Origin of the sequence: Pseudomonas sp. D1-36, assembly GCF_051132205.1 — a bacterium.
Classification (GTDB): domain Bacteria; phylum Pseudomonadota; class Gammaproteobacteria; order Pseudomonadales; family Pseudomonadaceae; genus Aquipseudomonas.
The window spans coordinates 4,697,517-4,812,367 of record NZ_CP071674.1; the positions used below are offsets into that span (position 1 = coordinate 4,697,517).

Consider the following 114,851-nt stretch of genomic DNA (forward strand, 5'->3'; position numbering starts at 1 on the left):
ATGCGAAACAGGTCGCCGGAAAAGATCGCGGCTTCGTCGCCGCCCGTGCCGGCGCGGATTTCGAGAAAGACGTTTCGTCCGTCATTCGGGTCCTTTGGCAGCAACATGCGTTGTAGATTGCTTTCCAGCTCGACCAATTGCTCCTTGGCTTCGCGCACTTCCTCCACGGCCATTTCGCGCATGTCCGGGTCGCTGTCCTTGAGCAGCGCCTGGGCGCCCTCAAGGTCGCCCTGCACTTTGAGCAGTTGCTTATAGGTGGCGACAATCGGCTCGACTTCCGCGTACTCCTTGGAATAGGTGCGGAATTTGTTCTGGTCGGAAATGACTTCGCCGTCGCCCAGCAAGGCGGTCAGTTCCTCGAAACGGTCCTGGAGAATGTCCAGCTTATTGAGCAGTGACGCTTTCATTGCGATTTTTTATCCGAAAAGCTATCCGGTGAAGCCTCACCGAGGGCGAAAAGTTCCTGGGCCATGGCCAGCGCATCGAGGCGGCCCTCGGCCGTCAGCTTCTTGAGCTGGACGCTTGGGGCATGGAGCAATTTGTTGGTCAGGCCGCGCGCCAGTTGCACCAACACCTCTTCGGCGCTACCGCCGTTGGCCAGCAGGCGCTGGGCCTTTTGCAATTCTTCGTCGCGCAGGCGCTCGCTTTGCTGACGATACGCCTTGAGCACGTCCACCGCCGCCAGTTCGCGCAGGCGCACCATGAAATCCTCGGCGCCAACGGTGATCATTTCCTCGGCGGCCTGCGCCGCGCCTTGCCGGCTCTTCAGGTTCTCGGCTACGACTTCGTGCAGGTCATCGACACTGTAGAGGTATACGTCATCCAGTTCGCCGACTTCGGGCTCGATGTCGCGGGGCACGGCAATGTCGACCATGAAGATCGGCTTGTGCTTGCGCAGTTTCAAGGCGCTTTCCACCGCGCCCTTGCCCAGGATCGGCAACTGGCTGGCGGTGGAACTGATGACAATGTCGCTGTGCACCAGTTCGGCGGGAATATCCGACAGCAGCACCGCATGCGCACCGAATTGCTCGGCCAGGGTACTGGCGCGCTCAAGGGTGCGGTTGGCGACCACGATGCGCTTCACCCCCAGGTCATGCAGATGGCGGGCGACCAGGGTGATGGTCTCGCCAGCACCGATCAGCAGCGCCTGGCTGCGTTGCAAATCGCTGAATATCTGCTTCGCCAGGCTGACAGCGGCAAACGCCACGGACACAGGGTTTTCGCCAATGGCGGTGTCGGTGCGCACTTGCTTGGCGGCGTTGAAAGTGGCCTGGAACAGACGCCCAAGCAGCGGCCCGACGGTGCCGGCCTCGCGCGCCACGGCATAGGCCGATTTCATCTGGCCGAGAATCTGCGGTTCGCCGAGCACCAGCGAATCGAGCCCCGAAGCGACACGCATCATGTGACGAACGGCCGCATCGTCCTCATGTACATAGGCACTGGCGCGCAGCTCTTCCAGACTCAGGTCATGGTATTCGGCCAGCCAGCGCAGCACCGAATCGGCCGAGACGTGATCCTGTTCTATATAAAGCTCACTGCGATTACAGGTGGAGAGGATCGCAGCTTCGCGGCTGTCGGTGAGTCGGCAGAGCTGCTGCAGGGCCTCAACCAGCTGCTCAGGCGTAAAGGCCACGCGCTCGCGGACATCTACTGAAGCAGTCTTGTGGTTAATACCAAGTGCAAGGAAGGCCATTCAAGGTCGCTGATGGTGACGTGAAGCCGGCAATTGTCCTACTTCGCCAGATTGAGAACAACCACCACCGACTATTGTCACAATTACCTGTGCCTATAAGGCATCCGCCGAGACTCGGTTATGTTTGACCGATGGCTTGTGTCATGATGATCCGACCGCAGGTAAGTCGTCCTCTTCCTATATGAATAGATCTTTTGCGTTGCTCCTCGCTTTTGCCTTTCTCGGCGGCTGCCAGTCCATGGCCCCCGTTTCGACGGACGGTACGCCACCGGTCGAAGGCAGCACTCCGGCTCTTGAAAAGCCCAAGGTGTACGGCTCGTTCAGCGAAGAAACTGTCTTCAGCCTGCTGAGTGCCGAGCTGGCAGGCCAGCGCAATCGTTTCGACATTGCCCTGGATAACTACGTCACCCAGGCCATCAACACTCAGGATCCGGGCATTTCCGAGCGGGCGTTCCGCATTGCCGAATACCTGGGGGCCGACCAGGCCGCGCTGGATACGGCGCTGATCTGGGCCAAAAATGCCCCGGACGACCTCGAAGCGCAACGCGCCGCCGCCGTGCAACTGGCGCGCGCCGGGCGTTACGACGATTCCATGGTGTACATGGAAAAAGTCTTGCTGGGCAAGGGCGATACCCATTTCGATTTCCTTGCGCTGTCCGCCGCCGATACCGACCAAGAGACCCGCGACGGCTTGAAGAAGAGTTTCGATCGCCTGCTGGAACGTCACCCGAACAACGGCCAGTTGATTTTCGGCAAGGCCTTGCTGCTGCAGCAGGACGGCGACTCCCAAGGCGCCCTCACCTTGTTGGAAGACAACCCGCCGGAAGCGGGCGAAGTGGCGCCTATCCTGTTGCGTGCACGCTTGCTGCAAGGCATGAATCGCGGCGACGAAGCGCTGCCGCTGATGGAAAAAAGCATCAAGAAGTACCCGGACGACAAACGCCTTCGCCTCACCTACGCCCGCATGCTGGTGGAAAACAACCGCATGGACGACGCCAAGGTCGAGTTTTCCAGCCTGGTGCAGCAATACCCCGAAGACGACGATTTGCGTTATTCCCTGGCGCTGGTCTGCCTGGAGGCCAAGGCGTGGGAAGAAGCCAAGGGTTACCTGGAAGACCTGATAGCCCGGGAAAGCCACGTCGACTCGGCCCACCTGAACCTGGGCCGCATCGCCGAGGAGCGCAACGATCCCGAGAGCGCGCTGATCGAGTACGCCCAGGTCGGCCCGGGCAATGACTACCTCCCAGCGCAGCTGCGCCAGGCTGACATCCTGATCGGCAACGGCCGGACGGCCGAGGCCCAAAGTCGCCTGGCCGTTCAGCGCGACACCCAGCCGGACTATGGCATCCAGCTCTACCTGATCGAGGCCGAAACCCTGTCGGCCAACAAGCAGGGCGATAAAGCCTGGACTGTCCTGCAACAAGCGTTGAAGCTATACCCGGACGATCTGAACCTGCTGTACACCCGCGCCATGCTCGCGGAAAAACGCAACGATCTGGCCCAGATGGAAAAAGACCTGCGGCTGATCATCCAGCGCGACCCCGACAACGCGATGGCCCTCAACGCCCTCGGCTACACGCTATCGGATCGGACCACCCGCTACGATGAGGCCAAGGTGCTGATCGAGCAGGCCCACCGGATCAATCCGGAAGACCCGGCCGTACTCGACAGCCTCGGCTGGGTGAATTTCCGCCTGGGCAACCTCGACGAAGCCGAACGCCTGTTGCGCCAGGCCCTGGAGCGCTTCCCCGACCAGGAAGTCGCCGCGCACCTGGGTGAAGTACTGTGGGCCAACGGCAAACAACGCGAAGCCAGGCAGATCTGGGACAAGTTCCTCAAGGAACAACCGGACAGCCCGATTCTGCGCGGCACCATCAAACGCCTGACCGGATCAGAGACCCTTTAAGATTATGTTTGTGCGCCACTTCATTATTTTCAGTTTCATCGCCCTGCTCGCCGGTTGCGCGGGCTTCGGCGCCCGAGAATCCGTCCAGGGCCATGGCGACCCGGCCCAGTGGCGCGAGCATAAAGAACAGCTCAGCGGCCTCGACGGCTGGCAGATCGACGGCAAGATCGGCATTCGTGCGCCCAAGGACTCTGGCAGCGGTACCTTGTTCTGGTTGCAGCGCCAGGATTACTACGACATTCGACTTTCGGGCCCCCTGGGGCGCGGTGCGGCGCGGCTGACCGGCCGGCCGGGGCAGGTTTCGCTGGAAGTCGCCAACCAGGGACGCTACGAGGCTCCGAGCCCCGAAGCACTGCTGGAAGAACAGCTGGGCTGGAAACTGCCGGTTTCCCACCTCACCTGGTGGGTTCGCGGCCTCCCGGCACCGGACAGCAAGAGCCGTCTGACCCTGGACGCCGACAGCCGCCTGTCGAACCTGGAGCAGGATGACTGGCAGATCGAATACCTGAGCTATGCCGAGCAGAACGGCTACTGGTTGCCGGAGCGCATCAAGCTGCACGGCAGCAACCTGGACGTCACGCTGGTCATCAAGCAATGGCAGCCGCGCAAGCTGGGGCAATGACATGACCGCTGCACGCCTGACGCTGCCCTCCCCGGCCAAGCTCAACCTGATGCTGCACATCCTCGGTCGTCGCCCGGATGGCTATCACGAGCTGCAAACGATTTTCCAGTTCCTGGATTATGGCGACGAGATCACTTTTGCCGTGCGCGATGACGGCGTGATCCGTTTGCACACCGAATTCAACGGTGTTCCCCACGACAGCAACCTGATCGTCAAGGCGGCGAAGAAGCTTCAGGAGCAATCCGGCTGTTCGCTGGGCATCGACATCTGGATCGAAAAAATCCTGCCCATGGGTGGAGGGATCGGTGGCGGCAGTTCGAATGCGGCCACGACGCTGCTAGGCCTCAATCATCTCTGGCAGTTGGGCTGGGACCTGGATCGCCTCGCGGCGCTGGGCCTTTCGCTGGGTGCCGACGTACCGGTTTTCGTGCGTGGCCACGCGGCTTTCGCCGAGGGCGTCGGGGAAAAACTCACACCGGTAGAGCCCGAGGAACCTTGGTACTTGGTGCTGGTGCCGCAAGTCTCTGTAAGTACAGCAGAAATTTTTTCAGATCCACTGTTGACACGTAACTCTCCTCCCATTAAAGTGCGCCCCGTTCCCAAGGGAAACAGTCGAAATGACTGCTTACCGGTGGTAGCAAGGCGTTATCCAGATGTTCGTAACGCATTGAATTTGTTAGGTAAATTTACCGAAGCAAAACTCACCGGAACTGGAAGTTGTGTGTTTGGGGGCTTCCCAAGCAAAGCTGAAGCTGATAAAGTCTCGGCCCTTCTTACAGAGACCCTTACAGGGTTTGTAGCAAAAGGAAGCAACGTTTCGATGTTGCATCGCAAGCTGCAAAGTCTGCTCTAAAAGGAATCGAGTGCTGGGCACTCGCAGCAACAGATACAGGGGCGTCGCCAAGCGGTAAGGCAGCAGGTTTTGATCCTGCCATGCGTTGGTTCGAATCCAGCCGCCCCTGCCATTTTCCTATACTCATCCAGGTATACCCTCAGCCTTCAGGTACTGCGCGTGTCCAAGATGATGGTCTTTACGGGGAACGCTAACCCCGATCTGGCTCGGCGTGTCGTACGTCAGCTGCATATCCCTCTCGGTGACATCTCTGTCGGTAAGTTCTCCGACGGCGAAATCACTGCCGAGATCAATGAAAACGTTCGCGGTAAAGACGTCTTCATTATTCAGCCGACTTGCGCTCCGACCAACGATAACCTGATGGAACTCGTCGTGATGGCTGATGCCTTCCGCCGTTCCTCGGCTACTCGTATTACTGCTGTTATTCCTTACTTTGGTTATGCCCGCCAGGATCGCCGTCCGCGTTCCGCACGCGTGGCCATCAGCGCGAAAGTCGTTGCCGATATGCTGACCGTGGTCGGCATCGATCGTGTACTGACGGTCGATCTGCATGCTGACCAGATCCAGGGCTTCTTCGATATTCCCGTGGACAACATCTACGGCTCCCCCGTCCTGGTGGATGACATCGAGGATCAGCGCTTCGAAAACCTCATGATCGTGTCCCCGGACATTGGCGGCGTCGTGCGTGCACGGGCCGTAGCCAAATCCTTGGGCGTTGATCTGGGTATCATCGACAAACGCCGCGAGAAGGCCAATCACTCCGAAGTGATGCACATCATCGGCGATGTCGAGGGGCGCACCTGTATCCTGGTCGACGACATGGTCGATACCGCCGGCACCCTGTGCCACGCGGCCAAGGCCTTGAAGGAGCATGGCGCTGCCAAGGTCTTCGCCTACTGCACGCACCCTGTGCTGTCGGGTCGGGCGATCGAAAACATTGAAAATTCCGTGCTGGACGAGCTGGTGGTGACAAACACCATTCCGCTGTCCGCTGCAGCACAAGCCTGTGCGCGTATCCGTCAGTTGGATATCGCACCGGTGGTTGCCGAGGCGGTTCGCCGCATCAGCAATGAAGAATCGATCAGTGCGATGTTCCGCTAAGGGCCCTGCCCTTTCCCGGATATCTCGTTGACGAAAAGCGCCCCGCCCCAACACTCATGTTGGGGCGGGGCTTTTTTGCCCATACCGCTTTGGCGTCGGTCGCAGACGTCATTCGGATATGGCTATTTTGGAGAAACAACATGACCGATTTCATTCTGAACGCCCAAGCGCGTACCGACCTGGGGAAAGGTGCGAGCCGCCGCCTGCGTCGTCTCGCCAGCCAGGTTCCTGCCGTTGTATACGGTGGTGACAAGGCCCCTGAATCCATCACCATGCTGGCCAAAGAAGTGGCCAAGCTGTTCGAAGACGAGGCTGCTTTCAGCCACGTGATCGAACTGAACGTTGATGGCAAGAAGCAAAACGTCATTGTTAAAGCGATGCAGCGTCACCCGGCCAAGCAGTTCATCATGCACGCTGACTTCATCCGCGTCGTGGCTGGCCAGAAACTGACCGCTACCGTTCCAGTGCACTTCATCAACGAAGCTGCTCCGATCAAGAAAGGCGGCGAAATCTCGCACGTGACTTCCGAGCTGGAAGTTTCCTGCCTGCCGAAGGACCTGCCTGAATTCATCGAAGTCGACCTGGCTGACGCCGAGATTGGCACGATCGTTCACCTGTCCGACCTCAAGGCTCCTAAAGGCGTTGAGTTTGTTGCCCTGGCACACGGTGATGACAAGGCTGTTGCCAACGTCCACGCTCCACGTGTTGCTCCAGAAGCGACTGAAGAAGGCGCAGCAGAGTAATTACACTCTGTCGCCGGAGTGACCGGAAACATCGCGGACTGGAACGTAGCGAGACAACGGGCAAGAACGCGAAGTTTACTTAACGGTAGATCCGCAATTTTCCTTCGTTGTCGCCACACCGTCTGACCGCGACATGTTAACCACCACTCCAGGAAGGGCCCCTATCGTGACTGCCATCAAACTGATCGTTGGCCTGGGTAATCCAGGCGCCGAATACGAACAGACCCGGCATAACGCAGGGGCCCTTTTTGTTGAGCGCATCGCGCACGCCCAAGGCGTCAGCCTGGCCGCCGATCGCAAATATTTTGGCCTGACCGGGCGTTTTTCACACCAGGGTCAGGATGTTCGCCTGTTGATTCCCACCACCTATATGAACCGCAGCGGCCAGGCCGTGGCGGCGTTGGCCGGTTTCTTTCGCATCAAGCCTGAAGAAATCCTGGTGGCCCACGACGAACTCGACCTGCCTCCGGGCGTTGCCAAGCTCAAGCAGGGCGGCGGCCATGGCGGTCACAACGGGTTGCGCGACATCATTGCGCAACTGGGCAATCAAAATACCTTTCACCGCCTGCGGCTCGGCATCGGCCACCCGGGCGTTGCCAGTATGGTTTCAAATTTTGTCCTGGGTCGCGCGCCTCGCGCCGAACAGGAAAAACTCGATGCCAGCATCGACTTTGCCCTCGGCGTGCTGCCGGATATCCTCGCCGGTGAATGGAACCGCGCGATGAAAAACCTGCACAGCCAGAAGGCCTGACACTTATCCGAGGGGAAACACCATGGGATTCAATTGCGGCATCGTCGGCCTGCCTAACGTCGGCAAGTCCACCCTGTTCAACGCCCTGACCAAATCCGGTATCGCGGCCGAGAACTTCCCCTTCTGCACCATCGAGCCGAACAGCGGCATCGTGCCGATGCCCGATCCGCGCCTGGACGCACTGGCGGCCATCGTCAATCCCAAGCGCATCCTGCCGACCACCATGGAGTTCGTCGACATCGCAGGCCTGGTGGCCGGTGCTTCGAAGGGTGAAGGCCTGGGCAACAAGTTCCTGGCCAACATCCGCGAAACCGATGCCATCGCCCACGTGGTGCGCTGCTTCGAAGACGAGAACGTGATCCACGTTTCCAACAGCGTCGACCCGAAACGCGACATCGAGATCATCGACCTGGAACTGATCTTCGCCGACCTCGACAGTTGCGAGAAACAACTGCAGAAGGTTGCCCGCAACGCCAAGGGTGGCGACAAGGATGCAGTCGTCCAGAAAGGCCTGTTGGAGCGATTGATCGCTCACTTCACCGAGGGCAAGCCCGCGCGTAGCCTGATGAAGGACATGAGCACCGACGAGAAGCTGGTGATCAAGGGCTTCCACCTGCTGACCACCAAGCCGGTCATGTATATCGCCAACGTCGCCGAAGACGGTTTCGAGAACAACCCGCATCTGGACGTGGTCCGTGCCATCGCCGAGGAAGAAGGTGCCATGGTCGTTCCGGTCTGCAACAAGATCGAAGCGGAAATCGCCGAACTGGACGATGGCGAAGAGAAGGACATGTTCCTCGAGGCCCTGGGCCTGGAAGAGCCTGGCCTGAACCGGGTGATCCGCGCTGGCTACGAAATGCTCAACCTGCAGACCTACTTCACCGCCGGTGTCGAAGAAGTCCGCGCCTGGACCGTTCGCGTGGGCGCCACCGCCCCGCAAGCCGCTGGCGTCATCCATACCGACTTCGAAAAGGGCTTCATCCGCGCCGAAGTCATCGCCTACGCCGACTTCATCCAGTACAAGGGCGAAGCTGGCGCGAAGGAAGCCGGTAAGTGGCGCCTGGAAGGCAAGGAATACATCGTCAAGGACGGCGACGTGATGCACTTCCGCTTCAACGTCTGAAATGAAAAAAACACCGCGTGGCAGTGACTGTCACGCGGTGTTTTTTTATGGGCGTCAACTTAACAAATGCCATTGATCGACGTCTGGCGCCACCCCGATCAGGCCTAGTTGGGCGTCGGGAGCCGCTGTGGGAGCAAAGACCATGTTGTCTTCCCCGAGGCTTTCCCGCCAGTCCCCGGCCAGCGCAACCTGGAACGAATGGCCTTGCGCGTCCGCTTGCGCATCCTTCAGGTAAGTGCGGTCCAATGCCTCGTTGTAGACCAACTTCAGCGTAGTGCCCGTACCCTCTCCGAAGCCGGTATAGCCCAGTGCCGACACATCGATTTTGTCGTCAACCGTAAAGCCTTCGATAAGGTCGGCAAAGCTCTGGTTGTCGGTACGGTAGCTGTCCTCGATGGAGAGATAGCGGAACACGTCGGCGTTTTCCCGATTGTCCGTCCACAACGAAATGTCGGCTCTGTCCCCACCGTTGAGACGGTCGGCGCCCGCGCCGCCGATGATGACATCCGCTCCGGCGCCGCCGTTGATACGGTCATTGCCGTCCAGGCCATGGATGATTTCCGACAAGGCAGAACCGGTAATCGTATCGTTGGTAGATTCCCCTTCAAGCGTGGGCGCCGTGAACACAAGATTCGTGTAGTTCAGTTGCCCGACCAGATTGCCATCCAAGGTCAGTTCAAAACGTTGCCCGGTAGCATCGGCGTCGAAGCTCTTGAGGTAGGTGCGGGTGCCGTCCGCGCTGGCCTGGATGGCCAAGGTACCGTCATGGCCATCGCCAATACCGGTGAAGCCCAAGCCGATCAGGTCAATGCGGTCCTCGGAGACATCGAAGTCCTGGATTCGGTCGCTGCTGTTCAGCGTGGCGGTGCGGAAGCTGTCGCCCAGTTCGGTAAAACGGAAGATGTCCGAGCCTGAGCCACCTTGCAACACATCACGCCCGCCGTCGCCGTGGAGCACATCATCGCCCGCCAGGCCGTGGATGATTTCGGCGGCATCGGTGCCCCGCAAGATTTCCTCGCCGGCGTACCCCTCCATATGGAGCTTGCCGTCCTGGCTGCCAAAGCTTGAGTCCAGGCTACCGTCGGCGTTCAAGCGGATGACATTGAAATCTCCGTTGTTCGTGCCGGCAGCCACGATCCTGCCATCGGCTTGCACCGTCAAAGCCGCCGGCGTGTCGGCCTCGAAGGTCACCGAGCCATTGCTGCCGAAACTACTGTCGAATGACCCGTCAGCGTTGAGCCGCGCCACGGTAGCCAGGCGATCGCCCTCGCCATGCCCCATCACGATGATCTTTCCGTCAGCCTGCACGGTGACCACCGAGTCTTCCCCAAACCCCATGGCAGCGCTCAAATGCAGGACGCCGTCGTCACCGAAACGGGTATCCAACTGGCCGTCGGCGTTGAAACGCTGCAAGGCGAACGTCGGATCGCCCATGCCGGCGGCATTGTAGGCAGCCCCGACCACGACACTTCCATCTGCCAACACCGCAGTGGAGATCCCTCCGTTGAAAAACGGGTCTTCGTAAATGTCGACGGTGAGCACGCCGTTGTGACCAAAGCCGTCGAACAAGCTGCCGTCATTGCCAGCCTTGGTCACGGTAGCCTGATCAAACCCGCGGGCACTGACCTGAAAGGTGCCGTCCATATTGGCCGTCAGGTCGATATCCTTGAAATCATGGTTGATGTCGACCGTCATGACACCGTTCTGACCAAAGCCGACATCACGCGTCCCGTCACTGTTGTAGCGCTCCACTTGTATGCCGGTGTTCAGCGCCACAGCGACGAGCACCTTGCCATCGGCCTGCACCGCCGTCAGCTCATAGCGGGACGCTGGGGCTGTCGTGGTCGGTATCGTATCGACGCCACCTTCATGAAAGCGGGTGTCCAGGCTGCCATCCGCATTCAGGCGGATAACGGAATGGTTCTGCTCGTAGCCGTAGCTTTCCTCACCTGGCGCCCCGGGGTAGCCCCATGCCAGGTACTCGGTATAGCCGCCAATCAGTATCTTGCCGTCCGGCTGGATAATGATGCTCTGGGCATCATCTAGCTGGCCGGTGAGGTCGACCTGGACAGTGCCGGGGCCGGTTCTTACGGTATGGGAATTCAGGTTCGGGTTATCGACGGTTGCCATGGTTTAGTCCCTTAAAAGAAATGCCAGTTTCGTCACCTGGTAGAGCGACAACGCTTTGCACGCTGCCTCGGTCATAACCATGACCGGTGGCTTCTTGTTGGAGCCAATTGACTGGAACAGGCTCTTTGCGTCGGAAACACCAAAGAGCGGCAAGTTCATTCATGGCTCAGGGACAACGATAAACGGTACATCGACCCCATCCGGGGTCGAGAGCAAAAATGCCTGATGGATTGACCGAGGCTCTGTACGAAAGGTATCCGCACTGGCCCATACTGCGTTGAAACGGGGCTCGGAATGTTCGATTCAGGCCCTTTTGGTCCTTGGCAGGAAAATCGCCAACACGCCGAACAACGGCAGGAACGAGCACAGCCAATACACGTATTCGATACCCCGGATGTCCGCCAGATGCCCCAGCAGCGCGGCGCCGATCCCACCGAAGCCGAACATCAACCCGAAGAACACGCCGGCGATCATCCCAACGTTGCCCGGCACCAGCTCCTGGGCATACACCACGATGGCGGAGAAAGCCGAAGCCAAGATGAAGCCGATCACTACGCTGAGGATGCTGGTCCACAGCAGGTCCACGTGAGGCAAGATCAGCGTAAATGGCGCCACACCCAGAATCGAGAACCAGATCACCGCCTTGCGTCCGATCTTGTCGCCGATCGGGCCGCCAAAGAAGGTCCCCGCCGCCACTGCGCCAAGGAACAGGAACAGGTGCAGTTGGGAAGATGCCACCGACAGGTCGAACTTTTCGATCAGGTAGAAGGTGAAATAGCTGGTGAAACTGGCCATGTAGAAATACTTCGAGAACACCAACAGGCCAAGCACCACCAACGCACTCAGGACCCGCCCCTTGGATAAGCCATGCGTCGCCGCCTGGCCTTGCTTGAGCTTGAACAGGTTCAGGTGATTGGCGTACCAACGGCTGATGCGGTACAGCACGAACAAGGCAAACAGCGCGAACAAGCCGAACCAGGCCACATTGCCTTGACCGTAGGGAATGATGATCGCTGCGGCCAGCAGCGGGCCGAATGCGGAGCCGGCGTTTCCGCCCACCTGGAAAGTCGATTGCGCCAGGCCGTAACGACCGCCGGAAGCCAGTCGCGCCACTCGCGATGCCTCGGGGTGAAAAGTCGACGAGCCGATACCGATCAAGGCCGCCGCCAGCAGGATCATGGCAAAGCTGCCGACCATGGACATCATCACGATGCCGATCAGCGTGCACACCGTTCCGGCCGGCAACAGCCAGGGCTTCGGGTGCCGATCGGTGTGATAGCCGACCCAAGGCTGCAACAAAGATGCGGTCAACTGGAACGTAAGGGTGATCAAGCCGACCTGGGTAAACGTCAGGCCATAGCTGTCCTTGAGCATCGGATAGATGGACGGCAGCACAGCCTGGATCAGATCGTTGATCAGATGAGCCAACGCCACCGCACCAATGATGCGCATGACCAAAGGACTGCTTTGGGGCGTGGCGCCAATGGGCGTCGCGTCAGCCGGGGTATTGCTGATAGCCATGGGAAGTTTCCAGACGGCAGGTGGGAGCACACGGGCAAGGTTCGCCAATGTGCCATTTTTCAGTGCGACAAGGCTATCCCATAAGCTTGCTATCGACCGATAAAAAATAGTCGGCAAACAAGGTGATAGCGCAACGCCATGGTCTGAATCTTGCCTTGTAAAAGTCTTACGACGCGGCCCCTTACAAAGGGGACCGAGAATGGGAAGTTTCGCTACAGAGCAGGCCTACAGAGCCGGCCTGGACAAGCTTTCGAGGCCTTTTGAAAGAGCACCCGTTTCGGCACTTGTGTAAAAACGCACAAAAAAAGTGCAAGGGTGTTCAGGGGAGTATGGGCATGCAGGCTTTTCTATCACCGGGCATCCGGTTGCTGGGGCATTTTGGTTTCGCCCGTAAATTCCAGTTGTTGTTCCTTTTGTTCATCCTGCCGCTCATGGGCAGCCTGTGGCTCATCGGCCAGGACTACCGGGACAAACTCAACCTGATTTCCGGAGAGCGCGCCGGCGTACGCCAGTTGCTCGCCCTGGATAACCTGGACAACCTGCTCGCCGCCCAGCGTAATCGCGCGGCGCGCTGGCGGGCCACGGAGACCAATCGACAACCCACCCCTGCGACGATCGCCGCCATGGCCGCGTTCGATGCGGTGCAACCGGAGCTCAACCAGGTCGCCAACGATCTTGGCGCGACCTTGCAGGCCGAGGGCGTCGAAGCCGACACCCTCGCCCGCTACCAGGCCTTGCAGACCAGCCTCAACGGCCTGGATTCCAAGAGCCTGGGCGCCGTGGGTTGGTGGCCGGATGGCTATGATCGTTTCACCGCTGCCCTCAGCGCATTGCAAGCGTTGCGCGAACAGATGGTCATGGACAATCGCCTGACGCTCGCCTCCTGGCTGGAAACCTACCTGCTCACCCAGATTTCGACCCAGCAGACACCCGAGCTGATCGAACGTGTCGGCCGCCTGGCCAGCGTTGGCCAGGCCTCGGTGGTGTCAGGCCAATTCACTTTGCAGAGCCGCCTGCAACTGCGTGACTTGCGCAGCCGCATCGGCGACGCCCGGGATCAGTTGGTCAAGACCGGTGCGTTGCTGGAAACACGCTTGCCCAGCGAATTGCAATCCTGGGCCGGACAGTTCCAGGGCAGCCTCAAGCACTTGGACGCCGGCTTGAAAGTCTTGGATGACGGCGTGTTCGGTGGCTCCATCAATCTCAAGCCGGAAGCGTTCGAGAAACACATGGACGCCCTTCTTCGGGACCTGGCGACCCTGCGACAACAATCGCTGGTCGCACTGGACACGCGGCTGGACCATTACCACGGCTCGGCGATCCGCCAGTTCACATTGGTGGCCACGGTGCTTGGCTGCCTATTGCTGGCGGCGCTGTACCTGTTCGTCTGCTTGCAAGCCTCTATCCGCCGCAGCGCCAGTGGCATAACCCTACTGGCCGAAGCCCTGCGTGACGGAAACCTGAGCCTCCAGGTACCCGTGCAAGGACGCGACGAGCTGGCAGCTATCAGCACCGCGCTCAACGTCGCGGTGGTGCAGTTGCGCACCAGCCTGCTGGGCGTGGATCACGAAACGCTGCAACTGAGCGACGCCGTGCGCACCCTCAATACACACTCCAGCGGTGCCTTGGGCGAAGTCGAGGCTCAGCAGATGCAAATCAGCCAGATCGCCGCCGCCGCGACGCAGCTGGCCGCAACTTCCCAAGGCGTTGCGAAAAGTTGCGAACAGGCGTCAGACAGCGCCCAACAGACCCGCCGCATCGCCGCCGACAGCAGCCGCGACAGCCAGCGCACCACGGCGAGCATTCAGCAGCTCAACCAGCGGCTCAACGAAACCGCCGCCGCCTTGGGCCGGGTCAGCGAGCAGGGCCAACAGATCCAACTGGTGGTCGATACCATTCGCGGCGTGGCCGAGCAGACCAATCTCCTGGCGCTCAACGCCGCCATCGAAGCCGCCCGCGCCGGTGAACAAGGCCGGGGCTTTGCCGTGGTGGCCGATGAAGTGCGCAGCCTGTCGCAACGTACCCAGTCCTCCACCCAACAGATCGCCGGCACCGTCGACAGCCTGCGCGCCACGGTCAACGAAGCCGTCAGCCTGATGGAAGCGGCCTGCGGCCAGGCCCAGACCGATGCGCAAGCCGTGACCGGCCTTGGCGAGCGTCTGGGGGAAATTGCCAGCGCCGTACAGAGCGTCACCGATACCCTGGCGCAAATCGCCACCGCGGTGGATGAGCAGGCCAGCACAGCCGACGAGGTCAGCGGCAATATCCAGCAGGTCGATCAAGCGGCCATGCGCCTGCTGGAAGGCGCCCGCGCGGTGAACGTGGCGGCGGACACCTTGAGCCAAGGCAGCCAGGCCTTGAGCGCGAACACAGGGAGATTTCAGCTCAGTTGACGCACATTGGCGACGAGGATGGTTAAGCGGTTGAAAGTGCAGAGAAATATTTTGGATTTACGCTTGACACATCTTCGTTACCAGCGAATAATGCGCGCCACTTGGCTACATAGCTCAGTTGGTTAGAGCATAGCATTCATAATGCTGGGGTCCGGGGTTCAAGTCCCTGTGTAGCCACCAAGTCCTGTTCAAAGATGTTCCTGAATGTCTTTGAACAACAAGAAGCCCGCCTAGTGCGGGCTTTCTTGTTTCTGGATATATCTCCCTGAATGCCCCCGCAAGATTCAGCTATTCCCACGGGGCGTAGTGATTTATGTGGCTTCCTGGAAGTCTATCTCCGGTGGCTGGCGACGAAAACCTCCCGTCAGCACCGCCAGATACACCACGCCAATCGCCAGCCAGCTCAGGCCAAGGTAGATCGCCAAGTGATCGAGGCTGACCATCAGCCATACATCAGCCGCCAGACCAACGAACGGGAACAGCAGGAACAGCACGAATTCACGCGGCCCTTTCTTCTGCGCGCCGATCCAGTAGTGAAAAATCACCGACAGGTTCACCAGGCTGAATGCCAGGAACGCGCCGAAATTGATGAACGAGGTTGAGGTGGTGACGTCCAGTTTCAGCGCCAGCAACGCGACCACAGCGCACAAGAGAATGCTGTTGACCGGCGTACCGAAGCGTTCATGCAAGGCGCCAAAGAACGATTTCGGCAGTACGCCATCTCGGCCCATGGCGAACAACAGCCGGGAGCCGCTGGCCTGAGCCGACAGCCCCGACGCGAATTGGCCAACGATCAGGCCGATCAGGAAGATCGATACGAACAGGTCGCCACCGATATTGCGGGCAATTTCATAGGCCGCCGCGTCGACACTGTCGAACTGGGACGACGGATGGGCGATCTGCACGAAGTACGACACGCTGACGAAGATCAATCCGCCGACCAGGGTAATCAGCATGATCGCTCGTGGAATGGTACGGCGCGGATCGCGGGTTTCTTCGGTCAGGGTACTGACCGCGTCGAACCCCAGGAATGAATAACAGGCGATGGCTGCGCCGCTCATGATCAATGGCATCTGCATGTCACCGTTAAAAAAGGGCTCGACCGACCATAACGGTGTGCTCGCATCCCCGCCGACATAATGAACGCACAACGCAACGAAGGCGATCAGCACCAGGAATTGCACCAGCATCAATAGCGCGTTGATGCCGTTGGCCAGTTTCAGACCGACGATGTTGATCGCACTTGTGATGCCAATGAAGACCAGCACCCAGAGCCACTGCGGCACGGTCGGGAATGCGGAATGAAGGTAGGCCGCGCCGATCAGCCAGATGGCCATGGGCAAGAAAAGGTAATCGAGCAATACCGCCCAACCGGCGATGAAACCGAGTTTCGGGCTGATCGCCTTGCGGACATAGCTGTAGGCCGAACCGGCGACAGGGAACGCCGCGGCCATTCGGCCGTAGCTCATCGCGGTGAAGAACATCGCCACCAGTGCTGCCAGGTAAGCGGCGGGGACCATGCCGGAGGTGGATTGAGCGAGAATACCGAAAGTGCCAAGGACAATGATCGGTGTCATATAGGCGATGCCGAACAGCACCACCGACCCCAATGACAGGGTGCGTTGCAAATGAGCCATGAGTGACTACTCCGAATTATTAGATTTATGGCAGAGCCGAGTTCGGCGCAATTTCGGGTGTTAGGTTCTTGTTCTGTTTTTTTTCAACGCAAACGTGTTGCTTGTCAGGGCCTCTTCGCGGGCAAGCCCTGACGACACAGATTCAGGATCAACGCGAAGGAATCAACAGCTCTCGCAGTCCATAGGGATGCTCAACAATCTCTCCCGGCATCTTCAGCCGCTGATCATCGAGGTAGCGATAATCACGCCGCGCCGCCGTCAGTTGGTTCAGGTCCAATTCCACCGCAAACTGCCCTTCTTCGCGCCCGGCCTCGAACAACAGCGTGCCCAGCGGGTCCACCAACGCACTGCCGCCTGCGAACACCAACCCGCCATCCCCTTCTTCCACCCGATTGACCATCAGCGCATACGCTTGGTTTTCCTGGGCGCGAGCCATGATCGCGGTGCGGTGAGTCGGCCCGTAGGGGTCCATGTTGCCGTTGGTGACGATCAGCAGTTCGGCCCCCAGTTGCGCCAGGGCTCGGGCGGTTTCCGGGAACTCGATGTCGTAGCAGATCAGCAGACCGACGCGCACACCGTTCCACTCACACGTGGCGTAACGGTCGCCGGCCTCGAACACACCGCGGTCCGACGCCCAGAGGTGGGTCTTGCGATACTTCAGCGCGATGCCCTGCGGGGTGATCAGCAGCGTGGTGTTGTAGAAGCGGCCACGGTCGTTTTCGGCCACGCCTATGACCACGGCAATGTTGTGCTCCCGGGCCGCAGCAAGCACCGCGCTGACAGTCGGGCCATCCAATGGCTCAGCGGTTTCTGCCACTGTCTCAAGCGATGGGAAGCCCATCAGGTGCGTTTCGGGAAATACGATCAACTGCGTATCGGCCGCACAGGCGGCAATCGCCTGAAGGGCGCGTTCGAGGTTATAGGCCGTGTCGTTATCACGGCCCGCCAACTGGGCGAGTTCGACTTTCATGGGTATTCCTTGTTCTAACCAGGCGGGCTGAAAGATTGCCCGGTCGGTGTCTGTGCGCCAGTATGCGCAGCAGGCCCACGGCGGGAAATCACGCCGCTGGGGTAACCCGATAGGGGTAGAGGCATGACACTTTCGTTAGACGACATTGCGTGGCACCGCTCGGTTGGGCAACTGATCGACGCCTTGGACAAGCCTAATTTCTGGACGCAGCTGGTCCGTTTGCTCGATCAATACGTACCTTTCGACAGCTGGGTGGCACTGCTTTTCAGCGCCGACCAGCGCCCGCAGGTATTCGCAGAGTGCCCGGGTGCGGACGGCAGTCCGGATCAATTGTTCCAGGATTATCTGCGCGGCCTGTATCTGCTCGATCCGTTCTACATCGCCTGTCGCGAGCAGTCGCGCACCGGGCTGTATCGCCTGTCGGAAGTCGCACCGGAACATTTCGAGTTGACCGAGTACTACCAGCGTTACTTCCGCCTGAATGTGGTGTCCGATGAGGTCCAATTCAATTGCCAGCTCGAAGGCGACCGCACGCTTTGCCTGTCGCTGGGCAGCAAGCAGCGGTTCAGTGGCGAGCAGACTGCCTTGCTGTCACTCATCCAGCCCTGGGTGCTCGGCCTGTTGCGCCAGCGCCTGCCTTACGAAATCAACGAAGTGGTGGCCCTTGCACCAGCACCGCCGCAAGCCGATTGGCGCGTGCAGCTGGAAGCGTCAGTCCAGCAGCTCAAAGGCGCGCAATTGACCGCACGGGAGCTGGATGTCGGGCGCTTGATGCTCAGCGGTTGCTCCAGCAAGGAAATCGCCCGCAAGCTGGAAATTTCCGCCGAAACCGTAAAAGTCCATAAAAAACATATGTACAGCAAACTGGGGATCAAGTCCCAGTCCGAGCTGTTTTCTATTTTTCTCCAGGCGCAGAACGCCTGACGTCTTGTGGGGGCGAAGCCGAATCGCCGCCCCCCGTCGATTTGCGCCCCACGCCTCGTATCGCTACAGTCGATCTCAATATCCTTGGCCCATGGACGGAGCGACACGTGCTTTCAGATCTCAAATCGAATCTTCATCGCCTGTCAGCCGTTTCGCTGCTGGCTGTCGCCTTGGCACTCGTCGCCTGCAAGGCTCCGCCCTCCTCCACGTCCGCTTCTGCCTTGCCCACGGCTCCGGAAATCGCTTCCGGCTACCGCACCGACCTACAGACACATCATGCCGACAAACACATGGCCGCCGCGGCAAACCCGCTTGCCGCGCAAGCCGGCCGGGAAATGCTCCGGCGCGGCGGGTCGGCCATCGACGCGGCAATTGCCATGCAGGCAGTGCTGACGTTGGTGGAGCCGCAGTCTTCCGGCATCGGCGGAGGTGCGTTCATTGTGCTATGGGACGGCAAGGCGGTGCGTACCTACGACGGCCGCGAAACGGCGCCGGCCGGTGCTACCGAAAAACTCTTCATCCAGGCCGACGGCAAACCGATGCCGTTTACCGCCGCGCAGATCGGCGGCCGCTCCGTGGGTACACCGGGCGTGTTGCGTGCCCTGGAGCTGGCCCATCGCAAACATGGCCGCCTGAAGTGGGCGACACTGTTCGAGCCGGCGATTGTATTGGCGGAACAGGGGTTCAGGATTTCGCCTCGACTTCACTCGATGATTGCCGCCGATGCCTCTTTACCCGGCTCCCCCGACATGGCCGCCTATTTCCTGAATGCCGACGGCAGCCCCAAGGCAGTGGGCACCCTGCTTAAAAATCCGGCACTGGCGGGCGTCCTCAAGCGTATTGCCAACGAAGGCCCCAATGCTTTGTACGAAGGGCCCGTTGCTGAAGAAATTGTCGCCAAGGTCCAAAGCCACGCCAATCCGGGCAGTCTGTCGTTGAGCGACCTCAAAGGTTACGCCGCCCGCGAGCGCGCGCCGTTGTGCACCGACTACAAACGCTGGCAAGTCTGTGGCATGGCGCCGCCCTCCTCCGGCGGGATTGCCGTGGCGCAGATCCTCGGAACATTGGAGAACCTGGAACAGCGCGACGGCCTAACCGCCCTCGCGGCATTGAAACCGATCAAATCCACGAAACCCGCTGGTATCGAGCCTTTGCCCGAAGCCGTGCACATGATTTCCGAGGCTGAGCGCCTGGCCTACGCTGACCGCGCCCTCTACGTTGCCGATCAGGATTTTGTCCCCGTGCCGGTCAAAGGCTTGGTCGACCCCACGTATCTGGCGAGCCGCGCAAGCCTCATCGGCCCTCGCAGCATGGGCGTTGCCAAGCCGGGAACACCACCGGGCATCCAGATGGCCTTCGCGCCGGATCGCTCGCCCCTGCGAATTTCCACCTCGCAAGTAGTGGCCGTGGATGACCAGGGCGGCGCCGTGTCGATGACGACCACGGTGGAGTCAGCGTTTGGTTCGCACTTGATGGTGCAGGGATTCATGCTCAACAACCAGATGACTGACTTTTCCTTCATTCCCGAAGAGAACGGGCGCAAAGTCGCCAACCGCGTCGAGCCCGGCAAACGCCCGCGATCATCCATGGCTCCGACCCTGATCTTTGATCGCCAGAGCGGCGAATGGCTGGCCGCGGTTGGTTCCCCAGGTGGATCACAGATCATTGAATACGTCGCCAAGTCCGTCATCGGCCTGCTGGATTGGGACCTGGACCCGCAAGCCGCCATCAATCTTCCCAACTTCGGCAGCCGCAATGGCCACACCGAACTGGAACAGGGGCAATTCAGCCCGGGGTCGGTCCAGGCGTTGAAAGACAAAGGCCACACAGTGGGCGAAATCGACATGACCAGCGGCACCCAGGCGATCATCCGGGTGCGTGATGGCCAAGGGAAATCCTCGCTGGCTGGCGGGGCGGATCCAAGGCGCGAAGGTCAAGCGCTGGGCGACTGATCGGATTCGCTTCGCGGCTGGTAAACCAGCAGGTCGGCCGGCTGACAGTGCAGATAGTCACAGATGGCTTCCAGGGTCGCCAAACGTATGCCCTTGACCTTTCCCTGCTTCAACAGGGAAAGGTTGGCCTCGGTGATGCCAATGGCGGCGGCAAGATCCTTGGACTTGACCTTGCGCATCGCCAGCATCACATCAAGTTGAATCACGATAGGCATGGGTATCTCAAACGAAAGTTCGGTTTTCTGAATCGACTTCAGCGGCTTGGGACAATATCCGGGCAATGATCGCAATGCACGCCGCCAGAAACAAAGCGACGAAGGACGGCGCGGTGATGCTCAAGCTCAGCAATCGCTGGCCAACGGGCGCATTGATGGTGAGCAGCAGGCTCAACAAAGGTTCGCATAGGAAATCCAGCAGCACCCACAATGCCACCGCGCGGCCGGCCTTGCCCAGTGCAATGGCGGCTTCGCCGGAGAAATACTGCCCCTGCGCATAGCGCTTGAAGAGCTGTCGCAGATTGACCAGCCCGACTGTCAGCGCCAGCAGAGGGATACTCGATAAGAAGATCGCGCCGAGGCTCTGCCAACCAGTCAACAAGGTCGCCTCCCCTGACAGGCTGGACAACTGACGCTGAGTCAACGCAAAGCCCAGGCCGTACTGCGACTCGATATTAGGAAACACCCAGACCAGGGCATTGATGGCCATCATGGCCGCAATGAATATCAGCGTGATGGCAGCCATGCGTTGACTATAAACAGCTAGGCGATTCGAACCCATGTGAGGCTCCAACAGAACGAAAGGAGCCCAGAACATAGCCTTAAAATTATCGATATACGATAATTAATTTGTAAAAAACAACAATAAACCGCCCTTATGTTGATAACTGATTGGCAAACTGGCTCACCGCGTCCACGACTTTCTTCGCGCCGTCCTGGATCTCGACGATTACCGTTCCCGCCTCGGCCGCCAAGGCCAGGCCCTGTTCAGCCTGGTGTTGGCCGTCGGTCATCAGCGCCACGGCATTGCGAGCCATGTCCTGGTTCTGGCGAACGACGCCGACGATCTCATCGGTTGCCTGGCTGGTACGCGACGCCAGTTGCCGGACCTCATCGGCCACCACCGCAAATCCGCGCCCTTGTTCACCGGCCCGGGCAGCCTCGATTGCGGCGTTGAGCGCCAGCAGGTTGGTCTGTTCGGCGATGCCGCTGATGGTCTTGACGATGGTTCCGATGACCAGCGACTGTTCGTTCAGTGCCTCGATACCCTGGCCAGCGGTCTGCATATGCCGGGCCAGGTCGCGCATCACGTCCACGGCCTGGGTCACGACGGTGGTGCCGCGCTGGGCGCTGTTATCGGTTTGCAGGGAAGTGCTGTAGGCGATGTTGGCGGCCGCGGCAACGGCTTTTTCCTGCTTGACCTGGTCGGTGATGTTGGTGGCGAACTTGACGATCTTGTACAGGCGATCGTTGGCATCGACCACCGGATTATAGGAAGCTTCCAGCCACACCTCGCGACCGCTGCTGTCGATACGCTTGAAGCGCCCGGCAACGAACTCGCCGCTGTTCAAACGCTTCCAGAACTGCTGGTAGGTCGCGCTGTTGTATTGCTCAGGCTCGCAAAACGTACGGTGATGCTTGCCCTTGATCTGCGCGAGGCTGTAACCCATCGCATTGAGGAAACGGTCATTGGCCGTCAGTACATGGCCACCCAGGTCGAACTCGATTACCGCCGTCGAATGCACCAGGGCACTTATCAGGTTCTCATGCTCGCGGGAGTTTTCGATGGTGCGAGTGAGGTCGTTGGAGTACATCGAAAAAGAACGAATTCGCCCCTCGGCATTGCGTATGGGCTGGAGGATCGAGCGCAGCCAGGCCTCTTTGCCGTCGCCCCGCATCAGGCGCACGGCGCCGGAAAAATGCTCGCCACGGGTCAGCGCGGTCTTGAAGCGCGCCTGGAATTCATTGGACTTCAGGTAAGCCGGTACCAGTTCCTCGACAGAACGGCCAATCAGGTCTTGGCTCTTGTAACGCATGTCATCGAGAAAGTTCTGGTTGACCGACTGTATCCTCCCCTCAGCATCGAGGGTCAAACCGAGCATTTCGCGATCAAGGCTCTCTTTTATCTGCATGAGACTGGAGAGTTCTTGGCGAAGAGCGAGCAGCTCCTGCTTCAAGCGATTGTTGAACATGGCAAGCTCCGGCAGGCAGGAGAATTACTGCTGTTCCTTGCCATCGGCCCAAGGATTTTTTTCTGAAGAGCGCCGGTGTTCGGTCTGAAAAAAATCACGTCGTACTCCGAACGCCGGTCCGTCTCCCACGGTCATTGGAATGTTCCAATATTGGCGCCCGACCGCCGATGCTTCGTCGCTCCAGATACCGATAATCATAAAAACCCGAGGTGATTGCCGTGACCACTGACATTGAAGACAGCCGTTCCGCCCGCTTCGCGCTGCGCTGTTCCAGTTTTGCCGAGCGCTGGTTCCCCGACTCCTGGGTCTTTGCCGCGCTGGCGGTGCTGGTGGTCGCGCTGGCGACGCAGCTCATTGGCGCCACGCCCACTGCCGCAGCCATGGCTTTCGGCGATGGGTTCTGGAGCCTGATTCCCTTCACCATGCAAATGGCGTTCGTGGTGATTGGCGGTTATGTAGTGGCCAGCTCGCCTCCAGCCGTCAAGCTGATCGACCGCCTGGCGCGCATTCCCAGCAATGGCCGCTCCGCGGTGGCGTGGGTGGCCGTGATCTCCATGGTCGCATCGCTGCTCAACTGGGGGCTGTCGCTGGTGTTCGGCGGCCTGCTGGTGCGTGCCCTCGCCCGGCGCGCGGACTTGAAGATGGATTATCGCGCCGCTGGCGCTGCCGCTTACCTGGGCCTGGGCGCGGTGTGGGCGCTGGGGTTGTCTTCTTCGGCCGCGCAATTGCAAGCCAACCCGGCCAGCCTGCCGCCATCGATCCTGTCGATTACCGGCGTCATCCCTTTTACCCAGACGATTTTCCTCTGGCAGTCCGGTGTGATGCTGCTGGCGCTGATCGTGATCTCGGTGATCATCGCGTATGCCACCGCGCCGGGCCCCAACAGCGCCCGTGACGCCGCCGCCTGCGGGATCGACCCCAGTTTCAGCATGCCGGCGCTGCAACCGCGCACCCGCCCCGGGGAATGGCTGGAGCACAGCCCGCTGTTGACCATTGCATTGGTGCTGCTCGCCGCTGGTTGGCTGTTCCATGAGTTTTCGACCAAGCCGGCCATCAGCGCCATTTCCGGGCTCAACACCTATAACTTTCTGTTCATTATGTTGGGCGCCTTGCTCCACTGGCGGCCACGCAGTTTTCTCGATGCCGTGGCCCGCGCCGTGCCAACCACCACCGGCGTGCTGATTCAGTTCCCGTTGTACGGATCGATTGCCGCACTGTTGACCACCGTCAAGGGCAGCGATGCGCAGACGCTGGCACACCATATCTCGACCTTTTTCGTACAGATCGCTTCCCATGACACCTACGCCCTGTTGATGGGCGTCTACTCGGCGGTGCTGGGCTTTTTCATTCCTTCCGGCGGCGGTAAGTGGATCATCGAAGCGCCCTATGTCATGCAGGTGGCCAACGACCTGAACTACCACTTGGGCTGGGCCGTGCAGATCTATAACGCCGCCGAAGCACTGCCGAACCTGATCAACCCGTTCTACATGCTGCCGTTGCTGGGCGTTCTGGGGTTGAAAGCGCGGGACTTGATCGGATTCTCTTTCGTGCAGTTGCTGGTTCACACGCCGCTGGTATTGGTGCTGCTGTGGGCCCTGGGGACCACGCTGACCTATTTGCCGCCAGTAATGCCATAAAGCCATAAAAAAGGGCCGATTTTCCATCGGCCCACTTCTTCTTCGGCTCCGTCTGTTTCAGTATGGATACACCCTGTTTCCAAGGGCCCACGCTGAAAAGGATCTGAGCATGTTCAAACTCGCCGTACTTCCTCTCGCCGCCTTGGCCTTGAGCGCCACCGCCCAAGCCGCCGACATCGGTGTCAACCTTGGCAGCACCGAACGCGTCACCCGCCTCTTCGCTTACCCCAACAACTGCAATGTCATCTGTTTTCGCAACTGGACACTCGAGCAGACCGTCGAGCATTATTTGACGCAAAGCGTCCAGCGCGACGGCTACGACGCGGCCAAAGTCGAGGTCAAAAGCGACAACGGCACCGTCTACGCCAACATCAGCGGCGTGCCGAAGAGTTATGGCCAACCGTTGGCCGCCTTGCTCAACGCCGGCGACCTCGCCTATAACGGCGCCACGAAACTCAACACCGATAAAAAATGGGCCTACAACTGGTACCTGTTCCTGCCCCTGGGCATGGCCCTGGAGAACCGCAAGAGCGTCGAGCTGCTGCACTTCCCGCCGGATTATTCGCTGACCCAGGCCCAGGATTACCTGGAGTCGGCCACCACCGACCGCTGGGCCACGCTGCTGACCGCCAACGGCATCGCCGCCGGGGACACGCCTGCTTACCAGACCATCATCGACATCGCGCCCATTGCGGCGCCGTCCAATGCGGGCAGTACACTCGCCGGCCTGTACAGCTATTTCAACGATTACCAGACCACCATGGTCAAGGAAGTCACTCGGAACGCCAGCGGGGCGTCGCTGCCGATGGTGGCTTTCGGAGCGCCCGTCCGGGACTGGATCAAGACCCAATACGGCCAGGCCGTGGCGGTACTCGGCCTGGCGACCATCGAGCCTGCGCCGGGGGCCAAGGTTCCGGTGCTGGGCTCCAACCACCCCAGCTACATCTGGTACGCAGCCGATCCGGACAGTTATGACGGCGACCAGGCCAAGGCCGATGCCGCGGGCTTGAAAGTCATGGGCCAGGACCTGAGCGCTGCATGCTGGCAGGCCGGAATGGGCAGCAAGCCAGGCACCGACCCGAGCGCATTGCTGAGCCAATGCACCCAGACGTGGCAGGTCACGCAAAAAGAGCAGACTTGCGAGCTGTTCTATACCTCGGTTCGCAAGCTGAGCGAGGTGGACGCAGACAAGAAGTGCGAAACACCACCGGTCAAATCGCAACTGCAGCAGTTGAAAGTGCCCATGCCATTACCCGCCGAAGCCGTATAAACCCTGACGAGCCTTTCCTGTGTAAGCCTGCGCTCACACGGGAAAGCGCTTATGGCACCTGTCAGAGTCGACAGTAGATACGCATCACGGCTTGGAGGAAGCTATCGGAGTTTTTAACCGCCGCCGGCTGGAGGCCAGCGCTGAAAAGTCGAGTGTCCAGCACCGACAAGGACGGTCATGATCGAATTCATCGACAATTGCGTCGATTCAAAGACCCGGGACTGCATCTATCCGGGAAAACAATTCAGCCCTCGCCAGGGCTATCCCTCGGTGCGCGATTTTGAAGTGCGCCAGACCAACGCCGGTCGCGGCAATGGGATCATCGCCCGCAAGCCATTCGCCCCCATGACGCGGATGTGCAGGGTATCGGGGCTGCTGATCAGCCGCCGACGCCTGCACACATTGCAGCTTCTGCCGGATGTCCACATGTACGACCCACACTTCGCCGGATTGCTGCTGCACTCCTGCAATCCCAATGTCTTCCTGGACATGAGCGAATTGTGGCTGTGGTCCCTGACGGATATCCGTGAAGGCGACCGCCTGGCGATGGACTACGCCAGTACTGAACGCAAGCTGTATCGGCAATTCGCCTGCCGGTGCGGTTCATCCAACTGCCACGGCTGGATCACTGGCTATGACGAATCGCCGAATGAGCGAGGAATGGAATTTTTGCGGCACTGGCGGCGCCGTTGTCATCGCGACTAGAGGTTGCCCTCAGGGCGCGTCGACCGGACGTAGCCGATACTGCGGCGGCAGTTGCTCGAAGCCGCTGATCGTGGTGTCCAGGCTTTTCCAGCGCCCGTCCTTGATGCCGTAGATGCAGCCATGAATCGACAACTTCTGCCCACGGTGCCAGGCGTTCTGCACGATGCTGGTGTGGCCCACGTTCGCCACTTGCTGGATCACGTTGAGCTCGCACAAACGGTCCACGCGTTCTTCTTCGGTGGGGAGCTTGGCCAAGGCATCGCGATGCTCGTAATACAGATCGCGAATCGAGCGCAGCCAGCCGTCGATCAGGCCCAGTTGGCGGTCCTGCATCGAAGCACGCACGCCGCCGCAGCCGTAGTGACCCGTCACCAGGATGTGCTTGACCTTAAGCACGTCGACTGCGTATTGGATGACCGAAAGGCAATTCAGGTCAGTGTGCAGTACGACGTTGGCGACATTGCGGTGCACGAACAGATCACCCGGCAACATGCCAACGATTTCGTTGGCCGGTACCCGCGCATCGGAGCAGCCGATCCACAGGTATTCAGGGGTCTGCTGACGAGCCAGCTTGGCGAAGAAGTCAGGATCCTCCTGCTTGATCGCATCGGCCCAGCGCGCGTTGTTATCAATCAGATCTTGTAATTCATTCATGCTGTCCAGCCTCGATAGAGAGTGCCCAACTGTGACAGACGACCGCCGGTCGAGGTCACGTCGGCGATGCATTGGAATTCCTGGCCCCACAGTCGGTCGACTCTTAGTAAGGCCCACAGTATGAGGAATTGCCATGAATGATTCACGACGTCCCTACGATGCGGTGCAACCGGAACCCATCGACGACAACGAAGACCGCATGGGCTCGATGCGTGAGCTGGAATTCGATGACGATGAATACGACGCCAGGATCGGCGATGAATTGCCGGAGGAAGAACGCGAGCAACTGATGCCGGATGAACGCGTGCGTGAAGCGGGCATGACAGGGGCCTCGATGGAAGACCGCCAGCCGACCGATGATGACATGAGCCCCGAAACCTTGATCCACGAAGACGGTGCCCGGGACGCCCGCGAGGCCGGCGAGGATGAGCAGGCCGATTGGGACCTGAGCATCGTTGGAGAAAACGATATAGGTGGAGGCGACGGGTTGGACGAAGCGGAAATGGCCGATATCGATCCGCTCGACGGCAAGCGCTGACCGGTAACGCCACCGCTCCCACAGTGGTTTTGTGCTCTCAGGTTCTGGGAACGCCATTGGCCCTGTGGGAGCGGGCCTGCTCGCGATGACCGCAGACCAGTCGATTCAATCCACCAGCGTACACGCCATGACCACCGCATCCTCGCGCCCACCCACGGCAGGGTAATAGTCGCGGCGCCGCCCAACCTCGTTGAAGCCATAGCGCTCATACAGTCGGAACGCCGTGCGATTGCTGTCGCGCACTTCCAGGAAGCACTCACGCGCCTCGGCCTTGTAGGCAATCGACATGAGGTGTTCCAACAGCCGCAGGCCTAAGCCCCGCCCTTGGTTTTCCGGTTTGACGGTGATGTTAAGCAGGTGCGCCTCATCCAGGATGATCTGCACCACCCCATGGCCGACTTGCTGCTGGCCTTCGAACATCAGCCAGATCTGGTATTTGCCCAGCCCATCAAGAAATATCCCGCGGGTCCACGGGTGGCTATAGGCCGCGTATTCAATCTTCAGCACAGCGTCGAGGTCCGCCTCGGTCATCGGGCGGAACGATACAGCGTCACTCATTCGATTCTTTCCAGCGCGCCATCAGCCGGCGCATGGCTTGCCAGACTTCAGCCTTGCGCTGTGGCGTTTCCATTAACGATTCAAGCCCCGGCAACGCCCAGGCAGAGCCCAGGCCTTCGACCTGCAATTCACGGTAGAACGCGTCGAAGTCCGCCTCGCCAGCGAATTTCACCGCGGGCAGGCCAACCAGCCACAAGCACACACACGGTTCGTCTTCGAGCCGCGCCGAGACGAATCCCTGGACGAAATCCCGAGCCGCCTCGGGCCCCTGGTCCATCGTGCCCCGCGACAACAACGGCCAGCGCACCGGTTCGCCAATGATCTGCGGGCTGTCCGGCAGGCCAGCGGCGCGCAGCATGTCCTTGAGCAACAGGTAAGCGGGATCGCGGCTTTGGAACGGCTCGCCTGTGGGTAACTCCACCAGCAACAGGCAACGGCCGGCCCGCAGCAATTGCAGGGCGAAGCGCGGCGGCGGCACATGGGCGACCTTGATCGGGGCCGGCGCTACGTCGGCCTCTTCTACCGGTTTGGCATTCGTACGGGTCGAGGCCAAGCTCGGACGCGGGACTTCGATTTTCGGCCGTTCAGCGGCAGGCGCAACCGGTTCGGCGGCAGCCTTGGCTACGGGCGCTGCGTGAGGCGGCGCGATTTCCACCGGCTCCGGCGTTTCCAACAGCTCAGGCCGCGATGGCGCGGCAAAGGGCAATTCGGTACGCGGCAGCCAATTGACCACCTGCATGGCGGTCAGATAAGCGCGGCGACGGGACTCGATAAGCAAAGGTCGGCCACTTGGGGATAACTGAAAGTGGCAGCGATTCTACCGCCCTTCGGCGCGGACCGCTTCCCTGTCGGTGGATTAGTTGATCAATACGCGACGACAGTCCGTCTCGGGGGTGAATCGCAACCGGCCCGATGCAGTACAATCGCCGCTTTTAATTGCCAACCCGACGGCCATTGCGATGATCGAACCCAAGCGCGTCTTGCGCGCCCTCGCTGAACACTGGGCATTGCTGGAACCTTTGTGTGAGCATTTCGACCAGGGCACCCTGAGCCTCAACGAATTGCGTTCACAGCTGGCCGCCCAACAATTGGACAGCACGCCCCAGGACATCACCCATCTGCTGGACGTGTGGATCCGCCTGGACATCCTCGTACCGGTCGCGAAAAGCCCGAACCGCTTCGAGCTCAACGCCCAGATCCACGATTTCCTCGCCTACCTGCGCCGCGAACACCGCTTGGGCCTGTGCCTGGAAATCGAAGCCTACCTGCGCCACCTCGAGCGTCTGGCCGGCTATATCCAGGACGCCTTCGATGTGCGCGACGGCAACGACCTCGCCCGCCAGTTGCGCCTACTGGACATGCGCGTGCGCGACGTTCTCAAGAAGCTCGCCAACGACGAACAGGCGCTGGTCGCCGTCGCCGAACGGGCCAAGACCAGCGACCGGCAGATCCCGCTGCGCCAGCGCTACGCCGAAGTGCTGGCGACCTGGGACGAATACGTCGAGCCGATGATCCAGTTGGTGAACGCCGACGGCGCGTTCGAGCAAGGTGTGCGCAAGGTCGAGAATGTATTGCTGCGCATGCTCACCGAACAGCAGCGCCTCGGTCACCTGGTGGACGACGACATGCTGCTGCGCACTCACGCGCGAATCCTGGAGATGCAGACCAGCGCCCAGCTGACCCTGCGCCATGCGCGTGAGCTGCTGCTGCCGCTGCGCGAAGAGGCCCGCCGCCACAACGCCGTGACTCGTGGCGCAGCCCTGGCCCTGGCCGCCATTCGCCGTAAAGGTCTCGATGCCGTGCCGCAAGCGGCGATGCCGCTGTTCACCCGACCGCAAAGCACCTTCCTGGGCAGCGCCAGCCAGGTCGAAGCCTACGTGTATGCACTGGCCCGCTTCGAACCAAAACCGGCGCGGTTCCCCAAGTCTCACAAGGCCCACAAGGGCGGCGATGCGCCGCGTGCGCCACGCACCGTGCGCGAGATGGTCGAGCGTTGCGAAGATGCCCTGCCGATGCCGGACCTGATGACGTGGCTGCTGGAGCAGGAACCGGACGGCGCCACCGACGAATTGCTGTACTGGTTCTCGCGCCTGTCGCGGGAAAAACGCTTCAAGCGCGAGCGTCTGGAACGCCGCGACTACCATACTCACGAGCATCAGGTCAGCCTGCGCTCCTTCGCCCTGCTCTCGGCCGGCGACACCGCCGCCGAGGATTCTGCGAGCATCCCCCATGCATCTTGATCTATCCGAACTGTCCCAGCTGGCGCCGATCTTCCGCGAGCTGTTCAAGGGTTATCACGTCAGCCGCCGCGACCCGGAGCTGTACGCCCAATTATCGAACTTCCAGGATCAATACCGCACGCTGTTCAAGGCCCTGGGCTTCGAGCTGGTGTGCGATACCCGCGGGTTCTATTACTTCGTGCCAGACCTGGCCGCCGCGGCAGTGAACAAGACCGCCCAGCGCCTGGCCCTGTTTACCTTCATCCTCGTCGAGCACCTGGCCGACCAGGGCCGCGACCCGATCGCCGTGCTCGACGGTGGCAGCCTGGGCCGTGATGAGCTGCCTTCGCTGCTGGAGAAATACCGCGACCTGTTCATCCAGGCCGAAGTGCAGACCCAGGAAGAGTTGGAAGAAAAAATCATGCGCCGCATGACCCAACTGGGTTTCGCCAGCGAAGAGAACGGCGTGTACCGCTTCCTGCCGCCAATGCATCGCTTCCTCGACGTCTGCCTGTCGGTCCAGCAGGACCGCGACCTGGCCGCCAGCCTGCACAGCGTGTTGCCGCTGCCAGCGCCGGTGCTGATCGACGAAGACAGCGACGAAAAACTGCTTCAGACCGATGACCCGCTGGACCTCAGTGAATTCGACGGTGAAGAAGAAAGCGAAGAAGACGCACTGGCCCGCGCCATTGCCGAAGAACAGGAGACCGACGCATGAGCAAGGAACGCTACGGCATCCGCCGCTTTGCCCTTTTGAACACCGCCGGCTACAGCCTCGGCCTGTTCCCCCTGGAGGAACCGCTGTCGGTGTACGGCGCGAACAACCTGGGTAAATCCGCCTCGATCAACGCCCTTCAGTTTCCGATCCTGGCGCGCATGTCGGACATGAGTTTCGGCAAGTACAGCCTGGAACAATCCCGGCGCTTCTACTTTGCCTCCGACACCAGCTACATTCTGGTGGAAGTCGCCCTGCCCCACGGCCCACACGTGATTGGCGTGGTAGGTCGCGGCCCTGGCGGCGGTTTCGGCCACCAGTTCTTTGCCTATGCCGGCAAACTGGACCTGGCTCATTACCAGAAAAACGACACCTGCCTGCGGCAGAAAGAACTGTTCACCAACCTGGAGCGCGAGGGCCTGAAAGCCTACGAACTCAAGCCGGATGAACTGCGTCGCCTGCTGGTGGGCGGCCACACTTCGATTCCGCTGGACCTGACGCTGATTCCGCTTCGCTCCACCAGCGAGCAAAGCCTCAAGACCTTCCGCGCGTTGTTCATCAACCTGCTGCACATGCGTGAAATCACCGCGGCCAAGCTCAAACAACTTTTCCTCGATGCGTTCGAGCACAGCCTGCGCTCCGGCAGCGTGGACTACATCGCGGCGTGCGAAGAAGCCTTCCGCGACGTACGACGCATGGAGCAGGACTACAACTCACTCGTGGCGGCCGGTCCGCTGGTGGAAGCCTTGGCCAATGGCGTGAAGCAGCGCGATGTCCTGCGGGGCAAACTGCATCGGCTCTCGCCGCTGCTCGACTCGCTGCTGGGCACCTGGTCGGATTACGCCAGTGCACGCAAGGAAGAGCTGACCATCCAAGCCGAGCATTACCGCAACGAGCAGGATTCGCTGCAGAACGACCAACGCGGCGGCACTCAGGAGCTGATGCGCCTGGAGCGGGAAATCAGCGGCATCCAGCGTTGGCTAGGCGAGCTGTCGGTGCTCAAGCATCGCTTTGCCCTGGTGGATGACGCCAAGGTCCTGGAGCAGCAACTGCTCGCCGCCAAGGACGCTCACGACGAACTGGCCGGCGCCCTGGCCCAGTCCCGTCAATTCAGCGCCGAAGACCTGGAAGAGCGCCTGCGGGACCTGGAAAAACGCCTCAAGTCGGTCAAGCAGCAACTCGACCACGCCGACAACAACAGCTACGCCCGCCTGCGCGAAGAGTTCTCCCAGCAGGACGTGGAACGCCTGATGCGCTTGTTCAACAGCGCCCTGTTCAGCCTGCCGTTGGGCGAACATGGCATCGCGCTGGATGAGAACGGCGAGTGGGTCAAGTCCATGGAGCTGATCCTCGACGGGTTCAAGGGCGAGCGGTTCGAAGTGCCGGGCCTGTCCATCGACCTGTCCCACATCGAGCCGCCGGCCCTGCAAGCCCTGGCCGACCGTGCCGCGCTGCGGGATCAGAAAGAGCGTCTGGAAAAAGAACTCAAGCAGCTCAAGACCCAGCAAGCCGTGGCCGCCGACCGCGCCGCAAGCAAGACCCAGACCGAGGCGCTGTACCAACAAGTGCTGGATGCACAGAAAGCCCTGGAAGACTTCCGTCGCACCCAGACCTTGAGTGCCGAAGAGGGCGAGAAGCTCGAGCAACTGGCGCAGATGGAAGCCGCCCAGGATGAGCTCAAGCGCTCCAGCGATGCCTTCACCGAGCGCGTCCAGCAGTTGTCCGCCAAGTTGCAACTGGTGGGCCGGCAGATCGCCGACATGGAAGCCAAGCAGCGCACCCTCGACGACGCCCTGCGCCGTCGCCAGTTGCTGCCGGCGGACCTGCCGTTCGGTACGCCATTCATGGACCCGGTCGACGATTCCATGGACAACCTGCTGCCACTGCTCAACGACTACCAGGACAGCTGGCAAGGGCTGCTGCGGGTTGACGGTCAGATCGAGGCCTTGTATGCCCAGGTACGCCTCAAGGGCGTAGCCAAGTTCGACAGCGAAGACGACATGGAGCGGCGCCTGCAACTGCTGATCAACGCCTATGCCCACCGCACCGACGAGGCCCTGACCCTGGGCAAGGCGCGCCGCGCGGCCGTCACAGACATTGCCCGAACCCTGCGCAACATCCGCAGCGACTATGACAGCCTCGAGCATCAACTGGCGCTGTTCAACCGCGAGATCAACAAGCGTCAGGTGTCCAACCTGCAGAGCTTCCGTATCGTCCTGGCGCCGAACAAGGAAGCACTCAAGCACATCGACCAGATCATCCACAGCGCCGGCCAGTACGAGGAAGGCGAGACGCTGTCGGTGTTCGACCTCAGCCAGAGCGCCGAGCAGGACAACAAGAACGAAGAAGCCAAGGAGTACCTGGCACGACTGGTGGCGGCGAACCACAACCAGCTCGGCCTCAAGGACCTGTTCGAACTGGCATTCGAGATCACCAAGGTCAATGGCCAGCCGGTGATCCACACCGACATCGACGGCGCGGCGTCCAACGGCACTACCATGACCATCAAGGCGCTGACCAACATGTACTTGTTGCTGCACCTGATGGACCGTGAACAGGCCGGCCGCGTGCGCCTGCCGTACTACCTGGACGAAGCGGCGGACATCGACGAGAAGAACCAGGCCGCACTGCTGGAAACCAGTCTGCAATTGGGCTTCGTGCCGATCCTGGCGAGCGTGAAGCCACAGGTCTGCGCCAGTGTCGCCATCGACCTGGAGGGCGGCAGCGGCCCGAACGGCATCTACATCGATGAGGCGGACTGGAAATACATTCGTCGCCATGATGCCGTGAAGGCCACGATAAACGTCCAGGCCGATGAACCGGAGCTGGATTCGGTTTGAGGTGATCATCTGGATGTGAAAAGGCCGCGATCCAATGGATCGCGGCCTTTTTTGTTATCGCATACTCAGTGGCGAGGGAGTTTGCTCCCTCGCCACGGGTGTTGCATCCGATAAGCTTACTTGGCGAGACTGATCTTCGGCGCCCAGGTCAGCCATTCATCTTCAAACTTGTCGAACAGCGGGAAGGTTTGCTCCGGGCGTGCCGGGTTGCCCATCCGCTCGCCGTCTGGCGTTGCGAATGCGATACCGCCCTGGATCAAGGTTTCAAGCGACTCGGTTCGCACCGTCGCGCCCTTGAACAGGCCGAAGTCCAGGCCGAAGCCGCTGCTGTTCCAGAAACGTGTACCGCTGCGCACCAGTGGCGCGTATTTAGGCTCGATCAGGATGTGAATCAGCACCCGGTCCGCCGTCTGGCCCAACTCGTAGCCCGTGACTTTACCCACGGTCACTTCGCGGTAGGTCACCGGCACGCCAATCTTCAACGAACCACGTCGGGCGGCACTCAACACCAGGCTCAAGCCAGCTTCGGGAACAACACTTTCGGGTGGTTCGGCCAAGGCCACGAAGTTTTTCTGCGGCCCCAGGTTCTTCGTCGCGGGCTGCACTTCGATGTACTGGCCGGTCACCAGGGTTTCCAGATTCGATGTCTTCATCAGTCCCAATTCAGGCTTGACCACCCAGAACTGAGTCCCTGTGCGGGCGATACGCTCGGGCACTTCGGTGATACGTGCGGTAACCAGCACCGACTGCATATCGGCGCTCAGGTCGACGTCCTCGATCTTGCCCACATCCAACCCCTTGAACCGGATCGGCGTGCCGCTGCGCAAACCGTCGGCACGATCGACCTTGATCGTCACGACAGTGCCTCGTTGCTGCGCGGTTTCACGATCTTCGTGCAAACGGAACCGGGGGATGCGCCGTTTCAGCGGCACGTTCGGCTCAGGAGTTTCGAAAGCGATCCCCCCGGCCATCAAGCTTTGCAGGGACTCGCTCTTGACCTGTATCCCGCCGGTCAAGCCGCCCGTGAGGGTAACGCCACTGGCATTCCAGAACCGCGTGGAGCCGTTGACGAGCCCTTCGTATTCCTTCTCGATATGCACTCCGATGATCAGTTGCTTCTTCTTGCGGGAAAACTGGTAGCTCTGCACCGATCCGACCTTGACCTGCTTGTAGAGGATCGGGCTACCGACCTCCAGCGACCCGAGATTTTCGGTCAGCAAGACCAGATGCAGCCCGGGTGAACGAAGGTCCAACGGCGGCGCCTTCGCCCTGGCCTCGAACTCGCGCTGCGGCGCTCCGCCTTTGTCGCCAGGGCGCACGGCGATGTAGTTACCCTTCACCAACGCCTCCAGGCCCGTGATGCCCGCCAGGGAAATCGATGGTTTGACGACCCAGAACTGAGCGCCGGCGACCAGGTAATCTTCCGCCAACGGATCGAGCGTCAACTCGGCGCTGGCGCTGGACAGGTCCGGATCGACTTTCAACGTCTTCAGGCTGCCGACCTGGATGCCCTTGTACATCACTGGCGTACGGCCAGCCTGCAATCCCTCGAAATCACTGAGCTTGACCTTGACGCGAATCCCGGCGGCGGCTGCCTCGAAATCTTCATACAGGCGAAATGGCAGGCTTGGATCCGTCGGAGGGCTGTCCTTGCGGTTTTCCGGAGTAGCAAACGCGATGCCGCCTGCCACGATACTGGCCAGCGACTCGCTGCGTACTTTGACGCCTGACAAATTGGCATCGATGCTAATGCCGCTGGCATTCCAGAAGCGCGTGTGCTTGCGGACCAGGCTGGCATAAGTCGGCTCGATAAAGACCTTGATCTCTACTGCGCGTTGATCTTCGGACAGTGAGTAACTTTTCACCTGGCCAACTTGGATCTGTTTGTAGAAAACCGGACTGCCACGGTCCAGAGACCCCAGTCGATCGGCCTTGATCGTCAAGTGCAGGCCAGGCTTGGCGTCAGACAGCGGGGGCTCTTCGGCCAAGGCCTTGAACTTGCGAGTCGACTCGCCTTCCCCCGGGCTGATGGCGACGTAATTACCGGAAACCAACGTCTCCAACCCGGTAATCCCTGCCAGGCTCACACTTGGTTTGACCAGCCAGAAACGTGTGCCGGTCTTGAGATATTGCTCGACTTCCTTGTTCATCTCGATGGTCGCAATGACCCCCTTCGAATTTCCTTCATCATCAAGCGTGAGGTCCTTCACCTTACCGACCGTCATGCCTTTGTAGACGACCTCTGTCTTGTTGACCTGGATGCCCTCACCGCTTTCAAAACGCACGTTGATCTCAATACCGGTCTCGTTATAAGCACGCCAGCCAAGCCAGCCGCCAATAATCAAGGCAATCAACGGCAGGACCCAGATGGCCGACCAATTTGAAGCCGGTCGGGTTTTAGCAGTAGGCAAATCAGTCATGGTCGTCATCCGACTCCGTGTTATCCCAAATCAGTCGGGGATCGAAGGTTACTGCGGCAATCATTGTAAGGATCACCACGCTGGCAAACGCGATGGCGCCAAGACCGGCTTCGACACTGGCAAGCCGGCCGAAATTCACCACCGCCACCAGAATGGCGATTACAAAAATATCCAGCATCGACCAGCGGCCGATAAACTCAATGAAGCGATACATCAGGATGCGCTGGCGCGCCGACATGGGTTGGTGACGTTGCACGGAAAACAGCAGCAATGCGATACCGACCAACTTGAAGGTGGGGACTACGATACTGGCAATGAATACCACCGCTGCAATGGGAATCATGCCGTGTTGAACCAGCTCGATAACACCCGCCATGATGGTGCTGGGCGCGCCCTGGCCGAGCGAGTTGATGGTCATGATTGGCAGTACGTTGGCAGGGATATAGATAATCGCTGCCGTGATCAGCAGTGCCCAGGTCCGCATCAAGCTGTTGGGACGCCGAGGGTGAATACGAGCGCCACAACGAGTGCAGACTTGCTTCTGGGCGGCGTCGTCCTGCCGATTCAATTCATGACATTCAGTGCAAACCAAAATGCCCGCATCAATTGCTCGCATGGACGTCTTCCCCTGACAACGCGTGCCAGATCTGGTGCGGTGACATCACCACTTCCAGCCAGACCTGAACCAGTAACAAGCTGATAAAGCACACCAGGCCCAACCCCACGGTAATCGCTGCCATGTCCGCAAGTTTGACGATGGCAACCAGTACGCCCATGAGATAAACCTCGAGCATCCCCCAATCCCTTAGATGATGATAAATGCGATACCACAACAAGCCGTAACTTCTTCCAACGTTCCAGCGGATGGTCAGCAGTACAGCCAATTGGCAAAGCAACTTGAGCAACGGAATGCCCATGCTGCATAGAAATACCACCACCGATACACCTTGCATTCCGGTGCCGAACAGACCGACCACGCCACTCCAGACGGTGTCTTGGGCGGATTGTCCGAGCAGATTGAGCTGCATGATGGGTAAAAAGTTCGCGGGTACATACAACAGCAGAGCGGCGACAACCAGGGCAAGGCTGCGATCAATCACATTGTGCCGGTGGGCGTAGAGCTCGTATCCACAGCGCGGGCATTCGGCTTTCTCGCCATCGGCCAACTGAGGCTTGCGCATCAACAGGTCACACTCATGACACGCTACCAGATCGTCCAGGGGTAGATCTGACAACCTATCAATGTCTGACGGATCGGGCATAAACAGCTCTGGGCTCAACTAAGGTGCGGCTATTCTAGTGCTGCGGCTCAAAAATAACTGTGCAAATTTAACATGAGCCGTCGCGGATTTTTATGACGAGCAAAAACAAAACCCCTACCTGCATCAGCAGATAGGGGTTTCGGAATTTAATCTTGACGATGACCTACTCTCACATGGGGAAACCCCACACTACCATCGGCGATGCATCGTTTCACTTCTGAGTTCGGGATGGGATCAGGTGGTTCCAATGCTCTATGGTCGTCAAGAAATTCGGTAGCCAGCGCGTGCCTTGCGGTCACGTTCCAGCGAATGGGTATGTGATAGCGTGTTGCTTGTGAGCATCTCGAACTTTCGGTTCGTTTCGTCTTCACAACACCGCAATCTGGCCTCTTTCGAGTCTACAAATTGCTTGGGTGTTATATGGTCAAGCCTCACGGGCAATTAGTACAGGTTAGCTCAACGCCTCACAGCGCTTACACACCCTGCCTATCAACGTCGTAGTCTTCGACGGCCCTTCAGGGAGCTCAAGGCTCCAGTGAGATCTCATCTTGAGGCAAGTTTCCCGCTTAGATGCTTTCAGCGGTTATCTTTTCCGAACATAGCTACCCGGCAATGCCACTGGCGTGACAACCGGAACACCAGAGGTTCGTCCACTCCGGTCCTCTCGTACTAGGAGCAGCCCCTCTCAAATCTCAAACGTCCACGGCAGATAGGGACCGAACTGTCTCACGACGTTCTAAACCCAGCTCGCGTACCACTTTAAATGGCGAACAGCCATACCCTTGGGACCGGCTTCAGCCCCAGGATGTGATGAGCCGACATCGAGGTGCCAAACACCGCCGTCGATATGAACTCTTGGGCGGTATCAGCCTGTTATCCCCGGAGTACCTTTTATCCGTTGAGCGATGGCCCTTCCATACAGAACCACCGGATCACTAAGACCTACTTTCGTACCTGCTCGACGTGTCTGTCTCGCAGTCAAGCGCGCTTTTGCCTTTATACTCTACGACCGATTTCCGACCGGTCTGAGCGCACCTTCGTACTCCTCCGTTACTCTTTAGGAGGAGACCGCCCCAGTCAAACTACCCACCATACACTGTCCTCGATCCGGATAACGGACCTGAGTTAGAACCTCAAAGTTGCCAGGGTGGTATTTCAAGGATGGCTCCACGCAGACTGGCGTCCACGCTTCAAAGCCTCCCACCTATCCTACACAAGCAAATTCAAAGTCCAGTGCAAAGCTATAGTAAAGGTTCACGGGGTCTTTCCGTCTAGCCGCGGATACACTGCATCTTCACAGCGATTTCAATTTCACTGAGTCTCGGGTGGAGACAGCGCCGCCATCGTTACGCCATTCGTGCAGGTCGGAACTTACCCGACAAGGAATTTCGCTACCTTAGGACCGTTATAGTTACGGCCGCCGTTTACCGGGGCTTCGATCAAGAGCTTCGCGTTAGCTAACCCCATCAATTAACCTTCCGGCACCGGGCAGGCGTCACACCCTATACGTCCACTTTCGTGTTTGCAGAGTGCTGTGTTTTTAATAAACAGTCGCAGCGGCCTGGTATCTTCGACCGGCGTGGGCTTACGCAGCAAGTGCTTCACCCTCACCGGCGCACCTTCTCCCGAAGTTACGGTGCCATTTTGCCTAGTTCCTTCACCCGAGTTCTCTCAAGCGCCTTGGTATTCTCTACCCAACCACCTGTGTCGGTTTGGGGTACGGTTCCTGGTTACCTGAAGCTTAGAAGCTTTTCTTGGAAGCATGGCATCAACCACTTCGTCACCCAAAGGGTAACTCGTCATCAGCTCTCGGCCTTGAGATCCCGGATTTACCTAAGATCTCAGCCTACCACCTTAAACTTGGACAACCAACGCCAAGCTGGCCTAGCCTTCTCCGTCCCTCCATCGCAATAACCAGAAGTACAGGAATATTAACCTGTTTTCCATCGACTACGCTTTTCAGCCTCGCCTTAGGGACCGACTAACCCTGCGTCGATTAACGTTGCGCAGGAAACCTTGGTCTTTCGGCGTGGGTGTTTTTCACACCCATTGTCGTTACTCATGTCAGCATTCGCACTTCTGATACCTCCAGCAAGCTTCTCAACTCACCTTCACAGGCTTACAGAACGCTCCTCTACCGCATCACTTACGTGATACCCGTAGCTTCGGTGTATGGTTTGAGCCCCGTTACATCTTCCGCGCAGGCCGACTCGACTAGTGAGCTATTACGCTTTCTTTAAAGGGTGGCTGCTTCTAAGCCAACCTCCTAGCTGTCTAAGCCTTCCCACATCGTTTCCCACTTAACCATAACTTTGGGACCTTAGCTGACGGTCTGGGTTGTTTCCCTTTTCACGACGGACGTTAGCACCCGCCGTGTGTCTCCCATGCTCGGCACTTGTAGGTATTCGGAGTTTGCATCGGTTTGGTAAGTCGGGATGACCCCCTAGCCGAAACAGTGCTCTACCCCCTACAGTGATACATGAGGCGCTACCTAAATAGCTTTCGAGGAGAACCAGCTATCTCCGAGCTTGATTAGCCTTTCACTCCGATCCACAGGTCATCCGCTAACTTTTCAACGGTAGTCGGTTCGGTCCTCCAGTCAGTGTTACCTAACCTTCAACCTGCCCATGGATAGATCGCCCGGTTTCGGGTCTATTCCCAGCGACTAGACGCCCTATTAAGACTCGCTTTCGCTACGCCTCCCCTATTCGGTTAAGCTCGCCACTGAAAATAAGTCGCTGACCCATTATACAAAAGGTACGCAGTCACCCAACAAAGTGGGCTCCCACTGCTTGTACGCATACGGTTTCAGGATCTATTTCACTCCCCTCTCCGGGGTTCTTTTCGCCTTTCCCTCACGGTACTAGTTCACTATCGGTCAGTCAGTAGTATTTAGCCTTGGAGGATGGTCCCCCCATATTCAGACAAAGTTTCTCGTGCTCCGTCCTACTCGATTTCACTTCTAAGATCCTTTCGCGTACAGGGCTATCACCCACTATGGCCGCACTTTCCAGAGCGTTCCGCTAAAATCAAAGAAGCTTAAGGGCTAGTCCCCGTTCGCTCGCCACTACTAAGGGAATCTCGGTTGATTTCTTTTCCTCAGGGTACTTAGATGTTTCAGTTCCCCTGGTTCGCTTCTTGCACCTATGTATTCAGTACAAGATAACCATCTTATGATGGCTGGGTTCCCCCATTCAGACATCTCCGGATCACAGTCTGTTTGCCGACTCCCCGAAGCTTTTCGCAGGCTACCACGTCTTTCATCGCCTCTGACTGCCAAGGCATCCACCGTATGCGCTTCTTCACTTGACCATATAACCCCAAGCAATCTGGTTATACTGTGAAGACGACATTCGCCGAAAATTCGATCTGGCTCTAAGAGCCACTCACAAATTTTACCTTAGCCTGATCCGTTACCAGTGAAAGCAACGTTCAGTCTATCTTTCTATCACATACCCAAATTTTTAAAGAACGATCTAATCAAAAGACTAGAAATCAACATTCATCATCCCGCGGATGGAATGCTCATTTCTAAGCTTTAAACGTTGGAACCAATCTGTAATGGTGGAGCCAAGCGGGATCGAACCGCTGACCTCCTGCGTGCAAGGCAGGCGCTCTCCCAGCTGAGCTATGGCCCCGTATCGCTACAGGGTACACCATGAAATTGGTGGGTCTGGGCAGATTCGAACTGCCGACCTCACCCTTATCAGGGGTGCGCTCTAACCAACTGAGCTACAGACCCAATCGTCTTTTTCAATGAATCAAGCAATTCGTGTGGGAGCTCATGGAGCCGCTGCTGTCGTCGATTAAGGAGGTGATCCAGCCGCAGGTTCCCCTACGGCTACCTTGTTACGACTTCACCCCAGTCATGAATCACACCGTGGTAACCGTCCTCCCGAAGGTTAGACTAGCTACTTCTGGTGCAACCCACTCCCATGGTGTGACGGGCGGTGTGTACAAGGCCCGGGAACGTATTCACCGCGACATTCTGATTCGCGATTACTAGCGATTCCGACTTCACGCAGTCGAGTTGCAGACTGCGATCCGGACTACGATCGGTTTTGTGAGATTAGCTCCACCTCGCGGCTTGGCAACCCTCTGTACCGACCATTGTAGCACGTGTGTAGCCCAGGCCGTAAGGGCCATGATGACTTGACGTCATCCCCACCTTCCTCCGGTTTGTCACCGGCAGTCTCCTTAGAGTGCCCACCATAACGTGCTGGTAACTAAGGACAAGGGTTGCGCTCGTTACGGGACTTAACCCAACATCTCACGACACGAGCTGACGACAGCCATGCAGCACCTGTCTCAATGCTCCCGAAGGCACCAATCCATCTCTGGAAAGTTCATTGGATGTCAAGGCCTGGTAAGGTTCTTCGCGTTGCTTCGAATTAAACCACATGCTCCACCGCTTGTGCGGGCCCCCGTCAATTCATTTGAGTTTTAACCTTGCGGCCGTACTCCCCAGGCGGTCAACTTAATGCGTTAGCTGCGCCACTAAGAGCTCAAGGCTCCCAACGGCTAGTTGACATCGTTTACGGCGTGGACTACCAGGGTATCTAATCCTGTTTGCTCCCCACGCTTTCGCACCTCAGTGTCAGTATCAGTCCAGGTGGTCGCCTTCGCCACTGGTGTTCCTTCCTATATCTACGCATTTCACCGCTACACAGGAAATTCCACCACCCTCTACCATACTCTAGCTCGACAGTTTTGAATGCAGTTCCCAGGTTGAGCCCGGGGATTTCACATCCAACTTAACGAACCACCTACGCGCGCTTTACGCCCAGTAATTCCGATTAACGCTTGCACCCTCTGTATTACCGCGGCTGCTGGCACAGAGTTAGCCGGTGCTTATTCTGTCGGTAACGTCAAAACACTAACGTATTAGGTTAATGCCCTTCCTCCCAACTTAAAGTGCTTTACAATCCGAAGACCTTCTTCACACACGCGGCATGGCTGGATCAGGCTTTCGCCCATTGTCCAATATTCCCCACTGCTGCCTCCCGTAGGAGTCTGGACCGTGTCTCAGTTCCAGTGTGACTGATCATCCTCTCAGACCAGTTACGGATCGTCGCCTTGGTGAGCCATTACCTCACCAACTAGCTAATCCGACCTAGGCTCATCTGATAGCGCAAGGCCCGAAGGTCCCCTGCTTTCTCCCGTAGGACGTATGCGGTATTAGCGTCCGTTTCCGAGCGTTATCCCCCACTACCAGGCAGATTCCTAGGCATTACTCACCCGTCCGCCGCTCGCCACCAGGTACAAGTACCCGTGCTGCCGCTCGACTTGCATGTGTTAGGCCTGCCGCCAGCGTTCAATCTGAGCCATGATCAAACTCTTCAGTTCAAACATCTTTGGGTTTTGAGAAAACCCTAAACTTGGCTCAGCAATCGTTGGTTACATCTTTGATTTCTCGCGGAGTAACTTGTGATGCTGATAATCTGTTGACTAGCAGTCTGACTCCACAAGCACCCACACGAATTGCTTGATTCAGTTGTTAAAGAGCGGTGGGTTGAGCCTTTCGTCTCAACCGAGGCGCGCATTCTACAGCGCCCCGTGTATCTGTCAAGCGGTTATTTTAAGAAGTTTTCAAAGTTTCGCTTGGAAATCCTTAACAACTTCAACCACTTGCGCTTTCGATCTCTCGTTAGCGGGAGGCGAATTCTACAGCGTTACTCGCTGCTGTCAACACCTCTTTTTTACCGCTTTCGACCGAGAAGATCGAACCGTCGATAGCGCCCAACAAACCGGCCTACCCACTCCTTCCGCGCCTCGATGAACTGAAGCGAAGCACTTACCGAAACCTGGTTAACTCGTTGAAACTCAAGGAGTTTTCCGTTTCGACTGCGCCGGAAGTGGGGCGAATTATAGACATCCAGAATTTGCCGTCAACCCTTTATTTCGTTTTTATTACCGACGGGATCTTCTTGCCGATTAAACGAGGGATCCGCCGCGCAACCGGCCCAATCCTCAGCAACAACAATACGCCGCCTATAAAGGCATATATCGACCACTCCTTGAGATCCGCTCGCACGATCCACAACATATGCAGCAACCCAAGCCCGAGGATCAGGTAGGCCAGCCGATGCAGCTTTTTCCAGCGGGCTCCAAGTCGCCTTTGACTATAACGATTGGACGTAACTGCCAAGGCCAGCAGGCCAAGAAAGCCGAGCGCTCCAACGATGATGTAGGGCCGTTTGCTCAGCTCGACGCCTAACTGCGACCAATCGAACCCCAGGATGAACGCCGCATATCCACCCAAATGCAACACGACGTAAGCAAAGCACCACAACCCCAACTGTCGTCTTACGGCAATCCACCCAGCCCAGCCGGTCAGCTTCTGCAGCGGCGTCATGCTCAATGTGATCAATAGCAGTACCAGGGTTCCCAACCCGAGTCGATCCACCAGCACCTTGCCTGGATCCGGTCCCAACGAATTCATCAACGCTTCGTAAAGCCAAAGCAATGGCCATATCGCCGCTGCGACGAAAACGCCTATCCGCCATGCCAGGAAACGCATCAGTAGTCTTTCCTCAGATCCATCCCTGCATATAAAGAAGCTACTTCCTCCTGGTATCCGTTAAACATCAAGGTATCGCGCACATTGGGGCTCAACAGACCGCTTGGCAAACGACGCTCTCGCGCCTGGGTCCAACGGGGATGATCGACGGTGGGATTCACGTTCGCATAAAAGCCGTACTCATCGGAGGCTATGCTTTGCCAAGTGGTCTTGGGCTGCTCACCCACCAGGCTGATGCGCACGATGGACTTGACGCTCTTGAAGCCATACTTCCACGGCACCACCAACCGTAAAGGAGCGCCATTCTGGTTAGGCAGCTCCCTTCCGTACATGCCAACCGCCAGGATGGCCAGCGGGTTCATCGCTTCATCCAACCGCAAACCTTCCACGTAGGGCCAGTCGATCAATGCAAAACCTGAACGCTGGCCTGGCATGGTCTTGGGGTCCTGCAAGGTTTCAAAACGAATGTATTTGGCCTTGGACGTCGGCTCGACTTGCTTGAGTAACGCGGATATGGGGAAACCAATCCAAGGGATGACCATTGACCAAGCCTCGACGCAGCGCAAACGGTAGATACGCTCTTCGAGCTGATAAGGCTTCATGAAATCTTCCAGTCCATAGCGCCCCGGCTTGCCCACCTCGCCATCCACCACCACGGTCCAGGGCTCGGTTTTCAACGATCCCGCATTGGCTGCCGGATCGCCTTTGTCAGTGCCGAACTCATAAAAGTTGTTGTAGTGGGTTGCATCCTTGAAGGGTGTGATTGCCTCCCCCTTGGCGGTCACCGCATCCCATTGGGTAGCAGGCAGCTTATCGGCAAACCAGGACGGCGCGTTTCCAGGCTCCACATTGGGATAACGCGCCACATCAGCGGCGCCGGCCCAGCGCGGCAGACTGCTTATGGCGACGCCAGCCACGGCGGCCCCCAGCATCTGGCGACGGGATAGATAAAGGGATTCGGGCGTGACGTCCGACTCATGACAATCGGACGACTTGGGGATCTTGATCAGCATGACGACTCCGCAGCATTGGGGGGAGATGCACCAATAGACTGCGGAGTATGGGGGAAATTAGATTAAGGCAACATTTAGCGGCGGCGAAGACGCAACAAATATTGCACCGGACCGGAAGCGGCATAGGCGAGGAAGACCAGCAGCAGGATACGTGGCGGATCGCTGAACACCACCGCAAACACCAGTACTACGGCCAGGATGGCCACGAACGGCACACGGCCCTTAAGGTCCAGCTCCTTGAAGCTGTTGTACTTGATGTTGCTGACCATCAGCATTCCGGCCGCCGCGACCAACAATGCGACCAGGAACGACATCTTCGAGCCCTGGATCCCGTAGTCGCTGAACGCCCAGACCACCCCCGCCACGACCCCTGCAGCCGCAGGACTGGCGAGACCAATGAAGTAGCGCTTGTCCGCAGTGCCGACCTGGGTATTGAAACGCGCCAGACGTAACGCGGCACCGGCTACATAGATGAAAGCAACCATCCAGCCGACCTTGCCCATGTCACCCAGCGCCCAGCCGAATGCCAGCAACGCAGGGGCGACACCGAACGCAACCATGTCGGACAGAGAATCGTATTCGGCACCGAATGCACTCTGGGTGTTGGTCATGCGGGCCACGCGCCCATCCAGGCCATCGAGCACCATGGCGACGAAAATCGCAATCGCGGCAAAAGCGAAGTAGCGACTCGCCCCAGCGCTGTCACCCGCACTTAATGCCGCCTGGGCACTCATGGAGCTGATGATGGAATAGAAACCGGCGAACAGGTTCGCGGTGGTAAACAGGTTCGGCAGCAGATAGATGCCACGATGCCGGACCTTACGGCCTTCCGCGTCATGCCCCTCTTCGACATGCTCGTCGATAGGCAACAGGCTTTCGGCGTCAGGAGCCTGGTTCGGCTCGTCGGGACGTTCGCTCATGGACAGTACCTTGCAACGGTGTGAAAAATTCGACAGGTGCCCGGGGCGACGGTTCGACCCCAAACGATGCAGCTTTATACCAGAAGCCGACGCCCAAACGAAAAAACGCGGCCTGGGCCGCGTTTTTTTCGATCAAGCTCGCGACTCAGTTCTTGGCTTTGTCGACGATCTTGTTGGCACCGATCCACGGCATCATGGAGCGCAGTTGCTCGCCGATGATCTCGATACCATGAGCGGCGTTGTTACGACGCTTGGCGGTCATCGAAGGATAGCCAGTAGCACCTTCGCTGATGAACATCTTGGCGTATTCGCCGTCCTGAATACGTTTCAGGGCATTGCGCATGGCCTGACGGGACTCGGCGTTGATGACTTCCGGACCGGTCACGTACTCGCCGTACTCGGCGTTGTTGGAGATCGAGTAGTTCATGTTGGCAATACCGCCTTCGTACATGAGGTCAACGATCAGCTTCAGTTCGTGCAGGCATTCGAAGTAGGCCATTTCAGGCGCGTAGCCTGCTTCAACCAGGGTTTCGAAACCGGCTTTCACCAGCTCAACGGTACCACCGCACAGAACGGCTTGCTCGCCGAACAGGTCGGTTTCAGTCTCGTCCTTGAAGGTGGTTTCGATGATGCCGGTACGACCGCCACCAACACCGGCAGCGTAGGACAGGGCCACGTTCTTGGCGTTGCCGGACGCATCCTGGTAAATCGCGATCAGGTCAGGGATACCGCCGCCCTTGACGAACTCGGAGCGTACGGTGTGGCCCGGTGCCTTCGGCGCGATCATGATCACGTCGAGGTCGGCGCGTGGCACAACCTGGTTATAGTGGATCGCGAAGCCGTGGGAGAAGGCCAGGGTGGCGCCTTTCTTGATGTTCGGCTCGATTTCGTTCTTGTACAGCGACGATTGGAACTCGTCCGGGGTCAGGATCATGACCAGGTCGGCAGCGGCTACGGCGGAAGCCACGTCGGTGACTTTCAGGCCATGGGCCTCGGCCTTGGCAACAGTGGCCGAGCCTTTGCGCAGGCCCACGGTCACGTCAACGCCGGAGTCTTTCAGGTTGCACGCCTGGGCGTGACCTTGAGAACCGTAGCCGATGATGGCGACTTTCTTGCCCTGGATGATCGACAGGTCGCAATCTTTATCGTAGAAAACTTTCATGAATTTCCCCTATATCCGGCCGTTCCGGCCATTCGCTAATTTGGTTTAGATGCTCAGTACTTTGTCGCCACGGGCAATCCCGGTGACGCCACTGCGTACGGTTTCCAGAATCGAGGCAGTGCCGATCGATTGAATGAAGCTGTCGAGCTTGTCGCTGGTACCGGTCAACTGAACGGTATAGACGCTGGCGCTGACATCGACGATCTGCCCACGATAAATATCGGTAGTGCGTTTGATCTCGGCGCGCTGGGCACCGGTGGCCTTGACCTTGACCAACATCAGTTCGCGTTCGATGTGAGCGCTTTCCGACAGGTCCACCAGCTTGACCACCTCGATCAGCTTGTTCAGGTTCTTGGTGATCTGCTCGATGACTTCATCGTGGCCCACGGTGGTCAGCGTCAGACGCGACAAGGTCGGATCCTCCGTTGGTGCCACGGTCAGGCTTTCGATGTTGTAGTTGCGCTGTGAGAACAGGCCCACTACGCGAGACAGAGCACCCGGTTCGTTTTCCAGAAGCAAGGAAATAATGTGTCGCATGATTAGGTACGCTCCGTCTTGCTCAGCCACATATCGCGCATGGAGCCGTCTTTGATCTGCATCGGGTAGACGTGCTCGCTGGTGTCGACCTGGATGTCCAGAAACACCAGTCGATCCTTCATGGCGAAGGCTTCTTCGAGCCCGGACTTCAAGTCCTTCAGGTCAGTGATGCGGATGCCGACGTGACCATAGGCCTCGACCAGCTTGACGAAATCCGGCAACGACTCCATGTAGGAGTGCGAGTGACGGCTGCCGTAGCTCATGTCCTGCCACTGGCGAACCATGCCCAGTACACCGTTGTTCAGGTTGACGATTTTCACCGGCAGACCGTATTGCAGGCAGGTCGACAGCTCCTGGATATTCATCTGGATGCTGCCTTCACCGGTCACACAGGCAACATCGTTGTCCGGGAAGCTCAACTTGACGCCCATGGCCGCCGGGAATCCGAAGCCCATGGTGCCGAGGCCGCCGGAGTTGATCCAGCGGTTGGGTTTGTTGAACTTGTAGTACTGCGCCGCGAACATCTGGTGCTGGCCCACGTCCGACGTCACGAAGGCGTCGCCGTTGGTCACTTCGCACAACGTCTCGATGACGGTCTGCGGCTTGATTACGCTGCCGTCGCCCTTGTCGTACGGGAACAGGCCCCGATCGCCACGCCATTCATCGACCTGCTTCCACCAACTGGCCACGGCATCTTTGTTAGGAGCCTCGCCAATTTCCTTGAGGATCGCGACCATCTCGGTCAGCACGCTCTCGACAGGACCCACAATAGGCACGTCTGCCTTGATGGTCTTGGAGATGGACGCCGGATCGATATCGATGTGGATGATCTTGGCGTTCGGACAGAACTTCGCCGGACCGTTGATGACACGGTCGTCGAAGCGCGCGCCCACGGCCAGGATCACATCGGCATGGTGCATCGCCAGGTTGGCGGTGTAGCTGCCGTGCATGCCGAGCATGCCGATGAACTGGCGGTCGGTACCTGGGTAGGCGCCGAGCCCCATCAGCGTATTCGTAACAGGCAGGTTGAGCATCTTGGCCAGTTCGGTCAGGGGCTCAGAACCACCGCCGAGGATCACGCCACCGCCGGAATAGAGCACTGGACGCTTGGCCGCCAGCAGCATTTCGGCAGCCTTGCGGATTTGTCCCGAGTGACCGCGCACGGCCGGGCTGTAGGAGCGCAGCTTGGCTTTCTTCGGATAGATGTATTCGAACTTCTCGGCCGGGTTGGTCATGTCTTTTGGTACGTCGACCACGACAGGGCCAGGACGACCGGACTCGGCCAGGTAGAACGCCTTTTTCATGACCTCCGGGATTTCCGAAGCGTGCTTGATCATGAAGCTGTGCTTCACGATCGGCCGGGAGATACCGATCATGTCGGTTTCCTGGAACGCATCGGTGCCGACCATGGTGCTGGGCACCTGGCCGGAGATGATCACCATTGGAATCGAGTCCATATAGGCCGTGGCGATACCGGTAATGGCGTTCGTGGCGCCGGGGCCGGATGTCACCAGAACCACGCCGGCCTTGCCGGTGGCGCGGGCATAGCCGTCAGCCATGTGGGTGGCCGCTTGTTCGTGGCGAACCAGGATGTGGGTCACTTCCGGTTCTTTGAACAGGGCATCATAGACATGAAGAAGAGCACCACCGGGGTACCCGTAGATATATTTGACGCCTTCGTCACGCAAGAAGCGGACGAGCATCTCACCGCCAGATAAAAGCTCCACGTTGTTCACCTCTAAAACGCCAGAATACCGACCCATGGGAAAGGGACGGGTCTTAATAGGTTTACTTCTCGGCAGAGCATGAGCGACGGTGGTCGCCGACTACGTCAGCACTGACTGAGCAAGTATTGGGATCGTCCCAAGTGTTGCGGGCCTTTCCCACCCAGCGCGAGGTAACGCGTTGCGGGTGTAACAGGTCGGCGCGGATGTGCGCCTCATGATCTGCCGAGTGGGTCTGCTTCTGGCAGTCCCTCTACAGCGGACTTTGGATTCTTCTGTTTCGCCCTCTGCAAGTCAAGTCGTCAATGTGCTTTATTGAAGTAAGCACATGAGAACGCAAGAAAAAACCTTTAAACGGCTACTCTGTTAGCTTCGATTGCGCAACCCAGGACAAGGAAACAGCATGCGAATGATGTTATTGATGGCCAGCCTGTTGGTGGGCCTGAGCCCGATGAGCATGGCCGGCCAGATCTTCAAGTGGGTCGATGCCCAAGGCGTGACCCATTTCGGGGCCCAGCCGCCCGAGGGCGTCCAAGCGACCACCGTGGGCAAATCCGCGACGCCCGCCCCCAAACCTGCGGCACCAGCTTCAGGAGGAGTCATTGGAGACCAGAAAACCATCGATCAGCAGGTAAAACAGCAGGTTGCTGAACAGGAAGCTCAACTCAAGGCGTTTTGCGAACAGGCACGGACAAACCTGGCGCAGCTGCAGAACAACCCTAGGGTACGGGAAGAGGTGGAAGGCGAAATGCGCCGGCTTACCGACGAAGAGCGGCGCCAGCGCATCGATGAAACCCGTGCGCAGATCGACGAGAACTGCCAGTGAGTACCGTCAGCTGACGTCGGCGATCAGCTGGTCGAATTGTGCCAGCAGTCGCTGCAACTCGGTCCCCTGCCCTGGCCGTTGGGCATAGACCATTTCAGCCATGGCCAGAATACCCGAGGCGTTGGGCAGCGGCAGGTCGTTTTCCAGGATGGCTTTCATGCGCGGAAGAAAGATCCATTGCAGCCACTGCTCGAAATCCAGGGTGTCGACGGCGAACGGCTCGACACTGGCCAGCGCCTCGGCCGAAGGCGAAACATCACTCCACCAGCCCTGGACCCGCAGCTCTCGCTCGATCAGCAGTAGCTGATCGGCAATCTTGGGAAACCGAACATCCATCAGAGCGAAACCTTGGCTTTCTGGCGGGCCAATGCCGCGCCTGCCGAATCGCCTTGCTTCTCGCGAGCCTGGGCGATCAATTCCCACAGGCTCGCCTGGAGCGCCGGGCGACCGCTGGAGAATGTCAGGCCGCGACGAGCCAGTTGTTCGGCTTGCGGCGCATCGCCCTGGGCCATGCGTACCTGGGCCAGACGATAAAGAACCTGCGGCTCACGCGGCGCAACACGCTGGGCTCGCTCGAGGCTCGAGGAAGCGCCGTTGAGATCCCCTCCCGCCTGCTGCTGTTGCGCCGTGGTCAACAGGGCCAATACCGGTCCGTCCAGTTGCTCATCGGCGGACAAGCCACCGGAACTGGCCGATGGGGTACTGCTCGGCGTCGATGGCATGCTGTAGCTGCCCTGGTTGATCGGCGAGGTTTCGATAGGTCCAGGCGTGATCGGGCCCGGCGTGATCGGCGTGCTGCTGATCGGTGCCGACGTGGTGGCGCCACCTCCCGGCACCATTACCACCACGCCGGTGTCCCCTTGGGGAATCGCCTGCGCCTGGCCTTGTACTGGCCGTTTGACCGTCGTCTGACGGAAACCACCGTTGGCCGAGACTCGCTCGCTATTGGAAACGGCCGTACCGGAGTCGACGACCGGAATCGAACCGCGCTGTACGGTGGAACAGCCACTGAGCAAAGCCACGGCGGTTACCGCTGGAATCAACCACTTGTTCACTTGAAACCCTCTTTGCTTAATTCATCCAGTCCTTGACCCAATCCATCACCGATTCGGCGGGATTCTGACCACCACAGGCTGCACCGGGTGGCGGTTCGCTGCCGCGAATATACGGCATCTGCACAGCGCCCGGGCAGTTGGCATCGGAGCCTTGCCCAGTGCGCGAATCGACCCAGGCCTGGACGATGTTGTCGGGTTGCGGCATGTCCAGAGGCAGCGGATCGGCCTTGCGCATGAAACTGGTCCAGACCTGCAACGCACCGGTGGCGCCAGTGAACGGCGTCTTGCCATTGTCGTCACGGCCAAGCCAGACAACCGCCAGCAAGTCCTGGCTGAATCCGGCGAACCAGCTGTCGCGCGAATCGTTACTCGTACCGGTCTTGCCCGCCAGGGTCAACGTCCGTGGGAGTACGTTATAGACCGAACTGCCAGTGCCTTCGCGCATGACTCGTTGCATGGCGCTCTGGATCAGATAAATAGAAGCCGGGTCGAAGCGTTGCTGAATCTGGAACGGATAACGCTTGAGCGGCTCGCCATCGGCGGTCAACACGCTGCGGATCCCGCGCATCGGTGTGTTGAAGCCACCATTGGCAAGGGTCTGGTACATGGCCGCCACTTCGATCGGAGCCAGGCCACCGGCGCCCAACAGCATCGATGGGAAGGCCGGGAATTCGCGGTTCACTCCCAGGCGCGCCAAGGTCTTGAGCACATTCGGCACGCCGACTTCCAGCCCGAGGCGGGCCGTCGATAGGTTGTAGGAATGCGCCAGGCCTTGGTACAGGAACACCGTGCCGTGGGGACGACGATCATAGTTCTGCGGCGTCCAGACCTGCCCGTCCGCGCCCTTGACCGAGAACGACTCATCGGACAGCCAACTGGTGAGCGTGTACTGGCTTGGCTTTTCCAAAGCAGTGAGATAAACCGCCGGTTTGATCAGCGAGCCGATCGGTCGCACCGCGTCCAACGCCCGGTTGAATCCTGCGAAACTGGCCTGGCGGCTGCCGATCATCGCCTGGACTTCCCCGGTTTCAGGGTTGGTCACCACCATAGCCGCTTCGACTTCGTCGGAACCCTTGCGCCCCGCCAGTCGCTTGAAAGTGTCATTGACCGAGGCCTCGGCCTTCATCTGCAGGATCGGGTCGAAACTGGTGAAGATCCGCAGGCCTTCTTCGGTCAAGTCTTCGTCGCGGTAGTCTTCTCGCAGTTGACGCTTGACCAGGTCCATGAAGCCAGGGAACGAGCTGTCCGCCAAGCTGCCACGCTTGGTCACGCCCAGCGGCATCTTTTTCGCCGCCTCGACTTGTTCCGCCGTTGCCACGCCCTGCTGCTGCAACAGATCGAGCACCAGGTTGCGGCGCTCAAGCGCACGCTCCGGATTACGACGCGGGTTGTAGGAAGACGGCCCCTTGACCATGCCCACCAACAACGCCACCTGGTGCAGCTTGAGTTCGGACAGTGGCTGGCTGAAGAAGAACTGGCTGGCCAGGCCGAAACCGTGCACCGCGCGCTGGCCGTCTTGCCCGACGAAGACCTCGTTGAGGTACGCCTCCAGGATCTCCTGCTTGTCGTAGTGCAGCTCCAGCAGCAACGCCATCATGGCTTCAGTCAACTTGCGGGTCAGGCTGCGCTCGTTGGTCAGGTAGAAGTTCTTGACCAACTGCTGGGTCAAGGTACTTCCGCCCTGGCGCATGTGCCCCGAAGAAGTATTGACCCAGACGGCACGGGCGATCGACTTGGGCGAGACGCCGAAGTGATGGTAGAAATCACGGTCCTCGACGGCAATCAGCGTATCGAGCAGGAACGGTGGCACCTGGTCGATCTTGATCAGGATCCGGTCTTCGAGGTTCTTGGGGTATAGGCCGCCAATCAACAGCGGCTCAAGACGCACCACGGACAGCTTGGCATTGTTGGCACCGGTCAGCGCGGCTACATAGTCGCCGGAAAACCGCACCCGCACCGGTTGCGCCTGCTCCATGCCTTCATAGAACTGGAAACCGCGGGTGTTGAGGTCGATGGTATTGCCGTTCACCGACGCCGCCCCGGGACCATTGGCGACGCTTTCGCGGCGATAACCCAAGGCATCGAGCTCAGTCAGGAAATCATCCTTGCTCAGCTTTTGTCCGACGAACAGCTCCAACGGCCGCGCGTAGACCTTGGCCGGGATGGTCCAGCGCTTGCCGGAGAACTTCTCCTGGACGATGGCATCGAGGTAGACGGCAAAACCGGCAAGCACGACAAGGCCTACCAGGCTCAGTTTAAGGGCCCAGCCCAACCAGGGCCGCAGGCGGCTGGCGGGTGGTTTCTTGGGGGTGCGGGGGGATCGGGTACGAGTCATGGCGGCGGATTATACGCACTTTGTCGAGGTTCAACATGAGTCCGCCAAGGTTTGCGTTAGCGCCGCTTGCGGCCATAATGACCGCCTTGAATTTTCCAGTCTCTGAAGGATCGCCCGTGAGCCAATCACTGATCGCTGCCCTGCAAAACCCAGCCCTCTACCCGCATCCCATCGAAGGGTTCCAGGTCATCGAAACCCACATCTCCTGGGTGTTGCTCACCGGCCCCTACGCTTACAAATTCAAGAAACCGGTCAATTTCGGCTTCCTCGACTTCACCAGCCTCGACGCACGCAAGCATTTCTGCGGCGAAGAACTGCGCCTGAACCAACGCCTGACCCAGGACCTTTACCTGGAAGTCTTGCCGATCACTGGCAGTGCCCAAGCGCCACAACTGGGCGGCGACGGCCCGGCTATCGAATACGCCTTGAAAATGCGCCAGTTCCCCCAAAGTGAACTGCTCAGCACGCTGCAGGCCAATGGCGAACTGACCACCGCGCACATCGATGAAATGGCCGCGCAGATCGCCCAGTTCCACCTCACCACGCCAAAAGTGCCTGCCGACAATGCGGCGGGCACACCAGACAGCGTCATGGCGCCGGTGCGGCAGAATTTCGAACAGATCCGTCCATTCCTCAACGACAAGGCTGACCTGCTGCAACTCGAGGCTCTCCAGGCCTGGGCGGAGACCAGCTTCGAGCGGCTCAAGCCGTTGTTTACCCAACGCAAGGCCGACGGTTTCATTCGCGAATGCCACGGCGACATCCATCTGGGCAACGCCACGGTGATCGACGGCAAAGTGGTGATCTTCGACTGCATCGAATTCAACGAGCCATTCCGTTTCACCGATGTCTACGCCGACACCGGGTTCTTGGCGATGGACCTTGAAGACCGCGGCCTCAAGTCCCTGGCGCGACGCTTCGTCAGCCAATACCTGGAGCTGACCGGCGATTACGATGGCCTGGAATTGCTGAACTTCTACAAGGCCTATCGTGCCCTGGTCCGCGCCAAGGTCGCGCTGTTCAGCATGCCCGCCGAAGCCGATCCGGTGCAGCGCGCCACGACCCTGCGTCAATACCGCAACTACGCCAACCTGGCGGAAAGCTACAGCACGATTCCTTCGCGCTTCCTGGCCATCACCCATGGCGTGTCCGCCGTTGGCAAAAGCCACGTAGCGATGCGCCTGGTGGAAGCGCTTGGCGCGATTCGCCTGCGCTCGGACGTGGAACGCAAGCGCCTGTTCGGTGAACAGCAAGTGCCGAACGATCCACAGGCCGGCATCTATAGCAGCGATGCCAGCAGCGCCACGTACGCCCGGCTGCATGAGGTCGCCGATGCGATCCTCCACGCCGGGTTCCCCGTGGTGATCGATGCCACCTACCTCAAGCATGACCAGCGCGACGCCGCGGCCAAGATTGCCGAAGGCACGGGCGCGCCGTTCCTGATTCTGGATTGCGAGGCGCCGCAAGCAGTGATCGAGAGCCGGCTCGCCCAGCGCCAAGCCGACCAGAAGGATCCTTCCGATGCCAACCTGACCGTCATCGCCTCCCAGCAGGCCAGCCGGGAAGCATTGACGCCGGCAGAAATCCTTTGCAGCAAACGGGTTCAAACCAACGAAAGCGGCACGCTGGATGTCGTGGTGGCGCAGATCCGCCAGCGCTTGCCGGGCCTGTAGAAACTATTTCGGCCGTGAAGCGACGCCCGGCTTCACGGCCGCCAAATAGTGGCACTATACTGGCGTCATAAAACCATCAGGTGATATGCCATGAGCCACCCAAAGCTTCTCGATACCCCGCTTTATGCCTTGTTGCGCAAAGATGACGTCGCCGGGTTTAACGCCGAACGACCTCAAGGTCCTATCGACATGCGCGGCGGCGATTTTCGTGGCCTCGACCTGCGGGAACTGAACGCCGACGACGTGGATTTCACGGATGCCTACTTCCGTTCCACCGATTTGCGCGGCATCGATTTTCGCAAGTCGTCACTGGAAGGCGCGAGCCTGGCTCATGCGCAGATCTCCGGCACCTACTTTCCACCCGAGCTATCTGCCGACGAGATCCTGATGTCGATGAATTTCGGCACTCGCCTGCGCTATCGCACCCGCTGAAACGACGGCACCCGTGGTTGCGGCACCATCACTCTCCAGCGCCCCTGCCTGCGCTGGACGATGCGCATTTCCTTGTTTCCTCAACCATCGTGCGTAATGCATTAGAAGCTTTTGCGTCGATTCCGATCAAAGAATCACGCTTTTCCTGCTGAACGCTACACTCCTGAAAAGCTTGCCCACTGCACCAGTCGGCCGTCGCAAGGAGGCTCGATGAATGATGAACTGCAACACCTGAAGAATCTGGGCAAGACATCAGCCCAGTGGCTGCACGCCGTGGGCATCCACAGCGCCTCGGATCTGCGCCGGCTCGGCGCAGTAGACGCCTATCGCGCCGTACGCACTCGCGGGTTTCGCGCTTCCAAAGTGCTGCTGTATGCCATCGAAGGCGCGCTGATGGACATGCATTGGAACGATATCCCCCCGGAACGCAAGGAAGCCCTCAACAAACAGTTGGATGCCATTTCGGCGCGGCACAAAGCCTGAAACCCTTTTTTCTCGCGTCCGACCCGCTCACGCCAAGAAACTTCGGGCAATCGGGAAAGAATGTTTGACTTGGTAATGAGAATCGCTATGATTACCACATCCGGTCGCGAGACTGGTCGATATTTGAAAAGCCCTTGGTTCGGACTCTCAGATATCTCCTCATCAGGCTAATCACGGTTATTTGACCCGGCTTTTGCCGGGTCTTTTTTTGCCTGGAGAATCACTTCGCGTCGCCTGAACGCATTTGCGCGCAGTAATCCTGCGGCGGCATTGCCGGGGTGTACCACACGTAATCCGCCATGGCCGGTGTCACATTGCTGCCCTCTTCAGCCAACATCAGCACCGACGGCGCATCGTGGGCCCCCAGATCCAGCGCATGCAGCGGCACGCCAACGTCCTTGCGGCCATGCCAGGCGCCCGCGAACAACAACGCCGGCGCGGGAGCCTCAAGCAATCGTTCGGCCATGCGCCGGTCACGCTGCTGCTGCACAGCTAGCATCGCGGGCATTTGCGACTCTGGCAGGAGTCCGCAGTGGGACTCACGGATCTGCTCCAGCAGCACGCCCTTCACAGCATCCGAATTGGAACGAATGCCCTGCAACACAGGCGCTTGACGATAAATCCGTTGGATCTGCGCGCTGTCTAGATTGGCCGCCAGCACGGGATAGGATTGCATCAGGGCGAACTCGACCATGGGCCCGTAGAGGCTCCAGTCCCAACCTGGCGACCAGTCCAACGCGCCGGGCAGATCCCTTGGCAAGGCAGACAACTGGCGAACCGCGTCGACCCGTGGTTGTTGCTGGGGCGTCAACATCTCCAGTAACAGGCTGCCTTGGGCCCGTCGCTCGGCCAAGGCCTGGAGCAGCCAACGCTGCAATTCATGGTGATCGCGATTGTCATGTTGCTCTCCAACCACGACTCGCTGGGCACCCGCCAAACGCTTGACCAATGCCTGGGCCGTGATCGATTGGCCGGTGTGCAAATCACGAATCCGTCCACCAAGCGGAGGGGGCTCGACAGTTTGACAGGCCGTCAACACAGCCAATGCCAGCATCAGGATCAAGCGCATATCGGTATTCTCCAGCCAGACTCAGCGGGCAATGATCAACGGATGGCCGCGCTCCGGATGGGACTGCACCAGCACGTCCAGGCCAAACACCGCCTTGAGGGGCTCCGGGCGCAGCACTTGCTGGGGCGAATCCAGGGCCACCGACCTGCCGGACGCCAGCAGCAACAGGCGATCACAGTAACGCGCCGCCAGGTTCAGGTCATGCAGGATCACCAGCACCGCCGCGCCACGACCGGAAAATTCACGCACCGCTTGCAGAATGGTGTGCTGATGCAGCGGATCGAGCATGGAAGTGGGTTCGTCCAGCAGCAGGATCTGTCCCGCCTCGCCCGGCCACAATTGCGCCAGTACCCGGGCCAGATGGACCCGCTGTCGCTCACCGCCGGACAAGCTCAGGTAATTGCGACCTTGCAAATGTGCGGCGTCCGCAGCCCGCAGCGCCAATTCGACAATTTGCCCGTCACGTATCCGGCCGCTCTGGTGGGGCAGCCGCCCGAGGCCGACGACTTCTTCAACACGGAATGCGAAATCCAAGGTCGAGGTCTGCGGCAATACCGCCAGGCGACGGGCGCGCTCGCTGCCTTCCCACTGGGCCAGTGGCCGATCATCGAGCCAGACCTCTCCCTGTGCCGGACGCATTTCTCCACACAAACCGGCGAGCAGCGTACTTTTGCCCGCCCCATTGGGACCCAGCACACCCAGCACTTCGCCCGGAGTGAGCTGCAGATCAATATCCGCCAATACGGTTTTGTGGCCCCGGCGAATGTACAGGTTCTGCGCTCGTAACATCAGGCGCGCCCCCGCAACAAAAGATAAAGGAAAAACGGCGCGCCGATGAAGGCCGTGACGATGCCGATCGGCAGCTCAGCCGGGGCCAGCGCCAGACGCGCGACCAAATCGGCGAGCAGCAACAGGCTCGCCCCCGCCAGCACCGATGCCGGCAACAGGACGCGGTGGTCCGGCCCCGCCATCAACCGTACCAGGTGCGGCACCACCAGCCCGACAAAGCCGATCATGCCCGCCGCCGCGACGGCAGCCCCGACGCCCAAGGCGGTGCAGAACACCAACTCTCGCTTGAGCCGTTCGACGTCGATGCCCAGATGGGCGGCTTCCGATTCGCCGAGCAGCAAGGCGTTAAGCGCCCGGGCGCGACGCGGCAGCCAGATCGCGACGCCGACGCTGACCAGCAACAACGGCCACAACCGGCCGTAGCTGGCACCGTTTAGGCTCCCCAGGTTCCAGAACGTCAGGGTGCGCAAGGTCGCATCGTCCGCCAGGTAAGTGAACAAGCCGACCGCGGAACCGGAGAGCGCGGTCAAGGCAATGCCAGCCAAGAGCATGGTGGCGACATGCGTCTGGCCGTTGCGCCGGCCGAGGCGATAGACCAGCGCCGTGACTCCAAGCCCGCCGAGAAACGCACACAACGACAACACGTAGGGTCCCAACGCTTCGGGCACCCCGCCCAGCGCCGAGCCGGCGACGATGGCAAACGCGGCACCCAACGCCGCGCCACTGGACACGCCCACCAACCCCGGGTCGGCCAGCGGGTTACGAAACAATCCTTGCATCGCCACGCCGGACAGCGCCAACACTCCCCCCACCATCAGTCCCAGCAACGTGCGCGGCAGACGAATCTGGCCAAGGATCAGCTCGGCCTGCTCCAGGCCATCGGCGGCCACCGGCAAACCCAACAGGCGCAGGGCGGCCCGCAAGGTATCGAATAAGGGCAAGCTCACCGGCCCCAACGCCAGGGACAGCCAGGTCGCCAGCAGACACAGCAGGCCCAGCCCAATAAACAACGTGCGCGGCTTGACCAGCGCCGTCATGGCACCTGGGCCGGATAGAACGCATTGGTCAGCTTCACCAGGCTTTGCGGCAAACGTGGGCTTAGTCCGCCCACCAGCAACGTTGGGTCCAGCTCCATGACGCGCCCGTCTCTGGCGGCGCGCGTCGAGGACAGGATCGGATTTTCCTTGAACAACGCCGCGCGCGCCTCTTCACCGCGCAAGGCACGATCGGCGAAGACCAGCACTTCAGGGTTCAGGCTGGCCAGGGTTTCAACGGAGAACGGTTTGTAACCGCTGTGGGTCGCCAGGTTGTGGCCGCCGGCCTGCTGCAGTAGCCAATCAGCGGCGGTGTCCTTGCCCGCGACCAGCGGCTTGCCGCCAGCGCTGCCCACCAACAGCAATACACCAGGCGCCTTTTGCTTGAGCCGGGCTTCATCCACCCTGACGCTATGCCGGGAAAGACTCTGTTGATAATCCTCGAACAATTCTCTAGCCCTGGACTCGGCTCCCAACAACTGACCCAGGTGACGCAGATTGTCCTGGAGCGCCGCCAGGCTTGGCGCCGCAGAGAACAGTTCGACCTGCACCCCGGCGTTGCGAATCTGCGCCAAAACCGGAGGCGGCCCCATTTCTTCGGTACCCACCAGAATCTGCGGACGCAGGCTCAGCACGCCCTCCGCCGATAGCTGCCGCTGATAACCGATACTGGGCAACGCTCGCAGCGATTCGGGATGCTGGCTGGTCGTGTCCACGCCCACCAGTTTCGATTCACCACCCAGCGCGCCGACCCACTCGGACAAGGCGCCGCCGGCGCTCACCCAGCGCTGCGCAAGATCGGCCGCCAACGCTCCCTGGCAGGCCAGCAAGACGATACAGAGCGCAGCAACGCGGACATTCAGGCGCATCGGGCAGCTTCCTCGAAGAAGTTTTCCACAGGGTCGGGCTTGGACAAGTATCCTCGACACCACCTGCGAAGGAGGCGCCATTTGATAATTGTTTTCATTTGACCGTCAAGCATGGCACTCGACAACATAGCCTTCAACGAGCCCGTCCTTATGACACCTAGAGACTCACATGAAATTTCTTTGTAGCACCGCCGAGCTGCCTGAAAGCGGCAGTCGCGGTTTCGACGTGGATGGGCGCAAGCTCCTGGCCGTGCGGCGCGCAGGCCAGGCGTATGTCTATCTCAACCGCTGCCCGCACCGCGGCGTGCCGCTGGAATGGCAACCCGACCAGTTTCTCGATACCAGCGCCAGCCTCATCCAGTGCGCGACCCACGGCGCGCTGTTCCTGATCGAAAGCGGTGAGTGCGTCGCCGGCCCTTGCGCGGGGCAATTCCTGGCGGCGCTAGATAGCCGGGAGGACGATCAAGGCATTTGGGTCGAGCTGTAGTGGCTCAAGCAACACCGGCAGCGGACGATCGACCCACATCTGCTCCGGCGTCAGCATGGCGCCATATGCCAACACTTCCACCCCGGCGGCCACGGCCTCGCGCAACGCCGCGGCGTACACCGGGTCGATTTCGTGCGCCGGCCGCACCGCATCGATGCCGCTCAGGTTCACGCAATACAACTGCACCGCGCGCACGCCCTCCCGCGCCAGGCAAGCCAGCTCTCGCAGGTGCTTGGCGCCACGCAGGGTTACCGCATCGGGGAACGCCGCGACATTCGTCCCGTCGAAACCCAGCGTGACGCTTTTCACCTCGACCCAGGCCGAGCTGCGATCCGCGTAGTCGAGCCGAAAATCGATGCGGCTGTTCTCGACGCCATAGGCCACTTCCCGCTTGAGCCCTATGAACCCGTTCAGCTCACTGATGACACCGGCGCGCAGCGCTTCCTCGATCAACCCATTGGCCCGCGCGGTGTTGATACAGGCCAAGCGCCCCTGAGGGGTTTCGCCTATTTCCCAAGTGCCCGGCAACTTGCGTTTGGGGTCGTTGGAGCGACTGAACCAGACGCGCGCGCCCTCGGCCATGCAATTGAGCATCGAGCCGGTGTTGGGACAATGAATTGTCAACAGTTCGCCATGAACGGTCTCGATATCGGCGAGAAAACGTTTGTAACGTCGAATCAACCGTCCTTCTTCCAAGGCAGGGGAAAAGAGCATCAGCCTTGCCAGCTCCGCAGTCCGCGTTCGATTCGCTCCACCGCTTCTTGCAGCCGCGGCAGGCTTTGGGTGTAGGCGAAACGCACGTGATGACCGGCCTGATGACGACCGAAATCGAGCCCCGGCGTGAACGCCACGTGTTCGGTTTCCAGGAAGTGCTGGCAGAACGCGAAGGCATCTGCGCCGAAAGCGCTGATATCTGCATAAAGGTAGAACGCCCCTTGGGGCTCCACTGCGATGCCGAACCCCAGCTCACGCAACGCTGGCAGGAGAAAGTCACGACGCAGCGCGAACTCGGCGCGCCGTTGTTCGAAAATCGCAATGGTCGCCGGCTCGAAACAGGCCAAGGCCGCGTACTGGGCCATGCTTGGCGCACTGATGTAGAGGTTTTGCGCGAGCTTTTCCAACTCAGCGACGGCCGCCGAAGGCGCCACCAGCCAGCCCAGCCGCCAGCCGGTCATGCCGAAATATTTGGAAAAGCTATTAAGGACGAACGCATCGTCATCGACTTCCAGCACGCTGGCGGCGTCGGTGCCGTAGGTCAGGCCGTGATAGATCTCGTCGACGACCAGGTGCCCGTTGTGGGCCTTGATCGCCTTGGACAATCCCGCCAATTCATCCCGGCTGAGAATCGTCCCGGTCGGGTTGGCCGGGGAAGCCACCAGGGCACCGACGCTGTCCTGGTCCCAATGGCGATCCACCAGGTCCGGCGTCAACTGATAACGCACGTCCGGCCCCACGGGCACCAATTGTGCCGCGCCTTCGATCAGCCGCAGGAAATGACGGTTGCAGGGGTAGCCTGGATCGGCCAATAGCCAATGTTTACCAGGGTCCACCAGCAGAGCACTGGCCAGCAACAACGCGCCGGAGCCGCCCGGAGTAACCAGGACGCGCCGGGGATCGATCTCCACGCCGTAGCGCTGCGCGTAGAAACCGGCGATGGCTTCGCGCAGCTCGGGAATGCCCCGGGCCGCGGTGTAGCGGGTCTTGCCGGCGGCCAGGGCAGCCTGGCCGGCCTGGATGACCGGCTCGGCGGTGGTGAAGTCCGGCTCGCCGATTTCCAGGTGAATGACATCGTTCCCGGCGGCCTGCAGTTCGTTGGCGCGCGCCAGCAGGGCCATGACATGGAATGGTTCGATGGCACGGCTGCGTGCACTGTAGGGCTGGGCCATTGGGCCGTCCTTCACGAAAAAAGAACCGATTCTACCCAACTCGGGAACGGGTGCGGGAACGAGCGCAAATCTAAAACGGTCCTAGCGCTAGCTGGAAATGACTCCAGCGTTAAACCCAGACTTGACTAAAATCAAGCATTGAGCAGGTTTGCAACACCACCGAACCGGACCCGATCATGTTTTACGGGCCCCAGCCGCGCCAGGCTCGACAACCGGGAGTAGCGCAGGCTGATTTGATCTGGTAAGTTCGCCCGCTTGCAGCCGCAGGGCCGGCAGGTGTCGGTGATGGAGCAATCCTGCGTAGTGGATTACAAGAGTAGAGGCGGTCCATTCATGCCCACCCAAGCAAAGCAGAATCAAAATCAGTCGCTCAGCGGGTTTGAGCCGTATGTCGCGAAAGAGGGCGAAGAGTACATGGGCGCCCCCATGCGCGCGCACTTCACCAAGATCCTGAACAAGTGGAAACAGGACTTGATGCAGGAAGTCGACCGCACGGTTGACCATATGAAGGACGACGCTGCTAACTTCCCCGACCCGGCCGACCGTGCCAGCCAGGAAGAAGAATTCAGCCTTGAACTGCGCGCTCGCGACCGTGAACGCAAGCTGATCAAGAAAATCGACAAGACGCTGCAACTGATCGAAGACGAAGAATACGGCTGGTGCGAGTCCTGCGGCGTCGAGATTGGCGTCAAGCGACTGGAGGCACGTCCGACCGCCGACATGTGCGTCGACTGCAAGACCCTCGCGGAAATCAAGGAAAAACAGGTCGGCAAATAATCGCCGGGGCTGTCATCGAAACGGAGCGTTCATACGCTCCGTTTTTTGTTTGCGAGGCTCCCACGCCCTCAGTTCTTGTGGGAATTATGCTCCGTCATCAAGATTTGCACTCCTTTTGCCCGGACCCCGTAAAATTCGCTCTATGACTGACTACACCGGACGCTTCGCCCCCACCCCCAGCGGCCACTTGCATTTCGGCTCGCTGGTCGCCGCCCTGGCGTCGTACCTCGACGCCCGGGCCGTGGGCGGACGCTGGTTGTTGCGCATGGAAGACCTCGACCCGCCCCGGGAAGAGCCCGGCGCGCAGGCGGCAATTCTCAAGGCGCTGGAAAGCTACGGCTTTGAATGGGATGGTGAAATGGTGCGCCAGAGCGACCGCCACGCCGCCTACCAGCAGGTCATCGATCGCTTGTTCAACCAAGGCCTCGCCTACGCCTGCACCTGTTCGCGCAAGCAACTGGAACCCTATCAGGGCATTTATCCGGGACTGTGCCGCAACGCAGGTCACAACATCGAAGACGCCGCCATCCGCCTGCGCGTCCCCGAACTTGAATACCATTTCGTCGATCGGGTCCAAGGCGTATTCCGCCAGCACCTGGGCCGCGAGGCCGGCGACTTTGTGATTCGTCGCCGCGACGGGCTGTATGCCTACCAATTGGCAGTGGTCCTGGACGACGCCTGGCAGGGTGTCACCGATGTAGTCCGAGGCGCCGACCTGCTGGATTCCACGCCGCGCCAGCTATACCTGCAAGAACTGCTTGGGTTGCCACAACCGCGCTATCTGCACGTGCCACTGATTACCCAGCCGGACGGGCACAAACTCGGCAAATCCTATCGTTCACCACCCTTGACGGCCGATCAGGCAACGCCTCTGCTGTTGAGAGCGCTGCGCGCACTGGGCCAGCAACCGGCATCGGAGTTGGTCGATGCCAGCCCACGGGAGTTGCTGGCCTGGGGCATTCGCCACTGGGATGCGGGAAAGATCCCACGCACACTGTCCCTGCCCGAAGCGCAAATACAGTGACGGCCCTTGCAGCCTGCCGCCTATCCGTTACCATCGCCGCACGTTTTCGGGCACGTGCATAAAAAAGAGAGGCCGGGATGTACATCTATCGCTTGGTCCTGCTCCTGGTAGTGGGGATTTACCTGTTCTCCCCAGCCATCATGGATTGGTGGATCGATGCCACGGGTGCCTGGTATCGGCCCTATCTGCTCTGGCTGATCCTGATCGTCGTGACCTTCATCCTGCAGAGCCAAAAAGATGCCGATGAGCTTTAGCCTGACCCAGATGATCCTGATCAGCGGCGCCTATCTGGCGGTGCTGTTCGGCGTGGCTTGGATCAGTGAACGAGGCATGATCCCCCGGGCAATCATTCGCCACCCGCTGACCTACACCCTCTCGTTGGGCGTCTACGCCAGTGCGTGGGCGTTTTATGGCACGGTCGGCCTTGCGTACCAATACGGCTATGGCTTCCTGTCCAGTTACCTCGGGGTGTCCGGCGCCTTCCTGCTGGCGCCGGTGCTGCTTTATCCGATCCTGAAAATCACCCGCACCTATCAATTGTCTTCGTTGGCCGACCTGTTCGCCTTTCGATTCCGCAGCACCTGGGCCGGTGCGCTGACCACCATCTTCATGCTGGTCGGCGTGCTGCCATTGCTGGCGCTTCAAATGCAGGCGGTCGCCGACTCCATCAGCATTCTGACCCACGAACCGGTGCAGCACCGGGTGGCGCTGAGCTTCTGCGTCCTGATTATCCTGTTCACGATTTTCTTTGGCTCGCGGCACATCGCCACGCGGGAAAAACATGAAGGCCTGGTGTTCGCGATCGCCTTCGAATCGGTGATCAAGCTGGTCGCCATCGGCGGCGTCGGCCTCTATGCCTTGTATGGCGTATTCGATGGCCCGCAGCAGCTCGAGATCTGGCTGTTGCAGAACCAGACCGCCCTCGCCGCGCTGCATACGCCGCTCCAGGAAGGCCCGTGGCGCACGCTGCTGCTGGTGTTCTTCGCCTCGGCGATCGTCATGCCGCACATGTACCACATGACCTTCACCGAGAACCTCAACCCGCGCTCGCTGGTCAGCGCGAGCTGGGGCTTGCCGCTGTTCCTGCTGTTGATGAGTCTGGCCGTGCCGCTGATCCTGTGGGCCGGCTTGAAACTGGGCGCCAGCACCAACCCGGAGTATTTCACCCTCGGCATCGGCATCGCCGCCAACAATGAAGCCTTGGCGCTGCTGGCGTATGTCGGCGGCCTGTCAGCGGCCAGTGGCCTGATCATCGTGACCACCCTGGCACTGTCGGGCATGGCTCTCAACCACTTGGTACTGCCGCTCTACCAGCCTCCAGCCGAGGGAAACATCTATCGCTGGCTGAAATGGACCCGTCGCGCATTGATCGTCGCGATCATCATGGCCGGCTACGGTTTCTATCTGATGCTGGGCGACGGACAGGACCTGGCCAACCTGGGCATCGTCGCGTTCGTTGCGACCCTGCAATTCCTGCCCGGCGTCCTGTCAGTGTTGTATTGGCCGACCGCCAACCGCCGCGGCTTTATCGCCGGCCTGCTGGCGGGGATCGTGGTCTGGCTGGTCGCCATGCTGCTGCCGCTGCTGGGCAACCTGCAGGGTTTCTATATTCCGCTGTTGAACATGATCTACGTGCTCGACGACACCAGTTGGCACATGGCAGCCATCGCCTCGCTGGCGGCAAACGTGCTGATGTTTACCCTGATCTCGCTGTTCACCAATGCCAGCAGCGAAGAAGCCAGTGCCGCCGAAGCCTGCGCTGTGGATAACGTGCGCCGGCCCCAGCGCCGTGAACTGCACGCTGCCTCGCCCCAGGAATTCGCCACTCAACTGGCCAAGCCTCTTGGCGCCAAGGCCGCGCAAAAGGAAGTCGAACAGGCCCTGCGCGACCTTTACCTGCCATTCGACGAACGCCGTCCATACGCCTTGCGTCGGTTGCGGGATCGGATCGAAGCCAACCTGTCCGGCCTGATGGGCCCCAGCGTGGCCCAGGACATGGTCGAAACGTTCCTGCCCTACAAGGCCGGCGGCGAGAACTATGTCACCGAAGACATCCACTTCATCGAGAGCCGCCTGGAGGATTACCACTCGCGCCTCACCGGCCTGGCCGCCGAGCTGGATGCCTTGCGCCGTTACCATCGCCAGACCCTGCAGGAACTGCCGATGGGCGTGTGCTCCCTGGCCAAGGACCAGGAGATCCTCATGTGGAACAAGGCCATGGAAGAACTGACCGGGATTGCCGCGCAGCGGGTGGTCGGTTCCCGCCTGAGCACGTTGGGCGAGCCGTGGAAAGGCTTGCTGCAAGGCTTCATCGACCTGCCGGACGAGCATCTGCACAAACAACACCTGGCCCTGGACGGACAGACCCGCTGGCTGAACCTGCACAAGGCAGCGATCGACGAGCCTTTGGCGCCGGGCAACAGCGGCCTGGTGCTGCTGGTGGAAGACCTGACCGACACGCAGATGCTCGAAGACAAGCTGGTCCACTCCGAGCGCCTGGCCAGCATCGGTCGCTTGGCCGCCGGGGTGGCCCATGAAATCGGCAATCCGATCACCGGCATCGCCTGCCTGGCGCAGAACCTGCGCGAAGAGCGCGAGGACGATGGCGAGCTGACGGAAATCAGCGGCCAGATTCTCGAACAGACCAAGCGCGTATCGCGCATCGTCCAGTCGTTGATGAGTTTCGCCCACGCCGGCGGTCATCAGCACAACGACGAGCCGGTGTGCCTGGCCGAAGTGGCCCAGGACGCCATCGGCCTGCTGGCGCTCAACCGGCGCAACTTCGAAGTCCAGTTCTTCAACCTGTGCGACCCCGAACACTGGGTCGACGGCGACCCCCAACGGCTCGCCCAGGTGCTGATCAATCTGCTCTCCAACGCGCGCGACGCCTCACCGGCCGGCAGCGCGGTACGGGTCAAGAGCGAAGCTTTCGAACATACCGTCGACCTGATCGTCGAAGACGAAGGCAGCGGTATTCCACAGAACATCATGGACCGATTGTTCGAACCCTTCTTCACCACCAAGGATCCTGGCGAAGGCACCGGTCTGGGCCTCGCACTGGTCTATTCCATCGTTGAAGAGCATTATGGACAAATCACCATCGACAGCCCGGCCGATGTTCAGAGCCAACGCGGCACCCGTATTCGGGTGACCTTGCCGCGTCATGTCGAAGCGACGTCCGCTGTGAACTGAGACCGTCGAGAGAATCGAATCAATGCCGCACATTTTGATCGTCGAAGACGAAACAATCATCCGCTCCGCCTTGCGCCGCCTGCTGGAACGCAACCAGTACCAGGTCAGCGAAGCCGGTTCCGTGCAGGAAGCACAAGAACGCTTCAGTATTCCAACCTTTGACCTGATCGTCAGCGACCTGCGCCTGCCCGGCGCCCCCGGCACCGAGCTGATCAAGCTGGGCCAGGGCACGCCCGTACTGATCATGACCAGCTACGCCAGCCTGCGCTCGGCGGTCGATTCCATGAAAATGGGCGCGGTCGACTACATCGCCAAGCCATTCGACCACGACGAGATGCTCCAGGCCGTGGCCCGGATCCTGCGTGATCGACAGACGGCGAGCAGCCAGCCAGCGGAAGCGACGAACGGTAAGGCCGCGGCGTCCGGTAAGGTGGGCGCAAGCAACAGCAACGGCGAAATCGGCATCATCGGCTCTTGCCCTCCGATGCAGGACCTCTACGGCAAGATCCGTAAAGTGGCGCCGACCGACTCCAATGTGCTGATCCAGGGCGAGTCCGGCACCGGCAAGGAACTGGTGGCCAGGGCGCTGCACAACCTGTCCCGCCGGGCGAAGGCCCCGATGATCTCGGTGAACTGCGCAGCCATCCCGGAAAGCCTGATCGAGTCCGAATTGTTCGGCCACGAAAAAGGCGCATTCACGGGCGCCAGCGCCGGGCGCGCCGGCCTTGTTGAAGCAGCGGACGGCGGCACGTTGTTTCTCGATGAAATTGGCGAACTTCCTCTGGAAGCCCAGGCGCGGTTGCTGCGCGTGCTCCAGGAAGGCGAAATCCGCCGGGTGGGCTCCGTGCAATCGCAGAAAGTTGATGTGCGCCTGATCGCGGCGACCCACCGGGACCTCAAGAGCCTGGCGAAGATCGGCCAGTTCCGTGAGGACTTGTATTACCGCCTGCACGTGATCGCGCTCAAGCTGCCGCCGCTGCGCGAGCGTGGCGCGGACGTCAATGAAATCGCCAATGCCTTCCTGGCCCGCCAGAGTGCGCGTGTCAACCGCACCGACCTCAAGTTTGCCCCGGACGCCGAGCAGGCCATTCGTCACTACGCCTGGCCGGGTAACGTACGCGAACTGGAGAATGCCGTGGAGCGCGCGGTGATCCTGTGCGAGAGCCCGGAAATTTCCGCCGACCTGCTGGGCATCGATATCGAGGTGGGCGACCTGGACGATGAGGAGTTCATCGGGCTCGCACCGCAGCAAAACGGCGCGAACAACACCAGCCACGAGCCCACCGAGGACCTGTCGCTGGAAGACTACTTCCAGCACTTCGTCCTCGAGCACCAGGACCACATGACCGAGACGGAGCTGGCACGCAAGCTGGGCGTGAGCCGCAAATGCCTGTGGGAACGCCGGCAGCGCCTGGGTATTCCACGGCGCAAGACCGGGGCCACCAGCGAAAGCTGAGGTGCCCAGGTAACATCGCTGGATGTGAAAAAACTGTTACCTCAGCTTTTTCACGTAACAAAAGCCGGGGTTTACGGTAACGAAATCCCGGCTTTTTTTTGCCCCGAGCAAACCGGAATAAGCATAGAACCCCCCGTCTTTCCTGGGCCTTGCAAAAGTTGGCACGCACCCTGCTATAGCTTTGGTACAAGAACAACAACAAGCAATGCACAAGACAATAAAAATAAGACGAATCGACTCACGCACAATAAAAACAAGACGGCGAGAGGCGCAGCTAACTGATTCTTTTGGAGAGGCGTTGTATTTGGGGCTTGCCCCACAACCAGGCCGAGAACAATAAAAACTGTCTCAAGACAGGTGCCTGAACTGGTTGGATCGATTGATCACTGCAACACAGCGACCAAAGCAATCCGTTTGCTCTTGGCTCCCGATTGGGAGGGTCACGAAGGGAAGACCTCGTGATATGGGCGCTCAACAAAAACAAGAAGCCCGAAACCAATAATAAAAAAAGAGCACGCAACTAATTCTGGGGGAGCTTCGGCTCCCCTTGTGGTTTCTGTCGTTCAGCCTTCCCGCATCCTACAAGCCTGTCGCTCAACGCTTGCAATACAAAACGCCTGCGTCCTACACCATCCCTCGACTAAATGCTAGAATCCCCGCCCATCATGCGGTCATTCTTGGTTTTTGGCCGAATATTCCTTCAAACAGTGCATCCCATGCTGAAGAAGCTGTTCCAGTCATTCCGTTCTCCCTTGCGTCGTACGCAACACATACGCAGCACGCCTGAAGTGCTCAATAGCGGCCAGCATTCGTTGCAAAAGGCCCAATTCAGCCGTTACGCGGTGAACATCGTCGAACGCCTGCAGAACGCCGGCTACCAGGCCTACCTGGTCGGCGGGTGCGTGCGTGACATGCTGTTGAACATCACCCCCAAGGATTTCGACGTCGCCACCAGCGCCACGCCAGAGCAGATACGGGCCGAGTTCCGTAACGCACGGATCATCGGGCGTCGCTTCAAGCTGGTGCATATCCACTTTGGCCGCGAAATCATTGAAGTGGCGACTTTTCGCGCCAACCATCCGCAGAATGACGAAGACGAAGACAGCAACCAGTCTTCTCGCAACGAAAGCGGACGCATCCTGCGCGACAACGTCTACGGCACGCTGGAAGAAGACGCGCAACGCCGCGACTTCACCATCAACGCCTTGTATTACGATCCGGTCAGCGAACGCATCCTCGATTACGCCAACGGCGTACACGACATCCGCAATCGGCTCATCCGCCTGATCGGCGATCCCAGGCAGCGGTACCAGGAAGACCCGGTGCGAATGCTGCGGGCCGTGCGTTTCGCCGCCAAACTGGATTTCGGTATCGAGAAACACAGCGCCGCGCCTATCCGCGACCTGGCCCCCATGCTCAGGGAAATTCCTTCGGCTCGCCTGTTCGAAGAAGTGCTCAAGCTGTTCCTTTCAGGCAACGCCGCAGACACCTTCGAGATGCTCGTCGACCTGCAATTGTTCGACCCGCTGTTCCCAGCCAGTGCCGAGGCGCTGGAATACAACCCGACCTACACCCACACACTGATCAGCGAAGCGCTGATCAACACCGACCTGCGCATCAAGCAGAACAAACCGGTAACTCCGGCGTTCCTGTTCGCCGCTTTGCTCTGGCCGGCCCTCCCCGCCCGCGTCTTGCGCTTGCAAGAGCGCGGCATGCCGCCGATCCCGGCGATGCAGGAAGCCGCCCACGAGCTGATTGCCGAACAGTGCCAGCGCATCGCCATTCCAAAACGTTTCACGATGCCGATTCGCGAAATCTGGGACATGCAGGAACGCCTCCCCCGCCGCAGCGGCAAACGTGCCGACCTGCTGCTGGACAACCCGCGTTTCCGCGCCGGCTACGACTTCCTGCTACTGCGCGAAAGCGCGGGCGAGCAGACCGACGGCCTGGGCGAATGGTGGACCGATTACCAGGACGCCAACGACAGCGAACGCCGCGACATGATCCGTGACCTCAGCGGCAAGGACGACGGCACCGGCGGCCCGCGCAAGCGCCGACGCAGCAGCGGTGCCAAGCGCAAGCGCGCGGGTGTACCGAGCGCCTCGGGCGAGTAAGCGATGGAACGCATCTACATCGGCATGGGCAGCAACCTGGCCGAACCCGCAGGACAACTGCGCAGCGCCGTCGAAGCGCTGGCGCGACTGCCCGAGACCCGATTGGCAGGCGTCTCGGCGTTCTATCAAAGCGACTCGCTGCTTCCTGGCCAGCCACGCTACACCAACGCCGTGGCGGCGCTGGAAAGCAGCCTCGCACCGCTGGATCTGCTCGATGCGCTGCAAGCCATCGAAACCGATCAAGGGCGTGAACGCCTGGAGCGCTGGGGCCCGCGGACGCTGGACCTGGATATCCTGCTGTTCGGCGATCGCCTGATCGACGAACCCCGTCTCAAGGTTCCTCATTACCATATGCAGGCCCGGGCCTTCGTGCTCTATCCCTTGGCAGAGTTGGCGCCCGCCGACCTGCGCCTCGCTGACGGACGCCGTCTCAAGGACCTGCTTGCGGCGTGCCCATTCGTCGGCCTGGAACGCTTGCCTCTTATCTGACGAAGACATCCCCTGTGGAAGCGAGCTTGCTCGCGATGCCGGTGGATCAGTTGCCCCACCTGTACTGACACAGCGCTATCGCGAGCAAGCTCGCTCCCACAGGATCCGGGACCCGGCAGTCAGATTCGAAACACGCTCCTGCGCTGAAACGCATCAGTAACCCCGGTAACACCCGGCGGTAACACATCCAATTGACTTCCCCGGTACTCCTCACGACTATAGGCGTCCCGTCGCCGCCAACGCGGCGCTAATGGGTGCAATCCAGGCCTTACAAGCACCGCGCATAGAAGGTGCGCCTGTATTGGAGCGCCTAATGAGGACTTTTTCATGCCAGCTATTACCCTGACCACGCTGCAAGGTCTCAAGCAGAAAGGTGAGAAGATCACCATGCTGACCTGCTATGACGCCACCTTCGCCAATGCCTGCAACGAGGCCGGAGTTGAAGTGTTGCTGGTGGGCGACTCCCTCGGCATGGTGCTGCAAGGTCATGACAGCACCTTGCCGGTGACAACCGCCGACATGGCCTACCATGTGGCCGCCGTCAAACGCGGTAACACCGATGCGCTGATCCTCGCCGACCTGCCCTTCATGGCCTATGCCACCCTCGAACAAACCATGACCAACAGCGCCCTGCTGATGCAGGCCGGCGCGCACATGGTCAAGATCGAAGGCGCGTTGTGGCTGGCCGATTCGATCCGCTTGCTGGCCGAGCGTGGTATCCCGGTATGCGCACACCTGGGCCTCACCCCCCAGGCGGTGAATATCCTGGGGGGTTACAAGGTCCAGGGTCGCAGTGAAAACCAGGCGCGGCAGATGCGTGCCGATGCAATCGCGCTGGAACAGGCCGGGGCCGCCATGCTGTTGCTCGAATGCGTGCCCAGCGAACTGGCCCAGGAAATCACCCAGGCAGTGAGCATCCCGGTGATCGGCATCGGCGCCGGCAACGCCACCGACGGCCAGGTGCTGGTGCTCCACGACATGCTCGGGCTGTCGATCACCGGTCGCGTGCCGAAATTCGTGAAAAACTTCATGGCTGGGCAACCCTCTATCCAGGCAGCCCTGCAGGCCTATGTCGCCGAAGTGAAGGCTGCGTCCTTTCCCGGCGCTGAGCACGGATTCTCCGCATGAACACCGTCAAGACCGTACGCGAACTCCGCGCCGCAGTGGCCCGCGCCCGCGGCGAGGGCAAGCGCATCGCTTTCGTGCCGACCATGGGCAACCTGCACAGCGGCCACATGGCCCTGGTGACCAAAGCCTCGCAACGAGCCGATTTCGTCGTGGCAAGTATTTTCGTCAACCCGCTGCAATTTGGCGCTGGCGAGGATCTGGACAAATATCCCCGCACCCTCGCCGCTGACCAGGAAAAACTGCTTCAGGCCGGTTGTCATCTGCTGTTCGCACCCGGTGTCGAGGAAATGTATCCCGATGGCATGGCCGGGCAGACCCGGGTCAGCGTCCCGCAGTTGTCCGAAGGATTGTGCGGAGCCAGCCGTCCGGGGCATTTCGAGGGTGTGGCGACCGTGGTGAGCAAACTGTTCAATATGGTCCAGCCGGACCTGGCAGTGTTCGGCCAGAAAGATTTCCAGCAATTGGCGGTGATCCGCGCATTGGTCCATGACCTGAACATGCCGATCCAGATTATCGGTGAGCCAACCGTCCGCGCCGAGGACGGCCTGGCGCTGTCGTCGCGCAACGGCTTCCTCAGCCCCGAGCAGCGCGCCGTCGCGCCCGTGGTCTATCGCGTCCTGAGCCAGATCGCTCAAGCCATCCAGCAGGGGCAACGGGATTATCCGGCGTTGATCGATGAGCAGCTCAAGCAACTCGAAGCCGCGGGCCTGCGCCCCGACTATCTGGAAATCCGTCACGCCAAGACCTTGCGTCCGGCCGTGAGCGAGGACCGCGACCTGGTGATCCTGGCCGCTGCTTTCCTGGGCACCACACGGTTGATCGACAACCTGCACCTGGATCTCGACGCGCCCGCCTGAACACCTCAGTCCGAATGTGGGAGCGAGCCTGCTCGCGATAACGGTAGATCAGTTGATATCGACTTTGACTGGCACACCGCTATCTCTAGCAGGCTCGCTCCCACAGGGGGATGTGGTATTCAACAGACTGCATTTGCAAATTCCAGCCGTATTGCCGCTCCCAAAGCCTTCGGGCAAACTGCCCGCCGTTTGGACCCGACCAGAGGAAACACCCATGCACGCCATCATGCTCAAGGCCAAGTTGCACCGCGCCGAAGTCACTCACGCCGTGCTCGATTACGAAGGCTCCTGCGCCATTGACGGTGAATGGCTGGACCTGTCGGGCATCCGTGAATACGAACAGATCCAGATCTACAACGTCGATAACGGCGAGCGCTTCACCACCTACGCGATTCGTGGCGAAGAAGGCTCGCGGATGATTTCAGTCAACGGCGCCGCCGCGCACAAGGCCAAGGTGGGCGATCGCGTCATCATCTGCGCCTACGCCCACTACAGCGAAGCCGAGCTGCTCAACTTCAAGCCTCGCATGCTCTACATGGCACCGGGCAACGAACTGAGCCATACCAGCAACGCCATTCCGGTTCAGGTCGCCTGACCGAAACCCTCTGCATCACCATACTTGTGTGGGAGCGAGCTCGCTCCCACAGTGGTTCATCAGGATCCACCGCGTTCCGTCTGTCGGCCCCTTCCATCCCCCGCTGTATAAAAAAGTACCGGGAAACTGTCAGACAAAGTCAAGACAGATCGCAACGCGAGGTTTACTGTAGTCGCCCTGCGCCTGGTGATCGTGTCGGTGCAGTTATCCGGAAGCCCGCTTCGAGCCGCGCCGGAATTTTTCGTGTACAAAAGGTCGTTCAAGTAAAAAGGAAACCCGCAGCGATGGCGTATTACCGAACTCCTCAAGACGTGACCGCTCTGCCCGCCTGGCAAGCGCTGAATGACCACCGCAAAGCCATGCAGGATTTCAGCATGCGCGAAGCGTTCAATGCCGATCCGCAGCGTTTCAACCAATTCACCCTGTCGAGCTGCGGCCTGTTTCTCGACTATTCGAAGAACCTGATCAACGCCCAGACCCGCGACCTGCTGGTGGGCCTGGCGAACGAAGTCGACCTCCAGGGCGCGATCAAGGCGCTGTTCGAAGGAGAAATCGTCAACGCCTCGGAAAACCGCCCCGCCCTGCACACCGCCTTGCGTCGTCCGGTCGGCGACAAGTTGCTGGTCAATGGCGTCAACGTGATGCCAGACGTACACAAAGTGCTGAACCAGATCACCGACCTGGTGGGCCGCATTCACGACGGCCTGTGGCGCGGTTACACCGAGAAGCCGATCACCGACGTGGTGAACATCGGTATCGGTGGCTCCTTCCTCGGCCCACAGCTGGTATCCGAAGCGTTGTTGTCCTACACACATAAGGGCGTTCGCTGCCATTACCTGGCGAATATCGACGGCAGCGAGTTCCACGAGCTGACGATGAAACTGCGCGCCGAGACCACGTTGTTCATTGTCTCGTCGAAATCCTTCAACACCCTCGAAACCCTGAAAAACGCCCAAGCTGCACGTGCTTGGTACCTGGCCCAAGGCGGTTCGGAAGCGGAGCTGTATCGCCACTTCATCGCGGTGTCGAGCAACAACGCCGCCGCCGTGGCCTTCGGCATCCGCGAAGAAAACATCTTCCCGATGTGGGATTGGGTCGGCGGGCGTTACTCGCTGTGGTCAGCCATCGGCCTGCCGATCGCCCTGGCCATCGGCATGTCGAACTTCAAGGAATTGCTGTCCGGCGCCTATTCCATGGACCAGCATTTCCAGAGTGCGCCGTTCGAACAGAACATGCCGGTGCTGTTGGCATTGCTGGGCGTGTGGTACGGCAACTTCTGGGGTGCGCAGAGCCACGCGATCCTGCCGTACGACCACTACCTGCGCAACATCACCAAGCATTTGCAACAGCTGGACATGGAGTCCAACGGCAAGAGCGTTCGCCAGGACGGCACGCCGGTGTCCACCGACACTGGCCCGGTGATCTGGGGCGGCGTCGGCGCCAACGGCCAGCACGCTTATCATCAGTTGCTGCACCAGGGCACCCAATTCATCCCGGCCGACTTCATCGTGCCGATCGTCAGCTTCAACCCGGTTTCCGACCATCACCAGTGGCTGTACGCCAACTGCTTGTCCCAGAGCCAGGCGCTGATGCTCGGCAAGACCCGCGCCGAAGCCGAGGCCGAGCTACGTGAGAAAGGCGTCAGCGAAGCAGACGTACAGAAACTGGCCGCCCACAAGGTGATCCCGGGCAACCGTCCGAGCAACACCCTGGTGGTGGAACGCATCAGCCCGCGCCGTCTCGGTGCGCTGGTCGCGCTGTATGAACACAAGGTCTTCGTACAAAGCGTGGTCTGGGGCATCAACGCCTTCGACCAGTGGGGCGTGGAGTTGGGCAAGGAACTGGGCAAAGGCGTCTACAACCGTCTGGTGGGCAGCGAGGAAAGCGCGGCCGAAGACGCCTCGACCCAAGGCCTGATCAATTATTTCCGCGGGCGTCATCGCGGCTGATCCCAGGTTTTGCATTGCCTTTGTGGGAGCGAGCCTGCTCGCGATAGCGGTCGATCAGTTAACACCTAAGTTGACTGACACACCGCATTCGCGAGCAGGCCCGCTCCCACAGTTGTTTATGGGTGACTTGAACCCTACGGCCACTGGGCGCATCTTTATATCTTGTCGCAAAACAAGAATAAGGAACCGTCATGTTCGATATCAGCCAGTACCCCCAAGCCGATGCCGTCCGCCGGGCTGCGCAACTGAGTCAAGACGAGTACAAGCGGCTCTACAAGGAATCCATCGAACACCCCAGCGCCTTCTGGGCCGAGCAGGCCACGCGCTTTCTCGACTGGATGACGCCATGGCAGACCGTCCAGCGCTACGACCTCAGGAGTGGCGAAGCCAGTTGGTTCACCGGCGCCAAGCTGAACGTCAGCGCCAACTGTATTGACCGTCACCTGGAAGCCCGAGGCGATCAGACTGCGATCATCTGGGAAGGCGACAACCCTGCCGAATCGGCACAAATTACCTACAGCAAACTTCATCACCACGTTTGCCGACTGGCCAATGTGTTGAAAAGCCGTGGGGTGAAGAAAGGCGACCGGGTATGTATCTACATGCCGATGATCCCGGAGGCGGCGTACGCCATGCTCGCCTGCACCCGCATCGGTGCGGTGCATTCGGTGGTGTTCGGTGGATTCTCGCCGGATTCACTGCGCGACCGGATCCTCGACGCCGACTGCCGCACCGTCATCACCGCCGACGAAGGCGTACGCGGTGGGCGCTTCATACCCCTCAAGCGTAATGTCGACAAGGCGCTGCAAAGCTGCCCGAACGTCAGCACCGTGCTGGTGGTCGAGCGCACCCAGGGCGAGGTGGATTGGGTCGAAGGCCGTGATCTCTGGTATCACCAGGCCACTCATGAAGTGAGCGACGATTGCCCGCCCGAGCCGATGGACGCTGAAGACCCTCTGTTCATCCTCTATACGTCCGGCAGCACCGGCAAGCCCAAGGGCGTGCTGCACACCACCGGCGGCTATCTGCTGCAAGCCGCGATGACTTTCAAGTACGTGCTGGACTACCGCGACAACGAAGTGTTCTGGTGCACCGCCGACGTCGGCTGGGTCACCGGCCACAGCTATATTGTCTACGGCCCGCTGGCCAACGGCGCCACCACGCTGATCTTCGAAGGCGTGCCGAGCTACCCGAGCAGTTCGCGGTTCTGGCAGGTAATCGACAAACACCAGGTCAATATCTTCTACACCGCGCCGACCGCCCTGCGCGCCCTGATGCGCGAAGGTGCCGCCCCCTTGCAGGACACGTCTCGCAAGAGCCTGCGTTTGCTCGGCAGCGTCGGTGAGCCAATCAACCCCGAGGCGTGGGAATGGTACTTCAACGTCGTCGGCGAGCAGCGCTGCCCGATTGTCGATACCTGGTGGCAGACCGAAACCGGCGGCATCATGCTCAGCCCCTTGGTGAGCGCGCCAAGGCTCAAGCCGGGCTGCGCCACTCGGCCGATGTTCGGCGTGCAGCCGGTGCTGCTGGATGAGACCGGCAAGGAGATCAGCGGGCCGGGCAGTGGCGTGCTGGCGATCAAATCCAGCTGGCCGGCACAGATTCGTAGCGTCTACGGTGACCATCAACGCATGGTCGATACGTACTTCAAACCCTACCCCGGCTATTACTTCACCGGCGACGGCGCCCGCCGCGACGAAGACGGCGACTACTGGATCACCGGACGTATCGACGACGTCATCAACGTCTCGGGCCACCGCATCGGCACCGCCGAAGTGGAAAGCGCGCTGGTGTTGCACGACAACATCGCCGAGGCGGCCGTCGTTGGTTATCCCCACGACCTCAAGGGCCAGGGCATCTATGCGTTTGTCACGCCAATGGACGGCGTCGAGGCCAACGACGCGTTGAAGCAAGAGCTCCTGGCCCATGTCAGCAAGGAAATCGGCAGTTTCGCCAAGCCGGAGCTGATCCAGTGGGCGCCGGCGCTGCCAAAGACCCGGTCAGGCAAGATCATGCGCAGGATCCTGCGCAAGATCGCCTGCAACGAGCTCGACAGCCTGGGTGACACCTCGACCCTGGCCGACCCAAGCGTGGTGGAGGGTTTGATCGACAAACGCCTGAACCGCTGAGGCAACATAAACCCCGTGACGAGGGAGCTTGCTCCCGCTCGGCTGCGCAGCAGACGCAATCGCTATCGCCCCTTTGAAAAAAGGGGGCGCTTCGCACCCCAGCGGGAGCAAGCTCCCTCGCCACAAATCGCTGCCTGACGCAAATCTGCAGACAATACCCGAGTATCCATAACTGCTAAACTCCCGCGCCTCATTTCTCTAAGGCGCGCCCGGCATGTCTTCCTTGAATCTGGCGCTGCGCGCCGCCCTCGACCAGCGCCAGGCCCTGCTCGACCAACTGCACCAGCAAGGCACCGATTGCTATCGCCTGTTCCACGGCAGCCAGGAAGGCGCGCCGGGCCTCACCGTCGACCGCTATGGCCCGCAACTGCTGGTGCAGAGTTTCCATCAGTCGCTGGAACTGGAACCCTTGCTGCAGCTGCACGGCATCGTCAATGAACACCTGCACCTCGACACCCTGCTGGTCTATAACGACCGCTCCCGGGGCAATTCGCGTATCGACCGTCAGGACAGCGTCTACCAGGCCGATGAGGCCGCCCTGCAAGACCTCGTCGGGCATGAGTGGGGTTTGAACTACCGCGTCCGCGGCCGCCATGCCGGGCAGGATCCGTTGTTGTTTCTCGACTTGCGCAACGCCCGCGGCTGGGTCAAGGCGCACAGCCGGAACAAAAGCGTGCTGAACCTGTTTGCCTACACCTGTGGTGTAGGGCTCAGCGCGGCGGCCGGCGGGGCGCGGGAGGTCTGCAACCTGGATTTTGCCGAAGGCAATCTGGCGGTGGGCCGCGAGAATGGCCTGCTCAATCCCGAGCTGCCGACGATGGAATTCGTACAATCGGATTATTTTCCAGCAATCCGCCAGCTGGCCGGCCTGCCCGTCAGCCAACGGCGCGGACAGAAACTTCCAAGTTACGTGCGCCTGGAACAGCGCCAGTACGATCTGGTGCTCCTCGACCCACCCGCGTGGGCCAAGAGCGCATTCGGCACCGTCGATTTATTGCGCGACTACCAGAGCCTGCTCAAGCCGGCGCTGCTCGCTACCGCCGACGATGGCGTGCTGATCTGCTGCAACAACCTGGCGAAAGTGCCCATGGAGGACTGGCGTGAACAAGTCCTGCGTTGTGCGCAAAAGGCTGGTCGCCCGGTCCGCGAGTGGAGCGTGCTGGCGCCCGGCGACGATTTCCCGTCGCGGGACCAGCAGCCACCGCTCAAAACGCTGATTCTTCAATTCTGAGCACGCCTCAGCGATCCCACCAAAAAAACGGACAAATCTCATAAAACACAGTGGCTTCGGAACCGTAAACGCATGCCATACTCCAAGGCACTCCGATTCATACCAGACGAAGCCACACATGCCCAAAGGATTGATTCGCGCTTTCGGCGCCCTGTTGACCGCACTGGCCCTCTACAGCCTGATGGGTTTCCTGATCTTGCCGGGCATCGCCCTGCGCATCGTCAATCAGCAACTGGCCGCCCACGCCACGGTGCCGGCCCAGATCCAGCGTATCGAACTCAATCCCTTCAGCCTTGAATTGACCTTGTGGGGCCTGATCGTCGGCGAGCCGGGCAAGGAGCAGGTCGGCTTCGAACGCCTCTACGCCAACCTGCAAGTCGACAGCCTGTGGACGGGCGCCCTGCACCTGGCGGACATCGAACTGGACAAGCCCAAGACCGAAGTGTTGTTCGCCAAGGACGGCCAATTGAACCTGCTGGGCCTGTTCAAACTGCCACCCAGCGAGCCGACCCCGGCCGATCCGGATGCCAAGCCGTTTCCCCTGCGGGTGGATCGGGTCAGGCTTGCCAGCGGCTACGTGCATTTCCAGGACCTGCGCCCCAGCGAGCCCATCGAGTTTTTGTACGACGCCCTCGATTTCGAGCTGAAAAACCTCAGCACCCTGCCCGACGACAGCGCAGACATGACATTGGTGGCCGCGGGCCCCGAGGGTGGGCAGATCGACTGGACGGGCAATTTCAGCCTCGCGCCAATTGCCTCCGAGGGCACACTGAAAATTACCGATGGACAGATGAAAGCCTGGTGGCCCTACGTGCGTGACGCGCTGCCCCTGGTGTTGGAAAACGGCGTGCTGAACCTCAGCACCGACTACAAGCTCAACCTCGCCCAGGGCACGCAATTGCTGCTCAGCAACGCAGCGGTCAGCGTCGCGCCGTTCGCCATGAAGGCGCCTGACGGCCGTCCATTGGCACGGCTGGAGCGCCTGGACGTAAGCGAAACCTCCGTGGACCTGACGAAGCAGCAGGTCATCGTCGGCAAGATCCGCAGTCAGAAGCTGGAAACCTGGGCCGCTCGGGAAGCGGACGGACAATTGGACTGGCAGAAGCTATTCGCCAGCCAGCCAGCCAAACCGCAGGTCAAGGCCGAACCCGCCTCGGCCCCGGCAGCCGCCGACTCGCCCAAGCCTGAGCCGACAGCACCCAGCAAACCGTGGCAAGTGCTGCTCAAAGACGTGCAGTTGCGCGATTACCAGGTGCACCTGGCCGACCGTCAGGCACAGCCGCCCGTAGCCTTGGAGGTTGGCCCACTGAACCTCGACCTGCAAAACTACGACACCCTCAACGGCTCGCCCTTCAACCTGAAGCTGGATACCGGGCTGGGCAAGCAGGGCAAGGTACTCGCCGACGGCGTGGTCAACCTCAACCCGGTCACCGCGAAGCTCAACGTCAAGACCCAGGACATCGACCTGCGAGTCGCCCAGGCCTACATCAACCCGTTCATTCGCCTGGAGCTACGCTCCGGGATGCTCGGCAGCGACCTGGTGGTGGATCTCAAGAGCACCGAGCCGTTGGCATTGGCCGTCACCGGCCGCGCCCAGGTCGACCAGTTGCACACCCTCGATACGCTCAAGACCCGCGACTTCCTCAAATGGCAACGCCTTGAACTCCAGGGCCTCAACTACCAGCATGGCGACAGCCTGTCGATCGCCAAGGTCAATCTGCTCCAACCCTACGCGCGGTTCATGATCAATGACGATCGCACCACCAACGTCGACGACCTGTTGATCCCGCAACCCGCCGACGGCACGGCCAAGAACAGCGGGGCCAAACCGGCATCGAAGGAAAAGCCGCTGGGCATTCACGTCGGAGCCATTGCGATCAATGACGGTTCGGCCAATTTTGCCGACTTCAGCCTGACGCCGAACTTCGCCACGGCCATCCAGCAGCTCAACGGAGAGATCGGCACCATCGACAGCCGCCAGGCCAAGCCCGCCACCGTGGACGTAAAAGGCAAGGTCGACCGCTACGCACCGGTGACCATAAAGGGCGCGGTCAACCCCTTCGACCCGATGGCCAGTCTCGATATCGCCACCAGTTTCAAGCGGGTCGAATTGACGACCCTGACGCCCTACTCCGGCAAGTTCGCCGGCTATCGCATCCGCAAGGGCCGGCTCAACCTCGACCTGCATTACCGGATCACCAAGGGCCAGCTCCAGGCCGACAACAAAGTCGTGGTCGAGCAATTGCAATTGGGCGAAAAGGTCGACAGCCCGGACGCCGTGAGCCTGCCGCTGAAGCTGGCCGTCGCCCTGCTCAAGGACTCCGAAGGCAGGATCTCCATTGAACTGCCGGTCTCCGGCAACCTCAACGATCCGCAGTTCAGCGTGATGCCAATCGTCTGGCAAACCCTGCGCAACCTGGTGGTCCGCGCTGCCCAGGCACCGTTCAAGCTCATCGGCGGGCTGGTGGCCGGCGGCGGTTCGGAAGACTTGGGCAGCGTGGCGTTCGCCCCCGGGTCAAGCGACCTGAGCCAGAACAACGAAAGCGTGTTGTTGAAGTTGTCCGAGGCCTTGGGCAAACGTCCGGAACTTCGCCTGGAGATCGAGGGTACCGCCGCCCAGAGCAGCGACGGCCCGCTGCTCGCCGCCCAGCGCCTGGAACGCGAATATCAGTACAACTACTACAAGATACTGCAGCGCCGAGGCGATAAAGTCCCGGCCAAGGCTTCCCTGTTGCAAGTACCGGAAGACGAAAAAGCCCCGCTGCTGGAAGGTATCTACCGCACCCGCCTGAAGACCCAGCCACCGGCTGAATGGACGCAACTGGACAAACAGGCCCGCATCGACAAGCTCCGTGAAGGCGTCATCAAGTTCTGGAGCGGTAGTGATGTACTGTTGCGCGAACTGGGCCAGGAGCGGGCCAGCAGCATCAAGGATTTCCTCGTGGACAAGGGCAAGCTGGCCGATGACCGCGTGTACTTCATTGACGCCAGCCTGGGCCAGGCCGAAAAGGACGGCACCGTCATTACGCCAATGCATCTGGATGCGGAGTGAAATGAAGTATTGGTACGGATTCAGCCTGAGTCTGCTGCTATTGGCAGCCGGCCAGGCCACAGCCGCCAATACGTTGCGCTGTGGCAGCCATTTGATCAGCATCGGTGATCGTACGAGCGAGGTGCTGCAAAAATGTGGACAGCCTGCAGCGCGTGATGATCTGGGCTACAAACGCAGCGTCAACCGCCGGGAGGAGTATCCGGTGGAGGAATGGACTTACGGACCCCGTAGCGGGATGTACCAGTACTTACGCTTCGAGAGGAATCGGCTGGTGGAGATTACCAGCAAGCGTGGGCGGTGATTGGTTGGGCTATTCCAGGGTATCTGCAGCGACAGTGCCTACGCCTTCGCGAGCAGGCTCGCTCCCGCATTTGATTGCATTTCTACCTGAAGAAACTCGGTCCGCCGTGGGAGCGAGCTTGCTCGCGATGGGGGCAACTCGGTCTCCCTGACTGGCTCACATTTCCTCTCCCAGAATAGAACAGGCCCCCGGCACGAATGCCGGGGGCCTGTAATGGCCACGTCCATGTGGCCTTTCGCATGAACTCCAAAGCATCGGCAAGCGTAAAACACAGCCCGCTTGCCGCGCCTTCTCCCGTCCAGGCGAGAAGCCTTGCCTTACTCGGATTTCAGGCCATCGGCCGACACATCACGTACCCCTTTGATTTTCTTGGCGATCGCGACGGCGGTGTCTTTCTGGGCATCGCTCAACACAGCGGTCGAAGACAGGGACACGACGCCCTTGTTGGTTTCAACCTTGATGTCGGAGCCTGGAATGCCTTTCTCGGTCACCAGGTCGGCCTTGACCTTGGTGGTGATCCAGGTATCGGAAACGTCTTCCTTAGCCTCTGTCACTTCGCCCGCAGCCAGCATCATCGGGGCCTGAGTTGCTTGAGTGGTCTCGGCGAAAGCGCTAGCCATGGTCAGGGTCAGTGCAGTGGCAGCAGCGGCAGTGATAGCGAACTTCTTCATACGAGTAACTCCTGTTTTTCTCAGAAACTGCCGAAATTGCATCGCGGCAGGTTGTCAGGAGTAGTGCGAAGGCTGTGCCAGTTTCGAAACGATGTGAAATTCGTTATAAATCAATAGGTTAAGCGAAGCGGTTATTTTCATAATCATGCAAATTGCATGACCGAGGGATTTGGTACATGCAACATGCGGGTTTTGCCGGATTGCTAAGCTCATGAATTACCGAGGTTATTTCGATATTGGAGATTTACCTCCGCTAAATGACAAAGCCCCGCTGATGCGGGGCTTTGGTTAGTCTCGCAACAACTGTCAACCCGCTGCCGCGCCAGCCGCTGCTGTGCAACCGCCCGCAGGCAAGAACTCTTCCGCAACGTTAGAAGTACATGTCCAGGCACCTGTGCCGGCACGGCTGAGAATGATCGTCTTGCCTATGATGGAGGCAGGTGCCTCTTTGATAGTGCAAGTGATGCTGGCCGTCCCAGCGGCCGCGTCACCCCCAATGGTCATCGTGCAGTTATTGCTCGACGCCGGTACGCCCGTGTTGGCAGCGGTTGGCGTTGTACCTTTATTCAGAAGGTCTTCAACCGGCACCTTCAATGAAGAAGCTTCCGCCAGCCCGACCGTCACCTTCGCCCGCGCCTGGTACTTCGAGTACTGCGGCAACGCAAACGTCGCCAGGATCCCAATGATCGCCACCACGATCAGCAGCTCGATCAGTGTAAAACCCTTTTGCTTATTCATAGACATCTCCCGTGCATGAGTCGAAATCTCATGACCTGAAACGGTCATTGCAGGGCACATGCCAACCCTGGAAGCCCCGCCAGCCCAGGCTTTCCCTGCCGCATGAGATCAACCTCCTACCCCAACAGCCGCACTATCTGACGCTTTTTGTCACCTCTGCTCGCTGGTCAGCCACCGATGCTTGACTAGGCTATAAATCATGAACAGTCCGCGTCCGGTATCCCCATGAATGACATCGCCCTCAGCGGCCTGGCCAAGCAATTGGTGTTGGCTGAACTGATCACCGAACAAAGCGCGCAGCATGCTTTTCAACAGGCCCAGCGCAACCGAGTGCCCCTGGTCAGCTACCTGGTGCAAAACAAACTGATCCAGAGCCGCCAGGTGGCGGAAATCGCCTCCGAGCATTTTGGTATCGCCCTGCTGGACCTCAACAGCCTAGACAAAGACAACCAGCCCGCCGGCCTGGTCAGCGAGAAACTGGTGCGCCAGCATCACGTGCTGCCGCTGTGGCGGCGCGGCAACAAGCTCTATGTGGGCATTTCCGACCCCACCAATCACCAAGCCATCAACGACATCCAGTTCAGCACCGGCCTGACCACCGAAGCCATCCTGGTGGAAGACGACAAGCTCAGCGATGCCATTGAAAAATTCTTCGAATCCAGCAGCACCGGCCTGGAGGGCATGGCCGACGTCGATCTCGACGGCCTGGACATCGAGTCGATCGACGACCGCAAGCAGGACACAATCGCGGGGCAGGACGGCGACGATGCGCCGGTCGTGCGTTTCGTCAACAAGATGCTGCTGGACGCGATCAAGGGCGGCTCTTCCGACCTGCACTTCGAGCCTTATGAGAAAACCTACCGGGTGCGGGTGCGTACCGACGGCATGCTGCGGGAGGTCGCCAAGCCTCCTATCCAGCTAGCCAACCGCATTGCCGCGCGCTTGAAAGTCATGGCGAGCCTGGACATTTCCGAGCGACGCAAACCCCAGGACGGTCGACTGAAGATGCGCCTGTCGAAGACCAAGTCCATCGACTTCCGGGTCAATACCCTGCCCACGCTGTGGGGGGAAAAAGTGGTGATCCGGATCCTCGATCCCTCCAGCGCGCAAATGGGCATCGATGCCCTGGGCTATGAGCCGGAACAGAAAGACCTGTACATGACAGCCTTGAAGCAACCACAAGGGTTGATCCTGGTGACCGGGCCGACCGGCTCGGGCAAGACCGTGTCGCTCTACACCGGCCTGAACATCCTCAACACCGTGGATATCAATATCTCCACGGCGGAGGACCCGGTGGAAATCAATATGGAAGGCATCAACCAGGTCAACGTGAACCCGCGCCAGGGCTTGGATTTCGCCCATGCCCTGCGCTCGTTCCTGCGTCAGGACCCGGACGTGATCATGGTCGGCGAGATCCGTGACCTGGAAACCGCCGAAATCGCCATCAAGGCCGCCCAGACCGGGCATCTGGTGCTGTCCACCCTACACACCAACAGCGCCGCCGAAACACTGATCCGCCTGCAGAACATGGGCATCCCCGGCTTCAACATTGCCACGGCGGTCCACCTGATCATCGCCCAGCGCCTGGCGCGCAAGCTGTGCGCACAGTGCAAGAGAGCCATCGAGATTCCCGAGGAAACCCTGCTTAAAGAGGGTTTCCCCCGGGAACGCATCGGCTCATTCACGATCTATGAGCCGGTCGGTTGCGAACAGTGCAACAGCGGTTACAAAGGTCGCGTGGGGGTATACGAAGTGGTGAAGAACACGCCAGAGCTGCAACGATTGATCATGGCCGAGGGCAACTCCCTGGAAATCGACCTGCAGATGCGCAAGGACGGCTTTAACGACTTGCGCACCTCGGGGCTGTTCAAAGTGATGCAAGGCATCACCAGCCTCGAAGAAATCAACCGGGTCACCAAGGATTGAACATGGCGGTCAAGGCAGTAAAAACCGACGTCTACACGTGGGAAGGCAAAGACCGCAAAGGCACGAAAATGTCCGGCGAACTGACCGGCCAAAGCCCGGCACTGGTCAAGGCACAGTTGCGCAAGCAGGGCATCAACCCGGGCAAGGTTCGCAAAAAGTCCACCTCGATATTCAGCAAGGGCAAGCGCATCAAGCCGTTGGACATCGCCCTGTTCACCCGCCAGATGGCGACGATGCTCAAGGCCGGGGTGCCGCTGTTGCAGGCGTTCGATATCATTGGCGAGGGCTTCGACAACCCGAATATGCGCAAGTTGGTGGACGAGGTGAAGCAGGAGGTCGCCGCCGGAAACAGTTTCGCCGCCTCGCTGCGCAAATGCCCCCAGTATTTTGACGAGTTGTACTGCAACCTGGTAGATGCCGGTGAGCAGGCCGGTGCCCTGGACACGCTGCTGGACCGCGTCGCGACCTACAAGGAAAAAAGCGAGGCCCTCAAGGCCAAGATCAAGAAAGCCATGACCTATCCTGCCGCGGTGATCGCCGTTGCCGCCGTGGTCACAAGCATCCTGCTGATCAAGGTCGTGCCGCAGTTCGAGTCGGTATTCGCAGGCTTTGGCGCAAAGCTGCCGGCCTTCACGCTGATGGTCATCGGCTTGTCGGAGTTCTTGCAAGAGTGGTGGTGGATGTTGCTGGGAGGGCTGGTGGGTGGGTTCTTCGGCGTGAAATATGCGCTCAAGCGTTCCCAGGCATTTCGTGACTGGCGAGACAAATGGCTGCTCAAGCTGCCCTTGATCGGCACCTTGATGTACAAGTCCGCCGTGGCTCGCTACGCCCGTACGCTGTCGACGACCTTTGCGGCCGGCGTACCATTGGTCGAAGCCCTCGATTCCGTGTCGGGCGCTACCGGCAACGTAGTGTTCAAGCGCGCGGTACAACGCATCCGGCAGGATGTCTCGACCGGCATGCAGTTGAATTTTTCAATGCGCGCTTCCGGCGTTTTCCCGAACCTGGCGATTCAGATGACCGCCATCGGCGAAGAATCAGGCGCGCTGGATGACATGCTCGACAAGGTGGCGAGTTTTTATGAAGCCGAGGTGGATAATCTGGTGGACAACCTCACCAGCCTGATGGAACCCTTCATCATGGTAATCCTGGGGGTGGTGGTCGGTGGCCTTGTGGTTGCCATGTACATGCCCATCTTCCAACTCGGCTCTGCGATCTGACATGCCCCTGAGCGAATTCTTCGTGCTTTACCCCTTGGCTTTCGTGCTGACCGCATTGCTGCTCGGGCTGATCGTCGGCAGCTTTCTCAATGTGCTGGCGTGGCGCCTGCCCAAGATGCTCGACCGTGAATGGCGCCTGCAAGCCCAGGACCTGCTGGGCCTGCCGACGCAGGCCCCTGGCCCGGTCTACAACCTGATGCTGCCTCATTCCCAATGCCCTCATTGCGGCCACCGTATCCGGGCGTGGGAAAATATTCCGCTGCTGAGCTACCTCGTGTTGCGGGGCCGTTGTTCGAGTTGCGCCGCGCCCATCGGCAAGCGCTACCCACTGACCGAACTGGCCTGCGGCGCGCTGTCGGCTTTCGTTGCCTGGCATTTCGGCTTCGGCTGGCACGCCGCGATGGCGATGGTGCTGAGCTGGGGCCTGCTGTCCATGAGCCTGATCGACGCCGAGCATCAGCTGCTGCCCGATACCCTCGTACTGCCGTTGTTGTGGCTGGGGCTGATCGTCAACAGCTTCGAGCTGTTCGTCTCGCTGAACCAGGCATTGTGGGGCGCGGTGGCGGGTTATCTGGCGCTGTGGTCGGTGTTCTGGGTCTTCAAACTGATCACCGGCAAGGAAGGCATGGGCTACGGCGACTTCAAGTTGCTGGCGATGCTGGGCGCCTGGGGGGGCTGGCAAATCTTGCCGCTGACGCTGTTGCTGTCCTCGCTGGTGGGCGCCGTCGTCGGCATTATTGTGCTGCGCATGCGGGACGCGCCGGCCTCGACACAAATCCCCTTCGGCCCCTATCTGGCCATCGCCGGCTGGATTGCGCTGCTCTGGGGTGGTCAAATAACCGACTTCTATTGGCAGTCAGTCGGTTTCTAATGAACAGCCCTGCGAAAAAACCCTGGATTCTCGGCCTGACCGGCGGCATCGGCAGCGGCAAGAGCGCCGCCGCCCAGCATTTCATCGACCTGGGCGTGCACGCGATCGATGCCGATCATGCGGCACGCTGGGTGGTCGAACCTGGACGCCCGGCACTGGCAAGCATTGCCGAGCACTTCGGCCCTGGCGTGTTGCAGGCAGACGGCGCGCTGGATCGCTCGGCGCTGCGCACGCTGATCTTCGAGAATGCCGATGAGCGTCGTTGGCTGGAAAAGCTGCTGCACCCGCTGATTGCCGAGGAAATTGCCCATCATCTGGGGCAGGCCCAATCGCCCTACGCGATCCTGGTGTCACCGCTGTTGATCGAGTCGGGACAATACGCAATGACCCAGCGGATCCTGGTGATCGACGCGCCTGAACAACTGCAGATCGAACGCACCTTGCAGCGCGACCAGACCAGCGAACAGCAGGTCCAGGCGATCCTCAAGGCCCAATCCAGCCGTCAGGACCGCCTGAACCATGCCGACGATGTGGTGGTCAACGACCGCGATCTCACCTGGCTGCACAGCGAGGTCGAGCGCCTGCATCACTTTTACCTTACCTTGCGTGGAGGCCAACCATGAGCCAACCCCCCATCGTCGATTGCCCAACCTGTGGCGCCCCGGTCGAGTGGACCCCTGAAAGTAAATTCCGGCCATTCTGCTCAGATCGCTGCAAGCTGATCGACCTGGGCGCCTGGGCGTCGGAAGAACACAAGATCCCCGTGGCCCCGGATGCCGAGGATGAGTTGTTCAGCGAAGACTTCAACCCTCGTTCCCACCATTAAACAGCGCAATCAAGGCTTGTCGTCGTCGTTCCAGGGTGCCGACAGGTAGCGCGTGCGGTTGAAAGTCTCCAGCCATTCGGGGCTGAACACCACCAACGCGCTGACCACCATGCCGTTGATGAAAGCCTCGGGAAAAATGATCAGCCAGAGGTAGCCGATGAAATCCCCCAGCCAGTAAGGCATGGCAAATATGCCGTCATGCCAGAGCAGGCCCAGCCCCAGCAGCAGGCAGACTAGCGCCGAAAGCGCGGCAGCCAGGAACCCCGAGCAGAAGATATACACAAACAGGTTGCGCGGCTGGGCACGCTCCACCAGGATCGCGCAACACTCAGTGATCAGCACTGGCAGGAGAACCAACAGCGCGCCGTTGATGCCGACCGCCATCATGTCCTGACGGCCCAGCAGCACCAGCGCGAGCTGCGCGCACAAGCCACCAAGGATCGCCAGCGGCCAGTCCAACAGCAGAGTCACGGCGGTCAGGCCGATGAAGTGATACGAAACGCCCGTGTCGAAGTCTCGTCGCACCAGCCACAACATGAACAGCGCGAACACCGTGCCGAACAACAGATGCTGGCGACGACCGTCGGTAAACAGCTCGACCCACGGAGCACGCGCCACCGCCCAGGCCAGCGCCGGCACATAGATCAGCCAGCCGGCCACCAAGGTCTGCGACGAGAGCAATTCGGCTCCGATCATCGATCTACTCCTTTGGCATGCCCGTGCAACACAGACCCCGTGGTCGCCCCGAGATTCAAGCTGGCAGTCTACACCTCCCCACGGGACGCCATTAATCAACGCAACGCTTTGGGCTTGTAGCAATTGAACGCTAAGCTTGGGTTCATGGATGATTCCGATTATTTACGCCTGCTGACCATCGCGGCCGAGCAGGCCAACGCCTTTCTCTCCAACGCCCGCAAATGGGAGCGTGAGCGGTGGGTCTGCCAGCGCCTGTTACAAGGGCTCAACGTGCCTTATCGCGCCGACGAATTCGCTCCGGCCGGAGAGCCGCCGGATGTGCTGTTTCGCGACGCCAATTTCGAAGTATTTTTTGTGCTCGACGAGGGCCGTCGTCTCAATGACGAATGGCGCGATGAACTGCAGCGTCGTCGTAGTGCCTTCTCACTGAGCCAACTGGTGCGGCGCGAGGCCAAGCCCCGACGAATTCCCGCCAATGAGTTTCTGATGAGATTGGCACCGACCCTACGCAAGAAAGCCCATAACTACACCGAGCGTGGCATGGACCTGGGCGAACTGGACATCATCGCGTTCGCCAGCCTCAAGCGCGAAGTCCTGGACCTCAACAGCCACTTCCCACCGCCGACCGAATACCTGCGCCAGGGCTGGCGCTCGCTGTCGCTGGTGGGGCCGACGTTCGCCCGGGTGCTGTTCGCCCACCCCGATGCGCCGGACTTCCTGCGAGGCAACCTGGGCCGCAGCATTGTCTTCGACGTGGGGATCAGCCTGTGATTCGCTTGTCGTCTCAGGGCTGTATACGCCGGATAGCCAGACACTGTAACGTCTTCACATTCCGCAACGTCTACCTGACGAGGCCTTTATGACCAGCCGCCTGAACCCAGATGACCAGAAGCATGTCGAAGAGTACCTGCAACTGTCCCAGCACCGAGTCGAGCGCCGGCCTTTCCGGCCGTGGATGCTCCTGGTGGTGGTACTGGCCATCACGATTGGCCTGGGCCTGTTGAGCCGATTGATCAGTTACCTGACGCTATGAGCCGCTTTTTGTCATTGACGCTCGCGCAGGTAACGGCACCGAATTCCTTTAGCCTTGCGAGATATCCCCATGACTCATCGTATTGTCATCGTTGGCGGCGGCGCCGGCGGTCTGGAGTTGGCTACCCGTCTGGGTAAGACCCTGGGCAAGCGTGGCACGGCCAGTGTGATGCTGGTCGACGCGAACCTGACCCACATCTGGAAACCGTTGCTCCACGAAGTAGCGGCCGGCTCCCTCAACTCCTCCGAAGACGAACTCAACTATGTGGCCCAGGCGAAATGGAACCACTTCGAGTTCCAGCTCGGGCGCATGAGCGGCCTGGATCGCGAGAACAAGAGAATCCAACTGGCCGCCACCTATGACGAGGCGGGCGTCGAGCTGTTGCCAGCCCGGGAGCTGGGCTACGACACGCTGGTGATCGCGGTGGGCAGCACCACCAACGATTTCGGCACCGAGGGCGCGGCGCAGCATTGCCTGTTCCTCGATACCCGCAAGCAGGCCGAGCGCTTCCACCAGCAGTTGCTTCACCACTACCTGCGCGCTCACGCCGGGCAGACCGATACCATCGAGCGCATCAGCGTTGCGATCGTCGGCGCCGGTGCGACCGGCGTTGAACTGGCGGCCGAGCTGCACAACGCCGCCCACGAACTGCATGCCTACGGCCTGGACCGGATCAAACCGGAGAACATGCACATCACCCTGATCGAGGCGGGCCCACGGGTCTTGCCGGCACTGCCAGAGCGGATCGGCGGGCCAGTGCACAAAACCCTGGAAAAACTTGGGGTGAATGTCATGACCAACGCCTCCGTCAGCCAGGTGACTGCCGACAGCTTGATTACGGCGGACGGCAAAGTGATCGACGCGAGCCTGAAAGTCTGGGCCGCCGGGATCCGCGCGCCAGAATTCCTCAAGGACATCGACGGACTGGAGACCAACCGGATCAACCAGCTGCAGGTGCTGCCGACACTCCAGACCACTCGCGACGACAACATCTTTGCCTTCGGCGACTGCGCCGCCTGCCCGCAACCGGACAGCGACCGCAACGTCCCACCCCGCGCCCAGGCAGCGCATCAGCAAGCCTCGCTGCTGGCTAAATCGCTGAAGTTGCGGATCGAGGGCAAGGCCTTGCCTGAATACAAATACACTGACTACGGCTCGCTGATCTCGCTGTCGCGCTTTTCGGCGGTGGGTAACCTGATGGGCAACCTGACCGGCAGCGTGATGCTTGAAGGCTGGCTGGCGCGGATGTTCTATGTGTCGTTGTACCGCATGCACCAGATGGCGCTGTACGGGATGTTCCGTACCGCGATGCTGATGCTGGGTAGCAAGATCGGGCGTGGGACCGAGCCACGGTTGAAACTGCACTGACATGACGATCGTTCCCACGCTTCGCGTGGGAACACCGCCCGTCCAGCACTTAGTCGTCAATCAAACCTGAAACCGCTGCACCATCGTGCGCAGCGAGTTTGCAAGCTGCGACAATTCATGGCTGGAGGCACTGGTCTGATCCGCGCCGGAAGCCGAGCGCACGGACAAATCGCGAATATTCACCAGGTTGCGATCAACCTCGCGAGCCACTTGCGCCTGTTCTTCGGCGGCACTGGCGATGACCAGGTTGCGCTCATGGATCTCGCTGACCGATGCCGTAATGGTTTGCAGCGCTTCCCCTGCCCGCTCCGCCATCGCGAGGGTGCTCGCCGCACGGCTGGAACTGGCTTGCATGGAATCCAGCGCCTGGGTGGCACCGCTGCGCATGCCCTGGACCATCTGCTCGATCTCCTGGGTCGATTGCTGCGTGCGATACGCCAGCGCCCGCACCTCGTCGGCAACCACCGCAAACCCCCGCCCGCTCTCTCCCGCCCGGGCCGCTTCAATGGCCGCGTTAAGGGCCAGCAAGTTGGTCTGCTCGGCAATGGCCCGAATCACATCCAGCACTTTGCCGATATCCTGGGATTGGCTGGCCAGTGACTGCACCAGGCCGCCGGTAACCTGAACATCGTTGGCGAGCGCGCTGATGGCGTCGACGGTGTCGCTGACCCGCTCCTGCCCCAACGTCGCCGATTCGCTGGATTGGCGGGTGGCGTCGGAGGTTGAAACGGCGTTGCGCGCGACTTCCTCCACGGCGGTGGTCATCTCGGTGACGGCAGTGGCAGCCTGTTCAATTTCGTTGTTCTGCTGCTGCAGGCTGTGGGTGCTGTCGAGCGTGACGGCGTTCAGCTCATCGGCTGCCGTGGCCAGTTGCGCGGCCGAGCCGCTGATGCCCTGCAACGTCTCACGCAGATTCTGCTGCATGGCCGCCAGCGCCATGAGCAAACGGCTGACTTCATCGTTGCCATGGGTCTCGATCGGCCGGGTCAGGTCACCCCGGGCTACGCTCTGCGCAGCATTCAGCGCCTCGCCCAGGGGCTTGACGATGCTGCGCGTGAGCAACATGGCCAGGGCCACCGTAGCCAGGGCGGCAAGCACAATGAACAGGCTGACGATCATGCGGGAATTGACGTAGTGCTCCTGGGACTTCTGGCTCTCGATCGACACCTGCTTGGAGAATAATTCCGCCAGATCATTGAGCTGTTTGCCCGAACCGTCCACCACGGTTTTCATGTCCACCAGCAACAGCTTGATCAGCTCATCCCGACGCCCCTGCTCCGCCAAGGTAAACGACTGGGCGATACCCGAACGATAGGCGGCGAAAGTCTGTTTGAACTGGTCGTAAAGCGCCTTGCCTTCCGGCGTGACGACCAATTTGTCGTAACTGGCGATTTTTTCGCTCAGTTCTTTATCGCGGGTATCCATCTGGCCGCGATACACCGCAATGTTTTTCGGGTCCTGATCCAAGGCCATGCGCAGGGAAATGGTGCGAATGCGCAGCATCAATTCACGGATCTCGTCTCCGCCACGGATGCTGGGCAACCACTGGGTTTCCACCGCGACCTCACTGTCGCGAATGCTCGACATCTGTCCCAGCGCAAAGACCCCGAGCAGCGCCACCAGGACGGCGATCAAGGCAAAACCCAGCGCGGCGCGGCGGGCAATATTCAGTTGGCGAAGGAACATGTCGGGCGCCTTTTCTTGTTGTTGGCCTGAAGGTGGGCGATCGATGCTTGCCCTGTTGGCGGGTTATCGGCAGGTTGTACGACGACTTGAAGCCATCGGCTTTTCCGCAGGCAAAAAAAATCCCCGTATCTTTCGATACGGGGATTCTTAATATGGTCGGGGTAAGGGGATTCGAACTCCTGACATCCTGCTCCCAAAGCAGGCGCGCTACCGGACTGCGCTATACCCCGGTAAAAAAAAGGCGACCTTCGCAAGTCGCCTTCCTCGATCAGCGCTTTTGGCCTCTGATCTTAAGATTCGATTCCAGCGAACTGGTTTCAAAAATGGTGGGTCGTGTGGGATTCGAACCTACGACCAATTGGTTAAAAGCCAACTGCTCTACCAACTGAGCTAACGACCCAAATATGGTCGGGGTAAGGGGATTCGAACTCCTGACATCCTGCTCCCAAAGCAGGCGCGCTACCGGACTGCGCTATACCCCGATTGAAATGGCTCCGTGACCAGGACTCGAACCTGGGACCCAATGATTAACAGTCATTTGCTCTACCGACTGAGCTATCACGGAACTGATATTTCAAGTTACTGCTATTTGAAGCTACAACATTGAAGCCAGCTTCAACCTCTTCTACCCGTCAGCATCGCTGCGTTCGTGTGTCTGAGGCGCGCTATTCTACAATCTTCGTAACCTCTGTCAACCCCTTAAATTGCTTTCAAGACAATGATTTGCAACTTATTTTAGGTTCCTTCCCAAAGAGAAGTCGCCCTTGGGGTGACGTACTGCGGGGCGCACTTTACAAGTCTTTTCCTTTGAGTTCAACGGCCTGATGAAAAAAATGGCCTCGCAATGCAAGGCCATTCCAATATCCGGCGATGCCGGCCTTCAGTTGAAGACGATTTCGTCGTTTTCCACGGTACCGGTCACGGTTTCGCCCGGCATGAACCGCCCGGACAGAATCAACTGCGCCAACGGGTTTTCGATCCAGCGCTGGATCGCTCGCTTGAGCGGCCGCGCGCCATAGACCGGGTCGTAACCCACCGCGATCAGCTTGTCCAACGCCTCGTCGCTCAGTTGCAGCTTCAACTCGCGCTCGGTGAGGCGGCTGCGCAGGCGACCCAGCTGGATCTCGGTGATGCCGGCGATCTGATCCCGGGCCAACGGCTCAAAGATCACCACTTCGTCAACACGGTTGATGAACTCCGGCCGGAAGTGCGTAGAGATCGCATCCATCACTGCGGCACGTTGCGCCTCGCGATCGCCGACCAGCTCCTGAATCTGCGTCGAGCCCAGGTTGGAGGTCATCACGATCACCGTGTTGCGAAAGTCCACCGTGCGCCCATGACTGTCGGTCAGGCGACCGTCCTCCAGCACTTGCAGCAGGATGTTAAAGACATCCGGGTGCGCTTTCTCGACCTCATCGAGCAATATCACCGAGTACGGCTTGCGACGCACGGCCTCGGTCAGGTAACCGCCCTCTTCATATCCAACATAGCCCGGCGGTGCGCCGATCAAGCGGGCCACGGAGTGCTTCTCCATGAATTCGGACATGTCGATGCGCACCATGGCTTCCTCGGTATCGAAGAGGAACTCGGCCAGCGCCTTGCACAGCTCGGTTTTACCCACACCGGTCGGGCCGAGGAACATGAACGAGCCGCTCGGACGGTTGGGGTCCGACAACCCGGCACGGGACCGGCGCACGGCGTTGGACACCGCCACCACCGCTTCTTCCTGGCCGATCACACGCTGGTGCAACAGGCTTTCCATCTTCAGCAGCTTGTCGCGCTCGCCTTCGAGCATCTTCGAGACCGGAATGCCGGTCCACTTGGACACCACTTCGGCGATTTCTTCCTCGGTGACCTTGCTGCGCAGCAGCTGGTTTTCGCTTTTGCCGTGTTGGTCGACCATCTGCAGGCTGCGCTCCAGGTCCGGGATGACCCCGTATTGCAGCTCGGCCATGCGGTTGAGGTCACCTTTGCGGCGAGCCGCTTCCAGCTCCTGGCGGGATTGTTCGATCTTTTGCTGGATCTGAGCCGAACCCTGGACTTCAGCTTTTTCCGAATTCCAGATCTCTTCGAGATCGGAATATTCGCGCTCGTGACGAACGATTTCTTCCTGCAATCTTTCCAGACGTTTCTTCGCCGCTTCGTCGCTTTCTTTTTTCAGCGCCTGGGACTCGACCTTGAGTTGAATCAAGCGTCGCTCCAACCGATCCAGCACTTCGGGCTTGGAGTCGATTTCCATGCGGATACGGCTGGCGGCCTCGTCGATCAGGTCGATGGCCTTGTCCGGCAACTGACGGTCGGTGATATAGCGATGGCTGAGCTTGGCCGCCGCGATGATCGCGCCATCGGTGATGGCCACTTTGTGGTGGACCTCATAGCGCTCCTTCAGGCCGCGCAAGATGGCGATGGTGTCTTCTTCGCTGGGCTCATCCACCAGCACTTTCTGGAATCGCCGCTCAAGCGCCGCGTCTTTCTCGATGTATTGGCGGTATTCGTTGAGCGTGGTCGCACCGACGCAATGCAGCTCACCACGGGCCAGCGCAGGCTTGAGCATGTTGCCGGCGTCCATCGAGCCTTCGCCCTTGCCGGCGCCAACCATGGTGTGCAATTCATCGATGAATAGAATGATCTGGCCTTCCTGCTTCGACAGTTCATTGAGCAGGGCCTTGAGCCGTTCTTCGAATTCACCGCGATACTTGGCGCCAGCGATCAGCGCCCCCATGTCCAGAGACAGCAGGCGCTTGCCCTTCAGCCCGTCCGGCACTTCGCCGTTGATGATGCGCTGGGCCAAGCCTTCGGCGATGGCGGTCTTACCCACGCCGGGCTCACCGATCAGGACCGGGTTGTTCTTCGTGCGCCGTTGCAGGACCTGGATGGTTCGACGGATTTCATCGTCACGGCCGATCACCGGGTCGAGCTTGCCTTCTTCGGCGCGCTTGGTCAGGTCGACGGTGTATTTATCCAGGGCTTGACGCGCTTCCTCGTGGTTCGGGTCGTTGACCGCATCGCCCCCGCGCAGGTTGTTGATGGCGTTTTCCAAGGCTTTCTTGCTCACGCCCTGACCGAGCAGCAACTTGCCAAGCTTGCTGTTCTCGTCCATCGCGGCGAGCAACACCAGTTCGCTGGAAATGAACTGGTCGCCCTTCTGCTGGGCCAGGCGGTCGGCCTGGTTGAGCAGCCGCGCCAGATCCTGGGACATGTTCACATCACCGGTCGGATTCTGGATCTTGGGCAACTGGTCGAGTTCTTTGGCCAGTTCCTTGCGCAGGCTGTTGACGTCAAAGCCCACTTGCATCAGCAGCGGCTTGATCGAGCCGCCCTGCTGTTCGAGCATGGCCTGCATCAAATGCGCCGGTTCGATACTGGGATGGTCCAGCCCGACGGCCAAGGACTGGGCGTCGGACAAGGCCAATTGTAATTTGCTGGTTAAACGGTCAATACGCATGGGTCACCTTCCTATTGAGCAGGCCGGACCTAAAAAACATCCTGAATGAAGAAACCTGCCAGATACCGCTATAGATGTGGCCGATTCTGGAAGATTCAAGCAGCGCACTGTTGATACAGATCAGGAGAGTCTAGCGTTCGAGCCAGATCAAGGAAGCGAAGCGACCGGTGCGCGCGTTGCGGCGATAGGAAAAGAAGCGTGGGTCGGTCACGGTGCACAAGCCGCCACCGTACACGGCGGTAACGCCCCGTGCCGCCAGACGCAGGCGCGCCAGCGCGTAGATATCAGCCAGGAACTTGCCGGTGTTGTGGCTGGGTACGAAGGCTCGCTCTGCGTCGGCCAGTTGCGCAATAAAGGCTTCGCGCACTTCCGGCCCAACTTCGAACGCTTGCGGACCGATGGCCGGGCCGAGCCAGGCAAGGATTTCATCCGCGGGCATGGCAAGGCTATCGAGGGTGGCTTCCAGCACACCGTTCGCCAGTCCGCGCCACCCGGCATGGGCCGCCGCGACATGGGTTGCGGCGCGGTTGCAGAACAACACCGGCAGGCAATCGGCCGTCATTGCCGTGCAAGCGACACCCGGCGTGGCGCTCCAGCTCGCATCAGCGGTAACCACCTGGGTCGGATCAGCCTCGACCACGTCAATACCGTGGACTTGCTGCAGCCAGGTTGGAGTAATCGCGAATCGGTCGGTGAGGCGGCGACGATTTTCAGCGACGTCCGCAGGGTCGTCGCCGACATGGTCGCCCAGGTTGAGGCTGTCGAACGGCGCCAGGCTGACGCCGCCTTCGCGGGTGGTGACGCAGGCTTTGACCCGGGCTGGCGCGGGCCAGTCGGGGAGCAGCCAGTCATTCATCCGATGAACGCCTCGCGGTCCTGCTTGAGCAACGTCAAAAGCCAGACAAAATCATCCGGCAGCGGCGATTCCCAGCTCATGCGCTTGCCGGTCGTCGGGTGATCGAGCTCAAGGAAGCGCGCGTGCAGCGCCTGTCGAGGGAAATTCTTCAGTGATTCCACCATGGTCTGGCTGGCAGCCGGTGGAATACGGAAACGACCGCCATAGGCCGGGTCGCCCACCAATGGGAAATTGATGTGAGCCATGTGCACGCGGATCTGGTGGGTCCGGCCGGTTTCCAGCTTGACCCGCACGTGGGTGTGGGAACGGAAGCGTTCAAGCACGCGGTAGTGGCTGACGGCCTGCTTTCCGCCTTCCATCACGGCCATGCGCTGGCGCTGCTGGCCGTGACGGCCGATCGGCGCGTTGATCTTGCCACCGGCGGTGACCACCCCGATCACGATGCACTCATAGATGCGGCTGACGCTCCGGCTTTGCAGCTGTGTCACCAGTTGCGTCTGCGCCTGGATGGTCTTGGCGACCACCATCAGACCGGTGGTGTCCTTGTCCAGGCGATGGACGATACCGGCGCGCGGCACATTGATGATGCCCGGCACGTGGTGCAGCAAGGCGTTGAGCAACGTGCCGTCGGCATGACCGGCCGCCGGGTGGACCACCAGGCCCGCAGGCTTGTTGATCACCAGGATATCGTCGTCTTCATAGACGATGTCCAGGGCAATGTCCTGGGCGACCCATTCTCCCTGGGCCTCCTGCTCGGCGGTCAGCTCGAGGACGGCACCGCCATGGACGATGTCGCGCGGGCGGATCACCGCCCCGTCCACCGTCAGGCGGCCGTCCTTGATCCAGGCGGAAAGGCGCGAGCGCGAGTGCTCGGCGAAGAGTTGGGCGGCGACTTGATCGAGGCGTTGGCCGCCCAATTCGGACGGCACCTCTGCGCGAAGTTCTATTTTATCGGACATGCTCGGACTGGGCGTCGGCACAGCCTTTGGTTTCGGCTGCGCGCTTGTGGTTAAATACGGCGTCTTTTGCCCCGAGGCTTTCAACGGGGCGCTCATCATAACAGGACGGCCCCGCCCAAGACAGCGGCCGTCATAGGGACGCAAGCCGCCATGCAAGTGAAACACCTGCTGCTGATCGCCATCCTCGCATTGACTGCTGCTTGCTCGTCGAAGGAAGTCGTAGACGAAAACCTGAGCGAAGTCGAACTGTACCAACAGGCGCAGAACGACCTGGATAACAACAGCTACACCAGCGCCACCGCCAAGCTGAAGGCGCTGGAGTCGCGGTATCCGTTCGGTCGCTACGCCGACCAGGCGCAGTTGGAGCTGATCTACGCCAACTACAAGAACGCCGAGCCGGAAGCTGCCAAGTCCGCCGCCGAGCGCTTCATTCGTCTGCACCCGCAGCACCCGAACGTCGATTACGCTTACTACCTCAAGGGCCTGACCTCCTTCGACCAGGACGTCGGACTGCTGGCGCGCTTCCTGCCGCTGGACATGACCAAGCGTGACCCGGGCGCCGCGCGCGACTCCTACAACGAGTTCGCCCAGCTGACCAGCCGCTTCCCCAACAGCCGTTATTCGCCCGACGCCAAGCAGCGCATGATCTACCTGCGCAACCTGCTGGCGTCCTACGAAATCCACGTGGCTGATTACTACCTGACTCGCCAGGCCTACGTCGCCGCCGCCAACCGTGGCCGATACGTGGTGGAAAACTTCCAGGAAACCCCATCGGTCGGCGACGGCCTGGCGGTGATGACCGAAGCCTACCAGCGCCTGCACCTGGACGAACTTGCGGCCACCAGCCTGGAAACCCTGAAGCTGAACTACCCCGACCACCCTTCCCTGGTCGACGGCCAATTCACCCCACGCGTCGACGAAGCCGACAACCGTTCGTGGCTGAGCAAGGCGACCCTTGGCCTGATCGAGTCCCGTCCTCCGCTGCCACCGGGCGAAACCCGCGCCAACCAGGACGTACAGCGTCAGTTCCAGGATGCCAAGGAAGCCATTCCGAACGAGCTCAAGCCAAAGGATGAAAATGGCGACGTGATCGAAGAGCCAGAGCCTGAAAGCGAGTCCAGCGACCGCTCCTGGTTCAGCTACATGACCTTCGGCCTGTTCGACTGACACACGGCCCGATGAAAAAGGAGACTCGCGAGTCTCCTTTTTTGTGCCTGGGTTTTATTGCGCTGTGCGCCGTTCCTGTCCTTGGCTAAACTGCCTGATCTCTAGCCAAAAAGTCGCCCACCATGCTTCGTCTATTGTTCTGGATCGTACTGATTGCCGCCGCGATATGGCTGTGGCGCAAGTTCAAGGGTGCCTCCTCCGCGTCCAACGCGCCCCGGGAGCAGGACGCGCCGCCGATGGTTCGCTGCGCCCATTGCGGCGTTCACTTGCCACGGGACCGGGCGCTGGAGCTCCAGCAACAATGGTACTGCAGCCAAGCTCATCTCGAGCAAGGCCCGGGCACTCGTGATCGCTAAGGACGAACGCCCTCGCGTCAAACAGGCGCAGCGCCTGCTGCGTCTTTATCACCTGTACCGCCTCAGCATCGGCATCACCCTGGTGCTGTTGATCTCCAGCAACATGGACAACCGCCTGCTGGAGTTCGCCAACGACGACCTGCTACGCAGTGGCAGTTGGTTATACCTGATATTGAACATCCTGCTGGTAGTGTTCCTGGAGAACACTCGCCACCCCGCGCGACTGTTTGGCCTGGCATTGACCGACATATTGCTGCTGTCGTGGCTGTTCTTCGTCGCGGGCGGCGCCCCCAGCGCCATCGGTAACCTGATCATTGTGTCGGTGGCGATCGGCAATACCTTGCTGCGCGGCCGAATCGGCCTTCTGCTCGCCGCCGTGGCCACCCTCGGAATCGTCGGCTCGACTTTCGTGCTCGGCCTCAGCGATTCGAGCCGGCCCAGCAGTTATTTGCAGGCGGGCACCCTGGGCGCCTTGTGCTTTGCCGCCGCGTTGCTCGTGCAGCGCCTGACCCGACGACTGGAAGCGAGCGAGATCCTCGCCGAGCAAAGGGCCAGCGAAGTGCTCAGCCTCGAAGCGCTCAACGCATTGATCCTGCAACGCATGCGCACCGGCATCCTGGTCCTGGATCGTCAACGCAGGGTCCAACTGGCCAATGAAAGCGCCTTGAACCTGCTGGGCATGCATGACCTGATCGGCCAGCGAATCGACGATTCATCGATCGCCCTGGTCGAACGACTGCAACTATGGCTGAACAACCCCAGCCTGCGGCCGCAAAGCCTGACCATCAGCGGCAGCGGCCTGACGTTGCAGCCCAGCTTTATCGCCCTGGGATCGCAGGATCAGCAGCAGATCCTGGTATTTCTCGAAGATCTGGCCCAGGTGGCCCAACACGCCCAGCAACTGAAGTTGGCTTCCCTCGGTCGCCTCACCGCCGGTATCGCCCATGAAATCCGCAACCCGCTGGGAGCGATCAGCCACGCTGCGCAATTGCTGCGCGAGTCCGAGGAACTGAACGACGCGGACCGGCGTCTGACGCAGATTATTCAAGATCACTCCCAACGCATGAATCGCGTCATCGAGAATGTCCTGCAGCTGTCACGCCGCCAGCAAACCGCGCCCCAACGCCTGGATCTACGCACCTGGTTGGAGCAATTCGTCCAACAGGCCAGGGAAAGCGCCGCGCAACACCAACAGTTGCACCTGGACATCGCTCCAGGCGACTACATCACCCTGATGGACCCCGGCCAGCTGGCCCAGGTGCTGGATAACCTGCTGCGCAACGCCTGGCGCCACAGCGCAATGGCCCATGAACAGGCCGAGGCGTGGCTGGAGCTATTCACCGATCCCCGCAGTCAACTGGCGACACTGGACATCCGCGACAACGGCCCCGGCGTGACACCTGACCAGCAGACACACCTGTTCGAACCGTTCTTCACCACCAGCAACCAGGGTACCGGCCTTGGGCTCTATCTGTCCCGTGAGCTGTGCGAAAGCAACCAGGCCCGCCTAGACTTCAAACCACGCCAAGGCGGCGGCTGCTTTCGCATCACCTTTGCTCACGGACGGAAACAGATTTGAATACACGCTCACGGCAACGAATCCTGGTCGTCGATGACGAGCCGGACATCCGCGAACTCCTGGAAATGACCCTGGGAAGGATGAAACTCGACACCCGCAGCGCCAAGAACCTGGCCGAGGCGCAATCCGCCCTGGCGGGCGAAGCCTTCGACCTGTGCCTGACCGACATGCGCCTGCCCGATGGCACCGGCCTGGAACTTGTGAAACATATCCAGCAACGTTATCCCCAACTGCCCGTGGCGATGATCACTGCCTACGGCAGCCTGGACGTCGCCATCGACGCCCTCAAGGCCGGCGCCTTCGATTTCCTGACCAAGCCCGTGGACCTGACTCGCCTGCGGGAACTGGTCGGCAGCGCCCTGCGCCTTTCAGCGGCCATCCCGCCCGCCGCCACCGTCGAACGCTGTCTATTGGGCGATTCGCCACCGATGCGCAGCGTGCGCAAGCACATCGAAAAACTGGCCCGCAGCCAGGCGCCGGTGTACATCAGCGGCGAATCGGGTTGCGGCAAGGAACTGGTCGCCCGCCTGATCCACGAGCAAGGGCCCCGTGCCAGTCAGCACTTCGTGCCTGTCAATTGTGGGGCGATTCCCAATGAGCTAATGGAAAGCGAGTTTTTCGGCCATCGAAAAGGCAGCTTTACCGGCGCCATCGAAGACAAACCCGGACTGTTCCAGGCCGCGCACGGCGGAACGCTGTTCCTCGATGAAGTGGCCGACCTGCCGCTGGCGATGCAGGTCAAACTCTTGCGCGCCATCCAGGAGAAAGCCGTTCGCGCCGTCGGAGGCCAGCAGGAAGAAGTGGTGGACGTACGAATCCTCTGTGCCACCCATAAAGACCTGGACGCTGAAGTCGCCGCCGGGCGCTTTCGCCAGGATTTGTACTACCGACTGAACGTCATCGAACTGCGCGTCCCGCCCCTGCGCGAACGCCGTGAAGACATCGAACCCCTGGCCAACCACATGCTCCAGCGCCTGGCCGCCAGCACTGGCAACCCTGTGGCGAAGCTGCACCCACAAGCACTCGAGGCTCTGCGCAACTATCGTTTTCCGGGCAACGTGCGGGAATTGGAAAACATGCTGGAAAGGGCCTATACCCTTTGCGAACACCATCAGATCGAGGCCGATGACCTGCGCCTTGCCGAGAGCTACGCGGGTGGCGACGTGGCCAATGCCGACCTGGTGCGGGTCGACAACCTGGAAGACTACCTCGAAGACGTTGAACGCAAGGTCATCCTTCAGGCGCTGGAGGAAACCCGCTGGAATCGCACGGCGGCGGCACAACGATTGAAGTTGTCGTTTCGGTCGATGCGATATCGGTTGAAGAAGTTGGGGTTGGATTAGCTCAAAGCTTGGGGTTCATGCTCATCCCGTGGCGAGGGAGCTTGCTCCCGCTGGGCTGCAACGCAGCCCTAATCTGGCACCTCGCTGTATCAGGCGGACCGAGTCGTTGCTGTTGGGGCTGCTGCGCTGCCCAGCGGGAGCAAGCTCCCTCGCCACATGGGTTGTGATTACCGCAGAGGCGCCGTCTACCGCCCGGTCACCGGTACCTGCTCGTCCAGCACTCGATTGGCGACCAATTCACCCAGTTCAATCAGTTGCTGTACGCCCAGGGCGATTTGTCGATGGTGCGCTTGGTGGCTTCATCGAGCCCTTCTGGGTTAAGGCTGGCGTCAGGAGAGGCTTTATTGTTTTCTGAAGGTGAAGAAGGCTTGTCATACATTGCGGTACTCCAAAGAGGAATGGATTACCAAGTTAGCGGGCCGCGACGCCCGGACGCTGAATTGGCAGCGACGGGAATAGGTTAGCGAGAGTTCTTCCCATCCGGCAACCGCCAGACCTTGTCGGATAATTCGGCTTGATTGAGGACGCTGTCCGACCATTCCGACAAATTTTGGCCAGTTGTTTAGGCCTCCATCGCTGGTGTGTATATCCGTTTCTGCGGTAACGACCACGGGCGGTTCCGCTCTTACAGCGGGTCACTTTTGGAAGAGCGCCAAAAGTAACCAAAAGCGCTTTGCCCCACCACTCGGCACCTCGCCTAGGCGAGGTGTTCCCTCACTCCGGCATTGCTCCGTGGGCCCGCCGCGAAGGGCCATCCATGGCCCAGCGCGGCTATCCCGGCATCCATGCCGGGATGCCCACTACACAATGCCTGCGTTCGGCCAGCGTGGTTTAACGGGGCGTATAGATCAAAATCAAAAGCAGAGCAACAGCAACAGCAACAGCAACAGCAACAGCAACAGCAACAGCAACAGCAACAGCAACAGCAACAGCAACAGCGGACGGACCCGCATTAGCTTGATGACGATCTACAGATTTGTGGGCCACCGCAAATCCCACAATTTGGATTGGAGTGTGACTGCCGTTGATTTTGATTTTGATCTGAGGCGCCCCGTTAACCACGATGGCTGAACGCAGGCCTTGCGCAGTGGGCACCTCGGCATGGATGCCGAGGTAGCCGCGCTGGGCCATGGATGGCCCTTCGCGGCGGCCCGCTGAGCAAGGCCGGAGTGAAGGCATGCCGAGCCTAGGCGAGGCACCGAGTGGTGGGGCAAAGCCTTTTTGGTTACTTTTTTGGCGTCTGAAAAAAGTGACCCGCCGTAAGGGCGGAACCCTAAGCAGCCATTACCGCAGATATGGATATGTACCCGGTCACAACTACAACCGCCCAGCCGGCGCATAAGGCACAGGATCAACCACCGGCTCGCGCCCCAACATCAAATCCACAAACAACCGACACGAAGCCGGCGCCAGCACCAGCCCATTGCGATAATGCCCACAGTTCAACCAAAGCCCCGCAAACCCTGGCACTTCGCCAATATAGGGAATCCCTTTCGGCGACCCAGGTCGCAACCCCGCCCAGTGCCCAACCACCTCGGCATCGGCAAGCTCAGGAATAAGCGCCACCGCCGAAGCCTTGAGACTCTCCAGCGCGGCATCGGTCGGCGTCTTGTCAAAGCCCTCACGCTCCAGCGTACTTCCAACCAAGATGTGCCCATCACGACGTGGAATCGCGTAGCGCCCCTTGGCCAGGACCATGCTCGACAAAAAATCCTCCGCGCATTTGTACAGGATCATCTGCCCCTTCACCGGTTCGACCGGTAACTTCAAGCCCAATGTCTTGAGCAGCTCGCCACTCCAGGCGCCAGCCGCCAATACCACTTGATCGCCGCGAATCGCTCCAGCCGAGCTGTCCACTCCCACCACGCGCTCACCGTCGCGTATGAATCCCCGGACTTCGCAGTACTCATGGAGCGTGACGTTGGGCAGCGCTGCCAACGCGGCCTTGAGGGATTTCACCAGCCGGGGATTACGCACGTTAGCCACGTCGGCCATGTAGATCGCCCGGGAAAACCCTGAGCCCAGCACCGGCACGGCGTCGTGAACCGCCGAGATATCCACGGCGCGCAACGGACGCCCTTCCCGCTCGGCCCAGGCCAGCGCTTCGTCCTGGTCATCGAGGTCGAGCCAATACAGCCCGGTGACATGCACCTGTGGATCAATCCCGGTGGCGGCAAACAAGCGCTCGCCCAGCTGTGGATAAAAATCCTGTGACCAATGGGCCAGCGCGGTGACCGCCGGGCTATAACGCCACGGGTACAACGGCGAAACGATACCGCCACCCGCCCAGGATGACTCCTGCCCAACGCCGGAGCGATCCAGCAGCACGACGCGCTGCCCCTCGCAGGCCAGATTGAATGCGGTCAGAAGGCCAATCACCCCACCGCCGACGATCACCACTTGCTGTTGCCTGGTCATGTTCTGTTTCGACTCATTAGACAAAGGGCGCAACGCCGCGCCCATCAATAGAAAACTCAGCGGCCCCAGCAGTCCTTGACGGTCACCCCGGCAGCGGCGTTCGTGATGTCCCGCTTGCCCGTGTTGTTGATCGTGAAATCACCGCACTTGTCCGCGGCCATGGACGAGCCGCTCCTGCGCGCGGCCGTCAACGTAAAGGTCTGGTCCGTCAAGGTCGTAGGGATAATGGTGTAGAAGTCATTCCCAGTGCTCAGGCCGGTCGCGTTGGAATAGACGTTGTTCTTCGAGTAGTGACGCTCGAGGATCTGCGCCTGCTCCGACAGCAGCGAGGCAATCTCGGTACGCCGGGCCTTTTTAATGTATTCGGTCAGGCTCGGGTAGCCGATGGTGATCACGATACCGATGATCGCGATGACAATCATGATTTCGATCAAGGTGAAACCTCGGTTGGATCTGTGCATGCCTTGCCTCTCACTGTATTTGTCGCCACATGATGCGGCGGCTGCCGCCGACGGCTTTGCCCAGCAGATCGGTGATACCACCACCGGAGTCGTTCACGATCATATTAGTAGCCCCGTTGGCACTGACCACCGCGCTTAGGGTCGGGATCCCGCCCGTGAACACCACGCCGGCGGAAATCGTGTCGAGGCTGTTGAGCGAACCATCGTTATTGGTATCGAGTACCGCATAGTTGAGCATCTTACCGTTGAACGCATCCACTTCGATCAATTTGCCGGTACCGAAGCTGGCGCATGGGTCGGTGGTGTCCACGGCGGCCGTGGTGAAGACAACGCGACCAAGTACCAAGTTGGCCGGATTGATGACACGCTCGCCGGTGAGTGCATTGTTGTATGTCAGCGGCAGATACCAGCCTTTCTTCGTGGGATAGGCCACGTCGGTCTCGCTGGTCGTTATGAACTGCCCCGTAGCGCCGGAAAAGATACCCGTGATTGACTGGGCTTGCAGGCTCGAGACGGTGATCTGCCCCGTGCCGCCAGTGGCGTCCCAGATTGAATAGAACCCCTGCAGATCCTTGTTGAGCTTGTCCACGGACTCGTTGAATTTGCCCGTGCCGAAAAACACCTGAATGCCGCCCTGGGGATTTTCCGCCAGCAAAGGTTGGGCGGTAATCGGCTGGGTCGTCCCGCCGGGGGTGGTGAACAATGGCTGACCGGCGAATGCCAGGCCCCAAGTGTTCGGTGAGGTGCCACTGAGGTCGAACTTCCACATCCGTCCTCTCAGGTCACCGCCATAGGCGGCCTGAACCACATTCTGGGAATTGACCCGAAGCTTGACCGACGACAGCCCGTTATTGGTTTCGCTGCTGTTGACGATGATTTTCCGGATCAGCGAACCGTCGCGAATATCCACCACGTACAGCGCGGCCACACCGGTGTTGCTGCCGTAACCATTGGAAATGAACGCGGCCCAACGGCCATCCGCCAACCGTGCCACTTCGGGGCGTGCGTAGGCGTAGCCCAGGTCATTGAAGGGGTGCGCTGTGTTGGCGACCGTCGGCGCGCTGATTTCCCACAACGCCCGAATCGCGTTGCCCGCCGATGCATCGAACAGTTGCACCGCATAAAACGCCCGGCCACCCGCGCCGGTTCCGCCCAGGGCAAGGGTTTTCCAGACGGAGCCCAGTTGTGCATCAAAAACGCCGAGCTGCCCATCCACCAGGAATTTGTGGCTTACGCCGTTGACGTAGCTGGGGTCGGCGATGAGCTGCAACGACGGGAGGACGCTCGATGGCATGTAAGCGTAACGCCGGGTGCCGTTCGTACTGTTGATGACGCTGAAGAAACCATCGTTGGCGTTCACCACCAGGCTGGCGTTCATGTTCGCCGCCTTGGTCGTCAGGTAGGCGCTGTAGCTGGTGTCACTCACCAGGTCGGAGGCGGTCTGGTCGTTGGGCGAAGCCAGCAGCAGCGGTGAATTGATGATGTCCCCGAGCAAGGCGCTGCGCGCTTTCAGCCCGGTCTTGTTGATGCCCTTGCTCCATTCCACCAAATCGTTGCCGGTGACCCCTGTAGGCAAGCCCTGGCTCAGGCTGGTCTGCTGAGCCGGGGAGAAGTTCCCGTAGGCCAGGGTTACCGGCACATTGGTGGCGGTGTTCCAGGACTGATAGATCGGCGCCGTCGCGCCGGGCACGATAGCGGTGTCGGTGGTCCATTGAACCGCCGCCGTGTTGACCGTCCCGGTGGAGTTGAAACCGAACGCCTTGATGGTCCCGCGCCAATCCCTGGGGTCATAGGTGGTCTGGTAGTAACTGGAGGTGCTTGAGAGCGTGGCGCCATTGCTGGTGCCGCCGCCTCCCGAACCGGCCTTGGAGGTGATGTCGCTGAGGGCCGATGACAGCGCCGAGTTCAAGCCCTCGCTGTCGGTGGCCGGATAATATTTGCCCGCACCATAGCGAGCGGCGTCGGAAAGCATCTGGTTAGTAACGGCAAACCCTACGGTATAAGTGTTGAGGTACTGCCGGCGAAACTCGGCCCCATCCCAGCTCTTGCCCGTGACATCGGTGCCTGTGGTGCGCATGTCAATGTCGAAGGCGAACTTGGCGATGTCATCCAGATAAAGCGTGTCGCCCTCCGCATCGCCGCTGGAGCTGGCACCATCGTTGGCACTGATGCCATCCCAGTTCGGCAAGCGGTTGCCCCCTAGGGGGTCGTTGGTTGGAAACGTGCGGTCATAGGTGGGCAGGCCATCCGTGATCACCACGCCAAAGTTCTTCTGGCATCGGTATTGGATCGGGCTGGTATAGGTGCTGGGTGTACCGTTGTAATACGGCGCCATGCCTCGGAAATAGCGGGTGACTTCGTAATAACTTTCGGCCAAAGGCGTGTTGGCAACGGCGCCCAAGCCGTTGATGGCGTTGATCAAGGCGCTGTAGTTATTGTTGGCCTGGGCCTGGGTCACGCTGCCACTGACTGAAGAAAGATCGCTGATGGCCCGGGCAATGTAGCCGCCCGGGCCGGAGTTGCTGCTGTTGGGCGGGTTGAAGGTGGCAAGGCCAATGCGCAGGGCGCGGTTATTGGCGACCAGGTCGGTCGAGACATCCCGTGCAACGTTGATGCGATAATCGTTGGGAATCGTCCCCGTGGTGAAGTCCCGGCTGGCACCGTTGGCCAGGGTTACCAGATAGGCCAGGTACTTCCCCGCGTAACGGGTATTACCCCCGCCCACCGGATCTGGCAGTCGCAGGCAGATTCGCCCGATGCCGGTCCGATAGAAGCCGTACCAGCCAGACAAGCAGCCGCCCCGCAACAGGCTCACCAACAGAATGTTCGAATCGTCCTGATCCAGCTCATACCTGTCGTTGCAGTTGTTACTGGCGTTACATGCAAAGGTGCGCGTCTGCGTCGCCGCCGGATCAAAGCCGGCGGCCCAGATGATGTTGTTCATGCTCCCGGAATCATCGATCAGCAGCATCACGTTGGGCGTCACCGCCGCCGCGCTCAACAGAGGCGACTCCGAAGGCGTGAAGCCATAGACCGGCGCCGCCAGGTAAAGGCTGAGCAACGCCCCCCACAACGAACCGAGCAGCGCCCTAATACTTCGCATAGATGCTCTCCACCACGCTGCGCTGATTGTTGCCCACTACAGCCACCGCAGTGATCCGATACAACGTCGCCGAGGTATTGACCGGCACGTTGACTGCCGCAAGGGTCGTGCCGATATTCTGCACCCCATAAAAGCCGCCCGCGGCGGCCACCCAGAGCACCCCCGACGACGAATTACGCCCCGCGCCTGTCACCGTCGCCGACTCGGCCGGTGGAGCACATTGTGCAGGGGTGCTACAGACCGGCAATGAATACGTCTCGACCTGCACAGCGCTTTCCCCCACCCTCAGCGCAGCCTCGGCCAGTTGGAACGACTGGTTGCGCTGCATGACGCTGCCGGTCATTTTTTCCTGGAGCGTGGCGCTCTGCATCGACGACAGGCCGATCAGCGTCAATAGCAGCAAAAAAACCAGGCTGACCAGCAATGCCATGCCGCGCTGGCGATGTCCGAGGCCTGTCGAAGTCATCGGTCGCTCCCTCATGGCAGCCGGTTGCGCAAGGCGGCAACCACGTTGAAGGTCTGGTCGCGCACGCTGTTCCTCGGATCGAACAGCGTCAGTGTCAAGCGCACGCTGCGAATCAGCGCCGGGTCGGTCGGGTTGGCGCTGTAGTTGGTGGCCGCGATATCCGTCGCACTGTCGGCCACGCCAAAGGTCACGTCGAACGCCCGCACGTTGTCCACCAGCACCGCCATGGTCGGGTTGCCGCGGCCACTGCCCAGGAGCAGTTGATTGTTGCTGAAACCGTAGATCAAACGACGAATCGGAAAAGCCAATTGTCCGCTCGCCGGTAGTCGCGCCCCGGTGTAGGCGGTCGCCGTGTTACGGCAGTCGGAAATGATCGTCCAGGCCGGCGGGCCGCCGCTGTTGCCGATGTCGGCCGTCACCAGGGTCAACCTTCGGTTGGCGTTGTCCCAGCGAATCGGGGTGAGCTGGCTGGCGGCGAAATCATTGTTCGAAGAGGCATCGGTGATGGTCGCCAGGCAGCCAAACATGCCCACCATGCGAATCTCCTGGATCATCTTGCTCAAGGCAAACCGTGCGTCCTCCTGCATCACCGCCGCAGCGTTCTGGCTGACATAGGTGTTCTTGGCCGAGATGAAAATCTGCACGACGCCCAACACCACGACCAGGCTGATCACCAGCGCGATCATCAATTCAATCAGGCCGAATCCCCGGTTGCTTCTATTCATGGTGGCGTCGCCACCGGGTCGACGGCGACACGGCTGGTCAATACGAAGCTACGCCTGGCCTGCGCTGTGTTTGTCGTGTTGGCGGCCCGGGCATCGTCCCAGGAAACAGTGATGGTGTAGACACGCTGATTCAGCGCGACAGTGCCCGTGGCCGTGGCGCCGCCGAAGGCGACGATGTTGGTCTTGAAGTCGTACAAGTCCTGGTCCCGGGCCACGCTGAGATTGGGTGAGCTGGGCGGCGTGATGGTGTAGTCGGCGGCTGAATTGGCGCGGATACGGTCCATCAGGTCGTAGGCGATGAAGCTGGCCTGGCTGGTCATGCGCGAGCTGTCGGTGTACTTGAGCGCATTGAGCTGGACCATCGCCGCCCCCAACAGGCCCACGCCAAGGATCAGCACCGCCACCAGCACCTCGATCAGCGTCATGCCCTCCTGTGCCCGTCTACTGCAACCCTTCATCCGCAACTTCCATCCAATACAATTCGTCCATTGAGGCAAACACTGAGCGTCCTGCTCTGCGCCCCCCGTACGTAACTGAAACTCACCGGCGTGGCCGGTGCCGATAATCCGCCCAGGTTGTTGAAATCGATACTGGTCACATCTGAGGTTAGCGTCAGAGTCACGCCGCTGCCCATCGCTGGAACAACCCGCAACACATTGGCCGGATTGCCGGTGCTGTCATACACGGTCAACTCACCACTCCAGGCTCCACCCTGCGTGGTGGGACGAATTCGCGTGGTAATGCCACGATTGATCGCTTCCATTCGCGCGAAGTTCAAGGCACGGCGCAAGTCGCCGATCTCGGTATCGGCCTTGCTGCTTTGCAGCGACCCGGTGAACGACGGCACCGCCATGGTGATCAGGATCAACAGCACACCGAGGGCCACCAGCAGCTCGATCAGCGTGAAACCTTTTGTACGAAGATCCATCGATGCCCTCCGTTGCCGTCGGCTATACCTGCTTCTACAACGCTAGAACAAACCACCGCTTGTGGCGAGGGAGCTTGCGCCTTCGCCACAACATGCTTCCTGCCAATCGCGCCGCTTCATACTCTCCAGGGAGGAGACGTCATGTACCAACAAGGCTTCAGCCTGCTCGAACTGCTCATGGGACTGGCAATTGCCGCGATTGTTCTGCCGTGGGCCGGCACAAGCTGCAAAGAGCTGATCGAATCCATGCAGCGCGAGGACACGGCGCATTTGCTGCTCAGCGGGTTGCGCAGCGCCCGCAGCGAAGCCATCACGCGCAACCGCCGGGTGCTGATACAAGGAATAGACAACGATTGGGGCAAAGGCTGGCGGATCACGCTGGACAACAAGGAGAAAACCTTGCTGGTGGAGCGCAGCGCACACGCTCGGGTGATCGGCAACTCGACGGTCAAACGCAGGGTGAGATTCGGCAGCCAGGGGGAAGCGCTGCACCTCAATGGCTCTTTCCAGGCCGGCACGCTGCATGTCTGCGCCAAGCGCGAACCGGTCAGCCATCACCAGGTGATATTGGCGCCCTCCGGCCGCGTCCGTCTGGAAAGTATCGAAGCCGAACAGGCCCTGTGCGCAAAAGGACTTAAAGCAGGGAGCGGACGCGCAGTTCCTTCGGCATCGAAAACGTAATGTTTTCCTCGCGACCGGCCAGCTCGTCAGCCCCGGTGGCGCCCCAGGCCTGCAACTGTTCGATTACGCCACGTACCAGGACTTCCGGCGCGGAAGCACCGGCGGTGATGCCGATCCGCTCGACGCCGTCGAACCAGCTGCGCTGCATGTCTTCGGCACCATCGATCAGGTAGGCCGGGGTGGACATGCGCTCGGCCAGTTCGCGCAAGCGATTGGAGTTGGAGCTGTTCGGGCTGCCGACCACCAGGACCACATCGCATTCGTTGGCCAGTTGCTTGACCGCGTCCTGACGGTTTTGGGTCGCGTAGCAGATGTCATCCTTGCGCGGTCCGCCGATAGCCGGAAAGCGCGAACGCAAGGCATCGATCACCCGACTGGTGTCGTCCATGGACAGAGTGGTCTGGGTGACGAAAGCGAGCTTTTCAGGATTGCGCACCTGCAAGGCCGCCACGTCTTCCTCGTCCTCGACCAGATAGATGGCGCCGCCGTTGCTGGCGTCATACTGGCCCATGGTGCCTTCAACTTCCGGATGGCCCTCATGCCCGATCAGGATGCATTCACGGCCGTCACGACTGTAGCGGGCCACCTCGATGTGAACCTTGGTGACCAATGGGCATGTGGCGTCGAACACCTTCAGGCCGCGACCGGCGGCTTCGGTACGCACCGCCTGGGAAACGCCGTGGGCACTGAAGATCACGATGACGTCGTCCGGCACCTGGTCCAGTTCCTCGACGAAAATGGCCCCGCGACTGCGCAGGTCCTCGACGACGAACTTGTTGTGCACCACTTCATGGCGCACGTAGATCGGAGGCCCGAAGACTTCCAGGGCGCGGTTGACGATTTCGATCGCCCGGTCCACGCCAGCGCAGAAGCCACGGGGGTTGGCGAGTTTGATTTGCATGCTGTGCCTCGTGTCTGTGGGAGCGAGCCTGCTCGCGATACGGTGGATCAGTCAACTCGATGGCGACTTTGACTCAGCTTTCGCGAGCAGGCTCGCTCCCACAGGTATTGTGGGGGCGATAATTGCCGTTAAACCTTAAACCGCCTTGACCTCAAGAATTTCCACTTCGAAACTCAAGGTCTTGCCCGCCAATGGATGGTTGAAGTCCACCGTCACCTGGGCATCGTCGAAAGCCTTCACCACACCCGGCAGCTCGGCGTTGGCCGCATCGTTGAAAATCACCAGCAAGCCCTCGGACAGTTCCATGTCCTGGAATTGCGAGCGTGGCATGGTCTGCACGTTTTGCGGGTTGGGCTGACCAAAGGCATTTTCCGGTGGAACGACCACGGTGCGCTTGTCGCCGGCCTTGAAACCGAAGAGCGCCGCCTCGAAGCCCGGCAGCAGGTTGCCGTCGCCGACCTTGAACACCGCCGGCTCCTTGTCGAAAGTGCTGTCGACCGTGTCGCCGTTTTCCAGGTGCAGGGCGAAGTGAAGCTTCACTTCGGTGTTTTGAGCGATACGCTGCTCAGTCATGGACGGCTTCTCCGGTTTTCTTGCTCTTGAACATATCCAGGGCGAGCATCACGGCGCCCACGCTGATGGCGCTGTCGGCAAAGTTGAACGCGGGGAAGTACCAGCGATTCTGCCAATGCACCAGGATGAAATCGACGACGTGGCCCAAGGCAATCCGATCGTAGAGATTGCCCAGCGCCCCACCCAGGACCAAGGCCAGCGCCACCGCCAGCCAGGTTTCGTCACGCCCCAGGCGCTTGAGCCAGACCACCAGCACGGCGCTGACCACCACGGCGATCAGCGCGAACAGCCAGCGCTGCCAGCCCGAGCTGTCGGCCAGGAAGCTGAACGCTGCACCGGTGTTGTAGGCCAGGGTCCAGCTGAAGTAGTCAGGAATGACCACGATCTGCTGGTACAGGGTCAACGAACCCTCGAAGTAGTACTTGCTGGCCTGGTCGATCACCAGCACCAGCACGCTCAACCAGAGCCAGCCCAGCCGCCCGAAACGGCCCGCCACATTAGGCATAGTGGCGAACCTCGCCTGTGCCGCTGATGTTGTCGACGCAACGACCGCAGATTTCCGGATGCTCCGGGTTCACGCCGACGTCTTCACGGCAGTGCCAGCAACGGGCGCATTTGACGAAGCTCGACTTGACCACCTTGAGCTTCAGGCCACTCACTTCGGTGACCACAGCATCGGCCGGCGCCTGCGCCAACGGCGCGACACTGGCGGTGGAGGTGATCAGCACGAAGCGCAGCTCGTTGCCCAGTTTCGCCAGGTCGGCGCCCAGGGCGTCTTCGGTGTAGAGCGTCACTTCGGCCTGCAGGTTGCCGCCGACGGCCTTGGCCGCCCGCTGGATTTCCATTTCCTTGTTGACCGCTGCCTTGACCGCCATCACTCGATCCCAGTACGCACGGTCCAGCTCGAAGCCTTGCGGCAGTTCGGTCAGGCCTTCGTACCAGGTGTTGAGCATCACCGACTCATTGCGCTCGCCCGGCAGGTATTCCCACAGCTCATCGGCGGTGAACGCCAGGATCGGCGCGATCCAGCGCACCAGCGCTTCGCTGATGTGGAACAGCGCGGTCTGGCAGGAACGGCGCGCCTTGCTGTTGGCGCCGGTGGTGTACTGGCGATCCTTGATGATGTCGAGGTAGAAACCACCGAGCTCCTGCACGCAGAAGTTGTGGATCTTGGAGTAGACGTTCCAGAAACGGTATTCGCCGTAGTGTTCCTGCAATTCGCGTTGCAGCAGCAAGGTACGGTCCACGGCCCAGCGATCCAGGGCGAGCATGTCTTCGGCCGGTAACAGGTCGGTGGCCGGGTTGAAGCCGGTCAGGTTCGAGAGCAGGAAACGCGCGGTGTTACGGATTCGCCGGTAGGCGTCGGCGCTGCGTTGCAGGATCTGCTCGGAAACCGCCATCTCGCCGGAGTAATCGGTGGAC

Annotated in this window: 101 protein-coding genes, 8 tRNA genes, 3 rRNA genes and 2 pseudogenes (2 of these 114 cut by a window edge); 52 read left to right on the plus strand and 62 right to left on the minus strand. The window is 60.1% G+C overall.

Translation table 11 applies throughout. The features are described 5' to 3' along the window. Together prfA and hemA are read right to left on the minus strand one after the other, a co-directional pair. Positions 1-407: the 5' end (the start) of a peptide chain release factor 1 gene (prfA, locus tag J3P76_RS21005; protein ID WP_039592197.1), read on the minus strand. Its footprint begins 676 nt before the window's first position; only the first 407 of its 1,083 coding nucleotides appear in the window; it begins with the start codon at positions 405-407; its stop codon lies beyond the left edge, outside the window. Next, entirely contained in the window at positions 404-1,693 is a 1,290-nt protein-coding gene (hemA, locus tag J3P76_RS21010) for a glutamyl-tRNA reductase (protein ID WP_039592198.1), read from the minus strand. Before hemA ends, prfA begins: the two co-directional genes overlap by 4 nt. Before the next feature lie 181 nt (positions 1,694-1,874). Here hemA and J3P76_RS21015 point away from each other — a divergent pair, with 181 nt between their 5' ends. The 8 genes from J3P76_RS21015 to ychF all read left to right on the plus strand — a co-directional run bounded on the left by J3P76_RS21015 (position 1,875) and on the right by ychF (position 8,792). Next, the gene (locus J3P76_RS21015) at positions 1,875-3,599 is read left to right on the plus strand and encodes a tetratricopeptide repeat protein (RefSeq protein WP_434701202.1); all 1,725 of its coding nucleotides are present in this window, start codon (positions 1,875-1,877) and stop codon (positions 3,597-3,599) included. A gap of 4 nt (positions 3,600-3,603) precedes the next feature. Beyond that, a complete protein-coding gene (gene lolB, locus J3P76_RS21020) occupies positions 3,604-4,221 on the plus strand; it encodes a lipoprotein insertase outer membrane protein LolB (protein WP_420764066.1) in 618 nt (205 codons plus the stop codon). 1 nt (position 4,222) lies between these two features. Then, positions 4,223-5,074: a 4-(cytidine 5'-diphospho)-2-C-methyl-D-erythritol kinase gene (gene ispE / locus J3P76_RS21025; RefSeq protein ID WP_434562330.1), complete on the plus strand. Its 852-nt coding sequence runs from the start codon at positions 4,223-4,225 to the stop codon at positions 5,072-5,074. A 37-nt stretch (positions 5,075-5,111) separates the two neighbouring features. Continuing rightward, positions 5,112-5,186, plus strand: a tRNA-Gln gene (locus tag J3P76_RS21030). Between the two features lie 47 nt (positions 5,187-5,233). Then, positions 5,234-6,175: a ribose-phosphate pyrophosphokinase gene (locus J3P76_RS21035; RefSeq protein ID WP_003171603.1), complete on the plus strand. Its 942-nt coding sequence runs from the start codon at positions 5,234-5,236 to the stop codon at positions 6,173-6,175. A 140-nt stretch (positions 6,176-6,315) separates the two neighbouring features. Next, on the plus strand, positions 6,316-6,918 hold the full coding sequence (locus tag J3P76_RS21040; RefSeq protein WP_420764064.1) for a 50S ribosomal protein L25/general stress protein Ctc: 603 nt from the start codon (positions 6,316-6,318) through the stop codon (positions 6,916-6,918). A 166-nt stretch (positions 6,919-7,084) separates the two neighbouring features. Beyond that, a complete protein-coding gene (gene pth / locus J3P76_RS21045; RefSeq protein ID WP_003185374.1) occupies positions 7,085-7,669 on the plus strand; it encodes an aminoacyl-tRNA hydrolase in 585 nt (194 codons plus the stop codon). A gap of 22 nt (positions 7,670-7,691) precedes the next feature. Then, positions 7,692-8,792, plus strand: coding sequence for a redox-regulated ATPase YchF (ychF, locus tag J3P76_RS21050; protein ID WP_420764062.1), 1,101 nt, complete (start codon positions 7,692-7,694; stop codon positions 8,790-8,792). A 54-nt stretch (positions 8,793-8,846) separates the two neighbouring features. On the opposite strand, the gene J3P76_RS21055 is transcribed toward ychF, so the two are convergent. The 3 genes from J3P76_RS21055 to J3P76_RS21065 all read right to left on the minus strand — a co-directional run bounded on the left by J3P76_RS21055 (position 8,847) and on the right by J3P76_RS21065 (position 12,443). Continuing rightward, positions 8,847-10,922, minus strand: coding sequence for a calcium-binding protein (locus J3P76_RS21055; protein WP_434701203.1), 2,076 nt, complete (start codon positions 10,920-10,922; stop codon positions 8,847-8,849). A 3-nt stretch (positions 10,923-10,925) separates the two neighbouring features. Next, entirely contained in the window at positions 10,926-11,081 is a 156-nt protein-coding gene (locus J3P76_RS21060) for a hypothetical protein (RefSeq protein WP_420764060.1), read from the minus strand. Between the two features lie 144 nt (positions 11,082-11,225). Then, positions 11,226-12,443 carry an MFS transporter gene (locus tag J3P76_RS21065; protein WP_434562324.1) on the minus strand — a complete coding sequence of 406 codons (1,218 nt, stop codon included), beginning with the start codon at positions 12,441-12,443 and terminating at the stop codon, positions 11,226-11,228. A 335-nt stretch (positions 12,444-12,778) separates the two neighbouring features. Between J3P76_RS21065 and J3P76_RS21070 the strand changes: the two genes are divergently transcribed. Continuing rightward, positions 12,779-14,836 carry a methyl-accepting chemotaxis protein gene (locus J3P76_RS21070; protein WP_434609569.1) on the plus strand — a complete coding sequence of 686 codons (2,058 nt, stop codon included), beginning with the start codon at positions 12,779-12,781 and terminating at the stop codon, positions 14,834-14,836. Between the two features lie 103 nt (positions 14,837-14,939). Further along, a tRNA-Met gene (locus J3P76_RS21075) sits at positions 14,940-15,016 on the plus strand. Between the two features lie 131 nt (positions 15,017-15,147). On the opposite strand, the gene J3P76_RS21080 is transcribed toward J3P76_RS21075, so the two are convergent. Further along, positions 15,148-16,473: an APC family permease gene (locus tag J3P76_RS21080; RefSeq protein WP_434701204.1), complete on the minus strand. Its 1,326-nt coding sequence runs from the start codon at positions 16,471-16,473 to the stop codon at positions 15,148-15,150. 148 nt (positions 16,474-16,621) lie between these two features. Further along, positions 16,622-17,443 carry a carbon-nitrogen hydrolase family protein gene (locus J3P76_RS21085; protein ID WP_434562318.1) on the minus strand — a complete coding sequence of 274 codons (822 nt, stop codon included), beginning with the start codon at positions 17,441-17,443 and terminating at the stop codon, positions 16,622-16,624. Between the two features lie 123 nt (positions 17,444-17,566). Here J3P76_RS21085 and J3P76_RS21090 point away from each other — a divergent pair, with 123 nt between their 5' ends. Further along, a complete protein-coding gene (locus J3P76_RS21090; protein WP_420764055.1) occupies positions 17,567-18,367 on the plus strand; it encodes a helix-turn-helix transcriptional regulator in 801 nt (266 codons plus the stop codon). A 107-nt stretch (positions 18,368-18,474) separates the two neighbouring features. Further along, entirely contained in the window at positions 18,475-20,319 is a 1,845-nt protein-coding gene (ggt, locus tag J3P76_RS21095; protein ID WP_434701205.1) for a gamma-glutamyltransferase, read from the plus strand. Here ggt and J3P76_RS21100 read toward each other — a convergent pair. The 4 genes and pseudogenes from J3P76_RS21100 to J3P76_RS21115 form a co-directional block, all read right to left on the minus strand. Continuing rightward, positions 20,301-20,534 carry a helix-turn-helix domain-containing protein gene (locus J3P76_RS21100; RefSeq protein ID WP_434562314.1) on the minus strand — a complete coding sequence of 78 codons (234 nt, stop codon included), beginning with the start codon at positions 20,532-20,534 and terminating at the stop codon, positions 20,301-20,303. The genes ggt and J3P76_RS21100 overlap by 19 nt on opposite strands. A gap of 7 nt (positions 20,535-20,541) precedes the next feature. Continuing rightward, entirely contained in the window at positions 20,542-21,060 is a 519-nt protein-coding gene (locus J3P76_RS21105) for a DUF2975 domain-containing protein (RefSeq protein WP_434701206.1), read from the minus strand. Between the two features lie 130 nt (positions 21,061-21,190). Further along, positions 21,191-21,622 carry a methyl-accepting chemotaxis protein gene (locus tag J3P76_RS21110; RefSeq protein ID WP_434635653.1) on the minus strand — a complete coding sequence of 144 codons (432 nt, stop codon included), beginning with the start codon at positions 21,620-21,622 and terminating at the stop codon, positions 21,191-21,193. A 108-nt stretch (positions 21,623-21,730) separates the two neighbouring features. After that, positions 21,731-22,507: pseudogene (locus J3P76_RS21115) on the minus strand (PAS domain-containing protein); the annotation flags it as partial. Positions 22,508-22,725: 218 nt separating this feature from the next. Between J3P76_RS21115 and J3P76_RS21120 the strand changes: the two are divergent. The 3 genes from J3P76_RS21120 (at position 22,726) to J3P76_RS21130 (ending at position 26,119) form a co-directional block, all read left to right on the plus strand. Continuing rightward, a complete protein-coding gene (locus J3P76_RS21120) occupies positions 22,726-24,144 on the plus strand; it encodes a short-chain fatty acid transporter (protein ID WP_420764051.1) in 1,419 nt (472 codons plus the stop codon). A gap of 109 nt (positions 24,145-24,253) precedes the next feature. After that, positions 24,254-25,414, plus strand: a complete 1,161-nt coding sequence (locus tag J3P76_RS21125; protein ID WP_434701207.1) for a hypothetical protein — start codon at positions 24,254-24,256, stop codon at positions 25,412-25,414. Between the two features lie 177 nt (positions 25,415-25,591). Next, positions 25,592-26,119 (plus strand): lysine methyltransferase, encoded by a 528-nt coding sequence (locus J3P76_RS21130; protein ID WP_420764049.1) that lies wholly within the window; start codon positions 25,592-25,594, stop codon positions 26,117-26,119. Positions 26,120-26,128: 9 nt separating this feature from the next. Here J3P76_RS21130 and can read toward each other — a convergent pair whose 3' ends face one another. Continuing rightward, positions 26,129-26,773 (minus strand): carbonate dehydratase, encoded by a 645-nt coding sequence (can, locus tag J3P76_RS21135; RefSeq protein WP_039594546.1) that lies wholly within the window; start codon positions 26,771-26,773, stop codon positions 26,129-26,131. 133 nt (positions 26,774-26,906) lie between these two features. Here can and J3P76_RS21140 point away from each other — a divergent pair, with 133 nt between their 5' ends. Continuing rightward, positions 26,907-27,311: a serine kinase/phosphatase gene (locus J3P76_RS21140; protein ID WP_434562306.1), complete on the plus strand. Its 405-nt coding sequence runs from the start codon at positions 26,907-26,909 to the stop codon at positions 27,309-27,311. Positions 27,312-27,416: 105 nt separating this feature from the next. On the opposite strand, the gene rimI is transcribed toward J3P76_RS21140, so the two are convergent. Together rimI and J3P76_RS21150 are read right to left on the minus strand one after the other, a co-directional pair. Next, positions 27,417-27,869, minus strand: a complete 453-nt coding sequence (gene rimI, locus J3P76_RS21145; protein ID WP_047229376.1) for a ribosomal protein S18-alanine N-acetyltransferase — start codon at positions 27,867-27,869, stop codon at positions 27,417-27,419. Beyond that, positions 27,862-28,647: an energy transducer TonB gene (locus J3P76_RS21150; RefSeq protein WP_434609561.1), complete on the minus strand. Its 786-nt coding sequence runs from the start codon at positions 28,645-28,647 to the stop codon at positions 27,862-27,864. The genes rimI and J3P76_RS21150 overlap by 8 nt, the downstream gene beginning before the upstream one ends. Before the next feature lie 181 nt (positions 28,648-28,828). Here J3P76_RS21150 and mksB point away from each other — a divergent pair, with 181 nt between their 5' ends. From mksB to mksF, 3 genes are read left to right on the plus strand one after another with little or no spacing between them, the layout of a single operon-like run. Continuing rightward, on the plus strand, positions 28,829-30,109 hold the full coding sequence (gene mksB, locus J3P76_RS21155) for an Mks condensin complex protein MksB (RefSeq protein WP_434609559.1): 1,281 nt from the start codon (positions 28,829-28,831) through the stop codon (positions 30,107-30,109). Continuing rightward, positions 30,099-30,806: an Mks condensin complex protein MksE gene (mksE, locus tag J3P76_RS21160; protein WP_181289764.1), complete on the plus strand. Its 708-nt coding sequence runs from the start codon at positions 30,099-30,101 to the stop codon at positions 30,804-30,806. The genes mksB and mksE overlap by 11 nt, the downstream gene beginning before the upstream one ends. Next, the gene (gene mksF, locus J3P76_RS21165) at positions 30,803-33,643 is read left to right on the plus strand and encodes an Mks condensin complex protein MksF (protein WP_434609553.1); all 2,841 of its coding nucleotides are present in this window, start codon (positions 30,803-30,805) and stop codon (positions 33,641-33,643) included. Before mksE ends, mksF begins: the two co-directional genes overlap by 4 nt. A gap of 116 nt (positions 33,644-33,759) precedes the next feature. Here the strand turns inward: mksF and J3P76_RS21170 are convergent, their stop codons facing one another. The 14 genes from J3P76_RS21170 to J3P76_RS21235 form a co-directional block, all read right to left on the minus strand. Continuing rightward, on the minus strand, positions 33,760-36,063 hold the full coding sequence (locus J3P76_RS21170; protein ID WP_434562298.1) for an MlaD family protein: 2,304 nt from the start codon (positions 36,061-36,063) through the stop codon (positions 33,760-33,762). Beyond that, positions 36,056-36,679 carry a paraquat-inducible protein A gene (locus J3P76_RS21175; RefSeq protein ID WP_434562296.1) on the minus strand — a complete coding sequence of 208 codons (624 nt, stop codon included), beginning with the start codon at positions 36,677-36,679 and terminating at the stop codon, positions 36,056-36,058. The genes J3P76_RS21170 and J3P76_RS21175 overlap by 8 nt, the downstream gene beginning before the upstream one ends. After that, positions 36,666-37,325 (minus strand): paraquat-inducible protein A, encoded by a 660-nt coding sequence (locus J3P76_RS21180; protein ID WP_434609550.1) that lies wholly within the window; start codon positions 37,323-37,325, stop codon positions 36,666-36,668. Before J3P76_RS21180 ends, J3P76_RS21175 begins: the two co-directional genes overlap by 14 nt. A gap of 150 nt (positions 37,326-37,475) precedes the next feature. After that, positions 37,476-37,591 (minus strand): 5S ribosomal RNA (rrf, locus tag J3P76_RS21185). Between the two features lie 154 nt (positions 37,592-37,745). Beyond that, a 23S ribosomal RNA gene (locus J3P76_RS21190) occupies positions 37,746-40,637 on the minus strand. 250 nt (positions 40,638-40,887) lie between these two features. Continuing rightward, a tRNA-Ala gene (locus J3P76_RS21195) sits at positions 40,888-40,963 on the minus strand. Positions 40,964-40,990: 27 nt separating this feature from the next. Beyond that, positions 40,991-41,067: transfer RNA gene (locus J3P76_RS21200), tRNA-Ile, on the minus strand. Positions 41,068-41,132: 65 nt separating this feature from the next. Next, positions 41,133-42,671, minus strand: a 16S ribosomal RNA gene (locus J3P76_RS21205). The 16S, 23S and 5S rRNA genes sit together here with 2 tRNA genes alongside, the layout of an rRNA operon. Positions 42,672-43,221: 550 nt before the next feature. Continuing rightward, positions 43,222-43,845 carry a protein-methionine-sulfoxide reductase heme-binding subunit MsrQ gene (gene msrQ / locus J3P76_RS21210; RefSeq protein ID WP_434609548.1) on the minus strand — a complete coding sequence of 208 codons (624 nt, stop codon included), beginning with the start codon at positions 43,843-43,845 and terminating at the stop codon, positions 43,222-43,224. Beyond that, positions 43,845-44,858, minus strand: a complete 1,014-nt coding sequence (msrP, locus tag J3P76_RS21215; protein ID WP_434562290.1) for a protein-methionine-sulfoxide reductase catalytic subunit MsrP — start codon at positions 44,856-44,858, stop codon at positions 43,845-43,847. The genes msrQ and msrP overlap by 1 nt, the downstream gene beginning before the upstream one ends. Before the next feature lie 74 nt (positions 44,859-44,932). After that, positions 44,933-45,778: a CDP-diacylglycerol--serine O-phosphatidyltransferase gene (pssA, locus tag J3P76_RS21220; RefSeq protein ID WP_420767588.1), complete on the minus strand. Its 846-nt coding sequence runs from the start codon at positions 45,776-45,778 to the stop codon at positions 44,933-44,935. A 145-nt stretch (positions 45,779-45,923) separates the two neighbouring features. Next, complete coding sequence (ilvC, locus tag J3P76_RS21225) at positions 45,924-46,940, minus strand: ketol-acid reductoisomerase (RefSeq protein WP_003228216.1); 1,017 nt, start codon at positions 46,938-46,940, stop codon at positions 45,924-45,926. A gap of 45 nt (positions 46,941-46,985) precedes the next feature. Next, complete coding sequence (gene ilvN / locus J3P76_RS21230; protein ID WP_003176102.1) at positions 46,986-47,477, minus strand: acetolactate synthase small subunit; 492 nt, start codon at positions 47,475-47,477, stop codon at positions 46,986-46,988. Between the two features lie 2 nt (positions 47,478-47,479). Further along, on the minus strand, positions 47,480-49,204 hold the full coding sequence (locus tag J3P76_RS21235) for an acetolactate synthase 3 large subunit (protein ID WP_420767589.1): 1,725 nt from the start codon (positions 49,202-49,204) through the stop codon (positions 47,480-47,482). A 400-nt stretch (positions 49,205-49,604) separates the two neighbouring features. On the opposite strand from J3P76_RS21235, the gene J3P76_RS21240 reads away from it, so the two are divergent. Further along, a complete protein-coding gene (locus tag J3P76_RS21240) occupies positions 49,605-50,027 on the plus strand; it encodes a DUF4124 domain-containing protein (RefSeq protein WP_434675383.1) in 423 nt (140 codons plus the stop codon). Positions 50,028-50,033: 6 nt separating this feature from the next. On the opposite strand, the gene J3P76_RS21245 is transcribed toward J3P76_RS21240, so the two are convergent. The 3 genes from J3P76_RS21245 to mrcB are packed head-to-tail and all read right to left on the minus strand — an operon-like array spanning position 50,034 to position 53,417. Continuing rightward, positions 50,034-50,363, minus strand: coding sequence for a YqcC family protein (locus J3P76_RS21245; protein ID WP_434701208.1), 330 nt, complete (start codon positions 50,361-50,363; stop codon positions 50,034-50,036). Continuing rightward, positions 50,363-51,082 (minus strand): tetratricopeptide repeat protein, encoded by a 720-nt coding sequence (locus tag J3P76_RS21250; RefSeq protein ID WP_434675385.1) that lies wholly within the window; start codon positions 51,080-51,082, stop codon positions 50,363-50,365. The genes J3P76_RS21245 and J3P76_RS21250 overlap by 1 nt, the downstream gene beginning before the upstream one ends. Before the next feature lie 16 nt (positions 51,083-51,098). Next, entirely contained in the window at positions 51,099-53,417 is a 2,319-nt protein-coding gene (gene mrcB, locus J3P76_RS21255; RefSeq protein WP_420767593.1) for a penicillin-binding protein 1B, read from the minus strand. A 116-nt stretch (positions 53,418-53,533) separates the two neighbouring features. Between mrcB and J3P76_RS21260 the strand changes: the two genes are divergently transcribed. The 3 genes from J3P76_RS21260 to J3P76_RS21270 all read left to right on the plus strand — a co-directional run bounded on the left by J3P76_RS21260 (position 53,534) and on the right by J3P76_RS21270 (position 56,005). Continuing rightward, the gene (locus J3P76_RS21260) at positions 53,534-55,090 is read left to right on the plus strand and encodes an AAA family ATPase (RefSeq protein ID WP_434701209.1); all 1,557 of its coding nucleotides are present in this window, start codon (positions 53,534-53,536) and stop codon (positions 55,088-55,090) included. A gap of 90 nt (positions 55,091-55,180) precedes the next feature. Continuing rightward, complete coding sequence (locus J3P76_RS21265; RefSeq protein ID WP_420767595.1) at positions 55,181-55,522, plus strand: pentapeptide repeat-containing protein; 342 nt, start codon at positions 55,181-55,183, stop codon at positions 55,520-55,522. Between the two features lie 210 nt (positions 55,523-55,732). Further along, a complete protein-coding gene (locus J3P76_RS21270) occupies positions 55,733-56,005 on the plus strand; it encodes a TfoX/Sxy family protein (RefSeq protein ID WP_420767596.1) in 273 nt (90 codons plus the stop codon). Positions 56,006-56,225: 220 nt separating this feature from the next. Here the strand turns inward: J3P76_RS21270 and J3P76_RS21275 are convergent, their stop codons facing one another. The 4 genes from J3P76_RS21275 to J3P76_RS21290 are packed head-to-tail and all read right to left on the minus strand — an operon-like array spanning position 56,226 to position 59,766. Next, positions 56,226-57,074, minus strand: coding sequence for a ChaN family lipoprotein (locus tag J3P76_RS21275; RefSeq protein WP_434701210.1), 849 nt, complete (start codon positions 57,072-57,074; stop codon positions 56,226-56,228). 21 nt (positions 57,075-57,095) lie between these two features. Continuing rightward, positions 57,096-57,863: a heme ABC transporter ATP-binding protein gene (locus J3P76_RS21280; RefSeq protein WP_434701211.1), complete on the minus strand. Its 768-nt coding sequence runs from the start codon at positions 57,861-57,863 to the stop codon at positions 57,096-57,098. After that, a complete protein-coding gene (locus J3P76_RS21285) occupies positions 57,863-58,846 on the minus strand; it encodes a FecCD family ABC transporter permease (protein WP_420767662.1) in 984 nt (327 codons plus the stop codon). The genes J3P76_RS21280 and J3P76_RS21285 overlap by 1 nt, the downstream gene beginning before the upstream one ends. 50 nt (positions 58,847-58,896) lie before the next feature. After that, on the minus strand, positions 58,897-59,766 hold the full coding sequence (locus tag J3P76_RS21290; protein WP_420767599.1) for a heme/hemin ABC transporter substrate-binding protein: 870 nt from the start codon (positions 59,764-59,766) through the stop codon (positions 58,897-58,899). A gap of 169 nt (positions 59,767-59,935) precedes the next feature. Between J3P76_RS21290 and J3P76_RS21295 the strand changes: the two genes are divergently transcribed. After that, entirely contained in the window at positions 59,936-60,253 is a 318-nt protein-coding gene (locus tag J3P76_RS21295; RefSeq protein WP_434609531.1) for a Rieske (2Fe-2S) protein, read from the plus strand. On the opposite strand, the gene sfsA is transcribed toward J3P76_RS21295, so the two are convergent. Both sfsA and J3P76_RS21305 read right to left on the minus strand, forming a co-directional pair. Then, entirely contained in the window at positions 60,209-60,967 is a 759-nt protein-coding gene (gene sfsA, locus J3P76_RS21300; protein ID WP_434649999.1) for a DNA/RNA nuclease SfsA, read from the minus strand. The two genes, J3P76_RS21295 and sfsA, sit on opposite strands and share 45 nt — an antisense overlap. Beyond that, positions 60,967-62,139, minus strand: coding sequence for a pyridoxal phosphate-dependent aminotransferase (locus J3P76_RS21305; RefSeq protein WP_434701212.1), 1,173 nt, complete (start codon positions 62,137-62,139; stop codon positions 60,967-60,969). The genes sfsA and J3P76_RS21305 overlap by 1 nt, the downstream gene beginning before the upstream one ends. 333 nt (positions 62,140-62,472) lie before the next feature. Here J3P76_RS21305 and dksA point away from each other — a divergent pair, with 333 nt between their 5' ends. From dksA to J3P76_RS21380, 15 genes are all read left to right on the plus strand, one after another. Continuing rightward, positions 62,473-62,916, plus strand: a complete 444-nt coding sequence (dksA, locus tag J3P76_RS21310; RefSeq protein ID WP_420767603.1) for an RNA polymerase-binding protein DksA — start codon at positions 62,473-62,475, stop codon at positions 62,914-62,916. Between the two features lie 142 nt (positions 62,917-63,058). After that, a complete protein-coding gene (gluQRS, locus tag J3P76_RS21315; RefSeq protein WP_434701213.1) occupies positions 63,059-63,940 on the plus strand; it encodes a tRNA glutamyl-Q(34) synthetase GluQRS in 882 nt (293 codons plus the stop codon). Between the two features lie 77 nt (positions 63,941-64,017). Further along, positions 64,018-64,194, plus strand: coding sequence for a hypothetical protein (locus J3P76_RS21320; protein ID WP_003176118.1), 177 nt, complete (start codon positions 64,018-64,020; stop codon positions 64,192-64,194). Further along, positions 64,178-67,132 (plus strand): sensor histidine kinase, encoded by a 2,955-nt coding sequence (locus J3P76_RS21325; protein WP_434701214.1) that lies wholly within the window; start codon positions 64,178-64,180, stop codon positions 67,130-67,132. The genes J3P76_RS21320 and J3P76_RS21325 overlap by 17 nt, the downstream gene beginning before the upstream one ends. Positions 67,133-67,154: 22 nt before the next feature. After that, positions 67,155-68,588, plus strand: coding sequence for a sigma-54-dependent transcriptional regulator (locus J3P76_RS21330; RefSeq protein WP_420767606.1), 1,434 nt, complete (start codon positions 67,155-67,157; stop codon positions 68,586-68,588). Between the two features lie 716 nt (positions 68,589-69,304). Next, complete coding sequence (locus J3P76_RS21335) at positions 69,305-70,702, plus strand: polynucleotide adenylyltransferase PcnB (protein WP_420767608.1); 1,398 nt, start codon at positions 69,305-69,307, stop codon at positions 70,700-70,702. 3 nt (positions 70,703-70,705) lie between these two features. Beyond that, on the plus strand, positions 70,706-71,191 hold the full coding sequence (gene folK / locus J3P76_RS21340) for a 2-amino-4-hydroxy-6-hydroxymethyldihydropteridine diphosphokinase (protein WP_420767609.1): 486 nt from the start codon (positions 70,706-70,708) through the stop codon (positions 71,189-71,191). 327 nt (positions 71,192-71,518) lie between these two features. Then, complete coding sequence (gene panB, locus J3P76_RS21345) at positions 71,519-72,319, plus strand: 3-methyl-2-oxobutanoate hydroxymethyltransferase (protein ID WP_420767610.1); 801 nt, start codon at positions 71,519-71,521, stop codon at positions 72,317-72,319. Continuing rightward, a complete protein-coding gene (gene panC, locus J3P76_RS21350) occupies positions 72,316-73,176 on the plus strand; it encodes a pantoate--beta-alanine ligase (protein WP_434562266.1) in 861 nt (286 codons plus the stop codon). The genes panB and panC overlap by 4 nt, the downstream gene beginning before the upstream one ends. A gap of 214 nt (positions 73,177-73,390) precedes the next feature. After that, positions 73,391-73,771, plus strand: coding sequence for an aspartate 1-decarboxylase (gene panD / locus J3P76_RS21355; RefSeq protein WP_003228271.1), 381 nt, complete (start codon positions 73,391-73,393; stop codon positions 73,769-73,771). Between the two features lie 284 nt (positions 73,772-74,055). Further along, a complete protein-coding gene (gene pgi / locus J3P76_RS21360; RefSeq protein WP_420767612.1) occupies positions 74,056-75,720 on the plus strand; it encodes a glucose-6-phosphate isomerase in 1,665 nt (554 codons plus the stop codon). Positions 75,721-75,911: 191 nt separating this feature from the next. Continuing rightward, the gene (acs, locus tag J3P76_RS21365; RefSeq protein WP_434609514.1) at positions 75,912-77,849 is read left to right on the plus strand and encodes an acetate--CoA ligase; all 1,938 of its coding nucleotides are present in this window, start codon (positions 75,912-75,914) and stop codon (positions 77,847-77,849) included. A 214-nt stretch (positions 77,850-78,063) separates the two neighbouring features. Then, positions 78,064-79,080, plus strand: coding sequence for a class I SAM-dependent rRNA methyltransferase (locus J3P76_RS21370; protein WP_434649997.1), 1,017 nt, complete (start codon positions 78,064-78,066; stop codon positions 79,078-79,080). A gap of 118 nt (positions 79,081-79,198) precedes the next feature. Continuing rightward, positions 79,199-82,132, plus strand: a complete 2,934-nt coding sequence (locus J3P76_RS21375; RefSeq protein WP_434701215.1) for a DUF748 domain-containing protein — start codon at positions 79,199-79,201, stop codon at positions 82,130-82,132. Position 82,133: 1 nt separating this feature from the next. After that, positions 82,134-82,433 carry a DUF2845 domain-containing protein gene (locus J3P76_RS21380; RefSeq protein ID WP_420767616.1) on the plus strand — a complete coding sequence of 100 codons (300 nt, stop codon included), beginning with the start codon at positions 82,134-82,136 and terminating at the stop codon, positions 82,431-82,433. A 317-nt stretch (positions 82,434-82,750) separates the two neighbouring features. Here J3P76_RS21380 and J3P76_RS21385 read toward each other — a convergent pair whose 3' ends face one another. After that, on the minus strand, positions 82,751-83,104 hold the full coding sequence (locus J3P76_RS21385; RefSeq protein WP_420767617.1) for a BON domain-containing protein: 354 nt from the start codon (positions 83,102-83,104) through the stop codon (positions 82,751-82,753). Positions 83,105-83,410: 306 nt separating this feature from the next. Further along, positions 83,411-83,842 (minus strand): pilin, encoded by a 432-nt coding sequence (locus J3P76_RS21390; protein WP_420767618.1) that lies wholly within the window; start codon positions 83,840-83,842, stop codon positions 83,411-83,413. Positions 83,843-84,067: 225 nt separating this feature from the next. Here J3P76_RS21390 and pilB point away from each other — a divergent pair, with 225 nt between their 5' ends. Genes pilB through yacG form a run of 5 tightly spaced genes read left to right on the plus strand, consistent with a single transcriptional unit; the run spans position 84,068 to position 88,685 of the window. Beyond that, a complete protein-coding gene (gene pilB / locus J3P76_RS21395; RefSeq protein WP_434609505.1) occupies positions 84,068-85,768 on the plus strand; it encodes a type IV-A pilus assembly ATPase PilB in 1,701 nt (566 codons plus the stop codon). 2 nt (positions 85,769-85,770) lie between these two features. After that, positions 85,771-86,988 carry a type II secretion system F family protein gene (locus tag J3P76_RS21400; protein ID WP_420767620.1) on the plus strand — a complete coding sequence of 406 codons (1,218 nt, stop codon included), beginning with the start codon at positions 85,771-85,773 and terminating at the stop codon, positions 86,986-86,988. A 1-nt stretch (position 86,989) separates the two neighbouring features. After that, complete coding sequence (locus tag J3P76_RS21405) at positions 86,990-87,859, plus strand: prepilin peptidase (RefSeq protein ID WP_434609503.1); 870 nt, start codon at positions 86,990-86,992, stop codon at positions 87,857-87,859. Continuing rightward, positions 87,859-88,482 (plus strand): dephospho-CoA kinase, encoded by a 624-nt coding sequence (gene coaE, locus J3P76_RS21410; protein WP_420767622.1) that lies wholly within the window; start codon positions 87,859-87,861, stop codon positions 88,480-88,482. The genes J3P76_RS21405 and coaE overlap by 1 nt, the downstream gene beginning before the upstream one ends. Then, positions 88,479-88,685 carry a DNA gyrase inhibitor YacG gene (gene yacG / locus J3P76_RS21415; protein ID WP_030140256.1) on the plus strand — a complete coding sequence of 69 codons (207 nt, stop codon included), beginning with the start codon at positions 88,479-88,481 and terminating at the stop codon, positions 88,683-88,685. Before coaE ends, yacG begins: the two co-directional genes overlap by 4 nt. 9 nt (positions 88,686-88,694) lie before the next feature. On the opposite strand, the gene J3P76_RS21420 is transcribed toward yacG, so the two are convergent. Continuing rightward, positions 88,695-89,381 (minus strand): energy-coupling factor ABC transporter permease, encoded by a 687-nt coding sequence (locus J3P76_RS21420; RefSeq protein WP_420767623.1) that lies wholly within the window; start codon positions 89,379-89,381, stop codon positions 88,695-88,697. 144 nt (positions 89,382-89,525) lie between these two features. On the opposite strand from J3P76_RS21420, the gene J3P76_RS21425 reads away from it, so the two are divergent. The 3 genes from J3P76_RS21425 (at position 89,526) to J3P76_RS21435 (ending at position 91,782) form a co-directional block, all read left to right on the plus strand. Continuing rightward, entirely contained in the window at positions 89,526-90,152 is a 627-nt protein-coding gene (locus tag J3P76_RS21425) for a DUF1780 domain-containing protein (protein WP_030140261.1), read from the plus strand. 88 nt (positions 90,153-90,240) lie between these two features. Further along, positions 90,241-90,414, plus strand: coding sequence for a DUF3094 family protein (locus J3P76_RS21430; protein ID WP_039593877.1), 174 nt, complete (start codon positions 90,241-90,243; stop codon positions 90,412-90,414). Between the two features lie 69 nt (positions 90,415-90,483). Then, a complete protein-coding gene (locus J3P76_RS21435; RefSeq protein WP_420767624.1) occupies positions 90,484-91,782 on the plus strand; it encodes an NAD(P)/FAD-dependent oxidoreductase in 1,299 nt (432 codons plus the stop codon). 60 nt (positions 91,783-91,842) lie between these two features. Here J3P76_RS21435 and J3P76_RS21440 read toward each other — a convergent pair whose 3' ends face one another. From J3P76_RS21440 to rluD, 8 genes are all read right to left on the minus strand, one after another. Beyond that, positions 91,843-93,468, minus strand: coding sequence for a methyl-accepting chemotaxis protein (locus J3P76_RS21440; protein ID WP_434701217.1), 1,626 nt, complete (start codon positions 93,466-93,468; stop codon positions 91,843-91,845). A 153-nt stretch (positions 93,469-93,621) separates the two neighbouring features. Continuing rightward, positions 93,622-93,698, minus strand: a tRNA-Pro gene (locus tag J3P76_RS21445). A 94-nt stretch (positions 93,699-93,792) separates the two neighbouring features. Next, a tRNA-Lys gene (locus J3P76_RS21450) sits at positions 93,793-93,868 on the minus strand. 5 nt (positions 93,869-93,873) lie between these two features. Beyond that, positions 93,874-93,950, minus strand: a tRNA-Pro gene (locus tag J3P76_RS21455). Between the two features lie 7 nt (positions 93,951-93,957). After that, positions 93,958-94,033 (minus strand) — tRNA-Asn (locus J3P76_RS21460). Between the two features lie 315 nt (positions 94,034-94,348). Beyond that, on the minus strand, positions 94,349-96,913 hold the full coding sequence (clpB, locus tag J3P76_RS21465) for an ATP-dependent chaperone ClpB (protein ID WP_420767625.1): 2,565 nt from the start codon (positions 96,911-96,913) through the stop codon (positions 94,349-94,351). Positions 96,914-97,043: 130 nt separating this feature from the next. Next, entirely contained in the window at positions 97,044-97,769 is a 726-nt protein-coding gene (gene pgeF / locus J3P76_RS21470) for a peptidoglycan editing factor PgeF (RefSeq protein ID WP_434562252.1), read from the minus strand. Beyond that, entirely contained in the window at positions 97,766-98,728 is a 963-nt protein-coding gene (gene rluD, locus J3P76_RS21475) for a 23S rRNA pseudouridine(1911/1915/1917) synthase RluD (RefSeq protein WP_420767627.1), read from the minus strand. Before rluD ends, pgeF begins: the two co-directional genes overlap by 4 nt. Positions 98,729-98,878: 150 nt before the next feature. Between rluD and J3P76_RS21480 the strand changes: the two genes are divergently transcribed. The 4 genes from J3P76_RS21480 to J3P76_RS21495 all read left to right on the plus strand — a co-directional run bounded on the left by J3P76_RS21480 (position 98,879) and on the right by J3P76_RS21495 (position 103,173). Continuing rightward, positions 98,879-99,895 carry an outer membrane protein assembly factor BamD gene (locus tag J3P76_RS21480; RefSeq protein ID WP_420767628.1) on the plus strand — a complete coding sequence of 339 codons (1,017 nt, stop codon included), beginning with the start codon at positions 98,879-98,881 and terminating at the stop codon, positions 99,893-99,895. Positions 99,896-100,017: 122 nt separating this feature from the next. Then, on the plus strand, positions 100,018-100,251 hold the full coding sequence (locus J3P76_RS21485) for a PP0621 family protein (protein WP_434562250.1): 234 nt from the start codon (positions 100,018-100,020) through the stop codon (positions 100,249-100,251). Further along, a complete protein-coding gene (locus tag J3P76_RS21490) occupies positions 100,241-101,830 on the plus strand; it encodes a two-component system sensor histidine kinase NtrB (protein WP_434701218.1) in 1,590 nt (529 codons plus the stop codon). The genes J3P76_RS21485 and J3P76_RS21490 overlap by 11 nt, the downstream gene beginning before the upstream one ends. A gap of 65 nt (positions 101,831-101,895) precedes the next feature. Next, positions 101,896-103,173, plus strand: coding sequence for a sigma-54-dependent transcriptional regulator (locus J3P76_RS21495; RefSeq protein WP_434702047.1), 1,278 nt, complete (start codon positions 101,896-101,898; stop codon positions 103,171-103,173). 185 nt (positions 103,174-103,358) lie between these two features. Here J3P76_RS21495 and J3P76_RS21500 read toward each other — a convergent pair whose 3' ends face one another. The 10 genes and pseudogenes from J3P76_RS21500 to J3P76_RS21545 form a co-directional block, all read right to left on the minus strand. Then, positions 103,359-103,448: a DUF6124 family protein gene (locus J3P76_RS21500; protein WP_434635658.1), complete on the minus strand. Its 90-nt coding sequence runs from the start codon at positions 103,446-103,448 to the stop codon at positions 103,359-103,361. Beyond that, positions 103,424-103,552 carry a hypothetical protein gene (locus J3P76_RS21505; protein WP_434609496.1) on the minus strand — a complete coding sequence of 43 codons (129 nt, stop codon included), beginning with the start codon at positions 103,550-103,552 and terminating at the stop codon, positions 103,424-103,426. Before J3P76_RS21505 ends, J3P76_RS21500 begins: the two co-directional genes overlap by 25 nt. 653 nt (positions 103,553-104,205) lie before the next feature. After that, positions 104,206-104,304, minus strand: a pseudogene (locus tag J3P76_RS21510) (nucleoid-structuring protein H-NS); the annotation flags it as partial. A gap of 186 nt (positions 104,305-104,490) precedes the next feature. Continuing rightward, positions 104,491-105,591 (minus strand): glycine oxidase ThiO, encoded by a 1,101-nt coding sequence (gene thiO, locus J3P76_RS21515; protein WP_434609494.1) that lies wholly within the window; start codon positions 105,589-105,591, stop codon positions 104,491-104,493. A gap of 56 nt (positions 105,592-105,647) precedes the next feature. Continuing rightward, entirely contained in the window at positions 105,648-106,052 is a 405-nt protein-coding gene (locus tag J3P76_RS21520; protein WP_434562242.1) for a type IV pilin protein, read from the minus strand. Positions 106,053-106,062: 10 nt separating this feature from the next. Next, positions 106,063-109,155 (minus strand): pilus assembly protein, encoded by a 3,093-nt coding sequence (locus J3P76_RS21525; RefSeq protein WP_434701219.1) that lies wholly within the window; start codon positions 109,153-109,155, stop codon positions 106,063-106,065. Continuing rightward, positions 109,142-109,636: a pilus assembly PilX family protein gene (locus J3P76_RS21530; protein WP_420767636.1), complete on the minus strand. Its 495-nt coding sequence runs from the start codon at positions 109,634-109,636 to the stop codon at positions 109,142-109,144. Before J3P76_RS21530 ends, J3P76_RS21525 begins: the two co-directional genes overlap by 14 nt. Continuing rightward, on the minus strand, positions 109,633-110,346 hold the full coding sequence (locus tag J3P76_RS21535) for a PilW family protein (protein WP_434701220.1): 714 nt from the start codon (positions 110,344-110,346) through the stop codon (positions 109,633-109,635). The genes J3P76_RS21530 and J3P76_RS21535 overlap by 4 nt, the downstream gene beginning before the upstream one ends. Beyond that, positions 110,343-110,804, minus strand: a complete 462-nt coding sequence (gene pilV, locus J3P76_RS21540) for a type IV pilus modification protein PilV (RefSeq protein WP_434609489.1) — start codon at positions 110,802-110,804, stop codon at positions 110,343-110,345. Before pilV ends, J3P76_RS21535 begins: the two co-directional genes overlap by 4 nt. Further along, positions 110,801-111,274, minus strand: a complete 474-nt coding sequence (locus J3P76_RS21545; RefSeq protein ID WP_420767639.1) for a GspH/FimT family pseudopilin — start codon at positions 111,272-111,274, stop codon at positions 110,801-110,803. Before J3P76_RS21545 ends, pilV begins: the two co-directional genes overlap by 4 nt. 141 nt (positions 111,275-111,415) lie before the next feature. On the opposite strand from J3P76_RS21545, the gene J3P76_RS21550 reads away from it, so the two are divergent. Beyond that, the gene (locus J3P76_RS21550; protein ID WP_434701221.1) at positions 111,416-111,955 is read left to right on the plus strand and encodes a GspH/FimT family pseudopilin; all 540 of its coding nucleotides are present in this window, start codon (positions 111,416-111,418) and stop codon (positions 111,953-111,955) included. Here J3P76_RS21550 and ispH read toward each other — a convergent pair. From ispH to ileS, 4 genes are all read right to left on the minus strand, one after another. Further along, positions 111,909-112,856, minus strand: a complete 948-nt coding sequence (gene ispH, locus J3P76_RS21555) for a 4-hydroxy-3-methylbut-2-enyl diphosphate reductase (RefSeq protein ID WP_420767641.1) — start codon at positions 112,854-112,856, stop codon at positions 111,909-111,911. The genes J3P76_RS21550 and ispH overlap by 47 nt on opposite strands. 135 nt (positions 112,857-112,991) lie before the next feature. Then, positions 112,992-113,429 carry an FKBP-type peptidyl-prolyl cis-trans isomerase gene (gene fkpB / locus J3P76_RS21560; RefSeq protein WP_434701222.1) on the minus strand — a complete coding sequence of 146 codons (438 nt, stop codon included), beginning with the start codon at positions 113,427-113,429 and terminating at the stop codon, positions 112,992-112,994. Continuing rightward, the gene (gene lspA, locus J3P76_RS21565; protein ID WP_420767643.1) at positions 113,422-113,934 is read right to left on the minus strand and encodes a signal peptidase II; all 513 of its coding nucleotides are present in this window, start codon (positions 113,932-113,934) and stop codon (positions 113,422-113,424) included. Before lspA ends, fkpB begins: the two co-directional genes overlap by 8 nt. Further along, a protein-coding gene (gene ileS, locus J3P76_RS21570; RefSeq protein WP_420767644.1) for an isoleucine--tRNA ligase crosses the window boundary here: on the minus strand, positions 113,927-114,851 show its 3' portion. Its footprint extends 1,907 nt past the window's final position; the window shows 925 of its 2,832 coding nt (coding positions 1,908-2,832); its start codon lies beyond the right edge, outside the window; its stop codon occupies positions 113,927-113,929. The genes lspA and ileS overlap by 8 nt, the downstream gene beginning before the upstream one ends.

What these genes read in the sequence shown, in the direction of transcription:
- J3P76_RS21140 (WP_434562306.1), top strand. Translation starts at nt 26,907, where the DNA reads ATGAATGATTCACGACGTCCCTACGATGCGGTGCAACCGGAACCCATC.
- mrcB (WP_420767593.1), bottom strand. Translation starts at nt 53,417, where the DNA reads ATGACTCGTACCCGATCCCCCCGCACCCCCAAGAAACCACCCGCCAGC.
- J3P76_RS21520 (WP_434562242.1), bottom strand. Translation starts at nt 106,052, where the DNA reads ATGCACAGATCCAACCGAGGTTTCACCTTGATCGAAATCATGATTGTC.
- J3P76_RS21320 (WP_003176118.1), top strand. Translation starts at nt 64,018, where the DNA reads ATGTACATCTATCGCTTGGTCCTGCTCCTGGTAGTGGGGATTTACCTG.
- J3P76_RS21425 (WP_030140261.1), top strand. Translation starts at nt 89,526, where the DNA reads ATGGATGATTCCGATTATTTACGCCTGCTGACCATCGCGGCCGAGCAG.
- folK (WP_420767609.1), top strand. Translation starts at nt 70,706, where the DNA reads ATGGAACGCATCTACATCGGCATGGGCAGCAACCTGGCCGAACCCGCA.
- J3P76_RS21090 (WP_420764055.1), top strand. Translation starts at nt 17,567, where the DNA reads ATGACACTTTCGTTAGACGACATTGCGTGGCACCGCTCGGTTGGGCAA.
- J3P76_RS21015 (WP_434701202.1), top strand. Translation starts at nt 1,875, where the DNA reads ATGAATAGATCTTTTGCGTTGCTCCTCGCTTTTGCCTTTCTCGGCGGC.
- rluD (WP_420767627.1), bottom strand. Translation starts at nt 98,728, where the DNA reads ATGTCCGATAAAATAGAACTTCGCGCAGAGGTGCCGTCCGAATTGGGC.
- ychF (WP_420764062.1), top strand. Translation starts at nt 7,692, where the DNA reads ATGGGATTCAATTGCGGCATCGTCGGCCTGCCTAACGTCGGCAAGTCC.
- panC (WP_434562266.1), top strand. Translation starts at nt 72,316, where the DNA reads ATGAACACCGTCAAGACCGTACGCGAACTCCGCGCCGCAGTGGCCCGC.
- msrP (WP_434562290.1), bottom strand. Translation starts at nt 44,858, where the DNA reads ATGCTGATCAAGATCCCCAAGTCGTCCGATTGTCATGAGTCGGACGTC.
- J3P76_RS21370 (WP_434649997.1), top strand. Translation starts at nt 78,064, where the DNA reads ATGTCTTCCTTGAATCTGGCGCTGCGCGCCGCCCTCGACCAGCGCCAG.
- J3P76_RS21380 (WP_420767616.1), top strand. Translation starts at nt 82,134, where the DNA reads ATGAAGTATTGGTACGGATTCAGCCTGAGTCTGCTGCTATTGGCAGCC.
- ispH (WP_420767641.1), bottom strand. Translation starts at nt 112,856, where the DNA reads ATGCAAATCAAACTCGCCAACCCCCGTGGCTTCTGCGCTGGCGTGGAC.
- J3P76_RS21245 (WP_434701208.1), bottom strand. Translation starts at nt 50,363, where the DNA reads ATGGATGTTCGGTTTCCCAAGATTGCCGATCAGCTACTGCTGATCGAG.
- thiO (WP_434609494.1), bottom strand. Translation starts at nt 105,591, where the DNA reads ATGACCAGGCAACAGCAAGTGGTGATCGTCGGCGGTGGGGTGATTGGC.
- J3P76_RS21080 (WP_434701204.1), bottom strand. Translation starts at nt 16,473, where the DNA reads ATGGCTCATTTGCAACGCACCCTGTCATTGGGGTCGGTGGTGCTGTTC.
- J3P76_RS21430 (WP_039593877.1), top strand. Translation starts at nt 90,241, where the DNA reads ATGACCAGCCGCCTGAACCCAGATGACCAGAAGCATGTCGAAGAGTAC.
- J3P76_RS21040 (WP_420764064.1), top strand. Translation starts at nt 6,316, where the DNA reads ATGACCGATTTCATTCTGAACGCCCAAGCGCGTACCGACCTGGGGAAA.
- J3P76_RS21550 (WP_434701221.1), top strand. Translation starts at nt 111,416, where the DNA reads ATGTACCAACAAGGCTTCAGCCTGCTCGAACTGCTCATGGGACTGGCA.
- J3P76_RS21270 (WP_420767596.1), top strand. Translation starts at nt 55,733, where the DNA reads ATGAATGATGAACTGCAACACCTGAAGAATCTGGGCAAGACATCAGCC.
- J3P76_RS21435 (WP_420767624.1), top strand. Translation starts at nt 90,484, where the DNA reads ATGACTCATCGTATTGTCATCGTTGGCGGCGGCGCCGGCGGTCTGGAG.
- J3P76_RS21290 (WP_420767599.1), bottom strand. Translation starts at nt 59,766, where the DNA reads ATGCGCCTGAATGTCCGCGTTGCTGCGCTCTGTATCGTCTTGCTGGCC.
- sfsA (WP_434649999.1), bottom strand. Translation starts at nt 60,967, where the DNA reads ATGCTCTTTTCCCCTGCCTTGGAAGAAGGACGGTTGATTCGACGTTAC.
- lspA (WP_420767643.1), bottom strand. Translation starts at nt 113,934, where the DNA reads ATGCCTAATGTGGCGGGCCGTTTCGGGCGGCTGGGCTGGCTCTGGTTG.
- acs (WP_434609514.1), top strand. Translation starts at nt 75,912, where the DNA reads ATGTTCGATATCAGCCAGTACCCCCAAGCCGATGCCGTCCGCCGGGCT.
- J3P76_RS21485 (WP_434562250.1), top strand. Translation starts at nt 100,018, where the DNA reads ATGCTTCGTCTATTGTTCTGGATCGTACTGATTGCCGCCGCGATATGG.
- gluQRS (WP_434701213.1), top strand. Translation starts at nt 63,059, where the DNA reads ATGACTGACTACACCGGACGCTTCGCCCCCACCCCCAGCGGCCACTTG.
- rimI (WP_047229376.1), bottom strand. Translation starts at nt 27,869, where the DNA reads ATGAGTGACGCTGTATCGTTCCGCCCGATGACCGAGGCGGACCTCGAC.
- mksF (WP_434609553.1), top strand. Translation starts at nt 30,803, where the DNA reads ATGAGCAAGGAACGCTACGGCATCCGCCGCTTTGCCCTTTTGAACACC.
- fkpB (WP_434701222.1), bottom strand. Translation starts at nt 113,429, where the DNA reads ATGACTGAGCAGCGTATCGCTCAAAACACCGAAGTGAAGCTTCACTTC.
- J3P76_RS21535 (WP_434701220.1), bottom strand. Translation starts at nt 110,346, where the DNA reads ATGAATAGAAGCAACCGGGGATTCGGCCTGATTGAATTGATGATCGCG.
- can (WP_039594546.1), bottom strand. Translation starts at nt 26,773, where the DNA reads ATGAATGAATTACAAGATCTGATTGATAACAACGCGCGCTGGGCCGAT.
- J3P76_RS21240 (WP_434675383.1), top strand. Translation starts at nt 49,605, where the DNA reads ATGCGAATGATGTTATTGATGGCCAGCCTGTTGGTGGGCCTGAGCCCG.
- pgi (WP_420767612.1), top strand. Translation starts at nt 74,056, where the DNA reads ATGGCGTATTACCGAACTCCTCAAGACGTGACCGCTCTGCCCGCCTGG.
- J3P76_RS21070 (WP_434609569.1), top strand. Translation starts at nt 12,779, where the DNA reads ATGCAGGCTTTTCTATCACCGGGCATCCGGTTGCTGGGGCATTTTGGT.
- J3P76_RS21305 (WP_434701212.1), bottom strand. Translation starts at nt 62,139, where the DNA reads ATGGCCCAGCCCTACAGTGCACGCAGCCGTGCCATCGAACCATTCCAT.
- J3P76_RS21420 (WP_420767623.1), bottom strand. Translation starts at nt 89,381, where the DNA reads ATGATCGGAGCCGAATTGCTCTCGTCGCAGACCTTGGTGGCCGGCTGG.
- J3P76_RS21060 (WP_420764060.1), bottom strand. Translation starts at nt 11,081, where the DNA reads ATGAACTTGCCGCTCTTTGGTGTTTCCGACGCAAAGAGCCTGTTCCAG.
- J3P76_RS21170 (WP_434562298.1), bottom strand. Translation starts at nt 36,063, where the DNA reads ATGACTGATTTGCCTACTGCTAAAACCCGACCGGCTTCAAATTGGTCG.
- J3P76_RS21545 (WP_420767639.1), bottom strand. Translation starts at nt 111,274, where the DNA reads ATGGATCTTCGTACAAAAGGTTTCACGCTGATCGAGCTGCTGGTGGCC.
- J3P76_RS21525 (WP_434701219.1), bottom strand. Translation starts at nt 109,155, where the DNA reads ATGCGAAGTATTAGGGCGCTGCTCGGTTCGTTGTGGGGGGCGTTGCTC.
- J3P76_RS21065 (WP_434562324.1), bottom strand. Translation starts at nt 12,443, where the DNA reads ATGGCTATCAGCAATACCCCGGCTGACGCGACGCCCATTGGCGCCACG.
- J3P76_RS21400 (WP_420767620.1), top strand. Translation starts at nt 85,771, where the DNA reads ATGGCGGTCAAGGCAGTAAAAACCGACGTCTACACGTGGGAAGGCAAA.
- lolB (WP_420764066.1), top strand. Translation starts at nt 3,604, where the DNA reads ATGTTTGTGCGCCACTTCATTATTTTCAGTTTCATCGCCCTGCTCGCC.
- J3P76_RS21390 (WP_420767618.1), bottom strand. Translation starts at nt 83,842, where the DNA reads ATGAATAAGCAAAAGGGTTTTACACTGATCGAGCTGCTGATCGTGGTG.
- mksB (WP_434609559.1), top strand. Translation starts at nt 28,829, where the DNA reads ATGATCGAACCCAAGCGCGTCTTGCGCGCCCTCGCTGAACACTGGGCA.
- panD (WP_003228271.1), top strand. Translation starts at nt 73,391, where the DNA reads ATGCACGCCATCATGCTCAAGGCCAAGTTGCACCGCGCCGAAGTCACT.
- J3P76_RS21335 (WP_420767608.1), top strand. Translation starts at nt 69,305, where the DNA reads ATGCTGAAGAAGCTGTTCCAGTCATTCCGTTCTCCCTTGCGTCGTACG.
- J3P76_RS21180 (WP_434609550.1), bottom strand. Translation starts at nt 37,325, where the DNA reads ATGCCCGATCCGTCAGACATTGATAGGTTGTCAGATCTACCCCTGGAC.
- J3P76_RS21110 (WP_434635653.1), bottom strand. Translation starts at nt 21,622, where the DNA reads ATGCGCGACCTGGCCCGGCATATGCAGACCGCTGGCCAGGGTATCGAG.
- ispE (WP_434562330.1), top strand. Translation starts at nt 4,223, where the DNA reads ATGACCGCTGCACGCCTGACGCTGCCCTCCCCGGCCAAGCTCAACCTG.
- J3P76_RS21130 (WP_420764049.1), top strand. Translation starts at nt 25,592, where the DNA reads ATGATCGAATTCATCGACAATTGCGTCGATTCAAAGACCCGGGACTGC.
- coaE (WP_420767622.1), top strand. Translation starts at nt 87,859, where the DNA reads ATGAACAGCCCTGCGAAAAAACCCTGGATTCTCGGCCTGACCGGCGGC.
- J3P76_RS21385 (WP_420767617.1), bottom strand. Translation starts at nt 83,104, where the DNA reads ATGAAGAAGTTCGCTATCACTGCCGCTGCTGCCACTGCACTGACCCTG.
- yacG (WP_030140256.1), top strand. Translation starts at nt 88,479, where the DNA reads ATGAGCCAACCCCCCATCGTCGATTGCCCAACCTGTGGCGCCCCGGTC.
- pilV (WP_434609489.1), bottom strand. Translation starts at nt 110,804, where the DNA reads ATGAAGGGTTGCAGTAGACGGGCACAGGAGGGCATGACGCTGATCGAG.
- J3P76_RS21325 (WP_434701214.1), top strand. Translation starts at nt 64,178, where the DNA reads ATGCCGATGAGCTTTAGCCTGACCCAGATGATCCTGATCAGCGGCGCC.
- clpB (WP_420767625.1), bottom strand. Translation starts at nt 96,913, where the DNA reads ATGCGTATTGACCGTTTAACCAGCAAATTACAATTGGCCTTGTCCGAC.
- J3P76_RS21275 (WP_434701210.1), bottom strand. Translation starts at nt 57,074, where the DNA reads ATGCGCTTGATCCTGATGCTGGCATTGGCTGTGTTGACGGCCTGTCAA.
- mksE (WP_181289764.1), top strand. Translation starts at nt 30,099, where the DNA reads ATGCATCTTGATCTATCCGAACTGTCCCAGCTGGCGCCGATCTTCCGC.
- pilB (WP_434609505.1), top strand. Translation starts at nt 84,068, where the DNA reads ATGAATGACATCGCCCTCAGCGGCCTGGCCAAGCAATTGGTGTTGGCT.
- J3P76_RS21495 (WP_434702047.1), top strand. Translation starts at nt 101,896, where the DNA reads ATGACCCTGGGAAGGATGAAACTCGACACCCGCAGCGCCAAGAACCTG.
- ilvN (WP_003176102.1), bottom strand. Translation starts at nt 47,477, where the DNA reads ATGCGACACATTATTTCCTTGCTTCTGGAAAACGAACCGGGTGCTCTG.
- J3P76_RS21125 (WP_434701207.1), top strand. Translation starts at nt 24,254, where the DNA reads ATGTTCAAACTCGCCGTACTTCCTCTCGCCGCCTTGGCCTTGAGCGCC.
- J3P76_RS21330 (WP_420767606.1), top strand. Translation starts at nt 67,155, where the DNA reads ATGCCGCACATTTTGATCGTCGAAGACGAAACAATCATCCGCTCCGCC.
- J3P76_RS21280 (WP_434701211.1), bottom strand. Translation starts at nt 57,863, where the DNA reads ATGTTACGAGCGCAGAACCTGTACATTCGCCGGGGCCACAAAACCGTA.
- panB (WP_420767610.1), top strand. Translation starts at nt 71,519, where the DNA reads ATGCCAGCTATTACCCTGACCACGCTGCAAGGTCTCAAGCAGAAAGGT.
- J3P76_RS21175 (WP_434562296.1), bottom strand. Translation starts at nt 36,679, where the DNA reads ATGCGAGCAATTGATGCGGGCATTTTGGTTTGCACTGAATGTCATGAA.
- J3P76_RS21265 (WP_420767595.1), top strand. Translation starts at nt 55,181, where the DNA reads ATGAGCCACCCAAAGCTTCTCGATACCCCGCTTTATGCCTTGTTGCGC.
- J3P76_RS21405 (WP_434609503.1), top strand. Translation starts at nt 86,990, where the DNA reads ATGCCCCTGAGCGAATTCTTCGTGCTTTACCCCTTGGCTTTCGTGCTG.
- J3P76_RS21295 (WP_434609531.1), top strand. Translation starts at nt 59,936, where the DNA reads ATGAAATTTCTTTGTAGCACCGCCGAGCTGCCTGAAAGCGGCAGTCGC.
- J3P76_RS21085 (WP_434562318.1), bottom strand. Translation starts at nt 17,443, where the DNA reads ATGAAAGTCGAACTCGCCCAGTTGGCGGGCCGTGATAACGACACGGCC.
- J3P76_RS21100 (WP_434562314.1), bottom strand. Translation starts at nt 20,534, where the DNA reads ATGCCTATCGTGATTCAACTTGATGTGATGCTGGCGATGCGCAAGGTC.
- J3P76_RS21505 (WP_434609496.1), bottom strand. Translation starts at nt 103,552, where the DNA reads ATGTATGACAAGCCTTCTTCACCTTCAGAAAACAATAAAGCCTCTCCT.
- J3P76_RS21440 (WP_434701217.1), bottom strand. Translation starts at nt 93,468, where the DNA reads ATGTTCCTTCGCCAACTGAATATTGCCCGCCGCGCCGCGCTGGGTTTT.
- J3P76_RS21105 (WP_434701206.1), bottom strand. Translation starts at nt 21,060, where the DNA reads ATGGCTGCCATCACGCTGATATTCATTGCGGCCATGATGGCCATCAAT.
- ilvC (WP_003228216.1), bottom strand. Translation starts at nt 46,940, where the DNA reads ATGAAAGTTTTCTACGATAAAGATTGCGACCTGTCGATCATCCAGGGC.
- J3P76_RS21375 (WP_434701215.1), top strand. Translation starts at nt 79,199, where the DNA reads ATGCCCAAAGGATTGATTCGCGCTTTCGGCGCCCTGTTGACCGCACTG.
- J3P76_RS21480 (WP_420767628.1), top strand. Translation starts at nt 98,879, where the DNA reads ATGCAAGTGAAACACCTGCTGCTGATCGCCATCCTCGCATTGACTGCT.
- J3P76_RS21055 (WP_434701203.1), bottom strand. Translation starts at nt 10,922, where the DNA reads ATGGCAACCGTCGATAACCCGAACCTGAATTCCCATACCGTAAGAACC.
- pgeF (WP_434562252.1), bottom strand. Translation starts at nt 97,769, where the DNA reads ATGAATGACTGGCTGCTCCCCGACTGGCCCGCGCCAGCCCGGGTCAAA.
- pssA (WP_420767588.1), bottom strand. Translation starts at nt 45,778, where the DNA reads ATGAGCGAACGTCCCGACGAGCCGAACCAGGCTCCTGACGCCGAAAGC.
- hemA (WP_039592198.1), bottom strand. Translation starts at nt 1,693, where the DNA reads ATGGCCTTCCTTGCACTTGGTATTAACCACAAGACTGCTTCAGTAGAT.
- msrQ (WP_434609548.1), bottom strand. Translation starts at nt 43,845, where the DNA reads ATGCGTTTCCTGGCATGGCGGATAGGCGTTTTCGTCGCAGCGGCGATA.
- J3P76_RS21530 (WP_420767636.1), bottom strand. Translation starts at nt 109,636, where the DNA reads ATGAGGGAGCGACCGATGACTTCGACAGGCCTCGGACATCGCCAGCGC.
- dksA (WP_420767603.1), top strand. Translation starts at nt 62,473, where the DNA reads ATGCCCACCCAAGCAAAGCAGAATCAAAATCAGTCGCTCAGCGGGTTT.